This is a genomic window from Pectobacterium versatile, assembly GCF_020166435.1.
In the GTDB taxonomy this organism is placed as follows: Bacteria; Pseudomonadota; Gammaproteobacteria; order Enterobacterales; family Enterobacteriaceae; genus Pectobacterium; species Pectobacterium versatile.
Map to the genome: position 1 here is coordinate 115,344 of NZ_JAINZP010000006.1, position 115,343 is coordinate 230,686.

100 protein-coding genes and 2 pseudogenes (2 of these 102 cut by a window edge) are annotated in these 115,343 nt (G+C 51.5%); 62 read left to right on the plus strand and 40 right to left on the minus strand.

Going from position 1 to position 115,343, the window contains the following annotated elements:
* A protein-coding gene (gene tssI / locus K7X24_RS09610; RefSeq protein WP_224554544.1) for a type VI secretion system tip protein VgrG crosses the window boundary here: on the minus strand, positions 1 to 1,410 show its 5' portion. Its footprint begins 561 nt before the window's first position; the window shows 1,410 of its 1,971 coding nt (coding positions 1-1,410); the start codon lies at positions 1,408 to 1,410; its stop codon lies beyond the left edge, outside the window.
* 577 nt (positions 1,411 to 1,987) lie between these two features.
* Positions 1,988 to 3,487, minus strand: coding sequence for a glycerol-3-phosphate dehydrogenase (gene glpD / locus K7X24_RS09615; RefSeq protein ID WP_224554546.1), 1,500 nt, complete (start codon positions 3,485 to 3,487; stop codon positions 1,988 to 1,990).
* Positions 3,488 to 3,825: 338 nt separating this feature from the next.
* On the opposite strand from glpD, the gene glpE reads away from it, so the two are divergent.
* A complete protein-coding gene (glpE, locus tag K7X24_RS09620) occupies positions 3,826 to 4,149 on the plus strand; it encodes a thiosulfate sulfurtransferase GlpE (protein ID WP_224554548.1) in 324 nt (107 codons plus the stop codon).
* An 84-nt stretch (positions 4,150 to 4,233) separates the two neighbouring features.
* On the opposite strand, the gene agp is transcribed toward glpE, so the two are convergent.
* Complete coding sequence (gene agp / locus K7X24_RS09625) at positions 4,234 to 5,487, minus strand: bifunctional glucose-1-phosphatase/inositol phosphatase (protein ID WP_224554550.1); 1,254 nt, start codon at positions 5,485 to 5,487, stop codon at positions 4,234 to 4,236.
* Positions 5,488 to 5,708: 221 nt separating this feature from the next.
* Here agp and glpG point away from each other — a divergent pair, with 221 nt between their 5' ends.
* The 4 genes from glpG to malQ are packed head-to-tail and all read left to right on the plus strand — an operon-like array spanning position 5,709 to position 12,011.
* Entirely contained in the window at positions 5,709 to 6,542 is an 834-nt protein-coding gene (glpG, locus tag K7X24_RS09630; protein ID WP_039508607.1) for a rhomboid family intramembrane serine protease GlpG, read from the plus strand.
* A 24-nt stretch (positions 6,543 to 6,566) separates the two neighbouring features.
* Positions 6,567 to 7,325: a DeoR/GlpR family transcriptional regulator gene (locus tag K7X24_RS09635; protein ID WP_010299419.1), complete on the plus strand. Its 759-nt coding sequence runs from the start codon at positions 6,567 to 6,569 to the stop codon at positions 7,323 to 7,325.
* A gap of 42 nt (positions 7,326 to 7,367) precedes the next feature.
* Positions 7,368 to 9,914, plus strand: a complete 2,547-nt coding sequence (gene malP / locus K7X24_RS09640; protein ID WP_224554552.1) for a maltodextrin phosphorylase — start codon at positions 7,368 to 7,370, stop codon at positions 9,912 to 9,914.
* 12 nt (positions 9,915 to 9,926) lie between these two features.
* Positions 9,927 to 12,011, plus strand: coding sequence for a 4-alpha-glucanotransferase (malQ, locus tag K7X24_RS09645; protein ID WP_224554554.1), 2,085 nt, complete (start codon positions 9,927 to 9,929; stop codon positions 12,009 to 12,011).
* A 70-nt stretch (positions 12,012 to 12,081) separates the two neighbouring features.
* Here malQ and nfuA read toward each other — a convergent pair whose 3' ends face one another.
* Positions 12,082 to 12,657: a Fe-S biogenesis protein NfuA gene (gene nfuA, locus K7X24_RS09650; RefSeq protein ID WP_039304954.1), complete on the minus strand. Its 576-nt coding sequence runs from the start codon at positions 12,655 to 12,657 to the stop codon at positions 12,082 to 12,084.
* Between the two features lie 60 nt (positions 12,658 to 12,717).
* Positions 12,718 to 13,419 (minus strand): DNA utilization protein GntX, encoded by a 702-nt coding sequence (gene gntX / locus K7X24_RS09655; RefSeq protein WP_039492048.1) that lies wholly within the window; start codon positions 13,417 to 13,419, stop codon positions 12,718 to 12,720.
* Between the two features lie 99 nt (positions 13,420 to 13,518).
* On the opposite strand from gntX, the gene bioH reads away from it, so the two are divergent.
* The 5 genes from bioH (at position 13,519) to K7X24_RS09680 (ending at position 19,513) form a co-directional block, all read left to right on the plus strand.
* Positions 13,519 to 14,286, plus strand: coding sequence for a pimeloyl-ACP methyl ester esterase BioH (gene bioH, locus K7X24_RS09660; RefSeq protein WP_103862672.1), 768 nt, complete (start codon positions 13,519 to 13,521; stop codon positions 14,284 to 14,286).
* 182 nt (positions 14,287 to 14,468) lie between these two features.
* Positions 14,469 to 17,579: a multidrug efflux RND transporter permease AcrD gene (gene acrD, locus K7X24_RS09665; RefSeq protein ID WP_127031431.1), complete on the plus strand. Its 3,111-nt coding sequence runs from the start codon at positions 14,469 to 14,471 to the stop codon at positions 17,577 to 17,579.
* 323 nt (positions 17,580 to 17,902) lie between these two features.
* On the plus strand, positions 17,903 to 18,382 hold the full coding sequence (locus K7X24_RS09670; protein WP_224554557.1) for an Hcp family type VI secretion system effector: 480 nt from the start codon (positions 17,903 to 17,905) through the stop codon (positions 18,380 to 18,382).
* 30 nt (positions 18,383 to 18,412) lie between these two features.
* Positions 18,413 to 19,114 (plus strand): hypothetical protein, encoded by a 702-nt coding sequence (locus K7X24_RS09675; RefSeq protein WP_224554558.1) that lies wholly within the window; start codon positions 18,413 to 18,415, stop codon positions 19,112 to 19,114.
* A gap of 60 nt (positions 19,115 to 19,174) precedes the next feature.
* A complete protein-coding gene (locus K7X24_RS09680) occupies positions 19,175 to 19,513 on the plus strand; it encodes a hypothetical protein (RefSeq protein ID WP_224554560.1) in 339 nt (112 codons plus the stop codon).
* A 253-nt stretch (positions 19,514 to 19,766) separates the two neighbouring features.
* On the opposite strand, the gene K7X24_RS09685 is transcribed toward K7X24_RS09680, so the two are convergent.
* Entirely contained in the window at positions 19,767 to 20,312 is a 546-nt protein-coding gene (locus K7X24_RS09685) for a cysteine hydrolase family protein (RefSeq protein ID WP_010299396.1), read from the minus strand.
* Between the two features lie 175 nt (positions 20,313 to 20,487).
* A complete protein-coding gene (locus K7X24_RS09690) occupies positions 20,488 to 21,378 on the minus strand; it encodes an MBL fold metallo-hydrolase (RefSeq protein WP_318013136.1) in 891 nt (296 codons plus the stop codon).
* 122 nt (positions 21,379 to 21,500) lie between these two features.
* Here K7X24_RS09690 and K7X24_RS09695 point away from each other — a divergent pair, with 122 nt between their 5' ends.
* The 14 genes from K7X24_RS09695 to K7X24_RS09760 all read left to right on the plus strand — a co-directional run bounded on the left by K7X24_RS09695 (position 21,501) and on the right by K7X24_RS09760 (position 35,971).
* Positions 21,501 to 22,502, plus strand: a complete 1,002-nt coding sequence (locus K7X24_RS09695; RefSeq protein ID WP_010299393.1) for a GlxA family transcriptional regulator — start codon at positions 21,501 to 21,503, stop codon at positions 22,500 to 22,502.
* A gap of 96 nt (positions 22,503 to 22,598) precedes the next feature.
* On the plus strand, positions 22,599 to 24,344 hold the full coding sequence (locus tag K7X24_RS09700; protein ID WP_103971774.1) for an alkaline phosphatase: 1,746 nt from the start codon (positions 22,599 to 22,601) through the stop codon (positions 24,342 to 24,344).
* A gap of 12 nt (positions 24,345 to 24,356) precedes the next feature.
* Positions 24,357 to 24,836: a hypothetical protein gene (locus K7X24_RS09705; protein WP_010299388.1), complete on the plus strand. Its 480-nt coding sequence runs from the start codon at positions 24,357 to 24,359 to the stop codon at positions 24,834 to 24,836.
* Between the two features lie 8 nt (positions 24,837 to 24,844).
* Positions 24,845 to 25,537 carry an ABC transporter ATP-binding protein gene (locus K7X24_RS09710; protein WP_224554562.1) on the plus strand — a complete coding sequence of 231 codons (693 nt, stop codon included), beginning with the start codon at positions 24,845 to 24,847 and terminating at the stop codon, positions 25,535 to 25,537.
* Positions 25,534 to 26,925 carry an FtsX-like permease family protein gene (locus K7X24_RS09715; RefSeq protein ID WP_224554564.1) on the plus strand — a complete coding sequence of 464 codons (1,392 nt, stop codon included), beginning with the start codon at positions 25,534 to 25,536 and terminating at the stop codon, positions 26,923 to 26,925. Before K7X24_RS09710 ends, K7X24_RS09715 begins: the two co-directional genes overlap by 4 nt.
* A gap of 1,194 nt (positions 26,926 to 28,119) precedes the next feature.
* Positions 28,120 to 28,812, plus strand: coding sequence for a helix-turn-helix transcriptional regulator (locus tag K7X24_RS09720; protein WP_224554566.1), 693 nt, complete (start codon positions 28,120 to 28,122; stop codon positions 28,810 to 28,812).
* A gap of 660 nt (positions 28,813 to 29,472) precedes the next feature.
* Positions 29,473 to 30,984, plus strand: a complete 1,512-nt coding sequence (locus K7X24_RS09725) for a carbapenam-3-carboxylate synthase domain-containing protein (RefSeq protein ID WP_224554568.1) — start codon at positions 29,473 to 29,475, stop codon at positions 30,982 to 30,984.
* 2 nt (positions 30,985 to 30,986) lie between these two features.
* Entirely contained in the window at positions 30,987 to 31,739 is a 753-nt protein-coding gene (locus K7X24_RS09730; protein ID WP_224554569.1) for an enoyl-CoA hydratase/isomerase family protein, read from the plus strand.
* A gap of 13 nt (positions 31,740 to 31,752) precedes the next feature.
* Entirely contained in the window at positions 31,753 to 32,574 is an 822-nt protein-coding gene (locus K7X24_RS09735) for a TauD/TfdA dioxygenase family protein (protein WP_224554572.1), read from the plus strand.
* A gap of 54 nt (positions 32,575 to 32,628) precedes the next feature.
* Positions 32,629 to 33,759 (plus strand): proline dehydrogenase family protein, encoded by a 1,131-nt coding sequence (locus K7X24_RS09740; protein ID WP_224554573.1) that lies wholly within the window; start codon positions 32,629 to 32,631, stop codon positions 33,757 to 33,759.
* Positions 33,759 to 34,031 (plus strand): 2Fe-2S iron-sulfur cluster-binding protein, encoded by a 273-nt coding sequence (locus K7X24_RS09745; RefSeq protein WP_224554575.1) that lies wholly within the window; start codon positions 33,759 to 33,761, stop codon positions 34,029 to 34,031. The genes K7X24_RS09740 and K7X24_RS09745 overlap by 1 nt, the downstream gene beginning before the upstream one ends.
* Positions 34,028 to 34,897: an SUMF1/EgtB/PvdO family nonheme iron enzyme gene (locus tag K7X24_RS09750; protein ID WP_224554577.1), complete on the plus strand. Its 870-nt coding sequence runs from the start codon at positions 34,028 to 34,030 to the stop codon at positions 34,895 to 34,897. Before K7X24_RS09745 ends, K7X24_RS09750 begins: the two co-directional genes overlap by 4 nt.
* Positions 34,887 to 35,420, plus strand: coding sequence for a carbapenem self-resistance protein CarG family protein (locus K7X24_RS09755; protein WP_224554579.1), 534 nt, complete (start codon positions 34,887 to 34,889; stop codon positions 35,418 to 35,420). The genes K7X24_RS09750 and K7X24_RS09755 overlap by 11 nt, the downstream gene beginning before the upstream one ends.
* Entirely contained in the window at positions 35,417 to 35,971 is a 555-nt protein-coding gene (locus K7X24_RS09760; protein ID WP_224554581.1) for a carbapenem biosynthesis protein CpmH, read from the plus strand. Before K7X24_RS09755 ends, K7X24_RS09760 begins: the two co-directional genes overlap by 4 nt.
* Before the next feature lie 89 nt (positions 35,972 to 36,060).
* Here K7X24_RS09760 and kduI read toward each other — a convergent pair whose 3' ends face one another.
* From kduI to K7X24_RS09780, 4 genes are all read right to left on the minus strand, one after another.
* Positions 36,061 to 36,897, minus strand: a complete 837-nt coding sequence (gene kduI / locus K7X24_RS09765; RefSeq protein WP_039541681.1) for a 5-dehydro-4-deoxy-D-glucuronate isomerase — start codon at positions 36,895 to 36,897, stop codon at positions 36,061 to 36,063.
* Between the two features lie 12 nt (positions 36,898 to 36,909).
* Positions 36,910 to 37,866: a 2-keto-3-deoxygluconate transporter gene (kdgT, locus tag K7X24_RS09770; RefSeq protein ID WP_224554583.1), complete on the minus strand. Its 957-nt coding sequence runs from the start codon at positions 37,864 to 37,866 to the stop codon at positions 36,910 to 36,912.
* A 340-nt stretch (positions 37,867 to 38,206) separates the two neighbouring features.
* Positions 38,207 to 38,995, minus strand: coding sequence for an IclR family transcriptional regulator (locus K7X24_RS09775; RefSeq protein WP_010308986.1), 789 nt, complete (start codon positions 38,993 to 38,995; stop codon positions 38,207 to 38,209).
* A gap of 227 nt (positions 38,996 to 39,222) precedes the next feature.
* Positions 39,223 to 41,556, minus strand: coding sequence for a Tex family protein (locus K7X24_RS09780; RefSeq protein WP_224554586.1), 2,334 nt, complete (start codon positions 41,554 to 41,556; stop codon positions 39,223 to 39,225).
* 314 nt (positions 41,557 to 41,870) lie between these two features.
* Here K7X24_RS09780 and K7X24_RS09785 point away from each other — a divergent pair, with 314 nt between their 5' ends.
* Positions 41,871 to 43,157, plus strand: a complete 1,287-nt coding sequence (locus K7X24_RS09785) for a citrate synthase (RefSeq protein ID WP_224554588.1) — start codon at positions 41,871 to 41,873, stop codon at positions 43,155 to 43,157.
* Between the two features lie 65 nt (positions 43,158 to 43,222).
* Here K7X24_RS09785 and K7X24_RS09790 read toward each other — a convergent pair whose 3' ends face one another.
* Complete coding sequence (locus K7X24_RS09790) at positions 43,223 to 44,890, minus strand: methyl-accepting chemotaxis protein (RefSeq protein WP_224554590.1); 1,668 nt, start codon at positions 44,888 to 44,890, stop codon at positions 43,223 to 43,225.
* Between the two features lie 316 nt (positions 44,891 to 45,206).
* Positions 45,207 to 46,922 (minus strand): lysophospholipid acyltransferase family protein, encoded by a 1,716-nt coding sequence (locus tag K7X24_RS09795; protein ID WP_224554592.1) that lies wholly within the window; start codon positions 46,920 to 46,922, stop codon positions 45,207 to 45,209.
* A 174-nt stretch (positions 46,923 to 47,096) separates the two neighbouring features.
* Between K7X24_RS09795 and greB the strand changes: the two genes are divergently transcribed.
* From greB to envZ, 3 genes are all read left to right on the plus strand, one after another.
* The gene (greB, locus tag K7X24_RS09800; protein WP_224554594.1) at positions 47,097 to 47,579 is read left to right on the plus strand and encodes a transcription elongation factor GreB; all 483 of its coding nucleotides are present in this window, start codon (positions 47,097 to 47,099) and stop codon (positions 47,577 to 47,579) included.
* 199 nt (positions 47,580 to 47,778) lie between these two features.
* A complete protein-coding gene (gene ompR / locus K7X24_RS09805) occupies positions 47,779 to 48,498 on the plus strand; it encodes a two-component system response regulator OmpR (protein WP_005969424.1) in 720 nt (239 codons plus the stop codon).
* Positions 48,495 to 49,856 carry a two-component system sensor histidine kinase EnvZ gene (gene envZ, locus K7X24_RS09810; protein WP_224554597.1) on the plus strand — a complete coding sequence of 454 codons (1,362 nt, stop codon included), beginning with the start codon at positions 48,495 to 48,497 and terminating at the stop codon, positions 49,854 to 49,856. Before ompR ends, envZ begins: the two co-directional genes overlap by 4 nt.
* 95 nt (positions 49,857 to 49,951) lie before the next feature.
* Here the strand turns inward: envZ and pckA are convergent, their stop codons facing one another.
* From pckA to K7X24_RS09835, 5 genes are all read right to left on the minus strand, one after another.
* Positions 49,952 to 51,571 carry a phosphoenolpyruvate carboxykinase (ATP) gene (pckA, locus tag K7X24_RS09815; protein WP_224554599.1) on the minus strand — a complete coding sequence of 540 codons (1,620 nt, stop codon included), beginning with the start codon at positions 51,569 to 51,571 and terminating at the stop codon, positions 49,952 to 49,954.
* Positions 51,572 to 51,769: 198 nt separating this feature from the next.
* A complete protein-coding gene (hslO, locus tag K7X24_RS09820; RefSeq protein ID WP_224554601.1) occupies positions 51,770 to 52,639 on the minus strand; it encodes an Hsp33 family molecular chaperone HslO in 870 nt (289 codons plus the stop codon).
* An 85-nt stretch (positions 52,640 to 52,724) separates the two neighbouring features.
* A complete protein-coding gene (gene hslR / locus K7X24_RS09825; RefSeq protein ID WP_103862653.1) occupies positions 52,725 to 53,135 on the minus strand; it encodes a ribosome-associated heat shock protein Hsp15 in 411 nt (136 codons plus the stop codon).
* Positions 53,136 to 53,147: 12 nt separating this feature from the next.
* Entirely contained in the window at positions 53,148 to 53,834 is a 687-nt protein-coding gene (gene yrfG, locus K7X24_RS09830; protein WP_224554603.1) for a GMP/IMP nucleotidase, read from the minus strand.
* 121 nt (positions 53,835 to 53,955) lie between these two features.
* Positions 53,956 to 56,103 (minus strand): intracellular growth attenuator family protein, encoded by a 2,148-nt coding sequence (locus tag K7X24_RS09835; protein WP_224554605.1) that lies wholly within the window; start codon positions 56,101 to 56,103, stop codon positions 53,956 to 53,958.
* Between the two features lie 437 nt (positions 56,104 to 56,540).
* Here K7X24_RS09835 and nudE point away from each other — a divergent pair, with 437 nt between their 5' ends.
* Positions 56,541 to 57,098, plus strand: coding sequence for an ADP compounds hydrolase NudE (gene nudE, locus K7X24_RS09840; RefSeq protein ID WP_224554607.1), 558 nt, complete (start codon positions 56,541 to 56,543; stop codon positions 57,096 to 57,098).
* A gap of 101 nt (positions 57,099 to 57,199) precedes the next feature.
* On the opposite strand, the gene mrcA is transcribed toward nudE, so the two are convergent.
* The gene (mrcA, locus tag K7X24_RS09845; protein ID WP_224554609.1) at positions 57,200 to 59,755 is read right to left on the minus strand and encodes a peptidoglycan glycosyltransferase/peptidoglycan DD-transpeptidase MrcA; all 2,556 of its coding nucleotides are present in this window, start codon (positions 59,753 to 59,755) and stop codon (positions 57,200 to 57,202) included.
* 100 nt (positions 59,756 to 59,855) lie between these two features.
* On the opposite strand from mrcA, the gene pilM reads away from it, so the two are divergent.
* The 12 genes from pilM to trpS all read left to right on the plus strand — a co-directional run bounded on the left by pilM (position 59,856) and on the right by trpS (position 70,189).
* Positions 59,856 to 60,707, plus strand: a complete 852-nt coding sequence (gene pilM / locus K7X24_RS09850) for a type IV pilus biogenesis protein PilM (protein WP_224554612.1) — start codon at positions 59,856 to 59,858, stop codon at positions 60,705 to 60,707.
* 2 nt (positions 60,708 to 60,709) lie between these two features.
* A complete protein-coding gene (locus K7X24_RS09855) occupies positions 60,710 to 61,279 on the plus strand; it encodes a PilN domain-containing protein (protein ID WP_224554614.1) in 570 nt (189 codons plus the stop codon).
* On the plus strand, positions 61,272 to 61,859 hold the full coding sequence (locus tag K7X24_RS09860) for a hypothetical protein (RefSeq protein WP_224554616.1): 588 nt from the start codon (positions 61,272 to 61,274) through the stop codon (positions 61,857 to 61,859). The genes K7X24_RS09855 and K7X24_RS09860 overlap by 8 nt, the downstream gene beginning before the upstream one ends.
* Entirely contained in the window at positions 61,856 to 62,233 is a 378-nt protein-coding gene (locus K7X24_RS09865; protein WP_224554618.1) for a DUF2531 family protein, read from the plus strand. The genes K7X24_RS09860 and K7X24_RS09865 overlap by 4 nt, the downstream gene beginning before the upstream one ends.
* Positions 62,234 to 62,333: 100 nt before the next feature.
* Positions 62,334 to 63,608 carry a DNA uptake porin HofQ gene (hofQ, locus tag K7X24_RS09870; protein ID WP_224652232.1) on the plus strand — a complete coding sequence of 425 codons (1,275 nt, stop codon included), beginning with the start codon at positions 62,334 to 62,336 and terminating at the stop codon, positions 63,606 to 63,608.
* Between the two features lie 351 nt (positions 63,609 to 63,959).
* Positions 63,960 to 64,481 (plus strand): shikimate kinase AroK, encoded by a 522-nt coding sequence (gene aroK, locus K7X24_RS09875; protein WP_224554620.1) that lies wholly within the window; start codon positions 63,960 to 63,962, stop codon positions 64,479 to 64,481.
* Positions 64,482 to 64,532: 51 nt separating this feature from the next.
* Positions 64,533 to 65,618 carry a 3-dehydroquinate synthase gene (aroB, locus tag K7X24_RS09880; RefSeq protein ID WP_224554622.1) on the plus strand — a complete coding sequence of 362 codons (1,086 nt, stop codon included), beginning with the start codon at positions 64,533 to 64,535 and terminating at the stop codon, positions 65,616 to 65,618.
* A gap of 183 nt (positions 65,619 to 65,801) precedes the next feature.
* Positions 65,802 to 66,809 (plus strand): SPOR domain-containing protein, encoded by a 1,008-nt coding sequence (locus K7X24_RS09885; RefSeq protein ID WP_224554624.1) that lies wholly within the window; start codon positions 65,802 to 65,804, stop codon positions 66,807 to 66,809.
* Between the two features lie 79 nt (positions 66,810 to 66,888).
* Entirely contained in the window at positions 66,889 to 67,701 is an 813-nt protein-coding gene (gene dam, locus K7X24_RS09890) for an adenine-specific DNA-methyltransferase (RefSeq protein WP_224554625.1), read from the plus strand.
* Positions 67,702 to 67,813: 112 nt separating this feature from the next.
* Positions 67,814 to 68,491 (plus strand): ribulose-phosphate 3-epimerase, encoded by a 678-nt coding sequence (gene rpe, locus K7X24_RS09895; protein WP_010297113.1) that lies wholly within the window; start codon positions 67,814 to 67,816, stop codon positions 68,489 to 68,491.
* Positions 68,484 to 69,188 carry a phosphoglycolate phosphatase gene (locus tag K7X24_RS09900; RefSeq protein WP_224554627.1) on the plus strand — a complete coding sequence of 235 codons (705 nt, stop codon included), beginning with the start codon at positions 68,484 to 68,486 and terminating at the stop codon, positions 69,186 to 69,188. Before rpe ends, K7X24_RS09900 begins: the two co-directional genes overlap by 8 nt.
* Positions 69,185 to 70,189 (plus strand): tryptophan--tRNA ligase, encoded by a 1,005-nt coding sequence (gene trpS, locus K7X24_RS09905; protein ID WP_180775783.1) that lies wholly within the window; start codon positions 69,185 to 69,187, stop codon positions 70,187 to 70,189. Before K7X24_RS09900 ends, trpS begins: the two co-directional genes overlap by 4 nt.
* A 75-nt stretch (positions 70,190 to 70,264) precedes the next feature.
* On the opposite strand, the gene K7X24_RS09910 is transcribed toward trpS, so the two are convergent.
* The 8 genes from K7X24_RS09910 to nirB form a co-directional block, all read right to left on the minus strand.
* Positions 70,265 to 71,722 carry a M20 family metallopeptidase gene (locus K7X24_RS09910; protein ID WP_039508553.1) on the minus strand — a complete coding sequence of 486 codons (1,458 nt, stop codon included), beginning with the start codon at positions 71,720 to 71,722 and terminating at the stop codon, positions 70,265 to 70,267.
* Positions 71,723 to 71,816: 94 nt separating this feature from the next.
* Complete coding sequence (locus K7X24_RS09915) at positions 71,817 to 72,686, minus strand: transporter substrate-binding domain-containing protein (RefSeq protein WP_039508552.1); 870 nt, start codon at positions 72,684 to 72,686, stop codon at positions 71,817 to 71,819.
* Positions 72,687 to 72,762: 76 nt separating this feature from the next.
* Entirely contained in the window at positions 72,763 to 73,527 is a 765-nt protein-coding gene (locus K7X24_RS09920; protein WP_010277637.1) for an ABC transporter ATP-binding protein, read from the minus strand.
* Positions 73,524 to 74,258, minus strand: coding sequence for an ABC transporter permease (locus tag K7X24_RS09925; protein ID WP_010277633.1), 735 nt, complete (start codon positions 74,256 to 74,258; stop codon positions 73,524 to 73,526). Before K7X24_RS09925 ends, K7X24_RS09920 begins: the two co-directional genes overlap by 4 nt.
* Positions 74,258 to 74,974 carry an ABC transporter permease gene (locus tag K7X24_RS09930; RefSeq protein ID WP_224554629.1) on the minus strand — a complete coding sequence of 239 codons (717 nt, stop codon included), beginning with the start codon at positions 74,972 to 74,974 and terminating at the stop codon, positions 74,258 to 74,260. The genes K7X24_RS09925 and K7X24_RS09930 overlap by 1 nt, the downstream gene beginning before the upstream one ends.
* Before the next feature lie 488 nt (positions 74,975 to 75,462).
* On the minus strand, positions 75,463 to 76,842 hold the full coding sequence (gene cysG, locus K7X24_RS09935; protein ID WP_125233184.1) for a siroheme synthase CysG: 1,380 nt from the start codon (positions 76,840 to 76,842) through the stop codon (positions 75,463 to 75,465).
* Positions 76,843 to 76,868: 26 nt separating this feature from the next.
* On the minus strand, positions 76,869 to 77,237 hold the full coding sequence (gene nirD / locus K7X24_RS09940; RefSeq protein WP_224554631.1) for a nitrite reductase small subunit NirD: 369 nt from the start codon (positions 77,235 to 77,237) through the stop codon (positions 76,869 to 76,871).
* Positions 77,234 to 79,786: a nitrite reductase large subunit NirB gene (gene nirB / locus K7X24_RS09945; RefSeq protein ID WP_039546638.1), complete on the minus strand. Its 2,553-nt coding sequence runs from the start codon at positions 79,784 to 79,786 to the stop codon at positions 77,234 to 77,236. Before nirB ends, nirD begins: the two co-directional genes overlap by 4 nt.
* A gap of 635 nt (positions 79,787 to 80,421) precedes the next feature.
* On the opposite strand from nirB, the gene K7X24_RS09950 reads away from it, so the two are divergent.
* The 7 genes from K7X24_RS09950 (at position 80,422) to ppiA (ending at position 87,853) form a co-directional block, all read left to right on the plus strand.
* Positions 80,422 to 81,576, plus strand: a complete 1,155-nt coding sequence (locus tag K7X24_RS09950; protein WP_103199182.1) for a mandelate racemase family protein — start codon at positions 80,422 to 80,424, stop codon at positions 81,574 to 81,576.
* Positions 81,577 to 81,675: 99 nt separating this feature from the next.
* The gene (locus tag K7X24_RS09955) at positions 81,676 to 83,286 is read left to right on the plus strand and encodes an ABC transporter substrate-binding protein (RefSeq protein WP_224554690.1); all 1,611 of its coding nucleotides are present in this window, start codon (positions 81,676 to 81,678) and stop codon (positions 83,284 to 83,286) included.
* Between the two features lie 132 nt (positions 83,287 to 83,418).
* Positions 83,419 to 84,459 carry an ABC transporter permease gene (locus tag K7X24_RS09960; RefSeq protein WP_010297086.1) on the plus strand — a complete coding sequence of 347 codons (1,041 nt, stop codon included), beginning with the start codon at positions 83,419 to 83,421 and terminating at the stop codon, positions 84,457 to 84,459.
* A gap of 38 nt (positions 84,460 to 84,497) precedes the next feature.
* A complete protein-coding gene (locus K7X24_RS09965; RefSeq protein ID WP_100018545.1) occupies positions 84,498 to 85,379 on the plus strand; it encodes an ABC transporter permease in 882 nt (293 codons plus the stop codon).
* The gene (locus K7X24_RS09970; RefSeq protein ID WP_080726795.1) at positions 85,351 to 86,238 is read left to right on the plus strand and encodes an ABC transporter ATP-binding protein; all 888 of its coding nucleotides are present in this window, start codon (positions 85,351 to 85,353) and stop codon (positions 86,236 to 86,238) included. The genes K7X24_RS09965 and K7X24_RS09970 overlap by 29 nt, the downstream gene beginning before the upstream one ends.
* A 44-nt stretch (positions 86,239 to 86,282) precedes the next feature.
* Complete coding sequence (locus tag K7X24_RS09975; RefSeq protein WP_170310727.1) at positions 86,283 to 87,059, plus strand: ABC transporter ATP-binding protein; 777 nt, start codon at positions 86,283 to 86,285, stop codon at positions 87,057 to 87,059.
* A 209-nt stretch (positions 87,060 to 87,268) separates the two neighbouring features.
* A complete protein-coding gene (ppiA, locus tag K7X24_RS09980) occupies positions 87,269 to 87,853 on the plus strand; it encodes a peptidylprolyl isomerase A (protein ID WP_103862633.1) in 585 nt (194 codons plus the stop codon).
* Positions 87,854 to 87,934: 81 nt separating this feature from the next.
* Here ppiA and pelZ read toward each other — a convergent pair whose 3' ends face one another.
* From pelZ to pelA, 4 genes are all read right to left on the minus strand, one after another.
* A complete protein-coding gene (pelZ, locus tag K7X24_RS09985) occupies positions 87,935 to 89,212 on the minus strand; it encodes a pectate lyase PelZ (RefSeq protein WP_224554633.1) in 1,278 nt (425 codons plus the stop codon).
* Positions 89,213 to 89,388: 176 nt separating this feature from the next.
* Positions 89,389 to 90,513 (minus strand): pectate lyase PelC, encoded by a 1,125-nt coding sequence (gene pelC, locus K7X24_RS09990; RefSeq protein WP_224554635.1) that lies wholly within the window; start codon positions 90,511 to 90,513, stop codon positions 89,389 to 89,391.
* 704 nt (positions 90,514 to 91,217) lie between these two features.
* A complete protein-coding gene (gene pelB, locus K7X24_RS09995) occupies positions 91,218 to 92,342 on the minus strand; it encodes a pectate lyase PelB (RefSeq protein ID WP_224554637.1) in 1,125 nt (374 codons plus the stop codon).
* A 575-nt stretch (positions 92,343 to 92,917) separates the two neighbouring features.
* Positions 92,918 to 94,042: a pectate lyase PelA gene (gene pelA, locus K7X24_RS10000; protein WP_224554640.1), complete on the minus strand. Its 1,125-nt coding sequence runs from the start codon at positions 94,040 to 94,042 to the stop codon at positions 92,918 to 92,920.
* Between the two features lie 846 nt (positions 94,043 to 94,888).
* Between pelA and K7X24_RS10005 the strand changes: the two genes are divergently transcribed.
* The 5 genes from K7X24_RS10005 (at position 94,889) to K7X24_RS10025 (ending at position 98,906) form a co-directional block, all read left to right on the plus strand.
* Positions 94,889 to 95,140, plus strand: a complete 252-nt coding sequence (locus K7X24_RS10005) for a hypothetical protein (protein ID WP_224554642.1) — start codon at positions 94,889 to 94,891, stop codon at positions 95,138 to 95,140.
* 587 nt (positions 95,141 to 95,727) lie between these two features.
* Positions 95,728 to 96,030 carry a 2Fe-2S iron-sulfur cluster-binding protein gene (locus K7X24_RS10010; RefSeq protein WP_224554644.1) on the plus strand — a complete coding sequence of 101 codons (303 nt, stop codon included), beginning with the start codon at positions 95,728 to 95,730 and terminating at the stop codon, positions 96,028 to 96,030.
* Positions 96,031 to 96,033: 3 nt separating this feature from the next.
* Entirely contained in the window at positions 96,034 to 96,708 is a 675-nt protein-coding gene (locus tag K7X24_RS10015; protein ID WP_224554646.1) for a hypothetical protein, read from the plus strand.
* Between the two features lie 282 nt (positions 96,709 to 96,990).
* On the plus strand, positions 96,991 to 97,566 hold the full coding sequence (locus K7X24_RS10020; protein ID WP_224554648.1) for an aminodeoxychorismate synthase component II: 576 nt from the start codon (positions 96,991 to 96,993) through the stop codon (positions 97,564 to 97,566).
* A gap of 119 nt (positions 97,567 to 97,685) precedes the next feature.
* Entirely contained in the window at positions 97,686 to 98,906 is a 1,221-nt protein-coding gene (locus K7X24_RS10025; protein ID WP_224554650.1) for an aspartate aminotransferase family protein, read from the plus strand.
* 101 nt (positions 98,907 to 99,007) lie between these two features.
* Here the strand turns inward: K7X24_RS10025 and crp are convergent, their stop codons facing one another.
* Positions 99,008 to 99,640 carry a cAMP-activated global transcriptional regulator CRP gene (crp, locus tag K7X24_RS10030; RefSeq protein WP_004090925.1) on the minus strand — a complete coding sequence of 211 codons (633 nt, stop codon included), beginning with the start codon at positions 99,638 to 99,640 and terminating at the stop codon, positions 99,008 to 99,010.
* 371 nt (positions 99,641 to 100,011) lie between these two features.
* Here crp and K7X24_RS10035 point away from each other — a divergent pair, with 371 nt between their 5' ends.
* Entirely contained in the window at positions 100,012 to 100,419 is a 408-nt protein-coding gene (locus tag K7X24_RS10035; protein ID WP_224554651.1) for an OsmC family protein, read from the plus strand.
* A 40-nt stretch (positions 100,420 to 100,459) separates the two neighbouring features.
* Here the strand turns inward: K7X24_RS10035 and K7X24_RS10040 are convergent, their stop codons facing one another.
* From K7X24_RS10040 to K7X24_RS10050, 3 genes are all read right to left on the minus strand, one after another.
* A complete protein-coding gene (locus K7X24_RS10040; RefSeq protein ID WP_224554652.1) occupies positions 100,460 to 101,329 on the minus strand; it encodes a phosphoribulokinase in 870 nt (289 codons plus the stop codon).
* Between the two features lie 124 nt (positions 101,330 to 101,453).
* Positions 101,454 to 101,690, minus strand: a complete 237-nt coding sequence (locus tag K7X24_RS10045; protein ID WP_224554653.1) for a YheU family protein — start codon at positions 101,688 to 101,690, stop codon at positions 101,454 to 101,456.
* On the minus strand, positions 101,687 to 102,709 hold the full coding sequence (locus tag K7X24_RS10050) for a hydrolase (protein ID WP_224554654.1): 1,023 nt from the start codon (positions 102,707 to 102,709) through the stop codon (positions 101,687 to 101,689). Before K7X24_RS10050 ends, K7X24_RS10045 begins: the two co-directional genes overlap by 4 nt.
* A 106-nt stretch (positions 102,710 to 102,815) precedes the next feature.
* Here K7X24_RS10050 and K7X24_RS10055 point away from each other — a divergent pair, with 106 nt between their 5' ends.
* Positions 102,816 to 103,418, plus strand: coding sequence for a LysE family translocator (locus tag K7X24_RS10055; protein ID WP_224554655.1), 603 nt, complete (start codon positions 102,816 to 102,818; stop codon positions 103,416 to 103,418).
* Between the two features lie 79 nt (positions 103,419 to 103,497).
* Here the strand turns inward: K7X24_RS10055 and K7X24_RS10060 are convergent.
* Positions 103,498 to 103,755, minus strand: a pseudogene (locus tag K7X24_RS10060) (5-bromo-4-chloroindolyl phosphate hydrolysis family protein); the annotation flags it as partial.
* A 29-nt stretch (positions 103,756 to 103,784) separates the two neighbouring features.
* Positions 103,785 to 103,929, minus strand: a pseudogene (locus tag K7X24_RS22175) (IS5/IS1182 family transposase); the annotation flags it as partial.
* 386 nt (positions 103,930 to 104,315) lie between these two features.
* Here K7X24_RS22175 and K7X24_RS10065 point away from each other — a divergent pair.
* The gene (locus K7X24_RS10065; protein ID WP_224554657.1) at positions 104,316 to 105,647 is read left to right on the plus strand and encodes a fibronectin type III domain-containing protein; all 1,332 of its coding nucleotides are present in this window, start codon (positions 104,316 to 104,318) and stop codon (positions 105,645 to 105,647) included.
* A 373-nt stretch (positions 105,648 to 106,020) separates the two neighbouring features.
* On the opposite strand, the gene K7X24_RS10070 is transcribed toward K7X24_RS10065, so the two are convergent.
* On the minus strand, positions 106,021 to 107,928 hold the full coding sequence (locus tag K7X24_RS10070; RefSeq protein WP_224554659.1) for an ABC transporter ATP-binding protein: 1,908 nt from the start codon (positions 107,926 to 107,928) through the stop codon (positions 106,021 to 106,023).
* A 125-nt stretch (positions 107,929 to 108,053) separates the two neighbouring features.
* Here K7X24_RS10070 and kefG point away from each other — a divergent pair, with 125 nt between their 5' ends.
* From kefG to slyD, 4 genes are all read left to right on the plus strand, one after another.
* Entirely contained in the window at positions 108,054 to 108,605 is a 552-nt protein-coding gene (gene kefG / locus K7X24_RS10075) for a glutathione-regulated potassium-efflux system ancillary protein KefG (protein ID WP_224554692.1), read from the plus strand.
* Position 108,606: 1 nt separating this feature from the next.
* Positions 108,607 to 110,418, plus strand: coding sequence for a glutathione-regulated potassium-efflux system protein KefB (kefB, locus tag K7X24_RS10080; protein WP_224554662.1), 1,812 nt, complete (start codon positions 108,607 to 108,609; stop codon positions 110,416 to 110,418).
* Between the two features lie 62 nt (positions 110,419 to 110,480).
* Complete coding sequence (locus tag K7X24_RS10085; protein WP_039362780.1) at positions 110,481 to 110,675, plus strand: YheV family putative zinc ribbon protein; 195 nt, start codon at positions 110,481 to 110,483, stop codon at positions 110,673 to 110,675.
* A gap of 120 nt (positions 110,676 to 110,795) precedes the next feature.
* On the plus strand, positions 110,796 to 111,386 hold the full coding sequence (gene slyD, locus K7X24_RS10090; protein WP_224554663.1) for a peptidylprolyl isomerase: 591 nt from the start codon (positions 110,796 to 110,798) through the stop codon (positions 111,384 to 111,386).
* 97 nt (positions 111,387 to 111,483) lie between these two features.
* Here slyD and K7X24_RS10095 read toward each other — a convergent pair whose 3' ends face one another.
* Positions 111,484 to 111,702, minus strand: coding sequence for a protein SlyX (locus K7X24_RS10095; protein WP_010297012.1), 219 nt, complete (start codon positions 111,700 to 111,702; stop codon positions 111,484 to 111,486).
* A gap of 282 nt (positions 111,703 to 111,984) precedes the next feature.
* Between K7X24_RS10095 and fkpA the strand changes: the two genes are divergently transcribed.
* Complete coding sequence (gene fkpA, locus K7X24_RS10100) at positions 111,985 to 112,803, plus strand: FKBP-type peptidyl-prolyl cis-trans isomerase (RefSeq protein ID WP_103862623.1); 819 nt, start codon at positions 111,985 to 111,987, stop codon at positions 112,801 to 112,803.
* 140 nt (positions 112,804 to 112,943) lie between these two features.
* Here fkpA and K7X24_RS10105 read toward each other — a convergent pair whose 3' ends face one another.
* On the minus strand, positions 112,944 to 114,437 hold the full coding sequence (locus tag K7X24_RS10105; protein ID WP_224554665.1) for a PLP-dependent aminotransferase family protein: 1,494 nt from the start codon (positions 114,435 to 114,437) through the stop codon (positions 112,944 to 112,946).
* Between the two features lie 103 nt (positions 114,438 to 114,540).
* Here K7X24_RS10105 and K7X24_RS10110 point away from each other — a divergent pair, with 103 nt between their 5' ends.
* Positions 114,541 to 115,343 carry the 5' portion of a YggS family pyridoxal phosphate-dependent enzyme gene (locus tag K7X24_RS10110; RefSeq protein ID WP_224554668.1) on the plus strand. The gene runs 10 nt beyond the window's last position, so the window shows 803 of its 813 coding nt (coding positions 1-803); the start codon lies at positions 114,541 to 114,543; its stop codon lies beyond the right edge, outside the window.

Below are 115,343 nucleotides of genomic sequence, written 5' to 3' on the forward strand. Positions count from 1 at the left end.
AAGCGTGGTGCGCGTTTTGTTAGCGGGCAGCTGATAGGGGGACGGATTGGTGACGTGGAAAGTACGCCCGGTCACAATCGGCTGATCCGGATCGCCTTCAAGGAAGCTCACAATGACTTCATGGCCGATGCGCGGAATGGCAATCATCCCGTACTGGCCGCCCGCCCAGCCCTGACTGACGCGCACCCAGCAGGAGCTCTGGTCATTGCTCGCACCGTAGCGATCCCACGGGAATTGCAGTTTTACCCGACCGTACTGGTCGCAGTAAATCTCTTCACCTGCTGGGCCAACCACCGTCGCAATTTGCGGGCCGTCCACCATCGGTTTGTAGGGCATGGCTGCGCGCCACGTCGTCGTGCCTTTCACCACCGCAAAACTGTTGCTCATGGTCGTTGGTTCGCCGCCGCTTTCCTCTTCCAGCGCCTGTGGCTGTTGCCCGACATGCGTCACGCTCACCGTCTGCCACACGGCATTCAGCGTCGTATTTGGATGCTCCGTCAGGGTGAAGGTATTGCCCGGCATCAGCCCCGCGCAGTTAGATTCCCCTTCGCTCGTTACCGCCCCTGAGCGCAGCGCATCCAGCCGATAGCCGCTGAACGCCTTGCCGCTCGGGTCTTGCTTATAGCGACCCGGATAGTCGTAGTGCTGATAGCTTTCGCGCTGGTGCTCCAGCTCGCCGCTCATCTTCTTGTGCGACAACCCATAAGCCGGCGTCTTGAAGCTGTAATCCTTCAGCTCCACGTCCGATGTGCTCACCCGCTCCGCGTAGTGGAAACGCCGGACATATTCGCCCTCGCTCAGCCCTTGTGTCGCCAGATTGAAGAACAGCTCGGGGCCTTTGGCCAATGCACCCGCATCGTCGGCAAACACCACGCGGTGTTTTCCCTCTTCGTATTCGTGGAAGAAGTACATTCCCTCCTCAGCGGCCAGCCGGGTGATAAAGGCTAAATCACTTTCCCGATACTGCACGCAGTATTCGCGCACTGCGTGCTCGTTACGCAACGCAAAGGCGTAGTCGGTAATCCCGGCTTCTTCCAGCAGCGCACCGATAATCGCTTCCGGCTTCTGCGCCTGAAAGATACGGGCGTTGGTGCGTAATCCCAGCCGCCACAGCGCCGGACGGACTTCCATCTGATAGCGCGTGCGCCGAAATCCGGTATCGCCCTGCGTGAAGCCACTGACAATCCCGCTGAGCCGACGCTTCAGTTCGCCTTCATACCAAATCATCAGCTCGCACGGCTGGTCCAGCACCGCGCCGAAATCCACATCCTGCAACGCGCTCGCCAGACCCAGAGACAGACTGAAAGGTCGGTTCAGCTCTTCATCCAGCCTGAAATCCACCACCGCGAAAGTGCCTGCTTCCAGGGCACCGACCTTTACGGTGAACTGTAATCCTGTACTGTTTGCCACCCGTCCTCTCCTTCTTCCTTCGCCGTTGCCATGGCTACCGCACGCCTCGGGTTCTCCCGGAGCGGCACGTCGCTATCCTGATTAAAATGAAAACCTGAGCTGTGGTCTGAGTCTGCTCACGCCAACGTTTATGTTGATAAGGCGTTACGTTGATAAGATGCCATGTTGGCTAAAAACGCAGCGTGTATGAAAAGCGCAAAACATTTAGGTTGAGCAGAGAGTCGGTGTGTTCACGTCGTGGGAGACAATAAGGTTGCAGGGTTGAAGCGGTGTGAAGAGTAATGAAAACGTTCCATGTGGCATCTTTGACGCTATTCCTTTTAAGAAAGTACGCGTAAAGGATAACAAGATTTTTTCAGAGTCAATAGCACAAAAAAAGGACTAAAACTAAGCAAGCCAATTGATTAATATTGAAATAATCTCATGGGGAATAAATTAGAGAGCGAATCAAAAAGATTCAATCCTCATCGAGGAACCGGGTGCGATAAGAGTATGTTGCGGATGTTAGACGTCTACTATTTATAGTAGGAAGGCTTCTCGATCAGGAGGCCTGATCGAGAAGTAGAGGCTGGAGCAATTAACCCGCTTTTGCCATCTGCTGGTAATGGTTTGCCAGCCAGTCGCTGATGCGTTGTTTCTGGGCGTCATCGAAGCGCATGCCCAGTTTGGTACGGCGCCAGATGACGTCATCAAGCATAACGGCCCATTCTTTCTCGACCAGATAGCGCAGTTCCGCTTCGTACAGGTCATGGCCGAAATCTTCACCCAGGTCGCTGAGGCCTTTCACGTTTGCCAGAATCAGTTCGCTGTTTGAACCGTAAGTGCGGCTGTAACGGCGCGTCAGTGATTCAGGCAGATTGAAGCGGCGACGCAGCGCGGCGGCGTAGTCATCACGCGTGCCAGCGATATCCCCACCCGGCAATACTGCACCTTTCGTCCAGGCTTTACCCGCTTGCGGGTAGTATTTGTGCAGCTTATCCAGCGCGTGCTCTGCCAGCTTACGGTATGTCGTCAGCTTGCCGCCAAATACGGAAAGCAGTGGAGCCTGACCGTTATCATCATCGACTGACAGCGTGTAGTCACGGGTAATCGCCTGCGGAGAATCGGACTCGTCATCACACAATGGACGCACGCCAGAGTAAGTCCAGACGATATCGTCACGCGTAAGTTGCTGTTTGAAATGGTCGTTATACACGTCCAGCAGATAGGCGACTTCGCTATCATCGATCTTCACATCGTGCGGATTGCCTTTGTACTCCACGTCGGTCGTGCCGATGATTGAGTAGTCATCCTGCCACGGGATCACGAACACAATACGGTGATCTTTGTTTTGCAGAATGTACGCTTGCGGCTGGTTGTGGACTTTTGGCACCACGATGTGGCTGCCTTTGATCAAACGGATGCCGTAAGGCGATTTCAGCTGTAGGCCGTCATCAAAGAATTCTTTCACCCACGGACCCGTGGCGTTCACCAGACCTTTGGCGCGCCAGGTGAAGGTTTCGCCGGTCAGTGAATCAACCGCATCCACAATCCACACGCCTTGCTCACGGCGAGCGCGAGTGACTTTGGTGCGGGTACGGACTTCTCCACCGCGTTTTGTCACTTCCTGCGCGTTTAACATCACCAGACGCGCATCGTCCACCCAGCAGTCAGAGTATTCAAAGCCCTGTTTCAGCTCAGGCTTAAGCACAGAATCTGCGCCGAATTTCAGGCCTTTACTGGCAGGCAGGCTGACGCGTTTGCCAATGTTGTCGTACATGAACAGGCCGATACGAATCATCCAGGCCGGACGCAGGTGCGGCTGATGGGGCAAACGAAAGCGCATGGGGAAAATGATGTGCGGAGCCATTTTCAGCAGCGTTTCGCGCTCGGACAGCGCTTCGCTGACCAAACGAAACTCATAGTGCTCAAGGTAACGCAGGCCGCCGTGAATCAGCTTGGAACTGGCGGAGGACGTGGCACAGGCAAGATCCTGCGCTTCCAACAACAGGACTGATAACCCTCGCCCAGCCGCATCTGCGGCGATGCCTGCACCGTTAATTCCGCCGCCGATAACGATTAGATCTTTGGTTTCCACGTTTCTTCCTCCACCCTCGAATAAATCAAAATGTTCGTTTTCGAGCATTATGATAATCGAAAACAAACAAATCAGCCAATGGTTAACCAAATAAAAACATTTATGCGTGACGAACCTAACAATATGATGATAGTTGTCACATTAAAAGAAGGGATATTGAGCTGGAATGGTACTGTTTTGTCGTCACTATCCACATTAGCGAAGCACCGTTTTTATGAATAACCTTATAATCATATAGGTTTTATGCCGCTGAAGGCGGGTTACAATGACGCCTCGGGTTGCCATGACGTCAGTGGTTACTAACATCCTGTCCATTATTAACAAGGTTGTCACTTTCGATGGAACAATTTGAAGCTATCAGTATTGAGCAAGCCCATTCCCGCTGGCAGGAAGGGGGCGTTGTCGTTGATATTCGCGATCCGCAGAGCTTTGCCACAGCCCATGTCCCTGACGCGATGCACCTGACAAACGAGACGCTGTCTGACTTTGTGCGCGGTGCTGACCTCGAAGCACTGGTCATGGTGATTTGCTACCACGGCATTAGCAGCCGCAATGCCGCACAGTACCTGATTAGCCTTGGGTTTGATTCGGTGTTCAGTATCGATGGCGGCTTTGAAGCCTGGCAAAATCGCTACCCACAGGATGTGCGGTCAGCCGTATGAGAGGTGAGGGCTTCGTAAACACGAAACCCTCACAGCAATAACTCAAGCGCTATCCGAAAGATCGCAAAGATTCTCTGTTTATGGCTATGGCATCAGCGCCTTAGTGATCTTTTCAAAGTCCTCAAATGAGCAGAATCCTTCCTCGTCGGCAGGACAAGCATTGAGCGCTAGCGTGACGCGCTGCGGCGGGGTGGCGCGGTTAAGCGGTGCCAGCGAAGCGAGCTGCTCGGTAGACTGGTACACATACTCGACTTTCAGCAATTCCTTGTTATGAAGGCTGTCGCGCCAGCGCTGGAACACCACTTTGCCGCCTATCGGCGTGGTTTCTAATTGATGTGGCAGGTGATATGGCTTCACGCCCAACGCAGAGAACAGCGATGCGACGTTTGAGTCATGGCCGACCAAAAACGTGAATTTGGGTTGCTGTGTGCCAAACGATCCCGCGAGTGCGCCGACCAGATTGGCAGAGACAGCTTTGGCCACAACCGGTGCGCTAAACACTACGCTGTTGTAGTACTCCTTAATCGACACCAAATCGGCAAGCTGCTTCTCATCTTTAATACGCCCCCATACGATCTTGTTAATCGGTGTCCCCTCGTAGTACTGCAAGATAAAAGCATCGGCAATGGCGGTACCCGTTCTCAGTGGGCCAACCACGCTAGGCTCTTTTCCTGCTTCAATTTGCACGTTTGTTTCCTGTGCCATCAGGTCGCACTGTTTATCCTGTTTGCAGTTAGCAGACTCTGTATAACGAATAATCTCTGCCATCTGCTGATACACAGGTTTCAATCGCTCATTGAGCCCTTTTACCCCGCCAGCGCCTGCTTTTTGGTTGATCGAATCGATGGCCTGCTGCTTAAACGTCGCGCCATTGTCGCGGATGATCGGGTTAAAGGTGGCATCCATTGTGCCCAGTTTTTCTTTGTGTAACACCGGCACCAGACAGCCGGGGAATGCTCCCGCTGAGAAATATTGTGCGGTAGCGATAGTGCGTTGCAGGCTGTTGGCGTAGAACGAGACGTCTTTCTCTGTGGGGCAGGTATCGGCAGCCAGCAGGTGGTTATCCACCAACCATTCGCTAAAATAGTGACCGAAATAGGCCTCCAACACGCCACCGCGAGTGGTCAGATAACTGCTGGGCGTATCCCACTGCGGCCAGGCATCGGGTGTGACCTTGCCGAGTGCACTGCTTGGGCTGGCTAACGGCGCGCGCAACCCGTGGCGGCTAAACACTACAACCTGTTCGAGCGTATAGCCCTCTTTGGCAACGGCCTGGAAAGAGAGGGTGGCTGGCAATAGTAAAGGGAGGCAAAACAGCGCTTTTCGTTGTAAAGACATGGTCATGCTCCTGGTCAGTGAGTGGCACGTATAGTGAATGCGTAGAAGGACACGATTTCACATCATGCTTTTTTTTTGTGAACCGAAAAATATTTTGTGACGGAAATGTGACGATTGACTGACTTCACCGAAATAGCCCTGCCTATTCAATAGTCCTGCCTATTCAGTAGAATCTTTATTATCATGTACCTAACTCAACCTACTCACTGGCGCTTCTCGCTATGATGACTCGCGTTATTGCTCTCTCCAACCCGCGTCTGGCTCAGGCATTTGTTGATTACATGCGTACACAGCAGGTCCATCTGGAAATGCGGCCTCAGGGGCATGAAGCTGAACTGTGGCTGGAGGATGAAACTCAACTGAGCAAGGTTCAGGAAGCGCTGGAGATTTTTCTGCGCGACCCGACAAACCCGCGCTATCTGGCGGCCAGTTGGCAAACGGGATCGATGGATACTGGTATTCAATACCAACGCTACTCCTACCTGCAAACGCTGAAACAGAAGGCAGGTCCACTGACGCTATCCCTGATGGTCGTGACGATTGCAGTGTTCATCCTGATGCAGATTTCGGGCTATGAGAGCGTGATGGTATGGCTAGCGTTCCCGGCTGAAGGGCAACAGGTCGAGGTGTGGCGCTGGTTTAGTCATGTTTTGTTGCACTTTTCCCTGCTGCATATTTTGTTCAATCTGATGTGGTGGTGGTACCTGGGCGGCCCAGTTGAAAAAGTGCTGGGAACCGGAAAATTGCTGGTCATCACGCTGGTTTCCGCGCTGGTTAGCGGCTGGGCGCAGTCCTGGTTTAGCGGCACCCATTTTGGTGGCCTGTCTGGTGTGGTTTATGCCCTGATGGGCTATGTCTGGCTGCGAGGGGAACGAGAGCCTGACGGTTATTTATCCATGCCGCGCAGTCTGATGGCCTTCGCTTTACTGTGGCTGATCGCCGGATATTTCGATATTTTAGGTATGTCGATTGCGAATGCGGCGCATGTAGCTGGGCTGGTTGTCGGGCTATTGATGGCCTTTTGGGACACGTATAATAAAACAAACCCCCGGTAAATCGGGGCGTCTTAGGGGATAAATGTGAAGCAGACACAACGGCATGACGCCATTATTGAGCTGGTGCGCCAGCAGGGCTATGTCAGTACTGAAGAGCTAGTGGAGCATTTTGCGGTGAGCCCGCAGACCATTCGTCGCGATCTGAACGAGTTGGCCGAGCAGAATAAAATCCATCGCCATCACGGCGGCGCGGCACTGCCGTCCAGCTCGGTTAACACGGCCTACCATGACCGTAAAATGATGTGGTCGGATGAAAAAGCGCGCATTGCCCGTCGGGTTGCGAGCCAGATTCCAGACGGCGCCACCTTGTTTATCGATATCGGTACCACGCCCGAAGCCGTGGCCTATGCGCTGATGCAGCATAAGGATCTGCGCGTCGTCACCAATAACCTGAACGTGGCAACGCTGCTGACGGCAAAAGAGGATTTCCGCCTGATTTTGGCCGGTGGCGAAGTGCGTACCCGCGATGGCGGTATCATGGGGGAGGCGACACTGGATTTTATCTCTCAGTTCCGTCTGGATTTCGGCATTTTGGGCATCAGTGGTATTGACATGGATGGGTCATTACTGGAGTTTGATTACCATGAAGTGCGCACAAAACGGGCGATTATTGAAAACTCTCGCTGCGTCATGCTGGTGACGGACCATTCCAAGTTTGGTCGTAATGCGATGGTGAATTTGGGCAACATGGATTTGATCGACTATCTTTTTACCGATCAGTCACCACCACCCAGCGTACTGAAAATCATTGAACAACATAAGGTACAGTTGGAGTTGTGTTGAACCCGATGTGCCTTTTCCATGATGGACAAAGGAGGAGGCACGATGTCAGATTCTTCAAGAAAGCCGGGTTCTGCAACGCGATCAGAATCGTCAAAAGTATCAGGATCGCCAAAACGTTCAGCGGCTGCAAAAAAACCAGATGCGTTAACGCAGCCCATTTCCTCCGCCCATCCCGTCATCGTCTTTGATGCATCAGAGTTTACCGCTGCGCTGCGCCGCCAACAGCGGCTCGGTGGCGTGGCCTCGCTTAACGCGATGACGCCAGTGCAGTGCTGGCGCGCTGTCAGCCTTGCGCTGTCTGAACAGTTGCTGATGCATTCAGACTCTTCAACGTCTCCTACAGCCAATACCCATACGCCTCAGCGCCATGTGAACTACCTGTCGATGGAATTTCTGCCCGGTCGTCTGACGGGCAACAACCTGCTGAATCTGGGCTGGTATGACGCAGTAGCCGCCGTGCTGGCCGAGCAAGGGCTGAACCTGAGTGATATTCTGGAGCAGGAAGCCGATCCGGGGTTAGGCAACGGCGGATTAGGTCGGCTGGCGTCCTGCTTTCTGGATTCGATGGCGACGGTGGGACAGCCCGCAACGGGTTACGGTCTCAACTATCAGTATGGCCTGTTCCGTCAGCATTTTGCGCAGGAAAAACAGCAGGAAACAGCCGATGACTGGCAGCGCGATACCTATCCGTGGTTTTTACCGCGAGCGGAGCTGGCGGTGGATGTCGGGTTTGGCGGGCGTCTGCAACCCCAAACTGACGGAACCCTGCGCTGGTTACCGGATACCGTTTTCAGAGGTGAAGTCTGTGACCTGCCGGTGATTGGCTATCACAACGGCGCTGCGCAGCCGCTGCGTTTGTGGCGTGCGACGCATCGCGATCCGTTTGATTTGACGCTATTCAACGAAGGGCACTATCTGCGTGCGGCACAGGTGGGGATTTCCGCCTCCAGCCTGACCAGCGTGCTGTATCCGAATGACAATCACGCGGCGGGCAAACGCCTGCGCCTGATGCAGCAGTATTTCCACTGCGCCTGTTCGGTGGCTGACATTCTGCGCCGTCATCTTAACGCGGGGCGCGCGTTGTCCACGCTGCCGGATTATGAAGTCATCCAGCTTAATGACACCCACCCGACGCTGGCGATCCCTGAACTGATGCGTCTGCTGCTGGATGAACACCAGATACCGTGGGATGAAGCCTGGTCGATAACCGGACGCACCTTTGCCTATACCAACCATACGCTGATGCCGGAAGCGCTTGAGCGCTGGGACGAACGACTATTTAGCCGCCTGCTTCCTCGCCACCTGTCTATCATCCGGCAAATTGATACGCAGTTTAAGGCGCAGGTTGAGCAGAAATGGCCTGGCGATCGGCAGGTATGGGCGAAGCTCGCGATTCGCCATCAGCGCCAGATTCGCATGGCAAACCTGTGCGTCGTCAGTTGCTTTGCGGTCAACGGCGTGGCGGCGCTGCACTCGGAACTGGTGGTGAAAGATCTGTTCCCGGAATACCACCAGCTGTGGCCGACCAAATTCCATAATGTCACCAACGGCATTACGCCACGCCGCTGGCTAAAACAGTGTAACCCGGCGCTGTCCGCGCTGATCGACGACACGCTGCACACGCCGTGGGTGAATGATCTGCCTGCGCTGCAAGGGCTGGAACCTTACGCTGACGATGCTGGCTTTCGTGAGCGCTATCGACAAATCAAGGCCGATAATAAAACGCAGTTGGCGACCTATCTCCGCCAGCAGTACGACATCGTCATCGATCCGCAGGCGTTGTTTGATGTGCAAATCAAGAGATTACATGAGTACAAACGCCAGCATTTGAATCTGCTGCATATCCTCGCGCTATATCGTCAATTGCGTGACAATCCGCATCTGGATATAGTGCCGCACGTCTTTTTGTTCGGTGCCAAAGCGGCACCGGGCTATGTATTAGCGAAAAACATCATTTATGCCATTAATCGGGTCGCTGCGGTCATTAATCAGGATCGCCGCGTTAACGATCGCCTGAGGGTTGTCTTCCCGTCGGACTATCGCGTCTCGCTGGCTGAACGGATGATTCCTGCTGCGGATGTCTCTGAGCAAATTTCGACGGCAGGTAAAGAAGCGTCTGGCACGGGCAATATGAAGCTGGCGCTGAACGGCGCGCTGACCGTCGGCACGCTGGACGGGGCGAATGTAGAAATGGCGCAGCAGGTCGGTGAAGACAATCTGTTCATTTTCGGTCACACCGTCGAACAGGTCAAAGCGCTACAGACACAGGGCTATGAGCCGTCTGACTACCTCGCCGTGACGCCGCTGCTACGTGAAGTACTGAACGAGCTAGCGAGCGGTGCGTTCAGTCAGGGGGATAAAAACGCGTTTGCCCCGCTGTTGGATAGCCTGCTGAAGCTGGGCGATCCCTATATGTTAATGGCCGATTTTGCACCGTATTGTGAGGTGCAGCAGCGTGTTGATGCGCTTTACCGTGAGCCGGATGAATGGACGCGCCGCTGTGTGCTGAATACCGCCAGAATGGGGATGTTCAGTTCAGACCGGGCGATTCATGATTACCAGACGCGCATTTGGCAGGCGCATCGTTAGGAAAAGGAGAGGGTGTTCAAGGTGGATAAACTGGCAAGCCAGCAGACAGGCATCGCGGAAAGCTATACCGATGCGTATGGCAAAGAGCACATGGTTGCGGCCGCAATCAGAAACCAGATTCAGGCAATGATGGACGTTTCTGATAGCGGTAATGCACCCTTGCCGCCCGTTCGTGTCTTTTTGCAAGGCCGGGATGCGGTCATCGAGCTTGCTGGTCACGGTGAATTCCTCTGGACGCTGATGTATGAAAACGGCGGTCAAATTCAAGGGCAGATCACAGGCGGTTCAACGCTGGCTCTGCCGGGTGTGCTGCCGCTGGGTTATCACTACCTGACGTTGACGCAAGCCGACCAGCGCTGGAGCTGCCGGATTATTGTCGCGCCGCACCGCTGCTATGAACCCGAAGCCTTACTACAGGGTAAACGCTGGTGGGGCGTTACCGTCCAGCTTTACACCTTGCGCTCGCAGAATAACTGGGGCGTAGGGGATTTTGGCGATCTGCGCCAACTGATAGAACAGATAGCCCGGCGCGGCGGTGCCTTTGTGGGGCTGAACCCGCTGCATTCGCTGTATCCCGCGCTGCCAGAGGCCGCGAGCCCTTACAGCCCTTCCTCCCGGCACTGGCTGAACATTATTTATATCGATGTGAATCGGATCGATGATTTCCAGCAGAGCAGTGAGGCGCAGGAATGGTGGCATCGTGAGGATACACAAAGCGCGGTTTCTGCGCTGCGGGCAGGGCGCTGGGTCGATTATGAACCGGTGACGTCGCTTAAGCTGACTGCTTTGCGGCTGGCTTTCCGCTACTTTACGACGCGCAGCGCGCTGGATCCGCGCATTAGTGCCTTTCGCCAGTTTGTCGTTAGCGGCGGGCAGAGCCTGCAACTTCAGGCGACGTTTGATGCGCTGCAGGCTTACCTGAAAAAACAGGGTGAGAATTACGCGGACTGGCACCAATGGCCTGCCAGCTATCATGATGTACACAGTGAAACCGTGAAGTCATTCCGCCGTGAAAACAGCGAGGAAATTACGTTCTACAGCTGGCTGCAATGGGTGGCGCATGAGCAACTTGCGGAGTGCTACGCGCACAGTAAACAGCTTGGTCTGCCGCTTGGTCTGTATCGCGATTTAGCCGTTGGCGTTGCACAGGGTGGCGCGGAAACCTGGGACGAACGTCAGCTCTATTGCCTTGATGCCTCTATCGGCGCACCACCGGATCCGCTTGGGCCGCAGGGACAAGACTGGCAGCTTGCGCCGATGAACCCCACCATGCTTCAACTACGCGGCTATCAGCCTTTTATCGACGTACTGCGCAGCAACATGGCGCATTGTGGTGCCCTGCGTATCGATCATGTGATGGCGCTCTTGCGTCTGTGGTGGATACCCAAGGCGGAATCGGCGGGCAACGGGGCTTACGTGCATTATCCGGTCGACGATCTGCTGGCGGTGCTGGCGCTGGAAAGTCAGCGTCATCGCTGCCTGATTATCGGTGAGGATTTAGGCACAGTGCCGCCGGAAATTATCAGTAAGCTACATGACTTCGGTATTTATTCTTACAAGGTGCTGTTCTTTGAAAAAGACGACGAGAACCACTTCCGTGCACCGGAAGACTATCCGCGTCAGGCGATGACAACCATTACCACGCACGATCTCCCAACGCTGCGCGGCTACTGGCAGACCGTGGATTTATCACTGGGGCGGGAATTGGGGCTGTATCCGACGGAAGCATTACTGCAAGAACAAATGCAGCAGCGTGAGAAAGCGAAACAGGGGCTGCTCAACGCGTTGCACGAATTCGGATTATTGCCGCAGCGGGTTGGCCGCAACTCGGCGCTGACGACAATGGGTGCACCGCTAAGCCGCGGCGTTCACCGCTATGTCGCCGATAGCGCAAGCGCACTGGTGGGATTCCAATTGGAAGACTGGCTGGATATGGCGACACCGGTCAATGTGCCGGGCACCAATCGTGAATACCCTAACTGGCGGCGTAAGCTCACGCGTCCGCTGGAGTCGATCTTCGCTGACCGCTGCCTTGAACGATTGGTTCGGGATATGGATTTGCGTCGTGGCGCGCCGATGAAAGCGCAGAAAGCCTGACAACAGAACGAATACTCTTCCTCCCCTGAGTCGGGGAGGAAAAGCACAGAGAAATCAGCAGGGGAGACGATTAATAGTAGGAGTGCTCGCCGCGCTGGTGTTCGGTGAGGTCTCTCACACCTTTCAGCTCAGGGAAGGTTTGCAGCAGCTCTTTCTCAATCCCTTCTTTCAGCGTGACGTCAACCATAGAACAGCCGTTACAGCCGCCGCCAAATTGCAGAATCGCCAGACCGTCATCGGTAATTTCCATCAGCGTCACACGGCCGCCGTGGCCTGCCAGCTGTGGGTTGATCTGCGATTGCAGCACATACTCCACGCGTTCCATCAGCGGGGCGCTGTCGTCCACTTTACGCATTTTGGCGTTCGGCGCTTTCAGCGTGAGCTGAGAACCTAGCTGGTCGGTCACGAAGTCGATTTCAGCGTCTTCCAAATAAGGTGCGCTGAGTTCGTCCACGTAGGCGGAAATCTTTTCAAACTTCAGTACGGTATCGCTGGCTTCTACGGCATCCGGCGGGCAATACGACACGCCACACTCGGCGTTTGGCGTACCTGGATTGATAACAAATACGCGAATCTGTGTGCCTTCTTCCTGTTTTGCCAACAGTTTCAGGAAATGCTCCTGAGCAGCATCGGTAATACGGATCATAATAGTAAGCTCGATAGTTGACTGCACTTATCGGTTATAATACGCCCATCCTCCCCCCGACTACAAGGTTCGGCACAAACACCAGACCTGAACGCCCGCTGCACCTTGGGCCAGCAGCAGCCTGCTGATTTCGGCTGCGGTACTACCCGTCGTAACCACATCATCCAGTAAAACCACCTGTTGCCCAGACAGCGAGACATCACAGGAAAACGCGCCCCGTAGGTTTCGCCGCCGCGCGCTGGCGCTGAGCGTTTGCTGTAGCGGCGTGCGTCGGGTGCGCTGCAATTCGCGTGGCTCGTAAGTACAGTTCAGCCAGCGGGCGAGAGGCCGAGCGAGCAGCTCGGTCTGGTTGAAGCCACGCCGCCACTGGCGGTTCCGGTGCAGGGGAACGGTAAACAGGCGGTCAGGGCGAAACAGGGGAACGTGTCCGGTGAGCTTTCGTTCGCGGTAGGTCATCTGCCAGCGCAATAACAGCTGTCGGGCGAGTACCGCTGCCAGTTCGGTTTTACCGTGAAATTTGAAATGCTTCAGCAGCGTGTTGAACGGTGGCGCGTAGTCGCTGATAAAGGTCATCGATTGCCAGGGCGGCGGGTTCTGTAGGCAGCGTCCGCACTGATGCGTGGTGTCGGCTGAGGGCAAACCACAGCGCGGGCAGCAGATAGGCAAGCGGGGCAAATGGCGCTGGCAGTACGAGCAAATACCCTGCTGGCTGTGATGAAGCGGCAATAAGCATAGCCAGCAGCGTGCGGAGATGGTTAACATTGTTTTCCTTAAAGATCGTTTTCCCTAAATACGGTTTTCCCTGAAATATATTGACCCCATGCAAGCGTTAAGGGGTTCCCTGAGAAAGGAAGATAACTGATGGCGGCGTTGTATTGGCAGACCGAAGGCGCAGGAAACACGGATCTTGTGTTGCTGCACGGATGGGGATTGAATGCGCAGGTATGGCAAAGCATTATTGCGCGACTCGCTCCGCATTTTCGTCTGCATCTGGTCGATCTGCCGGGCTATGGCAGAAGTCAGGGATTTGGGCCGATGTCGCTGAGCGACATGGCAGACTACGTGCTGGCGCAGGCACCGGAGCGTGCCGTTTGGTTAGGGTGGTCGCTGGGCGGACTGGTTGCCAGCCAGATTGCACTGAGCGCCCCTGCGCGGGTGGAAAAGCTGATTACCGTGGCGTCGTCGCCCTGTTTCGGCGCACAGGATGGCTGGCCGGGAATCAAGCCAGACGTCTTGCAGGGGTTTCAACAGCAGCTCAGTGAAGATTTCCAGCGTACGGTCGAACGGTTTCTGGCGCTGCAAACACTGGGAACGGAAAGCGCACGGCAGGATGCCCGACTGTTAAAAAGTGTGGTGCTGGAACAGCCGATGCCGTCAGTCGAGGTATTAAACGGCGGGCTGGCCATTTTGCGTGAAGCGGATTTACGCCAGCCGTTAGCTGACTTGGCCGTGCCGTTCCTGCGGCTCTATGGTGCCTTAGATGGGCTAGTACCACGCAAGGTGGCTGGGTTGTTGGATGATCAGTGGTCGGACTCAACTTCGGTAGTGATTCCAAAGGCTGCGCATGCACCGTTTATCTCGCATCCTGATGCTTTTATCGAGCAGGTGATCGCGTTCGCTCAGGCGTAGCCGACGATAATTTACATTTTCTCCTCAATTTCTCCACGATTTAGCTGACGTCGGCAGTTAAGGTAACTTGGCACCCTGTGCGCAGGGTTTTTCTCTGGGTTGAGTGAATCTATTCCGGTTGATAATAAGTAGGCTGCTCGTGAAGCAGCCACGTCAAAATAGGGCTGAGGAGTGTAGGAGAGATGGCGAACTTTTTTGTCGACCGTCCCATTTTTGCGTGGGTGCTGGCTATCCTTCTCAGCCTGTGCGGTATGTTGGCCATCAAGTCATTGCCGCTGGAACAGTATCCCGATCTGGCACCGCCCAGCGTGCGGATCACGGCGAGCTACCCCGGTGCATCGGCGCAGACGCTGGAAAATACCGTTACACAGGTTATCGAACAGAGCATGACTGGGCTGGATAACCTGATGTACATGTCCTCGGACAGCAGCAACACCGGCCAGTCCCGAATTATGCTGACCTTCGAGGCTGGCACGGATCCCGATGAAGCCCGCCAGCAGGTGCAAAACCAGCTTCAGTCCGCCATCCGCAAACTGCCGCAGGAAGTCCAGCAGCAGGGCGTCACCGTCAGTAAAACTGGCGATACCAATATCCTGATGGTCGCGTTTGTCTCTACCGATGGCAGTATGGACAAACAGGACATCGCCGATTACGTCGCAACAAATATTCAGGAGCCGATCAGCCGCATCAGCGGGGTGGGCGAGGTTTCTGCCTATGGATCGCAGTATGCGATGCGCATCTGGCTGGATCCGGCCAAACTGATGGATTATGCGCTGACCACCAGCGACGTGGTACGGGCCATCGAATCGCAGAACAGCCAGGTCTCGGTAGGGCAGGTCGGCGGTGTACCGTCGGTGGATAATCAGGCGCTGAACGCTACGATCAACGCACAATCGCTGTTAGAGACGCCACAGCAGTTTCGTGATATCACGCTGCGCGTCAATCAAGACGGCTCTGCCGTGACGCTCGGCAATGTCGCAGAAGTCGAGCTTGGTGCCGAACGCTACGATTTTCTCAGTCGTTTCAACGGTCAGTCCGCCTCCGGTCTGGGGGTGACGCTGGCGTCTGGCGCGAATGAGCTGGAAACGGATAAGCGCGTCAGAGAACGTATCGAGGAGCTGTCGCAATACTTCCCGCACGGGCTAGAAGCCAAAATCGCCTTCGAAACCTCTCCCTTTGTAAAAGCTTCGATTACCGATGTGGTGAAAACCCTGTTTGAAGCGGTGCTGCTGGTCTTTCTGGTGATGTACCTGTTTTTACAGAATTTCCGCGCCACGTTGATTCCCACGATTGCGGTGCCGGTGGTGTTGCTCGGCACATTTGCCGTGCTGTATGCCTTCGGCTTTAGCCTGAACACCCTGACGATGTTCGCGATGGTACTGGCGATTGGCCTGCTGGTCGATGATGCCATTGTGGTGGTGGAAAACGTAGAGCGGGTAATGAGCGAGGAAGGGCTCTCGCCACGCGATGCGACGCGAAAATCGATGGGTCAGGTGCAAGGGGCACTGGTCGGGATTGCGCTGGTGCTGTCCGCCGTGTTTGTGCCAATGGCCTTCTTTGGTGGCACCACGGGAGCGATCTACCGTCAGTTCTCTATCACGATTGTGACCTCAATGATCCTATCGGTGCTGGTGGCGATGACGCTGACGCCTGCGCTGTGTGCGACGCTGCTCAAGCCGCTCGCCAAGGGCCAACACCATGGCCGCAAAGGGTTCTTCGGCTGGTTTAACCAGAGCTTTACCCGCACGTCGCTGAAGTATGAGCGTGGCGTCGGCAAGATATTAATTAGCAGCGGACGCTGGCTGCTGCTTTATATGGGCATCATCGGGATTATGGCCTTTCTGTTTTTCCGGCTGCCGACCTCGTTTTTGCCGCAGGAAGATCGGGGCGTGTTCACGACACAAGTACAGCTCCCGCCGGGCTCGACGCAGCAGCAGACCTTACAGGTGGTCAACAAGGTCGAGCAGTACTATCTCACGCAGGAAAAAGACACCGTGACGTCTGTGTTTTCCACCATCGGCTCGGGGCCGGGTGGAAATGGGCAGAACGTCGCGCGGCTGTTTGTGCGCCTTAAAGACTGGAATGAACGCACGACGCCGGAGAGCAGCTCGTTTGCCGTGATCGAACGCGCGACCAAAGCCTTTCGCAAGATTCAGGAAGCGCGCGTGTTCGCCAGCAGCCCGCCATCGATTAACGGGCTGGGGAGTGCCGCGGGTTTCGGTATGCAGCTACAGGATCGCGGTGGGCTGGGGCACGACGCACTGATGGCAGCGCGGGATCGGTTGTTAAGTATGGCCGACAGTAATCCTGAGCTGACACGTGTGCGTCACAATGGTCTGGACGACAGCTCGCAGCTGCGGATTCATATCGATCAGCGCAAAGCGCAGGCGCTTGGCGTGTCGGTGGATGACATTAACAGCACGCTGAAAACGGGCTGGGGATCGACCTATGTGAATGACTTCCTTGACCGTGGTCGTGTGAAAAAAGTTTACGTTCAGGCGGCGGCGAAGTTCCGCATGCTGCCGGACGACGTCAGTAAATGGTATGTGCGTAACAACAGCGGTGGCATGGTACCGTTCAGCGCGTTTGCGCAAACCGTTTGGGAAACCGGATCGCCACGTCTTGAGCGGTACAACGGTTATTCATCGCTGGAGATTGTTGGTGAGGCGACACCGGGTGTCAGTACCGGTACGGCGATGAATATTATGGAATCGCTGGTGGCGCAACTGCCGGAAGGTTTTGGATTGCAATGGACGGGCATGTCGTTGCAGGAGCGGTTGAGCGGGGCGCAGGCACCAGCGCTGTATGCCATTTCGCTGCTGGTGGTGTTCCTGTGTCTGGCCGCGCTGTATGAAAGCTGGACGGTGCCGTTCTCCGTCATGCTGGTGGTGCCGATGGGCGTGCTGGGGGCGCTGGTGGCAACCTGGGCACGCGGTCTGGAAAACGATGTCTATTTTCAGGTTGGGCTACTGACGGTGGTCGGGCTATCAGCGAAGAACGCTATCCTGATCGTGGAATTTGCCAACGAAATGAACCAGAAAGGGAAGGATTTGGTTGAGGCCACGCTGGAAGCCTCCCGTCAGCGACTGCGGCCGATCTTGATGACATCGCTGGCGTTTATCTTCGGCGTCCTGCCGATGGCGACCAGCAGCGGTGCAGGCTCGGCGAGTCAGCATGCTGTGGGAACTGGCGTGATCGGTGGCATGGTAGCCGCGACCTTCCTCGCCATCTTCTTTGTGCCGCTGTTCTTTGTCGTCGTGCGCCGCCGCTTTCCGTTAAAGGAGAAGGCATGATGGGGTCACAGTGGCTGCCTTCGTCATTAATAAAGACGAGTAATGCACTTGTCTGACTATTCTCTTAACGGTGCGTGGTCAGACAACAATTCCATCGTTTGTGTGTGATGCAATTAACCTGAAACTGGCGAGTACATTCATTACAGCGTGCTACCAAATAAATATGTGTGAAATTATTTATTCAATATTTCATAATTATGATAATTAAATATGCGACTGATAAGTAAAAGCAGTAATGATATTATCTTTGATCTTTAAAATATTTTATGATGGAAATTTATTTAGGATGTATTAACTTTCAATGGAATGAATAGGAGTAGTAAATGGCTAGTATTATCTATTTAAAAATTAACGGTGAGAGACAAGGCCTCATATCGGCAGGCGCATCCTCGGTAGATTCGATTGGTAATAAATATCAATCAGGGCATGAGGATGAAATTTTCATATATGAGTTAATGAATCAATTTACGCGATTGGAAAATGTATCTCTTCATCCTGTTGATATAAGAAAACCAATAGATAAATCCACACCGCTTTTAGCTCAGGCTTTGAATGATAAAGAAAAATTAAATTGCGAATTTTCATTGTATAGAACGTCATCCTTGGGTGGGCATGAAGTTTTTTTTAAAATATCTTTAAAAGATGCGATTGTTAACGATATTCGTTATTTTTATCCCCACTCATTGACGGATAATGATGGTCAACCTCAGGAAAATGTATCATTTAAATTTTCATCAATAACATTGGAGCATGTTATTGCTCGTACGAGTAGTTATATGCTATGGAGTGATTCAATTTATTGATTTTTAGAAATCCAAGGACGGATAAAGTAAATGAGTAAGCGATCAGAAATATTGGATGTCAATCAGGTAATATCAGCGAAGTATGGTATCATTTACACCGAAATATTAGGTTGGGTAGACTTGGGGCATGCATCAGGTGATGATATCAGGAGTGTTTTGTCTCAAATGGAATTAGGTGAAAGTAAGCTCGATAAGTTTTATCATATTCGTTATGAACAAAACATGTTCGTTAAACGAAAGCTGGCAGGTACTGCTAAGTACAGTCTTTGGAAAATACGCCGAGGACGCTTACTATCTGAACGCCATAGTATCGCTCTTGCTATGATGATGAGAACGGGCATAGCATTTGAAGGAATGCAAGATAGTTGGCCTTTTAGCTGGGCTACAGACAGTGGCTTTAGTGGAGAAGACCTTGTGTCCGATTTGCTTGGGTTTTATCGAGCAATCCATGGTAAAAATTATCTTTCTGACTTAAAGCCTGTTAGCAAAAGTGAGTCAATTAAACGATGGGATTATTATGGTGCTATTGGCAACTTTAAGAATAAAGGGTTTAGGCCTTTGTTGTTTCCTGATCCATCAAAATCACCAAACGCAAGGCCTTATCTAGGTGAATTACCCAATTTTATGAAATCAGTGAAGCCATATTCAAATTTCGATTCTGGTGATGTCGTAATTGTAAATGACAGTGATTTTGGAGTATATTTAAACAATGAGAGGGTCTATGGGGATTAATAAGGGGATTGTTTTTTTTTTGCTTTTATGGCGATGGCAATATGTGCATTAATTAAACTAATGACTATTGATAGTCTTTCTTATACAAAGGAAAATTGGTTTTATAACCATTTCTTCTCAATGGAAGTTATAAGGGAGGCTCCCCTTGTCTCTCAGAATTATTACATAACCTATTCAGCCCATGATGGTAACAAACCTGAGACAAATATAATATTTTTTATGGGGGCAGCTGACCAATTAAAATTGGAAAGCTATTTAATAGCTAAAGGATTTATTCCTGAAAATATTGATGCTAATACTATCCGCTGGCGTTCGCTGTCTTATAGTGAATATGACGTTTATCTGAGTGTCTACCCTGATAAAAAAGAAATTATTATGGCGGCAGTCGCTCTTGATTAGGGGAAATATAACGACAGTGCTGGTTTTTGCTTTTATCCCCGTCATACTTGAAGTTGTAGGTTCTCTGAGTTTTCCTGCTTACCCTATATTCTAAATAATTTAAGTTACGCGATGGCGACCAGCAGCGGTGCAGGCTCAGCCAGTCAGCATGCTGTGGGGACGGGCGTGATCGGTGGCATGCTAGCCGCCGCTTTCCTCTGAAGGAGAAGGCATGATGGAGCCATGTTCATGATGAAAATGGCTCCATCGGGCTTTATGCCGAGAGGTAGTCCTCCACAGACTTAACGGTAGCATAGCCGAACTCAAAAGCGGCCATCATCGCCGCATGTGTTTGAGCGGCAGGCACGTTCACGCCATTAAACGTAAGATCCAAGGTGGCGCAGGCGTCATGTAGCACAGTAACCGGATAACCCATGTCCGCCGCCGCACGTACTACAGCGTCGATGCACATGTGGCTCATTGCTCCTACGACGACGATATCTTGAATATTGAAAGCATCCAACTGCTTCTTGAGATCCGTTTCTCGGAAGGCGTTGATGTATTTTTTGACGATTACGGGTTCCTTGCCATCCGGGGCGACGGCTGACTGAATCTGGGCGCCGTCGGATCCCTTGAGAAATATCCCAGCATCGTTGCTATCGGCTTCGTGCCGTATGTGGAAAACGGGAATATCGGTATTTCGTGCATGGGTAATTACCCTGCTAGCATTCGCTACAGCGGCTTCGATACCGGACAACGGCAATTTTCCAGTAGGCAGATACTCGTTTTGTAGATCAACGACTACAAGGCCTCGTTTCATAAACGATCTCCAGTCAAATTATCAACGTGATGTTTTGTGAAGGCAGAGACTCGTGCTGGCCCCTCACATAGTGTGTGCAGGAGTGGGTTGTTTACTAATCCATTCTCCAACTGAGCACCGAAGAGTTTGCAGGTCATCACTCGCGGCTGACTACTACGGTGCAATGTGATTTAAATCAAAACGCCAACGAAGCGCCATCTTCTGGGATATCCACGCGGCTCTCAATACCCTGCTTCTTGACATAAGCCCGTAATTCTTCACGGGTCAAGGACATGTGATTAACTGCATCCATGTGCACCGCGACGATTTTCGCGTTTTTCGCAGCCTGTGACGCGCGCAGCACGTCTTCCTCACCCATGATGATTGCACCTTCGTATCCGGTCATTTTTGCTTTCCCGGCGTTGAGTACGATGACTTCGGGGTGATACGTCTCAATGGCCTGGTCTACCTCTTTACGCCAGATAGTGTCACCGGCCAAGTAAAGGGTCTTATAGCCTTTCGCTTGAAAAACGACGCCCATGGCTTCACCAAGAGGTTTTGCGAGAGCAGGAACGGCATACATTTCGTCTGTGCCATGCTGACCACCCGTTTTGGTGATTTTTACTCCGCCGAATTCAGCTTCATCAGTCAGTACACGCACGTCTTTGAAACCTTGAGAGCGAATCAACTGCGCATCCGTCTCATGCTGAGCAAACAACGGTATGTCTTTAGGTAATGCTTTTTGTGCCGCATCGTCCCAGTGGTCAAGATGGGTATGAGTAACGATGACTGCATCAACACCGGAGATGACTTTATCTGCCGATTCTGGTAAATCCACCAGCGGATTGCGGAGGTTACTGCGATAGGTACCTTCAAACCCAGGGTAAGCACCCTTTTTAGCTAGCATCGGATCGATCAAGAATGTCGTGCCTGCGTAAGTGATTTTCACTGTTGCATTACGAACCTGCTGCATTTCTACTTTATGCGTTGCAGCGGAGGCCAGAGTGTCGCTTTCTCCTGCCAACACCGGTGCGGTGACTGTGCCAAAAGCGATGCATAGTACGAGGGGAAGCGTTTTGAATTTCATTTGATTAGTCCTGTTGATTATTCAAGGAGTCTATTTTTGCTCAATCCCCAAACGTTAAACAGTGACCTAAATGACATGTTTAGATAGAATTGGGCCATCAAGATTCAAACAGGGTCTAACCGATGTCCTCCATACGTGTTGCGGTGCTCGCCTTCAATGGTGTAAGCCTGTTCCATCTCTCCGTGCCTGGGCTGGTATTCGGAACCGTTAAAACCGCGCAGAATGAACCTCAATACGAGGTCAGCTACTGCGCTGAGGTACCTGGCATGATAGAGAGCGACCAGGGCATTGCTATAGCCGTTCTGCACGGGCTTGAGCTCATGCGGGAATCTGATGTCATCGTCATTCCGGCCTGGGGCGATCCTGCGGTTGTGGCATCAACACAACTAGTGGAGGTGCTTCAACTCGCCCATGCCCAAGGCAAGCTGATTGTGGGTTTATGTTTAGGTGCGTTTGTGCTCGGCGATGCCGGTTTACTTGATGAGAGAGAGGCGACTACGCACTGGATCGCGCGCGATATTTTTGCACAACGATTCCCGAAGGCTCGTTTTCGGCCCGAAGTGCTATACGCCAGTACCGACAACATCATGACCTCTGCGGGAACCCTGGCAGCGATTGACTGTTGTTTGCATTTAGTGATGCAGCGGTACGGCGCTGAAACGGCAAATCGCACCGCAAAGCTCTTGGTGACCCCTCCGCATCGGCAGGGGGGGCAAGCACAATATGTTGAACACTCTGTCCCCCGGCTTGCTACCGAGGCCCATCTGTCTGATGTGTTGACATGGGCGAGACAGAATCTGGCCAGCGAGCTTTCACTTGATCTTCTGGCTGAAAGGGCAAAGATGAGCAGGCGAACGTTTACTCGACGGTTCCGCGAATCCACTGGCAGTACGGTAACCAAATGGCTAAATGCTGAGCGAGTTGTCAGAGCGCAAGAGCTATTGGAAACGACTGATTTGCCTATTGAATGTATCGCGGGTGAAGCCGGTTTTGGAACCTCCTTATCTTTAAGGCAACAATTTAGCGCTCAGTTAGGCACGTTGCCCTCTGACTATCGGCGGATGTTCTTTCGTAAAATGAATCCAAATGTGGAGACGAAAGGCCTTGAACGTTCTGCCAAGTAAGTCGTCTGTGCCGTCTATTTATGGTGAAATTCATCAAACTGTAAAAAAAGGTAACTACGTTATGTCCTGCTAAATGACGCAACCAAGGACATAACAATGAAAGCTCGCTGGTTACTGCCTTTACTGATTTCTGCTGCTTTACCGGGGATGGTGCAGGCTCAGGCTATTTATCCCATTGACCGTGCCACCATGCTGGCAGGCGGAAAATTCGATTTTAAAGTCGAGTTTGATGAAGTACTTAAGCCAGAAGATATCCGTATTCTGATCAACGGCAAGGATTACCAGCAGGTGCTGGGCAAAACGGCCTCGTTTGTTGAGCGTGAAGATGGCGGCAACGCGTCCACGATCTGGCTGCGCGACGTGAACTTGCCGGAAGCAGGCAAGTATGTGGTAGAGGCGGAAGCCAAAGGTAAAAAGACGCAGGTGAACTGGGAGGTTTATTCGGCGTCTGGTACGCGTAAAGCCAAAAACGTGATTCTGTTTATCGGCGATGGCCTGTCCGTTGCGCACCGTACTGGCGCGCGCATCCTGTCCAAAGGGGTGACGGAAGGGAAAGCGGACGGTCGTCTGGCGATTGATGACCTGCAATATATGGCGTTTGCCGGTACGTCCAGTACCGACTCTATCGCGGCCGACAGCGCCAACACCATGAGCGCCTACATGACCGGTCACAAATCCGGTGTGAACGCACTGGGTGTGTACGTCAGCCGTAGCAAAAATTCACTGGAACACCCGAAGCAGGAAACGCTGGGTGAGCTGCTGACCCGTTCTACCAAGATGTCTGTCGGCGTAGTCAGCGATGCTGAACTTCAGGACGCCACGCCAGCGGCAGTTGTCTCTCATACCCGCCGTCGCGCGGATAAAGCCGAAATCGTCGAGATGTTCTACAACGTGCAGCCTACCGTCATGCTGGGCGGCGGTTCTGCTTACTTCCTGCCGAAAAGCACGCCGGGCTCGAAGCGTAAAGACGAAACCAACTACGTTGAGAAATTCCAGCAGGCGGGTTATTCACTGGTTACTGACGCAGATTCACTGAAGAAAAACGCGGCACAGGCTACCAAGCTGCTGGGGCTGTTCCACACCGGCAACATGGATGGCGTGATAGATCGTCGTTTCCTGAAAAACGATGTCGCCAAGAAATTCCCGAACCAGCCTGACCTGACGGACATGACGCAGGCGGCGCTGGATGTGCTGTCCAAAAACCAAGACGGCTTCTTCCTGATGGTGGAATCTGCACTGATCGACAAAGCGTCTCACCCGTTGGATTGGGAACGCGCTTTCACTAACACCATCATGCTGGATCAGTCTGTCGCGATCGCCAAGAAATTCGCCGAGAAAAACCCGGATACGATGATTATCGTGACGGGCGACCATACGCATGGTCTGTCTATCATCGGAACCATTGATGACAACAAGCCTGGCACCGAGATGCGTGAGAAGGTCGGCGTGTATGAAGATGCGGGCTACCCGAACTATAAGGATGCCAACAAAGACGGCTATCCGGATGATCTGAACGTTTCTAAACGTCTGGCCGTGTTCTTCAACAACTTCCCTGACTATTACGAGACGTTCCGTCCGAAGCTGGATGGCCAGTTCGTTCCTGCTATCAAGAACGAAAAAGATGAATACGTTGCCAACAAAGCCTACGAGAAAGTGCAGGGTGCGGTATTCCGCGAAGGGATTCTGCCACGTTCTTCCGATACGGGCGTTCATGCCGTTGACGACATGGTGATTCAGGCGAGCGGCCCAGGCGCAGAGCGTATCCGTGGTTACATGGAAAACACCGATCTGTTCCGGGTGATTGTTGATGCACTGGCGGTGAAACCGCAGGACAAAAAGTAATCCTACGACGCTATGAATAATGCGAAATGCAGCAAAGCGGGGGCAACCCCGCTTTTATTCTCTTGGTTGCGTGCGGTGCTGGTGCTCCTCCTCCTTGGTGGCATCACCCCAGTAAACGCCGCGCAGTCTGAACTCTCCTTCGATAAGCTGTACGCCTCTTACGGCGTGCTGGGTCTGGAATTCTCCAATGACGTCAAAGCGCTCTCCGGTAAACGGGTCAAGATGCGCGGCTTTATGGCACCGCCGCTCAAAGCGGAGTCACAATTCTTTGTATTAACCAAAATGCCGATGGCGCTGTGCCCCTTCTGTTCGTCTGATGCGGACTGGCCTGAAGATATCCTCGTCGTTTACCTTGCCAAACGTCAGACCTTCGTACAGAACAACACCATGATTGAGGTGGAAGGTGTGCTGGAACACGGATCGTGGACCGACCCTGAAACGGGTTTTGTCAGCCTGCTGCGACTGCGTGAAGCCACGTTCGATACCCTTTAGGAGCGCTGATGGCTGAGTTATTGATTCAACACCTGAGTGTGACCTTCCCCGATACGTCCGAGGCGGTGCTGGATATTCCCGCGCTGTCTATTCGTTCTGGCGAGCGAGTCGCGGTGATGGGGCCTTCTGGCTCCGGTAAGACCACGCTGGTGAATGCCATCACCGGGATGGATCACAGCGGAACGGGCTGTGTGCAGTGGGAAAAGCAGGATATCTGGCAGATGAACGAAGCGGAACGCGACCGCTGGCGGGCACAACACATCGGGTTGGTGATGCAGGATTTCCATCTTTTCCCCGGCCTGAGTGCGATAGAGAACGTCTTACTGCCCGCGCAGTTTCACCACTGGCGGATCCCCGCGGCGCTCAGGCAACGGGCGGCAGATCTGCTGGCGCAGGTCGGGCTGGATACCGCGAACCGTCCGATTGAAGTGCTATCACGCGGCGAGAAGCAGCGGGTGGCCGTCGCGCGAGCCTTGCTCAGCAAACCAGACATCATCGTCGCCGATGAGCCGACGGCCAGTCTGGACGCGCAGAGCGGTGAGCAGATTGCCGATCTGCTGGTGACGCTGGCGCGTGATAGCCGGGCGACGCTTATCGCCATTACGCACGATGCGCGTCTGGCATCGCAGATGTCGCGCCGTATTCAACTGGAAAAAGGACGCCTTGTGGCGGACACGCCGTATCAGGAGGATCGCGCATGATTCCTTGGCGTCTTATCTGGGTCGACTGGCGTCGGCTCTGGCCGGGAGTGCTGGTCGTGGTGTTGCTGATCGCGACGGCGACAGCGTTAAGTATTTCGGTGAGTTTGCAGGAAAGGGCGCTGCGCATGGGCAGCGCCAAAGCGGCTGACCGTTTCGATCTAGTGATCGGCGCGCCGGGGAGTGAAACCCAACTGGTGCTGTCGTCCGTGTTCCTACAACCGTCGGCGCTGACGCTGATTCCTGCGCAGGTGTTGACCGATCTGGAGAAGAACCCGCTGGTCGCCTGGGCGGCACCGGTCGCGTTTGGTGATTTCTATCAGGGGATGCCGATTGTCGGCACCACGCCGCCGCTGGTCACGGATAACGGTAAGCGACCACTTACCGCCGGACGTGTGTTCAACGACGGTTTTGAAGCCGTGGTGGGGGCGCAAACGGGGCTGACGGTTGGGAGTACATTTAGCCCAATTCATGGTCAGGTGGGTACGGAAGGGGCGCACGCGCACGATGACGTCACCTACACCGTAGTCGGTGTTTTTCCTGCTGACGGCAGCGCGTGGGATAAAGCGATTCTGGTACCGGTGAACGCGGTGTGGCGAGTACACGGCATCCATCCACCGCATGGTGCGGACGATGATCACGACCACAATGAGCATGAGGGAGAACATGATCATGAGGGTGAACATGGCGGCCATACGCATGATGAAACCGCGCATGCCGATGAGCATCACAACGAGTCGCATCCAGCGGAAGGTGCGGAAAGTGATGATCATCATGCTACTGTCGCTCAGCCAGTAACGGTTCCACACGATGACGAGTACGGCGAAGCAGAAGCCCACGGGCACGCGCATCAGGCTGGTTTGCCCGCGATTGTCGTTAAACCGAAAACGATCGCTGGCGCTTATCAACTGCGTTCGTTGTATCGCAGCAACACGACGCTGGCGGTGTTTCCCAGCGAAGTGCTGGTGAAGCTTTACTCGATGCTGGGCGATATTCGTGAACTGCTGACTTATATCTCGCTGGGTACGCAGGGGTTAGTCGGTGTTGCGGTGGCGATGGTGGCGGTTATCCATCTGCGGCAGCGGCAGAAACAGATTGGCGCACTCCGTGCCTTTGGCGCGCCGCGCTACGGCATTTTCACGCTGATTTGGAGCGGGTTGATGTCGCTGGTGAGCGTCGGCGTGCTGCTGGGCGTCGGGCTGGGTTATCTTGCTGCCCGTGCGATTGCGGTGGTCATGAGCGAGAAAAGCGGCTTCGTCCTGCCAGTGACGCTGGAATGGGAGGATATCCACTTCGTCCTGCTCCTGTTGCTGGTTGCCGCCGTGGTTCTCACCATCCCCGCGATGCTGTCTTACCGCCAATCTCCTGCTACGGCGCTGCGTGGCGAGTAACGTACGGCGAAATGCGGCGGGCTAAATCGTTAAGCTAAGCCGTCTGGGTATCGGGCGTGTCGTTTCTGCGTCCGATGCTTTCGTCCTTGCCTTATTACTGAGCGCCCGCTGGTTTCCTTTATGGAGGAATAGAAAGAGTCTGAGACGCGTGGCGTATCTCGAGGTATTTGGTCTAGCCTCTTTGAAAGATAAACGCTAACGTTTGGTAAAAATTCGAATTGCGTAGGGTATAAGTGAAATTTTGGTCTGCAATACTTACTCAGTTATATAAAGTTGGATTTGCTGCTTCGGTATATCAATTGCACTAGCCACATTTTCAAAAAGACGAATCTGTCGCGCCGAACCTTGAACTCATACGCTATTGGTTGTGGAGTACGCCACAATTACATACTGAGTATTCGTGTCAATGGTCATGCGGGCGTCTGCAGTTGCTACGCGATTACCTCCGTTTCCACATAGACTGGTGGCCCAGAAACATAAAATGCCCCTGTCTGCCGATTAAAACGTAATGAAAAATGTGTCTCATAAAGGCCTGAAGACTTAAAATAAGCAACCAGTGATCGAAGGAGGTATAGGCTAAATAACTTCGCACATTGATACTTCACTTCTCTCATCGCGCGAGGCCAGTGCTGACGGGGTGCAACTTCCTGCAAGTATAGCGTTATTATGCAAAATCATTTAGGGGGAACTCGATTTATCACAAAAAATATTGTAAATAAATTTGAATAATTCCAGGGAATTTATTTTTTTAAAATAAATCAAAAATAAATCAAGAAAAATTCAAGGAGTGTAATTGAATTAAAAAAAATCCCAATCTATAGTCCTCCGGTTGTAGCTTAAGATTTAGTGAATGCTGATACAGCACCGATTTTTCATTGATTATCAATGAAGTAGTGGTGATTGAGCTTAAAAATCATAAAGCGGTTCATTATGTAAGTGCCAAAATGAAAGGAAAATGAAGATACACCACGAAAATATAATTAATTTATCGTGTAAATTATTGACTCTTTTAATAAGAAGAGAGTATCACTATGAGTGATAATTTTCGCATTATTTACAATGGCTGTGACGCCTGTTTGAATAATGTTCAATACTACTTGGGTGGAAAATTCGAGGCATTATGTAATGGTTATCTTTTTATTTAAAAGAATAGCCATTATCAGAAATGTTTGATCGATAAGATAAGAGGAGAATATGGATAACGAAATCTATTCATTTATAAGAAAGAGGCTAAAGGAGGTTGGAGATGTATGGTTTTCTTATTCCATGGTGAGAAAATTTTCTGCCGATCAACCTTATATTATATCTAATTATCCGGAGTCGTGGATTAATGAGTATCGAAGAAAAAAAATGTTTCTGGACGACCCCGTGATTGTTGCTTCATTGTCGCGCATTGCACCATTTTCTTGGGATGATAATGATCTTGTTACGTTAAGATCTAAGAATCCGGATGTCTTTATTTCTTCCGTACAGCACGATATAAACTCAGGCTATACTTTTGTCTTGCACGATTGTGATAATAATATGGCGACCCTGAGTATCGCTAATCATTTGGAAGAGGCAAGTTTTGAAAAATGTATGAAGAATCATGAAAATAATTTGCAGATGCTGCTAATGAACGTGCATGAAAAAGTTATGGCCTACCAGCGTGCTATCAAAGATCAATCCAAGTCACCTGATAATCCAAAAAATGCTTTACTCTCCCCGCGAGAAACTGAAGTACTTTTCTTGGTTAGTAGTGGACGAACTTACAAAGAAATCTCCCGTATATTAGGTATTAGTGAAGTCACCGTTAAATTCCATATTAACAATTCAGTCCGAAAGTTGGGCGTTATTAATTCCCGCCATGCTATAGCTAAAGCTCTTGAGTTAAACCTTTTTCGGTAACACCTCCAATTAGTTGAGGCTGATGCATAATGTTCGTTTTTGAGGCTTCTCTCATGGCCAGCATTGATGTTCATTGCCCCGTTTTCAGTCTGCTTTGGTTTACCGCTGTGACCGGCCATGGCAGATTTCGCTGCTGTAGCTGCCACCGAGTGTTTCTGCTTACAAAACCTGTAAGCCAGGTGTCAAAGAGCGGATAACTCAAAGAGTTTTAAACGATGTACGGTACCGCAAGGACGCTGAAAATTGTGCATTAACACCATCATTCGCAATTTAAAAAACTCGTGCCACGATGAATAGCGACCTTATCTGGTCGCTGACGCTTATCTGCCTTTCACATTCGATTGCGTTGCATGAAAAAGTCATTGGAGCCTTCATTAAAAAATATATTCTCTACATATTGGAATAATTACCTATTTTTCATTCTCTCTGTGAATCCATGATGATAAAACACGTAGGTGTCCACTAATGTTAATTTTTTTATCATATCTTCGGTATGTGATAGTTACCTATCTAAAAGGATAGTATCTCCCTATCTAAAGGAAATTGAACAGCCTAATCTTTTATGTGGTTAATATTTTTATTTATCTTGCTTATTGTATGTGATGACTTTTAAAAATAATTTCTTCCCATGTATTTATTAGGCTAAAGAGTATTACTATTATGAGTAATAATTTCTGCATTGTTTATAATGGCTGTGACGCAGATATAAATAATATTCAACACTACTTCGATGGAAAAGGCGAAGCATTATGTAATGGTTATCTTTTTTTTGAACAAAATAGCGATTATCAGAAATGTGAGATAGAAAAAGGATCGGCCTATCTGCTCGGTACGTTGTACAACCGGGCGTTTCTGGCAGGGCTGGCTGGGATGTGGGAAGGTGGGGCTTATCTAGCCAATGATGCCGAGCTGTTGGCGTTACTGTTTACCCGTTTGGGAGAAAACGCACTCGTACTGGCTGAGGGGAACTTCTGCTTTTTTATTGACGAACCGGGAGGTGGGCTTACGGTGATCACCGAGTCTCGCGGTTTCTCACCCATTCATGTCGTGCAGGCGAAGAAAACGTGGATTACTAACAGCCTGAAGCTGGTTACTGCGGCAGAAGGCGAAGATGCATTGTTGTTCGAAAGTGAAGCATTGGTGTGCCAGTCACTGATGCGGGCGGATAATTACACGCCAGTGAAAAATGCACAGCGCCTGAAACCGGGTGCGATGCATGTGTTTACACATGATAGCGAAGGTTATTCTTTCGTCGAGAGTCGCACACTCACCACACCTGCTGGCAATAAACTATTAGCTTTGCCGCGCGAACCGCTGTTGACGTTAATTGAACGTTACCTGACTGCACCACTTGGGGATATGGCGCAGCGCTTTGATACGGTCGGTATTCCACTTTCTGGCGGGCTGGATTCAAGTCTGGTTACAGCACTCGCTAGCCGCCATTTCAAACAGTTGAATACGTATTCGATTGGTACGGAATTCAGTAATGAGTTTGAGTTTTCTCAGCAGGTTGCCGAGGTGCTCGGCACGCATCATCAGGTGCGAATTCTTTCCGAAGCTGATGTCATTAACGGCATTATCGAGTCCATCTATTACAACGAAATATTTGATGGTTTATCTGCTGAAATCCAGTCGGGATTGTTCAATGTGTATCGTCAGGCTGAGGGACAGGTATCTTGCATGCTTACTGGCTACGGTTCCGATTTGCTATTTGGCGGCATACTGAAACCGGGAGCGCATTATGATAATCCTAATCAACTCCTTGCTGAGCAAGTATACCGCACGCGTTGGACGGGGGAATTCTCTACTCAAGGGGCTTCCCACTACGGCATCGATGTTCGTCACCCGTTTTGGACCAGCGCTTTAATTACGCTGTGCCATTCTCTAAACCCCGCATACAAGATTTACGATAACGAGGTCAAAAACATCCTGCGTGAATATGCCGATTCGCTCCAATTGCTGCCTAAAGACATCGTCTGGCGCAAGAAAATCGGTATTCACGAAGGTTCTTCTGTTAATCAGGCATTCGCTAATGTACTCGGCTCAAGGGTTGATAATTACCAGACCAAAAGCTGCTTTACCTACCGTGTCTATCAAGCTTTCCTACGCGGACGACTCTCTATTAATGATGTCACCTCATATCAGCTTAAAAAATTGATCAATAAGGATTAATTATGATTTTGGAAGAAAATTCCGATGGAATTCTAATTATTACGTTGAATCATCCGAACAAACATAATCCTTTTAGTCGCTCGTTGGAGAACAGCGTGAAAGACGCATTGGCTCGTGCCAATGCTGACGACAGCGTATATGCCATCGTGGTGTACGGCGGTGCAGACCGCTCATTTTCCGCTGGTGGGGATTTCAACGAGGTGAAGCAGCTGTCACGTAGCGAAGACATTGAAGAATGGATTGATCGTGTTATCGATTTGTATCAGGCCGTACTGAGTGTAAATAAGCCCACTTTTGCTGCGGTGGATGGCTATGCGATAGGTATGGGGTTTCAGTTTGCCCTGATGTTCGACCAGCGACTGATGGCGTCGAGGGCCAGTTTCGCCATGCCGGAACTCCAGCATGGTATCGGGTGTTCAGTTGGCGCCGCAATTTTGGGATTCACCCACGGATTCAACACGATGCAGGAAATTATTTATCAGTGCCAATCACTTGATTCCACACGCTGTATGGATTACCGGCTGGTTAATCAGGTGGTGGATAGCACGGCGCTGTTGGATGTGGCGATTACACAGGCGCATGTCATTGCTGGTTATCCGGTATCTGCATTTATTAATACCAAACGAGCGGTCAACAAGCCGTTCATTCATCTGCTGGAACACACCCGTTACGTTTCCAAGGCTGTTCATAAGGCTGCGTTCCAGACACGCGACGCCCAGGAACATTTCAAAAACGTTCTTGGCAATAAATATTAAGGATAAGAAGGAAATGAGCGAAATAGTGAGATTCAATCCGATTATGGCGTCCGGTTTTGGTGCGTATATCGATCATCGAGATTTTCTGGAAGCTAAAACAGAAACGATTAAAAATCTGCTCATGCGTCAGGGGTTTGTCGTTGTTAAAAACCTCGACATTGATGGCGACACATTCCGCGATATCTACTCGGCCTACGGTAAGATCGTGGAATATGCGGATGAAAAGATCGGCGTAGGCTTCGGCTATCGCGATACGTTGAAGCTGGAAGGGGAAAAAGGAAAGATCGTAACCGGTCGCGGCCAACTGCCTTTCCATGCTGACGGCGGCCTGCTGCTGTCACAGGTGGATCAGGTTTTCCTCTACGCTGCCGAGATAAAAAACGTCAAATTCCGTGGTGCTACCACCGTATGTGACCATGTCTTGGCCTGTCAGGAAATGCCTGCCCACTTGCTGCGCGTACTGGAAGAAGAGACATTCGAGGTTCGTGTGCTGGAGCGAGGCTATTACGTGGATGTCTCACCGGATGGCTGGTTTAAAGTACCGGTCTTCACCGATCTGGGATGGGTCAGAAAGATGCTGATTTATTTCCCATTTGATGAAGGGCAACCGGCTAGCTGGGAACCACGAATTGTTGGTTTCACCGAACATGAAACCTGTACCTTTTTCCAAGAGCTAGGAATATTTCTAAAACAGCCACGCTACTACTACAAACACTTCTGGGAAGAGGGCGACCTGCTGATTATGGACAACCGCCGTGTTATTCATGAACGCGAAGAGTTTAACGATGACGACATCATACGCCGTTTATATCGTGGACAAACCGCTGAGAGCTAACCTTCATGATTCTGGCACGGAAACGTGCCGGATTGCCACTAATCTGGAACCATCATGCCTAACGATCTTTACGCTACCTACAATCGTTACACGTCAGGGACATTGTTTTTTAAATACTGTGCGACAGCGGTCCTGACCCATAAGCTGACACGCAGACTGTCACTTTTTATACTAAAGAAATGCCTCACACGGCCGCAGGGGTGGCTTTTCTCTCTAATTAACAGCATCTACTTTGGTGGGGAAACATTGGAGGAAGCTCAGAGCACGGCAACTCTTTTGGCACGCGCAGGAATTGCCAGCGTGCTGGACTATGCCGTGGAAGGAGAAAATGATGAGGTACAGTTCGATAATGCGATGGAGAATACGCTACGCCTTATCGAGATGTCTCAACAAACGGATAGCCTGCCTTTTGTCGTGATCAAACCATCCTCATTGGGCAGTGTTGCCGTATATACCCAACAAAGCGAAGGATTAGCGCTGGATAACGCATCGGCTAGTGCTTGGTTGCGTATTGTGGCGCGTTTCTCACACCTATTCGATTATGCCCGTACTCATGGAGTGAGAGTGATGGTGGACGCTGAACAAACGGCGATTCAGCCAGCGGTAGATTGTCTGATCCTGAAAATGATGTGCAAGTTTAACTGTGATAGCGCGGTAATAACGCTGACGCTGCAATTCTATTTGAAAGATCAGCAGCGTTTCCTCGCTGAATACTATCAGCAGGCCTGTCAGGATGACTTTATGCTCGGAGTGAAAGTTGTGCGTGGTGCTTATCTGGAAGAAGAGAAAAAAGTGAACGGCGGTGAACGCTGTTTTGCGACCAAACAGGAAACGGATCGTAGTTATAACGCTGCGGTGGACTATATTGCACAACGTTTGGATCGAATCGTCCCGTTTTTTGCTACGCATAACGAAGAAAGCCTCGCAATAATTATGAAGAGCAAGCCGTTGCGTGCCGGACGTATCTGGGTAGGGCAGCTTTACGGACTGGGCGATCATATTACTTATTCGTTATTGCAAACCGGCCTTCGTGTATGCAAATACCTGCCTTATGGCCCCCTCGACAAATCGTTGCCGTATTTACTTCGACGGATTGAAGAGAACGCGGTTGCTACAGCAACATTCAAAAAAGAAAATAAACTCTTGCGGAAGGAGTTACTGCGCCGTCTGGTGGGCGGAATATAATGTCAAAATTTAACTGTCATATTCGTAATACCACCATCGATTTTACGGTGTTGGCGAATGAAAATGTGCTGAGTGCTGCTCATGAAGCTGATATCAAGCTGCCTTATCGCTGTGCTTCTGGCTATTGTGGCGTGTGCAAAATGCGTCTAACGTCTGGTCAAGTCAACATGAATCATTCTGGCGGGATTTCACGCCAGGAGATTGCCGATGGCTATATTCTGCCATGTTGCTCTGTGCCGCTTTCTCACCTCGAAATTGAGCCTATCTCATGATGTTGAAGACGTACTTTATCGTTGGGCTATGCTGCATTTTCCCCTTTTTATCCGCGCAGGGAGAGATCCTAGCCTCCGATGAGGTTGTTGTCAGAGGCGGCAATTTCTATGTGGGCTCCGTATTTGGTCCAGAAGACTATGTCGCCAATGCCAATACCTCCATCGCGCCTTTTGCCATGACGAAAACGGAAATTACCTATCAGCAGTATCATGCGCTGCAAAAATGGGCGGAAGCACACGGTTATCAGTTAAACGGTGGCTGTAATGGTGCCACCTTTGAGGATTGCTTACCACCAGAACAAGATGATGGGAAGCACCCAGTTACCAATGTTTCATGGTGGGACGCGGTGATTTTTGCCAATGCACTCAGTGAACGGCAGCGGCTGCAACCCTATTACCTCACGATCGACGGTAAGACGCTAAAAGCTGTGCCGGAGGACGATAGCATCAATCTCATACGCGAGAATCAGCAGGCTTCGGGTTATCGTTTGCCGACGCTTGCCGAGTGGCAAATGGCAGCCAGAGGCGGGGAGAAGGGATTGGCAGATGCCACGTATGGTTATCGTTATGCGGGCAGCGAAAAGCCGGGTAGTGTGGCGAACTTTCCCTCTTGCTCATCGTCGTTCGGCACGATGTCCGTGGCGTCGAAGCGCCCTAATTCACTCGGCCTTTACGACATGAGCGGCAATGTATCTGAGTGGTTAAATGAGTCCTACGTAGTGGAAGGCGGAAAAACCATGTACTACTTTTGCGGTGGAAGCTATATGGAACGGACGCATAGCCTGGCAAGCTGCGATCTGCATACGCCTGGTTTTTTTATGTCTGACATCGGCTTTCGATTGGTAAGGGCACTCGATGATAAATAAATTCATTGGATGGTTGGCGCTTTATGCCATTAGCAGCACTGCCTCTGCACTATCTTCAGTCGTGTTGAAAGATGGAATTAACCGGTTGGATCTCAATCAGGGCGGCGGGAAAGACTATGTCGTTGTCGCCCAGTTTGACAATAATACCTCGCATCCCAATCTCGGGATGACCTTCTTTGTACGACGCCCAGACGGCGGATACAGTATTATGCCAGTTGCCAACAACAATACGTTTACCTGGTTTGATTACCGGCTATCCGCGGCGGCGGATTTTCTGGTGCAGGATAATCGACTGTTCCTATCTGGAAAGCGTTACTTCCTAGTGACGGCAAGAAAGCAGGGAGAAAACGTCTTTGAGCCCACAAAAGTCATGTTAACGATTTACGACTTTAAAACATCGCTGGATGATCCAGGAGTGCCGCTGTACGAATGGTCTGAGCGGAAGAGAGTAGTGACGCAGAATACTTACCAGTCGGTTGATTGCGCTTACAAGGAAGTGAATGAGGCGGTGCTGACAAAATGAAAACGTCCTTTTTGATCGTATGCGGGTTGTTATTATCCTTTGGTGTACTGGCACAGCTCAGCGAGCAGGATTACCAGCAACGGATGCAGGATTTTTTTGATGCAGAGCCGCCGCTATGTCTGGGAGAAAAGCAGTGGCCTGCATACAGCCCTAAAGATGATGCCCCTTGGAGTAGTAGCCGCCTACACGCGCTGGTGAAGGCTGGGCTGGCATACGCCACGTCTAAAGGAACCGATACGGTATACCGTCTATCTCCCGTGGGTGAGAAGAGCTGGCGTCAGTATGGCGACCTGTGTTACGGCCGAATGCAGGTTAACAGCATTGAGAAAATCGATCGCGTAAATCAGGAACTGACGGTGGTGTACTTCACTTACCGCCTAACGCCATTGGAAAGTTGGGCGCATAATCGTTCGTTACGCTTTGCCTTTAGCGAACTGGATAATCTTGTTAGAGGAATGGAAACCACGCTCTATTCGGCCACGCTTCGTGAGACGCTGGGCGGAGCGGCCAAATTGCAAGATTACCCCGTGCCGGTAGAGCTGGATTACTGATCAGATATATTACTGATACTACAGAAAGAAACAGGGTGAACATCGTTCACCCTGCTGCATCTTACGTTATCGGTATAACGCCAGAGGGATTAGCGTAAATCCAACATCGCGATATGGTCCATATCGTCAAACGTCAGGTTTTCGCCGATCATGCCCCAAATAAAGGCATAGTTTTTGGTGCCGACGCCGGTGTGAATCGACCAGCTAGGGGAGATCACCGCCTGTTCGTTATGCATCACCAAATGACGCGTTTCATGCGGTTCACCCATCATATGGAAAACAATGGTGTCTTCCGCCATATCAAAATAGAAGTACACTTCCATTCTGCGCTCATGGGTATGCGTCGGCATGGAATTCCAGTTGCTGCCTTCCGCCAGACGCGTTAATCCCATACTCAGTTGGCAGGTTTCCACCACTTCCGGCACCAGATATTTGCAAATCGTCCGTTTGTTGCAGGTCTTGACGTCGCCCAGCGGTGCTTTGATCGCATCGTCTTGCGTAATGATACGTGTCGGGAAAACGGCATGCGCTGGTGCGCTGTTATAATACAGTTTCGCTGGCTTGGCGCTGTCCAGGCTGCTGAACGCTAAGGCTTTGGCTCCCTTTCCGACATAGAGCGCTTCCTCATTGCCAACCTCGTAGCTTGTACCGTCGATGACAATTTTTGCCGGGCCACCGATATTGATAAGCCCCAGCTCGCGACGCTCAAGAAAATAGTTCACGCCAAATTGTTTGCCGATGCCATCATCAAACGTTATCTCGCCATCCACCGGCATGATCCCGCCCACCACAATACGGTCAATGTGGCTGTAGGTCATGGTGTATTGGTTTGGCGTAAATATCTGCTCAATAAGAAATTTCTTTCTCAGCTCTGTGGTATCAAGCGTTTTCGCATGTTCACTGTGAACACTTTGTCGTACGTCCATTTTGCTACCTTCTTATGCGGTTTTAGGTGAAAAGCGTTTTGCCCATACTGCCGTAAGGATGGGTACCAGTACTGATGTCACGATCACACTGGTGGCGACTAACGCTGTTGCCTGTTGAGCGACCGGAGCGAATTCCGGAGCCATATTCGCGATCAACAGGGGAGTGGCGACGGCGGCACCGGCGCTGCTGGATGCGGCCACGCCTGCGGTGCCATTACCACCGCCGATAAATTTATCCGCCAGAATCAACGGGATGCCTGTAACAACAATCACCAACAGGCCGAGGAAGATACCTGCGAAGCCGGTCTGGAGGATCACTGATAAATTAATGGTGTTACCTAACGCAAAGGCAAAGAAAGGAATCAGCGTTTGTACTGAATTACCGAACAGCTTTCTCAAGTCCGGGTCCAGGTTGCCCAATGCAAAACCAATCAGGAAAGGCAGTACGGCACCGACGAATAACTGAGGTTCAAAGGTAGCGATACCGCTGGCACCCAGAATGACCATGGTCATCAACGGGCCGGATTCCAGAGACATCAGTACGAAGGCGCCCGCTTCTTCTTTCGAACCGTATTGGTTCATCAATGCAGCGTACAAACCACCGTTAGTCATGTCCATTGCTGCGACCAGCGCCAGTACGGAGATCCCAGCCAGCATCCCGTTTTGGATGCCGTCTCCCGGCAATAATGTGCCAGCGATCAGCGCCACAATCCAGGCGGTGGCGATTTTGGTGACCACCAGAACGCCTGATTTTCTCAGCATCGTTCCTGTTGCTTTAAATTCAATAGACGCGCCCATGCAGAAAAACCATACTGCCAGAATCGGGATTGTTCCAGTAATCAGGCCGTTACTGAAAGAACCTAAAAATTTCCCGGCTCCTGGCGTAAAGGTATTACAGAGTGCGCCCAAAAAGAGCGGCACTAGCATTAATCCCCCAGGGATTTTATCAATAGCTTGTTTGATTTTCATAAAAGACCTCATTAAAAGATAAAAGCATGTTCAGCCCGCTTTCAGTGAAAGCAGATGGAGTATTGGTATTCAGTAATAAATAGGGGGAATAAAACCCAAGGGGTTATTACCCGATTTCATTAACTAGTGAAGATGGTTGTCCCCATTATAAAATTGATAATTAATATTCTTCGTTGTTTTGATATTTATGGCCATTCCTCTATTTTTAGTTATAGGTGGCCTTCCCGTAACACTTGATTAGCGTTTACAGGTATTTATGTCGTGAAATATCCGTCATGCTGATTTTTTCATGACTGTATTCACAAATTAAAATTTACTCTGGTTATTTTCGATAAATATATTATCTACTATCAATATTCCGACTGTTAATATGAGCGGTAATCGCTTTGCTGGTTTTAATCAGGCTTGCCAGATGCTTTTCTTTTTTTCCATTAGCATATTGCGACTGCATACCGTTAACGCCGATAGCGGCGATGACTTCACCATTTTGGTTAAAGATTGGCGCGGCCATGCAGCAGATCTCTTCTATATCTTCGCCGTCGTCTATTGCCCAGCCCTGTTCCTTGACGATTTTCAGATGTTGTAGGAAATCTTCTTTGTTGGTAATCGTCCGGGGCGTCAAATACTCAAAGGTGCAATCGGCAATCAGTGATTCAATTCTTTCCTGTGGCAGCCAGGCGACGAGCACTTTCCCCAGAGACATACGGTTAAATACAATTTTCTTACCTTCCCAGGATGTTTTTACAATGGCCTTGGGAGATTCCACTTTACTCAGGAAGAAACCGTTATCGCCGTCCATAATACCAAGATGGCAGGTCAACTCCGTCTCTTTGACTAATTCATGCATAAAGTTAATCGTGTCTTTACGCAGATCAATATTCTTTATTACCAAACCGCCAAGCTCAAACAGTCTTAACCCCAAAACATAACGACCGTCAGCGCGCTGACGTAACAATTGCGTCACCACCAGCACTTCCAGTAGATGATGTACGCTGCTTTTAGGTATAGACAAATCAGTGCAAATCTCAGTGAAGCTGGCTTCGTCATGTTTGGCGATGTAGTCAATAATCATCACTAAACGAACGGCTGCCGGCGCTTTACTGTGTTCGAGCTGTTGGAATATATTCATGGTGTTCTATATATAAAACTATGGTTTCCTATATAGAACAATAATAACGCAACGGTAATTTATTTACCTAGATGCAGATCACAAAACACTCGCGAAGTGGTTGAATATTTCAATATAAATGAAACGTGGTTTTATTAGGGAAACAGGATGGCGATATTTTGGCAGGAAAGATGCCTGACCTTATGAAAACGAGGTCAGGCATCTTTTAAATAATAGTGAGGGCTGCGTTAACGCTTTTTAAAGGCGGCGGCCAGGGCGTCGCCCATCGCGCTGTTGCCTGCGACAGGGGCGCTAGCGGGACGAGGACGTGATTTACCGGCTGGCTGACGCGATGACGTATTGCTATCGCCACGCGCATTGCCACCGCCACGACGTGATGCGGTGTCGCCCGGCTGTTCATCAAGGCGCATGGTCAGCGCGATACGCTTACGTTGCAGATCCACTTCCATCACTTTCACTTTGACGATATCGCCTGCTTTCACGACTTTGTGCGGATCGTCGACGAAATGGTCGGCCAGTGACGAAATATGTACTAAGCCATCCTGATGGACGCCGATATCCACAAACGCGCCAAAGTTGGTGACGTTGGTGACCGCGCCTTCCAGAATCATGCCCGGCAGCAGATCGTTTAAGGTTTCCACGCCGTCGGCGAAGCTGGCGGTTTTGAACTCAGGGCGCGGATCGCGACCCGGTTTTTCCAGCTCTTTGATGATGTCGGTCACTGTTGGTACGCCGAAACGCTCGTCGGTGAAATCTGAGGGTTTCAGGTTACGCAGTGCGTTAGGGTTCCCCATTAGCTCCTGCAACGCCTGTTCGGTCGCGGCCAGAATGCGCTCTACGATCGGATAGGCTTCCGGGTGAACGGTAGAGGCATCCAGTGGGTTATTGCCGTGGTTGATGCGCAGGAAGCCTGCACACTGTTCAAAGGCTTTTGGCCCCAGACGGCTGACTTTCAGCAGCTGTTCGCGGTTATGGAAGCGGCCATTCTCATCACGCCAGGTCACAATATTTTGCGCCATCATGCGCGTCAGCCCGGCGACACGCGTTAACAGCGCCACGGAGGCCGTGTTCAGATCAACGCCCACGGCGTTTACGCAGTCTTCGACCACCGCATCTAGCTTCTTCGCCAGCAGGCTTTGGCTTACGTCATGCTGATACTGACCTACGCCGATGGATTTCGGATCGATCTTCACCAGTTCCGCCAGCGGATCCTGCAAACGACGGGCGATAGACACCGCACCACGCAGCGAGACATCCAGATCGGGGAATTCCAGCGCGGCCAGTTCGGACGCGGAGTACACCGACGCGCCCGCTTCGCTGACGATCACTTTCTGTGCTTTGATATCTGGGAACTGCTTCTGCGTGTCGAGGAAGAAACGCTCGGTTTCACGTGAGGCGGTGCCGTTGCCAATTGCCACCAGCTCAACCTGATATTTGAGGCACAGTGCGGCCACAATGGGAGCGGCTTTCGCAGCCTGACCGGTATGCGGATAAATCGTGTCGGTTGCGACCAGCTTGCCGGTAGCATCCACCACCGCCACTTTTACGCCAGTACGCAGGCCGGGATCGAGACCCATCGTGGCGCGCATGCCCGCCGGAGCGGCCATCAGCAGATCGTGCATATTGCGGGCGAAGACGTTGATCGCTTCGTCTTCGGCCTTTTCACGCACGCTGCCCATCAGTTCGGTTTCAAGGTGCAGCAGCACTTTAATGCGCCATGTCCAGCTAATGACGGCGCGTCGCCAGCTGTCTGCTGCGGCATTCCCTAAACGTAGGTTCAGGTGGTCGATAATAATCTGTTCGCAGTAGCTCTCGCGTGGCGCTTCTTCGTGCTGCGGATCGGCGTTCAGCGCCAGTTGCAGCACGCCTTCGTTACGGCCACGGAACATCGCCAGCACGCGGTGTGAAGGCACCTGAGCAATCGGTTCATGGTGATCGAAATAGTCACGGAACTTCGCGCCTTCTTCCTCTTTCCCTTCCACGACGCGGGAAACCAGATGGGCATTTTTCCACAGGTAGTTACGCACTTTTGCCAGCAGCGTGGCGTCTTCGGCAAAGCGTTCCATCAGAATGTAACGTGCGCCGTCCAGTGCGGCTTTCACGTCTGCTACGCCTTTCTCGGCATCGACATAAGCCTGTGCCGTCAGCTCCGGCTCCTGGCTCGGGTCTTGCCATAGGCTATCGGCCAGTGGTTCCAGACCGGCTTCAATCGCGATTTGTCCACGCGTGCGGCGTTTAGGTTTGTACGGCAGGTAGAGGTCTTCCAGCTCGGTTTTGCTCAGCGTACCTTTTATGGCGGTAGCGAGCTGCGCGGTTAACTTTCCCTGATCGTCGATGGATTTCAGAATAGTCTGGCGTCGGTCTTCCAGTTCACGCAGGTAACCGAGGCGTGTTTCGAGCTGGCGCAGTTGGGTGTCATCCAGCCCGCCGGTCACTTCTTTACGGTAACGGGCGATAAAAGGGACGGTGTTTCCTTCGTCCAGCAGGCGGACTGCCGCGTCTACCTGCTCCGTACGCGCCTGCAATTCGCTGGCGATAATGTGGCTTAATGAATCATTCATGGGTCTGATATCAATCGTCATCAAGTGAATTAAATAAGTGGGGACAGTTATACGGATTGAGCGTGCAAAATGCCAGCCGCTGCCGTCTGGAAAACGCGGATGATCTCGCGTTGTTCAGTGCAACAAAATTTACCTACATCAATTTTCCGTCAGATTCTTGCAACCCACTCACGATTTTAGCGTATGACATACGTTGGCTTTATGCCGTTGTAAATCGAGTATTACTCTACATTGAGTGCCGCACGGGATGACCTATCCAGAAGCCCGTGAGAGCGGACGGGAACAACATCACTATTCGGGCAGGAGAACGGTTCATGACAGTCAGAACGTCCACGTTGACGGCAGAAGGGCAGGCGGATATCACGCTGGATATGCGCTCCGGCGTACTGGGGAAAACGGCGGTGGATATTCGTCCACTCGGTGAACATGGGCTGTGCAGTTATGACCCCGGTTTTGCCAATACGGCAGGGTGCGAGTCGGCGATTACCTATATTGATGCGGTGAATAGCGTGCTGCTGCATCGGGGCTTCCCTGTCGAACAGCTCGCTGAGCAGTGTGACTTTACTGAAGTCTGTTACATCCTGCTGCATGGCGAAGCGCCTTCGGCGGAAGCGTATGCGAAATTTGCCGACAACATCACTCGCCATACGCTGGTTCATGAGCAAATTGCCCGGATGTTCAGCGGCTTTCGTCGCGATTCCCACCCGATGGCGCTGATGTGCGCGGTGGTGGGCGCGCTGGCCGCGTTCTATCACGATGTCTTGGACATCCATAATGCGGAACACCGTGAGCTGGCGGCAGTGCGACTGCTGTCGAAAATGCCGACGCTGGCGGCGATGTGCTACAAATATTCCATCGAACAGCCGTCCGTGTACCCCCGTAATTCGCTTTCCTATACGGGCAACTTCCTGCACATGCTGTTTTCGATTCCGGCAGAGAAGTATGAAGTGAATCCGGTGCTGGAACGGGCGATGAATCGCATCCTGATTTTGCATGCCGATCATGGTCAGTGTCCGTCTACGATGGCAGTCAGAGCGTCAGGTTCTTCCGGTGCGAACCCGTTTGCCTGCATTGCGGCTGGGCTGGCATCGATGTGGGGGCCGTTACACGGTGGGGCGAACGAAGCCTGTATGCGCATGCTGGAAGAGATTAAAACGGTCGATCGCGTCCCTGAATTCGTACGACGCGCGAAAGACCGCTGTGATTCATTCCGCCTGATGGGATTCGGTAACTCGGTCTACCAGCATTTCGACCCACGCGCGGCGATTCTGCGTAAAACCTGTTATGAAGTGCTCAATGAACTCGGCACGGAAGACAGCCTGTTGCAGGTGGCGATGGAGCTGGAACATATCGCCATGACCGATGCCTATTTTCTGGAGAATAAACTCTACCCGAGCGTCGATTTTTATACCTCGGTCATTCTCAAAGCGATGGGGCTGCCGTCGTCGATGTTTACAGTTATCTCCACCGTTGGCAGAACGATCGGCTGGGTTGCGCATTGGGATGAGATGCATAAGCAGGAAGACATCAGCATCTACCGTCCGCGCCAGATTTATACCGGGCAGCCGCGTCGTGACTATGTTTCCTCGTTGACAGATTGATGTGATTGTCACCATGCTGCCTATGTCTCGGCATAGGCAGCATGGTGATCGCAGGCCGGATAAGCCTAGAATTTTTCCCAGTTATCCTGTGTGTTGCCGACCGGCGCGAGCGCTAAACGAGTCGGTTGGGTTTTCTTCGCCATCGGCGCTGGGCGGGCTGCTGGTGTGCCGCGCAGGTGGAAATGGTTCATGAGCGTAACCAGATGAGATGACTGTTCGCGCAGGCTGGTTGCCGCATTCGCGGACTCTTCTACCAGCGTGGCGTTCTGCTGGGTGACCTGATCGAGCTGGTTCACGGCATCATGAATTTGCGAAATACCGGATTCCTGCTCCTGCGTGGTCGTCCCGATCTCGCTGATTAAATCTGCCACGCTGCGCGCCTGACGTACCAGCTCATCAATAGTGCTGCCGGTGTCTTCAACCAGACGATTCCCCGCTTCCACTTTTTCGACGCTAGTGTTGATCAATACCGCGATTTCTTTCGCGGCAGAGGCGGAACGCTGTGCCAGCGAACGCACTTCTCCAGCCACCACGGCGAAGCCGCGACCTTGCTCACCCGCGCGTGCCGCTTCGACCGCCGCATTCAGCGCCAGAATGTTAGTCTGGAAAGCGATACCATCAATGACGCTGATGATATCGCGGATTTTGTGTGAGCTGTCGGAGATCTCTTTCATGGTAATCACCATATCGCCGATCGCCTCGCCGCCCTTGGTCGCCGTTTCGCTGGCCTGGCTAGCAAGTTGAGTGACGCTGCGTACGGTATGCGCATTCTGACGAATTGCCTGACTCATCTGTTCCATTGAGGCGGCCGTTTGTTGCAGGCTGGCAGCTTGCTCTTCCGTACGCTGGCTCAGGTTTTCACTGCCCGCGGCGATTTGGCTAGAACCGGAAGCGATAGCTTCGCTGCTTTGCCGCACCTGTTCGACGATATCGCCCAGGTTATTACTCATGTGACGCATGGTCGCTAGCAGGCTGCTATGGTCGTTCGGCTTGATGTTGATATCGACAGCCAGATCGCCATCGGCCACCTGTCGGGCAACGTGGGTGGCGTAGAGCGGTTCTCCCCCCAGCTGGTTTTTCAGCGTGCGGGTAATCAACCAGGCCACGACCGCAGCCATGGCAGCGGCGGCAAGCGCGAGAATCAGCATGATGACGCTGCCGGACTGCGCCCCCTGCTGGGCGTGGCTGACAATCTCGTTGGTATCCTGCTGCTGCGAGGCCATCATCGCATCCAGCACTTTGAACAGCGCGTTTTGCGCGGTCTGCATCTCATTGAGAATAATGGTATTACCCTGTAGGCGCTGCTGTGGATCGGTGGATTGCACCAGCTCCATGGCTTTCAAAAAGGCCGCAAGGTACGGCGGACGGGTGTCCTGAAACTGTTTCAGCAGTGCGCTGGTGCCTTCGGTATCGAGTTGTTGCCCCAGCTTTTTCAGATTGGCGGTATTGCGGGCGATTTGCTCGTCGACGAACTGCTTTTCCTGCCTGATTTGCGCAGGATCGGTGCTGAGTGCCATGTTACGGATCAGACGGGCATTGGCGTCAAAACCGGCTTTAACTTCCTGAATCAATAACATATTCGCTAACGTGGTACCGGAAAGCCGGTTGATGTCGTTACCCAGCCCAACCAGTTGGAGCCGTCCGAAGAATGCCACCATCAGGCTGATGATGATAACCAGAGAAAATCCCATACCCAGCATCTTGCCGAGTTTGATTCTGTTCAGCATATTCATAAACATCCTTAATTTTTTGACATGCTATGAAGGCATAACGGAGGGGGCTTGCCATCGTAATCGATGCAAGTAATGACAAGGGATTATAGCTATGTTTCGCATTTTCGGGATACATCGTTAACTCCCGCGTTCAAAAACATATAGATAAGAATATCTTTAATATCGGCAGGAAAAGCGTTCAGTTGATCACGTAAATTACGGCAAATGGGATTTCGTATGAAATGTGTGATCTGAGAGACAAAATATGCGGGGCTATGGTGTTGATGAATAGAAGTGTGATGCATTAACCCCTTTAGAGGGCTAACGCATCGATCAATCAAGAAACGCTGTCGCTGGTAAAAGGGGCGATATAGCGCTGATAGCGTGATGCTTTCAACTGCTTCAGATCGACGAGCACCAGACCGTCGATGCAGTTATTGAAATCTGGATCGATGCCAAAGTCGATGAACCGCACGCCTCCCGGCTCACACAGCTCCGAATACTGCTTGTAGAGTGTGGGGATCGCACAGCCCATGTTGCTGAGCATGCTTTTCAACCGCGTGAGATCCTGCTGGTAGTCTGTTCCCTCAAACTGTTTCAGCACGTCAGGCAGCGAGGCTGGATAAGGGCGACGCGACGTTGCCAGCGGCTGATCGGGCGTGAAATGCAGGCGATAAAACGCAACCAGCAAATCGCGAGCATGCGGCGGCAAGGTGCCGGAAAGCGACACCGGGCCGAACAGATAGCGGTGTTCCGGATAACGCGCCAGATAGGCACCAATTCCCAGCCAGAGATAATCCAGTCCGCGTTTACCCCAGTATTTGGGCTGAATAAAACTGCGTCCCAGCTCAATGCCTGACGCCAGTATCGGGTCCATTTCGTCGCCGTACTGGAACAGGCTGTGGCTGTAGAGGCCACTTTTCCCTTTCTCTGCGATCAGGCTTGCCGTCGAGACAAAGCGATAGGCACCGACAATCTCCAGTTCACGGTCATCCCACAGGATCAGGTGCAGATAGTCATCGTCATAGCTGTCCAGATCGCGGCGTTGGCCGGACCCTTCGCCCACCGCGCGGAAGGCGATTTCGCGCAGGCGCCCGAGTTCACGCAGCAGCGGCACGTAATCTTCTTCGCCGCGTCGATACAGATAGACAACTTTGCCATCCGGCGTGGTGCCCAGCGTTTCACACTCAGACAGCGCACGCTTCAGCAACACGCGGTCTTCGGCCAGTGCGATGGGCTTTTCACTGGAAAAGCAGCCGGGTTTGCCTTGACCCAGCCGATAAACATGACGCCGGAAACGGGCCGCCAGATCGTTGGCGTTCCACTCGCCCTGACTCCAGGATGTATAGGGAATTCTGGCACCGATGCGTAGTTTGAGGGTTTGATCGCGCTGGCCGAACATTTCTCTCACCAACAGGAGGGTGGACAGCGGGCGATAAACCATGGAGGAGAGATAGAACAGCGCGCTGTTGCGTCCGCCGATATGAATCGGAACCACAGGCGCGCGGGCTTTGCTCGCCATGCGGATAAAACCATTATGCCAGTGACCGTCGCGAATCCCTTGCAGGCTGACGCGTGAAACCTCACCCGCTGGGAAGACGATGATTGCGCCGTCTCCTTCCAAATGCTGCTGGATGGCGTTGACCTGTTGGCGTTTGGTGCGGTTATTGAAGTTATCGACGGAAAAAAACAGATTTTTGAGCGGGGCGACATAAGAGAGTAGTTGGCTGGCGACGATGCGGACATCGGGCCTGACGCTGGCGACGGTGCGGAGTAGCGCCAGACCGTCCAGTGAGCCAATGGGGTGGTTGGCAACCAACACCACCGGCCCCTGACTGGGGATATTTTCTAAATCCCCTTCGACCATTTCACAATTGAAGTTGAAGTAATCAAGAATCTGTTCGACCAGATCCAATCCTTTCAAATGCGGGTAACGCCGCGCAAATTGCTGCATTTCATTTTCAAATAGCAGAGAACGCAAAACCGTTTTCTGCCAGGGTGGCGTATGGCGATGCGGGACAAGATCTTGCAGAATGGCGTCTAAGCTAAACATAAATCGTTCTCCGTAGCTCTCCGTGGCTAAAAGTACGGGATAGAAATGACATATTTATGTCTGTCGATAGATTATTAGCCAAAACTGTAAATCTGTGTAATGAACGCGCGATTTTTTTCGTGCGGGGATAGTGAAGAACATGGTACGCGCTAAGCGCCTAACGGGGTTAACGACTTGAAAACCAATCTGATTACCCGCGAGGGGTATGACACACTGCGGGCAGAGCATGATCATCTCTGGAATGTAAAGCGCCCGGAAATTACCAAGATTGTCTCCTGGGCGGCCAGCCTGGGAGATCGCTCAGAAAATGCGGACTACACCTACAACAAGCGTTTATTGCGCCAGATCGATAGGCGTGTGCGCTACTTGAGAAAATGCCTGACGGAATTGAAAATCGTTGATTATTCGCCGCAGCAGGATGGCAGCGTATTTTTTGGTGCCTGGGTTGAGATCGAGAATGAACAAGGTGATGTGAAGCGCTTGCGGATTGTCGGCCCGGACGAGATCTACGGCGACAATAAAGACTATATTTCGATCGACTCCCCCATGGCGCGTGCGATGCTGAAAAAAGCAGTTGATGAGGAGTTCACTGTAAACACGCCAGACGGTCCACGCGAGTGGTGCGTTAACGCGATTGATTACGTTAAATCGTCGTAAACGACAATCCTCGCTAACCACAACCTGTGTAAATCGCCGATGGTTTTATGACTGACAGCAAAGGAAATGATTGATTACACGAATTTTAATATGCTTTGTAACAATTTTGCCTAGAATGTATACCAGAAACGACTGTCAGTAATTCGTGTGTTTCTGAACAATAGCAGCGTCGGCGCTATTACGCCTTTGGAGAAAGAGAATGCAAGAAAACTATAAAATTCTGGTTGTAGATGACGACATGCGTTTGCGGGCGCTGTTAGAGCGTTATCTGACTGAGCAGGGTTTTCAGGTACGTAGCGTAGCTAATGCTGAACAGATGGACCGTTTACTGACCCGTGAATCCTTTCACCTCATGGTGCTGGATTTGATGCTGCCGGGCGAAGATGGGCTGTCCATCTGCCGTCGCTTGCGTAGCCAGAGCAACCCAATGCCGATCATTATGGTGACGGCGAAAGGGGAAGAAGTGGATCGTATCGTCGGACTGGAAATCGGCGCGGACGACTATATTCCTAAACCTTTCAACCCGCGTGAACTGCTGGCTCGCATCCGTGCGGTGCTGCGTCGTCAGGCGAATGAACTGCCAGGTGCGCCGTCGCAGGAAGAAGCCATTATTGCGTTTGGTAAATTCAAGCTGAACCTAGGCACGCGCGAAATGTTCCGTGATGATGAACCGATGCCGTTAACCAGCGGCGAGTTTGCTGTGCTTAAGGCGCTGGTGAGCCACCCGCGTGAACCGTTGTCGCGCGATAAGCTGATGAATCTGGCCCGTGGTCGTGAATACAGCGCGATGGAGCGTTCCATCGACGTACAAATTTCTCGTCTGCGCCGCATGGTGGAAGAGGATCCGGCGCACCCGCGCTATATCCAGACCGTGTGGGGTCTTGGCTACGTGTTTGTCCCGGACGGCAGTAAGGCATGATGCAATGGCGCTTTTCTCCGCGCAGCTCATTTGCACGGACGTTGCTACTGATTGTCACGTTGTTGTTTGTCAGTTTGGTCACCACCTATCTGGTGGTGCTCAACTTCGCTATTCTGCCGAGTTTGCAGCAGTTTAATAAGGTGCTGGCATACGAAGTAAGAATGCTGATGACGGACAGTCTGCAACTGGAAGATGGCACCACGCTTGAGGTGCCGCCAGCGTTCCGGCGTGAGATTTACCGCGAATTGGGTATATCGCTGTACACCAATGCAGCGGCGGAAGAAAGCGGCCTGCGTTGGGCCCAGCACTACAAGTTTTTGAGTGACCAGATGGCACAACAGCTGGGCGGCCCGACGGATGTGCGGGTTGAGGTCAGCAAGAATACGCCGGTGGTGTGGCTGAAAACTTGGCTGTCACCAGATATCTGGGTGCGCGTTCCCCTCACTGAAATTCATCAGGGCGATTTCTCGCCGCTCTTCCGCTATACGCTGGCGATTATGCTGCTGGTGATTGGCGGCGCGTGGCTATTTATTCGGGTGCAGAACCGACCCTTGGTTGAGCTGGAGCATGCGGCTTTGCAGGTTGGGAAGGGCATTATTCCGCCGCCGCTGCGTGAATATGGTGCCTCCGAAGTGCGTTCCGTGACGCGTGCCTTTAACCAGATGGCCTCCGGCGTGAAGCTGCTGGCCGATGACCGTACGCTGTTAATGGCGGGCGTTAGCCACGACCTGCGTACGCCGCTGACACGAATCCGTCTGGCGACCGAAATGATGGGTAAGGAAGATGACTATCTGGCGGAGTCGATCAATAAGGACATTGAAGAGTGTAATGCGATTATTGAGCAGTTCCTCGACTACCTGCGCACTGGTCAGGAAATGCAGACGGAAGTGGCCGACCTGAACGCCATTATGGGCGAAGTGGTCGCATCGGAAAGCGGCTATGAGCGTCAGATTGACAGCGAGTTTGCTACTGGCGAGCTGCTGGTGCGTATCAGTTCGCTTTCGATCAAACGTGCGGCGTTGAATCTGGTCGTGAATGCGGCGCGTTACGGGAACGGTTGGATCAAAGTCAGTACCGGACGTGAGCTACAGCGCGTCTGGTTTCAGGTAGAAGATGATGGAGAAGGCATCGCGCCCGATCAGTTGAAGCACTTGTTCCAACCGTTCGTTCGCGGCGACAGCGCACGAACCACCAGCGGTACAGGGCTGGGGCTGGCGATTGTGCAGCGTATTATCGATGCGCACAATGGCGTGCTGGATGTTGGCAGCAGCGAACGCGGTGGGCTCTGCGTCCGTGCGTATCTGCCGCTGCTCTCGGAAGTCGCAGTAGCGGATATGGGAGCCGTGAAAGAGTCATAAGTATGTTGGGCAGTACTGGCATTAAAGCTGTTCAGATATGAATAAAAGAAAGGCGCGGAATCCGCGCCTTTTTCGTAATCGATTCTCTTCAACGTTTACCGCTTCGGCCCTGCTTTCACCAGCGCTGCACCTGCCGGAGCATCGGTGTATTTATCGAAGTTAGTGATAAAGCGCTGTGCCAGATCGTCCGCTTTTTCCTGCCACTGTTCGACGCTCGCGTAGGTATCACGTGGGTCGAGAATGTCAGGATTGACGCCGGGCAGCGAGGTTGGGATTGCCAAGTCGAAGACAGGCAGCGTTTGCATTTCAGCCTCATCAATACTGCCGTTCAGAATGGCGTCAATAATCCCGCGCGTATCCTTAATAGAGATACGTTTGCCGCTGCCGTTCCAGCCGGTGTTCACCAGATAGGCCTGTGCGCCAGCCGCCTTCATGCGTTTCACCAGCACTTCAGCGTACTGCGTCGGGTGCAGCATCAAGAATGCCGCGCCAAAGCAGGCGGAGAAGGTCGGTGTTGGTTCCGTCACGCCGCGCTCGGTTCCCGCTAGCTTGGCGGTGAAGCCGGACAGGAAGTGATACTGCGTCTGATCGGACGTCAGGCGAGAAACGGGAGGCAACACACCGAACGCGTCCGCCGTCAGGAAGATCACTTTCGTTGCGTGACCTGCTTTGGATACCGGTTTAACGATATTCTGGATGTGGTAGATCGGGTAAGAGACGCGGGTGTTCTCGGTTTTGGAACCGTCGTTGAAGTCCACGTTGCCGTCTGCCAGCACGGTGACGTTCTCCAGCAGCGCATCGCGTTTGATGGCGCTGTAGATATCCGGTTCTGCTTCCTTAGACAGCTTGATGGTTTTGGCATAGCAGCCGCCTTCAAAGTTGAAGACGCCGTCGTCGTCCCAGCCGTGCTCGTCATCGCCAATCAACTGACGTTTCGGGTCGGTGGACAGCGTAGTTTTACCCGTACCGGACAGACCGAAGAAGACCGCCACATCACCTTTTTCACCGACGTTTGCCGAACAATGCATGGAAGCGATGCCTTTCAGCGGCAGCAGGTAGTTCATGATAGAGAACATCCCTTTCTTCATTTCGCCGCCGTACCAAGTGCCACCAATCAGCTGGATGCGCTCCGTTAGGTTGAACGCGACAAAGTTCTCGGAGTTCAGCCCCTGTTCCTGCCAGTTCGGGTTGGTGCATTTTGCGCCGTTCATCACGATGAAATCCGGCTCAAAGCCTTCCAGTTCTTCATCGCTTGGGCGGATAAACATGTTTTTGACGAAATGCGCCTGCCAGGCCACTTCCGTCACAAAACGCACGCTGAGGCGGCTGTCTGGGTTAGCACCGCAGAAGGCATCGATGATGAACAACCGCTTGCCGGACAGCTGTGTGGTAACGAGCTGCTTCAGGTGTGTCCAGGTTTCCTGGCTCAACGGGTGGTTGTCGTTCTTACCTTTGCCTTGATCGGACCACCACACGGTGTCGCGGGTCACGTCATCGCGCACGATGTATTTGTCTTTCGGGGAACGGCCGGTAAAGATGCCGGTATCGACGGCTACCGCACCCAGTTGGGTTTCGATGCCACGTTCATAGCCTTGTAGGGTAGGAGAGAGTTCTTCTTTAAAAAGCAGTTCATAGCTGGGATTGTAGACAATATCGCGGACATCATGGATTCCATAAGCAGCCAGGGCTTGCGGGGTAATACCGTTGATCTGCATGTTGCTACTCCTCAAGTTATAGTCGTACTACTAAACATTGTAGGGAGTGAGCTTATTTTAACCGCGATAACAATCATAAAATTAAATAAATTCATTAATAACTTTGCTTATTTAGGGTGTTTGAAAAATAATCACGGTGGTTTACTGGTGGGGAAAATAAGCAAAATAAAACGGGTACTTTCGTACCCGTTAGAAAAATTAATGCAACAGATTCCCTGATGAATCCTGCCGGATCGCGCGGATGTCCAGCGAATTAAACAGGTAGTGCGTACCGCAATAATCACAGTGCATATCGATTTCACCGTCCTGCTCGATCATCTCATTCACTTCCTGATCGGACAGCGTCATTAATGCATCTGCGCAACGATCGCGCGAACAGTGACAGCGGAACTCGACATCCTGCGGCTCATACACGGTTACCTCTTCCTGATGGTACAGGCGGTACAGCACCTCGGTGGCAGGCAGGGTAAACAGCTCGTCGGCTTTGACCGTTGTGGTGAGCTGGGCCAGATGATCAAAATCATTACGGTCGGTATCCTGTGCGGGCAATACCTGTAGCAGCATGCCAGCGGCGGCCTGCTTGCCCTCGTGCTGTCCGGTACGGATAAACAACCGTGTCGGCAACTGCTCGGACTGCTGGAAATAGCTCTCCAGACATTCGGCAACGGTTTCACCTTCTAAACCGACGACGCCTTGATAACGTTCACCATCAGTCGGCGTAATGGTAATGACCAGATAGCCATTGCCAACCATCTCTTTCAGCGAACTCCCCGGAGTGATATCCCCTTGCAGACGGGCAACGCCGCGCATCTGCTGCTGGTGATTACCGTTAATCACCGCCAGTTTCAGTGGGCCATCGCCCTGAAGCTGAACGGTAATATCGCCGCTGAATTTCAGCGTGGCCGTCAACAGGCTGGTGGCAACCAGCATTTCGCCTAGCAGCGTTTGTACCGCAGCTGGGTAGTCGTGGTTGGTTAAAATACGTTGATACGTTTCGTTAACTGTCACCAATTCGCCACGAACGGCATAATTTTCAAACAGATAACGATGTAGTTGGTCGTGAGCCATAATGTTTTCTCGTTGTAGTGCGCGATGAGTGGTACGGCGAATGAGTTGTGCGGCGATCGCTGGGTCTTCTCTGAAGAGCGGAGTGCTATTCCTGATCGCTGTATTTAAATTTAATCAGATCGCGTCGCTCTTTTTTATCAGGGCGGCGATCGGGGTGTGGCATCGTCAGCGCATTCATTTTCCGCGCCTGCGCCAGCTTTTCTCGTTTCTCAATGCTTGTGGCCGTTTCCTGATACAGCGCCTGCGCCTCTGTTGCGCTTCTACGCTGGCCGCTGATGGCCAAAATGACCACGGTGCGTTCCTCATTGCCCTGACGCAGTTTGATCTCGGCATTCAGTTCGACCTGTTTGCTCGGCTTACCGCGTTGCCCGTTATAGTGCACTTTGCCGCCGTCGATCATCTCGCGAGCCATCGCTCGGGTTTTATAGAAACGGGCGGCCCAAAGCCATTTGTCCAGACGAACGGCGTCGTCGGCTTGCTCGGTAGCTTTCACCATAAATCCCCCTGATTACCCTGCGTTAACGGAGCGACGCAGGGCTGGTAGCAGCGCAAGATAGTCGTTCATTGACGGATGTTGCAGGAATGCCTTCTCCTGCTGGCCAGAATCCGGATTACGCACGCCCAGACAGTAATGGATGCCGAAGGTTTTCGCGGCATCCAGAATCGGTTCGCTGTCATCCACGAACAGGGTTCTGGCGGGATCGAAGCCGGTTTGCTGCTGTACTGCCTGCCACAAGCGCTGATTCTCTTTCGGATACCCATAGGTATGGGTGGAAAGCAATAAATCAAGGTGCTGATCCAGCCCCGTGTGTTCGATTTTTACCGCCAGACTGTGCGGATGGGCGTTGGTCAGCAACATTGTCTCTTTGCCACATTCGCGCAGTGCGGCTAAAAATGGTGTGGTGTCATCACGCAGACGAGCGCGTGTGCCGATATCCGTCGTCATTTGATAGATATCCAGATCCAAGCGTTTTGTCCAGTAATCGAAACAGTACCAGTTCAGCGTATGTTGAACGGCCTGATACTCCTGTTGGATAAGTTGATGCGCCTGTTCAAGGCTGATATGACGTTTTTTACTGAGCGACTGCGGTACCAGTTGAAGCCAGAAATAGCTGTCAAACGCCAGATCGAGCAGCGTGCCATCCATATCCAGTATCACGGTGTCGATGTCGTGCCAGTTAACGTGGGGATTCATAACGACTCCAGATGTCGCGCTGTGCCATAGGATGATGAAGTAGGCAGCGCGCAATACAATTGTGACGGGAAACCGATTCCGCTACGTTAGCATACATACCCGCAGGAAGGGCACGATGCCATTAGCGGGGGAGCAGGGGATGATTATCCGAGAACGAATTCGTCATCATGTTGAACCGTGAAGTGTAATAACGCTGAATATCAGTAACTCGCTTCTGATTTTTTCGTATTTTAATGCTGGTCAGAACCGCGTTAATGATAAACGTCGCGGAAAAGAGCAGGAGCAGCAGGCAACTACCAAGATAGCGCCAGATGGTAATGACATCAGGTTCGCTGTGCAGGCTGATATGCTGCGTCCCGTTGGCATCAGTATTGAGCTGAGTGATGACGCCCGTGGCATTAAACGGCGTATGCAAGAGCATGGTTGAAAGCCGCTGGAGTTCCTGCCACTGATCCGATGGGCGGTATTCATTGAGCGGCATCGGGGGGAGAGGATGGTTAACAAACTGCCGGCCTTCGTCGCTGCGAATCAAGAATCCACCAGGCGGCGGACTGTTTAGTGAATCTGCTGCGTTATTGATTTCCTGATAGAAGAATTGATCGGTGGAACTGTTGACCAATGACTCCAGTGTGTCTGCACTGACGGTGGGCAACACCACATTCATGCCTTTCAGCTTGCCGGAGTTTGCGTCTTTTACCAATGTATTCCAGTTTTTGACGTCGCTCAGATTCACCAGCGCATTTTTTAGGCGGGAGCAATCGTTTTCCTGCTTACACAAATCTTGTGTTCTCAGGACAATATCAGCGAAGTTCTTCATCAGAATCAGCCCTGACTTCTGAATCGTGGACGCTAATTGAGAGTTGATCTGACCTTCTTTGTCTGTTTGTGGATTGAGTTGGCTATTGACCGATTTAAGCAAAGCAGAGGCTTTTTCAATTGTTTCGGACTCCGGCAACGGCAACGGTGCGGCTTTGTTCCAGTAAATGGCGGAGCAATCGAAAGGGCTGAACGCATAGGATGATGGTGCGGAGACGGGATGGATTCTTGCGGGTACGTAACACATGCCGTTACCGCGAACAACCAGCGTGTCGCCAATGTGGAGAGGCGCTTTTTCCAGATCGCTGACCTGCGTTACTTGAATGCGTTCTGCACCCTGAAGCCAGGCTAAACTGAGCTTTAACGGCAGTTCTAGCTGTACGTTAGTGACCAGCAGAATCAAGCTGAGTAGTGAACCACTGGCCAGCAGCAGATTCCTGCCCCAGCGCTGTAGCGGGAAATTTTTCACTTCATCATGCAGCGAAAGATACTCTCCCTGGCGGAGCACTTGCCGGTTGAGATAGATCTCTACGTCCGTTTTTCGCCCCAGATCCTGTGTGATATAGGGCTGCCAGTGAGGCGGGTAAATCAGATCGATGTTGCCAAGAGAGATATTGCCAAGCGGCCCCTGGTTGGATTCGCCAAACAGTCCCAAACCTTGCGGTGTGCCGTGAAGGCAATGTACGTCCCGCAGTTCCTGAGAGGACGGCGACCGGAAAAGCTGCCACAGGCTCCAACCTGCTAATAATGATGCGGTGCCAATCAGCCAGGGTAGTAGGACGATAGGGCTATTTAGGCTGATGAACAGGAGCAAAAAAGAGAGGCAGAGCACGGCCGTTTCTTTCAACCCTTTGGAATGGTGTATGGCGTGTTCTTCACGCGTTTCTTTGCGGATGGTGACCAGCTCGACATGTTCACTACCTTCCTGACGGATTGAGGCATTTGGCACGGGAACTTCAGCAGGTCGCGGGGCCAGCGGACGATTGTCGAAGCACTCTGTCAGCGAGTGCCCGTTGAGAGAAATAACCAGCGGGATCGAGCGTGTCTTAATCAGTTCGACGGTATTGTTCTCGGTAATGAACTGTTCCCAACTGGGCGGTAGATGGATTTCTTGTGTATCAATATAGTAGCGCCACTTATTCTGAACATTGGTGCTCAGGCCATAGCGTGTAATCGTATGGGTGATGGGGTAAACCCGATTACTTTGCAGGGAACGCGGTAGTTTTGGCTGCGCATTGGGGGTATCAAGTGGCGTAGTTTGCTGGCTGTTTTCCTGAGCCAGATAACGTTCGACGGCGATCCGTTCATCTTCAGTTAACCGTCGGGGCAGAGATTGCAAAACAGGTAACGGCGGAGCGGACAGAAAACGGTGTCGCATACGGTAGCCGACAAGACCTCCGATAACGATCAGACAGGCAAGCAATATCGCCAATAGGATAAATATTGTGCTCATGTCATCTCCATTCCAAAACACGATGCTCCTTGTTCTCGTCGGAGTTTAACAAAATTATACAATTGATGATAATCCGTATGGCATTGTTTTCTTAGATTAATAACGCAATTGTGAATGGAATTAATCGTATAAGGCGACGATAGTAACAAGCAAAAAGAGTCTCTTGAATGAGGATAATCCTATTTTTTTTAAGTTATTGACTTTTACTGGTGGTTTCTCATTTAGGATGTGTCTTGCATGTTGCCCACACGTAAATTCATCGTCACGATAGTTGCAGCGAGGGTGAGTGTTAACGCACAATGTGAACAGAATCAAAAAAGAATATTTACGATCTCTTCTTACTTCAACAGCATGCCATATTCAGATTGCGGTAAACGCCGTCTCTCATGCGCGTTGGGTTAAGGTGCTGTTCTGGTCGTAACTCTCTGGGGGCATCAATGAGCCATAACCTGCAAAAACCTAAAATCCTCAAGGTGGAAACAATAGCGCGTTCGCGCTTGTTCAATGTGGAATCCGTCGATCTTGAATTTAGCAACGGGGTACGTCGGGTTTATGAACGGATGCGTTCAAGCGGTCGGCAGGCGGTGATGGTTGTCCCGATCATTGACGATGGACTGTTGTTGATCCGCGAATACGCCGTCGGTATTGAGGAATACGAACTGGGATTCCCCAAGGGGTTGATCGATCCCGGTGAAACGGTCTTTGAAGCCGCTAACCGCGAACTGATGGAAGAAGTCGGTTTTGGGGCGGAAAAACTGGAGTTGCTGGCGACGTTAACCATGGCACCCTCCTATTTTTCCAGCCAGATGAATATTGTGGTGGCGCGTGGGCTGTATCCGCAAAGTCTGGAAGGCGATGAGCCGGAGCCGATGCCACAAGTCCGCTGGCCGATAGGTAACATGATGTCGCTGCTGCAAGAGCCTGATTTCCGTGAGGCACGTAATGTCAGTGCGCTGTTTCTGGCCCACGATTGGTTGCGTCGTACACCCCGCTAATTTTTAATAAACGGACCTGTTTTTAATGAGCCAACATAGCAAACGAAGAAGGCGCAGTTTCCTACGCCTTCTTTGTCTCGTCTGATGTTATCGAACGCTGACTAGAATAACTCTTCGCTTTGTCCGTTATCCATCAGTGTGGTGCCCACTTCATGCACTTCGTATTCTTTCGGCTGCGTCCCGTCGATGAAGTACTCGGAGCGACTATTCCCGCCACCATTGGACAGCTTACCGCTGCTGCGGTCAATGACCACACTGACGACGCCAGACGGCGGCGTCAGTGGTTGTTCCGGTACGCCATCCAGCGCGGCTTTCATGAAATCATCCCACGCAGGCTGCGCTGATTTCGCCCCGCCTTCATAGCCGGAGATCTGATCTTTGATGGCTCCAGATGCGCTGCTGGCACCCAGATCGCGGCGGTGATCGTCGAAGCCGATCCAGACAGATGTCACTAGATTTGGGCCATAGCCAGAGAACCAAGCGTCTTTAGAACTGTTCGTTGTACCGGTTTTACCGCCGATATCACGACGTTTTAAATCACGGCCTGCGCGCCAGCCTGTTCCCATCCAACCTGGCTCGCCAAAGACGTTGCTGTTCAGAGCGTCTTTAATCAGGAATGACAATGGCGTACTGATAACGTGCGGTGCGTAAGGCTGCGCGGCGTTTTGCTGTGCTGCCTCTGGCGTGACAGGCTCCAGCTCTGGCTGCGGCAGGCCTAGCAGCGGTGCTTCGTTTGACGTGGCAACATCTTCAACGTTAGTGGTTGCTAATACTGGAGAACGCGGCGTTTCACCGTAGACCAGCGGCAGATTACAGGTATCACAGACCACTTTCGGCGTAGCAGTAAAGACTGTACCACTCGCTTCATTCTCTATCCTGCTAATCAGATAAGGGTCGACCAGATAGCCGCCGTTTGCCATGACGGCATAACCACGTACGACCTGTAGTGGCGTAAACGACGCTGCGCCCAGCGCCAGAGATTCGGTATGGACGATATTTTGTGCTGGGAAACCGAAACGTTGTAGGTATTCCGCCGCATAGTCGACGCCCATCGCACGCATGGCACGTACCATGACCACGTTTTTGGATTGACCCAGCCCCTGACGCAAACGGATCGGGCCATCATAGGTTGCCGGTGAGTTTTTCGGCCGCCAGTCAGATCCTGCACCGGCATCCCAGCGGGTGATGGGTACATCGTTCAGAATCGTTGCTAGCGTTAAACCTTTGTCCATTGCCGCGGTGTACAGGAACGGTTTGATGTTGGAACCAATCTGACGCAGTGCCTGCGTCGCGCGGTTGAATTTGCTTTGGTTAAAGTCAAAACCACCAACCAGTGCTTCTATCGCACCGTTTTTCGGGTTGAGCGAGACGATGGCAGAGTTGACGTCCGGCACCTGTGCTAGCCACCAGTCATCGTTCACTTTACGCACCCAGACCTGCTGGCCTGCTTGTACAACGTCCGTTACGCGCTTCGGTGTTGGTCCTTGTTGCGTATCGGAACGGTAAGCGCGTGCCCAGCGCATACCCGCCATCGGCAGGGCAATGTTGCTGCCGTCAGAAAGGAGCACAATCGCGTTGTCCGACGTTGTGCTGGTGACGATGGCCGGATAAAGCGGGCCATAGACTGGCAACGCTTTCAGGGCAGCAAGCATCTTCGCCTGATCCCAGACGCCTTCACCCACTTTCCACAGCACTTTGCTCGGGCCGCGATAACCGTGGCGCATGTCATAGGCGAGAATGTTATTACGCAATGCATCCTGCGCGGCAGTTTGCAATTTCTTAGTGACAGTCGTGTAGACCTTGTAACCATCGTTATAAGCATCTTCGCCGTAGCGTTTGATCATCTCCTGTCGTGCCATTTCTGCCACATACGGAGCGGAGAACGAAATTTCTGGGGCGTGGTAATTCGCGACCAGCTTTTCGTTACGTGCTGCATCATACTGTGACTGCGTGATGTAGTTTTCATCCTTCATACGTGCAAGTACTACGTTGCGGCGGGCAACGGCACGGTCATAGGAATAGAGCGGGTTGAACGTCGATGGCGCCTTCGGCAGACCCGCAACCATCGCCATTTCGCTGAGCGTTAACTGGTCAACAGGGCGGCCAAAGTAAACCTGCGCTGCTGCGCCAACGCCATAGGCGCGATAGCCGAGGTAAATCTTGTTTAGATAGAGCTCAAGGATTTCATCTTTGGTCAGCAATTGCTCAATGCGGATAGCCAGAAACACTTCCTTGATCTTACGAGTCAGGGTGCGCTCTGGGCTCAGGAAAAAGTTCCTGGCGAGCTGTTGCGTAATGGTACTCGCCCCTTGGGAGGCGTGACCAGACGTCAGCGCGATAGACGCAGCGCGGATAATCCCGACGGGATCGACGCCGTGGTGATCATAAAAGCGGCTGTCTTCGGTCGCGATAAAGGCATGCACCAACTCAGGGGGAACCTGGTCCAGTTTGAGTGGGATACGGCGCTTTTCACCAAACTGAGCGATCAGTTCGCCATCGGCACTGTAGACCTGCATAGGCGTTTGCAGCCGGATGTCTTTCAGCGTGGCGACATCGGGCAGTTGGGGTTCGATATAGCGGTACAAACCATATATCGAGGCAGCTCCCAGCAGAATGCAAGAGACTGCAAGGATGAATAAATACTTTACGAACTTCACCTGGGATTTTCCATTCAGTAGCGTTTGGACAGTTTATAAACAATCGGGCGCTAGTATAAAGGTAAGCCAGCACTGTGGATATAAGGACATCGGGTTGAACATGGCTTATCACATCTGGCGGGTTGGATTAGATATACAAAACGGCTTCATGCGTGCGCTGGCGGTTCAGCGCCGTCGCGATGGTTGGCAACTTCGTCACTGGTGGCAATGTCCGCTACCAGACGACACGTTACGCGAGGGTAGTCTACACCATACTGGGATGCTTTGTGAGGCCTTGCGCACATGGCGTCGTTTGCTACCTAGACACATTTCGCTACGGGTGGGGTATCCTGCTCAGCTGATTTTGCAGCAGCATTTACCGCTGCCAGACCGGCGTTTACAGGAACCGGAACGCAGCCTCTATATCGAAACCATGGCGGTGCGTCAACTGCCGATCGGTAGCGAATCGCTGGCGATAGATTATCGGGAAGACCCGCAGAGGCAGGGGACGCTGTTGGTGACGGCCGCGCGTCGACAGGAAGTTGATAATTGGCTGACATGTCTGAATAACGCGGGGCTGCGCCCTGATATTCTTGAGGTCTCAACGTGTGCGCTTCGAGTGATGGCACAGCGGTCAGGGCTTGAATCTAACCGCTTGTTTCTGCATCGCCTGTTGGATAGCTGGCTGTGGATATCCCCGCTGAACCACGCTTTCCACTCGGGCGTGGTACACCTTGATGAGCTGAATGGCGAGGCTGATATCTTATCAATTGTGAGCACTCGCTATCAGCATGACGTCGATGACATAGCCTATTACTCTAGCATCTCGCCTGATTTACCCAGTCAGCAGACCGATGTATTACAGACGTGGTCGCCGTTAACGGTGTTTAATCACATGCAGCCGCCTCTGCCGAGTTTCCCTTCGGCTTTTGCGATCGCGGGTGGGTTGGCATTGCGTCCTGAGGATGTCTGACTATGCTGCTGATTAATCTTTTACCCTGGCGCAAAACCCAGATGCGCCAGCGGGCACGTCGTTGGTTAGGGCTGCTGTGGCTACAGACGGGGTTGATGCTATTCCTTATCGCCGCGAGCTATCTGTTTTGGCAGCACAGACAGCAACGTGCGCAGGATGAGCTCAATGTAGCGCTGGCCCAGCAACAGCAACTGGCGGCGTTGTACCAGCAAACGTATCAGGCGCGTGAAACGCTACGCCGCTATCAGGCGCAAGAACGCGCCGAGGTGATGGTCCGGCATGACAATCGTCGTAGCCTCCACTTGCTCGATCAGCTTGCTGGTATGATGCCTGCGCGTCTGTGGCTGACGGAAATCGCCGACCGTGGCTCGTATCTGCTGCTTTCCGGCGTGAGTGAAAACTATCACGATATCATTACGCTACAGCACGCGTTATTACGCCATGTTTCCATCGAACGCGTACAACTGCTGCAGACGTCCCGAGAGCGCGGAGTGAATACCGGGCTGCGCTTTTCCTTTCAGGCTAACTGGCGCGATACAGGCGCTTCCCTGCGGGAGGAAGGCCATGATTAATCCATCGGTTTTGACTGATGTCGTGCTGAATCAGCCTGGGCTAGTGAATAAACCGCTCTGGCAGCAGTTGGCGCTTCAACTGGCGTTTGTCGCCGCTGCTGGGCTGCTATCTGGTTGGTTCCTCATCGGTGAAGTTCGTAGGGCCGTGATTGGCATAGAAAAGCAAACCGTTCAGGCGCGTCTGGATAGACAGGACGTTCAACAAAAGCTCGATGCGATGCCGTTACTGTCGGTGCTACGCGAGCAATTAGCGGAGAAAACCGCGCAAAACGATCCCTTTCAGCCTGACAGGCTGGCACAGCTTATCGTCGAGCCTCTGTCGCAGGCAGGGGCTTCGCTTCTATCCTGGCAGCCCGCTCCGCCTCATGCGGGAGCATCTCATCAGGAACGTTGGCAATTGGCATTTAGCGCGAATTACACGGGCGTGTTGCAGGTGCTTCGTGCGCTGGCGGGGTTACCTTATGTGCTGCGAATTGCGCAGTTGACCATAAAGCCGGATACCGCGCCAACCGAGCCATTGTCTGAAGCACTGTGGCTACAGGTTGAATTATCGCTAATCGGGCCAGAGGGGGTGCCATGAGTCATCCCCCATTGCGTATCGTATTAATGTTGATCTTCGCGTCACATAACGTTCAGGCAGAAAAACTTGCAGAACGCATCGACCCTTTTCAGCCTCTGACTACTACGCGTTGTCTGCCCTCCGCGACATTGCCACCGTGGCAGCTAAAAGGCGTGATTGGCTCTGGCGATCGCTGGATTGGTTGGCTAGCACAGCCGGAGGTCGGTTGGATCAAGCTGACAAGTGGCGAAACGATTCCCCCAGGGTATTGGCTAGTCAGCCAATTGGATCAATCAGGGGCCAAACTTGTCCCGACAGCACGTGAGGCAGGCTGTGATGGCCTGCCAGATAGCCTGCTGCTGGCTTCTCCGTTTATCAATAAGTCAGTGGAATAGGTGAAGTCTGCCTGACGACACGTATTTTGAACGCAGTCTTTGGACAATCGTTCTTTGAAAACAACGCTGGCAACAGCATATCTCGATAACAAGGAAGGTTATGAATATGAGGATGTTATGTCGGGTAGTGGCGTGGAGCGGGTTGCTTCTTCTCGCCGCGCCGTTTCAGGCCAGTGCGGAAAGTTCGGTATCGATGGCGTTTGAAGATTCACCGATACCTCGGGTGCTACAGGCGTTAGCGGATCACCAGCAGCTCAATGTGGTGATCGCACCGGGTGTGACGGGGAATCTGAGCCTGAGGCTGGCAGATATTCCCTGGCAGCAGGCACTGGATATTGTTTTACGCATGGGGAAGCTCAGCGTCGAGCGTAACGGAAACGTGCTGATGGTTTTCCCTGCCGAACACCTTGAATCCTTGCAGAAGGAACGAGACGATCGTTTAGCTGAGCAGGCGCAGAAATTGCCGCTGCATAACCTTTCTGTGGCGTTGCAATATGCTGATGCAACGGGAGTGGCGGCCAGTGTTCTGGCTCAACGCGGGACGCTGCTGTCTACACGTGGCAGCGTAACCGTGGATAAACGGACGAATACTTTATTGATTCGCGATACGGAAGAGGCTCTGGCGCAGCTCGAACCGTGGGTGAAGGAACTTGATCTACCCTTGGCGCAGGTACAGCTGGCGGCGCATATCGTCACTATCAGCAGCGAGCACCTGCAAGCGTTGGGCGTAAACTGGGGGCTGGGAGAAGGGGATGCGGCGAACAAGGCGCTCAGGTTGAATAATTTTAACGTTGGCCTGCCAGTGGATACGCCAGCGATCAATGCTGGGTTCCATTTGGCGCGACTGAATGGCCGCCTGCTGGATCTGGAGTTAATGGCGCTGGAACAGGAAAGTCAGGTCGAGATTATCGCCAGCCCTCGCTTGTTTACTGCGCACCAGCAGACCGCCAGTATTAAACAAGGCACGGAAATTCCGTATCAGGTATCCAGCGGTGCCAGCGGATCGACGTCTATCGAGTTCAAAGAAGCGGTATTAGGGATGGAAGTTACACCTGACATTCTGCGTGCCGGACGGATTACGCTGAACCTGAAAATCAGTCAAAACATGCCGGGACAAACGATCAAACAGGGCGACAATGGTGAAGCGTTAGCAATCGATAAACAGGAAATCCAAACCCAGGTGACAGTCGCTGATGGAGAAACCATCGTATTAGGTGGTATTTTCCAGCAGCAAAAAAAGAACAGCGACAGACAGGTGCCAATATTGGGTGAGGTTCCCATATTTGGTCATCTGTTCAGAAACCATACTCAGCAGCATACACGACGAGAATTGGTCATTTTTATTACGCCGACGCTGATCCCTGCATCATCGTGAGTAAACTCAGGCTCGCTCTGATGTTATAAAGTGTTTTTTTCTCGGGTTGGGGGCAATATTTTGTCACGTTTGGCGCTTATGAGTTTGACGCTGCGGCGGATTTAGCTTACAAGGGTTAGCGAATTGAGCACTGAAGTGTTGTTCCACCGAAAATGTCTATAAAACATACTGCATTGACCACCTGTGGTCAGTGTGACATTTTATTCGGTTGCCAAACTACCCTGAGTCTTGAGATAATTTTTTGTCTGATTCTCGCACTATCGCTCATGAGGTTTCAGTTTAGGTCCCGCCGCTGGGTTGATTGGCGGGGCGGGTTATCATTAACGAATTGTCTTAGTAATACCAAAAAACATGGCAGAGAAACGCAATATCTTTCTGGTTGGGCCTATGGGTGCCGGCAAAAGCACTATTGGCCGTCAGTTAGCTCAGCAACTCAATATGGAGTTTTTCGACTCCGATCAAGAAATTGAGCGACGCACTGGGGCTGATGTGGGCTGGGTATTCGATGTGGAAGGCGAAGAAGGCTTCCGCGATCGTGAAGAGAAAGTCATTAATGAATTGACGGAAAAGCAAGGCATCGTACTGGCGACAGGCGGTGGCTCAGTCAAATCACGTGAGACGCGTAACCGTCTTTCCGCGCGCGGCGTTGTCGTTTATTTGGAAACGACAATCGAGAAACAACTAGCCCGCACGCAGCGTGACAAAAAGCGTCCGTTACTTCAGGTTGAAACCCCTCCACGTGAAGTATTGGAAGCGTTGGCGAGAGAGCGGAACCCGCTTTATGAAGAAATCGCTGATGTGACCATTCGGACTGACGAGCAAAGTGCCAAGGTCGTTGCTAACCAGATTATCAATATGCTGGAAAGTAACTAAGAGCATACCTTATCCGCATTGAGCGGATCCTGAACGGGTTGTTTAACGAGCATGGAAAGAATTACCGTAACACTAGGGGAACGTAGTTACCCCATTACGATAGCCGCTGGATTATTTGATGATTCGGCTTCTTTTATGCCGTTGAAAGCGGGGGAGCAGGCCATGCTGGTGACGAACCAGACGTTGGCTCCTCTGTACCTTGACCGCGTTCGTGGTGTGTTGGAAAACAATGGCGTGCATGTCGATCAGGTGATTTTACCTGATGGCGAGCAGTACAAATCGCTGGCCGTATTGGATCAGGTTTTTACCGCGCTGCTGGCGAAGCCGCATGGTCGTGATACAACGATTGTTGCTTTGGGTGGCGGTGTCATCGGCGATTTAGCCGGTTTTGCCGCGGCCAGTTATCAGCGTGGTATCCGATTCATTCAGGTGCCGACAACGCTGTTATCGCAGGTAGATTCTTCCGTCGGTGGTAAAACCGCCGTCAATCACCCATTGGGTAAAAACATGATCGGGGCGTTCTACCAGCCCGTATCGGTCGTGATCGATCTGGACTGCCTGAAATCTTTACCGGCACGGGAATTGTCATCCGGGCTGGCGGAAGTCATCAAGTACGGCATTATTCTGGATCGCGATTTCTTTCTTTGGCTCGAAGAAAACATTGAAGCCGTGCGTGCGCTACAGCATGACGCGCTGGCTTACTGCATTCGTCGCTGCTGCGAGATTAAAGCGGCGGTGGTTGCAGCAGATGAACGTGAAAGTGGCATGCGTGCGTTGCTCAATTTGGGCCATACTTACGGGCATGCCATTGAAGCAGAAATGGGCTACGGTAACTGGCTTCACGGCGAAGCGGTTGCGGCTGGCATGGTGATGGCTGCGCATACGGCACGTCGTCTCGGGCAGCTCTCCGCTGAGGATGTCGAGCGAGTCAAGTCTTTGCTGATCCGCGCTGGCCTGCCGGTAAACGGTCCGACGCAAATGACACCTGAATCCTATCTTCCTCATATGATGCGTGACAAGAAAGTACTGGCGGGTGAGTTACGCTTGGTGCTGCCAACGGCGATTGGTCAATCAGAAGTCCGTGGTGGCGTCGCGCATGACATGGTGTTGGCTTCGATAGCTGATTGTCTTGCCTGATGCGTAATGCTATCGGGTGATGAAAGACAATCCGTTATGAAAGACTATCCGTTATGAAAGATAAGTATTAACGACAGACACGCCCTGATGGGTTATGGTTAATAAAATACAATGCGTTACGATTCAATGATTCGCCTTGGCGACCGCGTGGCGAATTCGAGCTTTTTAGTGGGGAGATGTTAAATGGATGAGTTCAAGCCGGAAGATGAGCTGAAGCCTGATACCAGTGACCGTCGACCTACTCGTCAGCAGAAAAGCAGCAACTTCGCGGTACCTAAGATCGCGCTTTCCAGACAGCACCTGATGATTGGTATCGGGATCGTGGTGCTGGTGTTGCTGATCGTAGGTATTGGATCGGCTTTGCAGGCACCTTCTCAGCCACAAACGTCACAGACGCAGAATCAAGCGGGTGGCGAGCGAAATATCGATCTCTCTTCATCGTCTTCCATGACACAAAGCGGACAGCCTTCCTCACTGGGTGAGAGCCCAGTGGCGGTTTCCGACGATGGCCAAACATCAGCACAGGCATCTTCTCAAGCGCCGATGTCGCCCCAAACATTAAGCGCCCCACCGATTTCTGGTACGCCGACGGATGCGCAGGTTCAAGCGCCAGTGGCAGGCCAGCAGCGTATTGAGCTGCCGGGAAATATCACCGATGCGCTGTCGCAACAGCAAGGGCGCGTGAGCGAATTCTCTCAGGGAGCGACAGGAAACTCGACGCTGCCGACAGCGCCTGCGACGGTAGCTCCGATGGGGAAAACGCCGACGACATCACCAGCTAAAAACACGCATAGTACGGCACCGACACACGGTAGCAATGCTAAGCCTGTTGCGAACAATGCGCCAAAAGCGCCAGTAGCAAGCAAGCCCGCAGCTAATGCAAAAACTGCCCCAGTGACCGCCGGACAGAGCGTATCCGTACAGAATGCGCCTGCTAGCCACTTTACTTTGCAACTGAGCAGTGCTTCACGCTCGGACACGCTGAAAGCCTACGCGAAACAGCATAATCTCGCCCATTCGTGGGTGTATGAAACGAAACGAGATGGAAAATCCTGGTATGTGTTAGTGACCGGAGTCTATGCTTCTTCTGCGGACGCGAAACAGGCGATTGCCGCGTTGCCCGCAGAGGTACAAGCGAAAAAACCATGGGTTAAGCCGATCCGCCAGGTGAAGCAGGACTTGAATAAGTAACACCAATTTTAGCCCTGATGTGCTGTCTGACACAGAGTACAATCCGCGGCTCTGAAACGTATGAGTAACTAACGACGGCATGAAGAAGAACCGCGCTTTTTTAAAATGGGCTGGTGGTAAATATCCGCTGGTAGAAGAAATTCGTCGCTATTTACCCGCAGGAGACTGTCTTATTGAGCCCTTTGTTGGTGCGGGTTCCGTATTTCTGAATACGGAATACGAGCGCTACATACTGGCTGATATTAATAGCGACCTGATTAATCTCTACAATATCGTTAAATCGAATGCAGATGAGTTTGTTACCGACGCCCGTAAACTTTTTACGGATGAGGTCAACACGTCTGAGACATTCTATTTACTGCGTGAAGAATTTAACCTTTGCAGCGATGCCTATCGGCGCGCGCTGTTGTTTCTCTATTTGAATCGCCACTGTTATAACGGCCTGTGCCGTTATAACATGCGCGGCGAATTCAATGTTCCTTTCGGGCGCTATAAAAAGCCCTATTTTCCTGAAGAAGAGATTCGCTGGTTCGCCTTCAAGGCGAAAAATGCCACTTTCGTCTGTGAGCATTATCAGGACACGCTGGAAAAAGCAGAGAAAGGGTCGGTCATTTATTGCGATCCGCCTTATGCGCCGCTGTCTGCGACCGCGAATTTTACGGCCTATCACACCAATAATTTCAGTCGTGCCGACCAGCAGAGTTTGGCGCAATTGGCGCGCCGTTTGTCAGCAGAAAGCCAGATTCCGGTACTGATTTCTAATCATGACACGTTACTGACTCGTGAGTGGTATCAGGAAGCTGTGCTGTATGTTGTTAAAGCGCGCAGAACGATTAGCCGTAATATTTTAGGGCGTAGTAAAGTAAACGAGTTATTAGCCCTATATCGGTAATACCGTTTGGGGTAAACAGAGCGCGGTGAATCGGTTAATGCCGTCTGAGAGGCGTCATTAGCCGGGAATAGGTTACCCGCAGGCATTCAGACTTTACCGTTTGGAGAAATGAATGAAACCGTTTTTAATCGCGCCGTCCATTTTGTCGGCTGATTTTGCCCGTCTTGGTGAAGATACCGCTAACGTATTGGCTGCCGGGGCTGATGTGGTCCATTTTGATGTCATGGATAACCACTATGTGCCAAATTTGACGATTGGCCCACTGGTCCTGAAATCCCTGCGCGATTACGGCATTACCGCGCCGATTGACGTTCACCTGATGGTGAAACCGGTCGATCGTATCATCCCGGATTTCGCTAACGCAGGTGCCAGTTTCATTACCTTTCATCCCGAAGCCACGGATCATCTCGATCGTTCACTGCAACTGATCAAAGATCACGGCTGCAAAGCCGGGCTGGTGTTTAACCCGGCTACACCGCTGAGCTATCTCGATTACGTCATGGATAAGCTGGACATCATTCTGCTGATGTCGGTTAACCCTGGATTTGGCGGCCAGTCCTTTATTCCCAGCACGCTGGATAAACTGCGTCAGGTTCGTCGCTTGATCGACGACAGCGGTTACGACATTCGACTGGAAGTCGATGGCGGCGTAAAAGTAGAAAATATCGGCGCGATTGCTGAAGCAGGCGCAGATATGTTTGTGGCGGGATCGGCTATTTTTGGTCATCCAGATTACCGTGCCGTCATTGATCAAATGCGTAGTGAAATTTCAAGGACGACACATGACTGAATTCACCGCGATTCGCGGGTTGGCTTTTGATTTGGACGGGACGCTGGTTCACAGTGCTCCGGGTCTGGCGGCGGCGATCGATCAGGCCTTAGTGGCGCAGTCGTTGCCTGCTGCGGGCGAAGCCCGTGTCGCAACCTGGATTGGTAACGGTGCGGATGTGATGGTTGAACGGGCGCTGCGCTGGGCTGGCGTTGAGCCAACTGCTGCACGCTTGCAGGAAACCCGTGAGCGGTTCGATAGCTATTACGCGCAGACGGTGGATAGCGGCAGCACGCTGTTCCCACAGGTAAAAGAGACGCTGGCGCAGTTGGCGCAGCAGGGCATTCCGATGGCAGTGGTGACCAATAAACCCACGCCGTTCGTTGCGCCGTTGCTGGCAGGATTAGGGATCAGCGACTATTTCTCGCTGATCATCGGTGGTGATGACGTCATTGTGAAAAAGCCGCATCCTGCGCCGCTCTATTTGGTGCTCGGTAAGCTGGGGCTGCGTGCCAGCGAACTCCTGTTCATCGGCGATTCCCGCAATGATATTCAGGCGGCACAGGCGGCGAGCTGCCGCAGTGTCGGCATGACGTATGGTTATAACTATGGTGAAGCGATCGAGCTGAGTCAGCCGGATGTCGTTCTGGATCGTTTTGCCGATATTTTGCCCCTGATCGGGCATTCTTCTTCACACAATCAGGAACCCTTAGTATGAGCAAGCCCATTGTATTTAGCGGTGCGCAGCCGTCTGGTGAATTGACCATTGGTAACTACATGGGGGCGTTACGTCAGTGGGTCAACATGCAGGACGATTATGACTGCATCTATTGCATTGTGGATTTGCATGCCATCACGGTACGTCAGGATCCGCAGGCGCTGAGAAAAGCGACGCTGGATACGCTGGCGTTGTATCTGGCCTGTGGCATCGATCCGAAAAAGAGCACCATTTTTGTTCAGTCGCACGTGCCTGAGCACAGCCAACTGAGCTGGATACTGAACTGCTACGCGTATTTCGGCGAACTGAGCCGCATGACGCAGTTCAAGGATAAATCCGCACGTTATGAAGAGAACATCAACGCCGGTCTGTTTAGTTATCCGGTGCTGATGGCGGCGGATATCCTGCTGTACCAAACGAATCAGGTGCCAGTGGGTGAAGATCAGAAGCAGCATTTGGAACTGAGCCGCGACGTCGGTCAGCGCTTCAACAGCCTGTATGGCGACATTTTCAAAGTACCAGAGCCGTTCATTCCGAAATCGGGTGCCCGCGTGATGTCGCTGCTGGAACCGACCAAGAAGATGTCCAAGTCTGACGATAACCGCAATAACGTTATCGGGCTGCTGGAAGATCCGAAAGCGGTGGTGAAGAAGATCAAACGCGCGATGACGGATTCCGACGAGCCACCCGTCATTCGCTATGACGTGGCGAATAAAGCTGGGGTATCAAACCTGTTGGATATTCTGTCTGGCGTGACGGGAAAACCCATCCCTGAGCTGGAGCAGGAATTTAACGGCCAGATGTATGGTCACCTGAAAGGCGCGGTGGCGGATGCCGTATCCGGTATGCTGTCTGAGCTGCAAGAACGTTATCACCGCTACCGTAACGATGAGGCTTTCCTGCAACAGATCATGCGTGAAGGGGCTGACAAAGCCAGTGCTCGCGCACAGGAAACGTTGAAGAAAGTCTACGACGCTATCGGTTTTGTTGGCCGCCCGTAAGTCTTAATTACCGTCAGGAGACTCTCTCCTGACGGTTTCCTGCTACTGCTTATCTATCCCTTCGAATCCGCTACCTTATCCCTGTGGGATAGGCGGAAACACGTCGTCTGGAATCGGGTTCTCAAACGGTGTCTGCTGCAATCTTTCCTGATGGTCGGCTTTTGCCTGTGCAATCAGTTCGGGCGTGACCAGCAGGTCGATAGCCAGTGAGGCCATCGCTTTCGCCGCGTATTCCGTGCCCTTGTGTGCGGCACCGGTTTTTCCCTGTGCGACCAACTGCCACGAATGCGCTGGTGTGCCGATGGCGTAAGTGGCGCTGCGAATCTGCACGGTCGGCACAACCCAACTGACCGTCCCCACGTCGGTAGAGCCGATGAAGGCGTCATTCGGGCTATACAGCGGATAAATTCCGTCGTGTAGCGTTAAACCCGGCTGCGGTTTAACGCCGAAACGCGCGTAGGATTCGGCAATGTCTTCGGCGCTCAGCGCGGTCTGGAACATCGCTGCCATTTTGCGGTCTTCGTCATCGAACGGTATCGGGCCGAGCGCCAGCAGATGTTCGTGCATACGCGCTTCCAGCGGCGGGTTCGCCAGCAGATTGGCATCACCGCTAATCACTTCGCTGCTGACTTCGGTTTCCGTCATCAGCGCTGCACCTTCGGCAATTTTCTTCACGCGTTTGACCAACTGGTGCAGTTCCGGCAACTGACGTGCCCGTACGAGGTAACGCACGGTGGCGTTGGCCTGAACGACGTTCGGGGCGTGGCCACCGCTGTCGGTAATCGCATAGTGGATGCGGGCAGAGGACGGCATGTGTTCGCGCATGTAATTCACGCCAACGTTCATGAGTTCCACGGCATCCAGCGCGCTGCGTCCCAGATGTGGGCTGCTGGCGGCATGAGCCGCACGACCTTTGAAGTAAAAATTCAGTTCGTTACAGGCCAGCGATACCGGGCTGTTGACGCCGGTGAAGGTCGCCGGGTGCCAGCAGAGGGCGATATCGACATCGTTAAAAACGCCTTCCTTGACCATAAAGCCTTTGGACGATCCGCCTTCTTCCGCAGGGCAGCCGTAAAAGCGTACGGTTCCAGCCAGAGCGTGCTTTTGCAGATAATCTTTCACTGCCGTAGCCGCCTGTAGTGCCGCGGTGCCGAGCAGGTTATGTCCGCAGCCGTGGCCGTTGCCACCGTTTTCCAGCGGTTTTGGTTCAGCGACATTCGCCTGCTGGCTCAGGCCCGGCAGCGCATCGTATTCACCCAGAATGGCGATAATCGGCAGACCTTCGCCGAATTCACCCAGCAGTGCGGTCGGCATGTCGGCGATGCCTTTCGTCAGACGGAAGCCTTCTGCTTTCAGGATGGCTTCGTGCTGTGCCGCCGAACGATGCTCTTCGTAGTTCAGTTCCGGCGTATCCCAGATGCCGTCGCTCAGCGTACAGAACTGCTGTCGCTTGGTGGCAATCAGATCGCAGATCTCTTCCACGTTCTGGCGATTAACGGCCGGCAGCGTTCCTTCAGTGTGTGTTGCATTCATGCGTGGTGTGCTCGTTTGATTTTTCTGATGGCATTGGCGAGGGGCGTGTCACAGCCAGTCAGCCATGACACGCGATTTAGCGATTGGGTAACGCTTAGAGCGGTGTGGTGTCCATGCCGAACCATTTTTCGCTCAGCTTTCTGATGGTACCGTCTTGTTTAGCCTGATCGATTGCCTTGTCGAACATAGCTTTCAGCTCAGGATCGCTTTTACGCAGGCCAACGGAAGAGCCGCTGCCCAGAATGCCGCCGATGAACTGTGGCCCTGGCATCACGATGTTCTCATTGCCCGGTTTGTCCGTTGTGCTTTTCAGGTAAGGCGCGGAAGCGATGACCAGATCCACACGGCCTGCTTTCAGATCCAGATCGTGTTCCTGTGTGGTTTTATATTCGCGTACTTTCATCACGCCTTTCATGTATTTATCCAAAAAGGCGCTGGCGATAGAAGCAGATTGCACGCCAATAGTTTTGCCTTCCAGCAGCGGTTTCAGCTTCTCAACCTCTGCCAGTGCTTTCGCTTCATCGGCGGGCTCAATGGAGAAACGTACACCCGCGTCTGGGAAATCTTTGGCGAGTGAGCTGGATTTCAGCACGGCGAAAGTCTGCCCTGCCTGCGTGTACGGCTGGCTGAAATCGATCACTTCACGACGTTTCGCTGTGGCGGACATGCCTGCAATGATCGCGTCATATTTACCCGCGTTCAGCGCAGGAATAGCACTGGCGAAGGGCTGAACCATGATCTCGCATTTCACCTGCATGTTGTTACACAGCACTTTGTACAGCTCGATCTCCATACCATCCAGCGTACCGTCTGGTTTGGTGAAGTTATACGGGTGGTAAGCGCCTTCGGTCGCGATGCGGACGGTCGTCCATTTTTTCTCTTCCGCTGAGGCGGTGAATGAGGCAGCCAGCGTTCCTGCCATACACAGCGAGCAGGCGAGCAGTGTGAGTTTTGATTTGATCATTGGTGTTCTCCTGGCGTTTTATATCGTTATATTTTGTTTATTTCCCACCACTGTAACGAGAGTGGTGGGGTTGTGTTTACCAACTGGCAATAAATTGCCGGAAGCGAGCCGACTGGCTGGCAGTGAAAACGTGCTCCGGCGTTCCCTGTTCTTCAATTTCCCCCTGATGGAGGAAGACGATGCGGTTGGAGACTTCGCGGGCAAAATCCATTTCGTGAGTCACGACCAGCATGGTCATCCCTTCGTCCGCCAGCGTGCGCATGACGCGCAGCACTTCGCCGACCAGCTCTGGGTCGAGCGCGGAGGTCGGCTCATCAAACAGCATCACTTTCGGTTCCATCGCGAGCGCGCGGGCAATTGCGGCGCGCTGCTGCTGTCCACCAGACAAATGTGCGGGATAGTAGTGACGCTTATCCGCCAGACCGACTTTCTCTAACAGCTGTTCGGCGTGTTCCACGCACTCCGCCTGTGGACGCTTCAAGACGTGCACGGGCGCTTCGATGATGTTTTCCAGCACGGTCTTGTGTGACCAGAGGTTAAAATTCTGGAACACCATGCCCAACTGGGTACGAATTCTGTCGATTTGTTTGAGGTTCGACGGACGGTTCTGTCCTTTGCGGTTCGGCTTCATTTCAATCGCTTCTCCGCCGACGATAATCTCGCCCTGATCGGGAAGCTCAAGCAGGTTGCTACAGCGCAGCAGCGTCGATTTACCTGAACCGGACGATCCCAGAATTGAGATGACTTCCCCCTGATTGGCCTCAATCGAAATCCCTTTCAGGACGTCCAGAGAGCCGAAGCTTTTATGAATGTTGCGCAGGCTAATGGCGGGTGTCGTCATTGCAGATCTCCCAATTTCTTAATTTTTTTCGCTGCCGGTTGCGCACCCGGCGCACGGAGATGAGGGGTAAGTGTAAATTCTGTCCACATCAGTAAACGTGTCAGAATAAGGTTAATAAACAGATAAATAGCACCAGCGACCAGGAACACTTCGAGCGCCCGGTAGGTTTCCGCGATGAGGCGTGCCGCGATCCCAGTGATTTCCATCAGCGTGATGATGGAAGCCAGCGAGGTCGATTTGACCATCGAGATCAGTTCGTTGCCGTAAGCTGGGAGCGCCTGACGAATTGCCAGCGGAAAAACGATACGCTTGAAAATCATGAACGACGGCATGCCGCAGGCGCGTGCCGATTCGATCTGGCCAACTGGAACGGACTGCAACCCGCCACGGATAATTTCACTGGCATAGGCACCGGTACACAGGCTGAGCGACAGCAGGGCGCACCAGTGCGGTTCTCGCAGGAATGGCCAAAGCATACTTTCCCGAACCCAGGTGAATTGTCCCAGCCCGTAGTAAATCAGGAACAGCTGGACCAGCAGCGGCGTACCGCGGAAAAACAGCACGTAGGTCCGGGCAATGGAGCGCAGTACGGCAAAGGATGACAGCTGCATCAACGCCAAGCCTAGCGCCAGAAAGAAGCCCAGAAAGACCGAGCTGACCGCCAGTTGCAGAGTTAACGGGATACCGGGAATAATCTCCAGAAACGTTTCGTACAGAAAAGGAAAATCCATCAGCGTTTCACACCCCGGGAATAATGAGACTCAGCACGGCGCATAATCCAGCCGGAACAGATTGAGATAGCCAGATACAGCAGCGCGGCCGCCATGAAGAAATCAAACGGTTTACCGGTAGAACCCGCCCCCGTTTGCGACTGCGTCATTAGCTCTGCGACACCGGTAACGGAAACCAGCGCAGAGGTTTTCAGCACCAGCTGCCACACGTTGCCGAGTGGGGGGATCGCGTGGCGCAGCAGGAGCGGTATGATGATGCGGCGCAGGCGCAGTAGCGTTGGCATACCGCAGGCTTTGGCGGCTTCAATTTCCCCTTTGGACACTGCGTAGAAGGCACCACGGTAGACTTCCGTCTGCTGTGCGCCGGAGGAAATGCCGACGGCGATTACTCCGGCGAGGAAGCCGGGAAAGCCAAAGAACTCATTGCTGCCAAACAGTTTGGCGAGCAGGGTTAACGCAGAGCTGCCGCCGAAATACAGCAGGTAGATGATGAGTAGGTCGGGGACGCCACGGATAAGCGTTGTGTAGCCATCGGCCAGATAGCGCACAGGGCGATTGCCGCAAATTTTGGACCAGGCACCGATCGTGCCGATCACCGCTCCCAGCAGGAAGCCGCCGATCGCCAGTGCGAGCGTCATTCCTGCCCCAATCAGTAATAATTTCCCCCAGCCATGTTCACCAAAACTGATGAGCTGCCAGAAAGTAACGTCTTCCACAAGTGACTCCAAACTGCTTGCTTATTGTTCTGCTGAACAGAACTGTTTTTGTGATGAGAGGACTACATACTCCGTTCAGGAACGAAAGTAGAAATACGTAATGACGCGATGTATCACCCTTCGATATGGACTCGTTAGATGAGGCACTAATTTCGATAAACCACGATGGCTTGACGATGAAATCGGTTCGATAGGAACGATTCAGAGGTCGTGCCGCGAATCTATTAGAAAGCTAAGCAATAGTCGGGCCACGTTTTACGTAAACGATTATTGATTATTTATTCATATAGTCTGCTTATTAATGGGTTTTGTTTTAGTCAAAATAAGGCAGATGTGGCCTGCGGTAAAGCATTAAAGTGACATTTTGTAAGGGAGCATGTTCAAAATAGTGCATTGTTATGCTATCTGGCGGAGCATTGCATTATGATGGTGCAATAACCGCTATCCGGCAGAGCGGATAGCGGGTGAGTAGGGCGATAGGGAGAGGATTATGCTGTCTGGTCAGAGAACCAGCTCAATTTTTCCCGCAGCCCGACAACGTTGCCGATGATGATCAAACTCGGGCTGCTGGCCTGCTGCGCTAATTCGCTCAGTTGGGAGAGCTGTCCACTCAGAACGCGCTGTTTGGTTGAGGTGCCGTTTTCGATAATCGCGACAGGCACGGTTTCCGGTAACTGCTGTTCGATGAGCTTACTTTGAATGTGCTCAGCCTGCTGAAGGCCCATGTAAAACACCAGCGTCTGTTTTTCCGCTGCGAGGCTGGACCAGTCCAGATCGGTGTCGTGCTTGACGTGTCCGGTGATCAGCCTGACGCCCTGCGAGTGATCGCGATGGGTGAGTGGGATACCGCTGTAGGCTGAACAGCCCGACGCGGCAGTAATACCGGGGACGACGGAGAACGGTATGCCCGCCTGTTGCAGGTATTCCAGCTCTTCGGCACCACGGCCGAAGATAAAGGGGTCGCCGCCTTTCAGCCTGACGACCCGATGACCGGCGCGTGCCTTTTCTTCCAGCAACTGATTGATTTGATCCTGAGGAACGCTGTGATAGCCAGAGGCTTTGCCGACGAAGATTCGCTCGGCGTCACGGCGTGACAGATTGAGAATCTCTTTCGATACCAGTCGATCGTAAACGACGATGTCGGCCTGTTGGAGATGCTGTAGCCCTTTCAGCGTCAGTAATCCTGCGTCGCCCGGCCCGGCGCCGACCAGCGTCACCTCACCCCGGTCATCAAGCGGCGCGGAGAAAAGCAGTTCCGTCAGTTGGTTAACGCTTTGGCTATTGTCGTTTGCCAGAGCCTGCGCCAGCCGATCGTGTACGAAGAGCTTTTCCCAGAAGCGGCGGCGCGCGCTCATATTGCGGAACCGGCTTTTGACCCGACTGCGCAATTCGCCTGCGTATGTCGCCAGCTTACCGAGATTTTGCGGCAGAATACTTTCCAGTTTTTCCCGCAGTAGCCGAGCCAATACTGGTGCGGCACCGCCAGAAGACACCGCGACCATCAGCGGTGAACGATCAATGATCGACGGCATAATGAAGCTGGCGCGTTCTGGTGAATCAACCACGTTACAGAAAATCCGGCGCTCACTGGCGCTGGCATAGACATGGTTATTGACGTCCTGATCGTCGGTGGCGGCAATCACCAGCCACACCTTGTCCAGTAACGTGGGATCGAAGGTGCCGTGTACCAGCGTTAATTGAGCATCCTGCTCCCACGCTCGAAATTGATCGTTAAAATCGAGCGCATTGACGGTAATCACTGCGCCAGCATCCAGCAATAGCCGGGCTTTACGCTCGGCTATTTCACCCCCTCCTACCAATAGACAAGGTTTATCGTGCAACTGACAGAATATTGGTAGGTAATCCATGTAACGCCTCTTGAAAGCTCAGGTTATTAGGGTAATGGTTGGCTATTATCAACCGCGATGTCACGGTCTGCGATAGATATTTGCACATTACCGCTTGTTACCTGAGTATCATAAGCTGCAACAGAATAGGCTCCATCCTCCAGACAGAAGCCATCATAAAGGCGGAAATGCTGTTTTTTCAATGGGCTTGCGACCCAAAGATCGCCTTGATGTTCGCCCACTATCCCACGGCTTAACACGCTCGCCTGCGCGAACGGATCGATATTGCTGATGGCGTAAACCTGCTCATCGTTACGTGGACGGAACACAGCAATCTGTTGCTGCTCGACGAGGGCGCAAACGCCAGTGCCGGGCAGGATGTCGTCTAACTTACATACGGTTGTCCACTGGCTCATGCGCTTTCCCCTTCCAGTTCAATCTGTTTCACCGGAATGCGCTCGGCAGGGCGCGCCGGACGGTGTTGTTGACGTTCACCCACCATTTGCACATTCGGGTCACGTTCTGGGCTGTTAATGAAGTGAGCAAAGCGTTTCTGTGCTTCAGGATCTTCCAGCGTCGCCTGCCATTCGCAGATATAGCCTTCTCGCAGCCGTGCGATATCGGCTTCAAGCTGATCGTTAATACCCAGCTTGTCTTTCACAATCACATTGCGCAGATAGTCGATGCCGCCTTCGAGGTTATCCAGCCAGACGGACGTACGCTGGAGCTTATCGGCTGTACGGATGTAGAACATCATGAAGCGGTCCAGATAGCGGACTACCGTTTCGCGATCTAAGTCGGCTGCCAGCAGGTCGGCGTGGCGTGGTTTCATCCCGCCGTTACCACATACATAGAGGTTCCAGCCTTTTTCGGTGGCGATAATCCCCACGTCTTTGCCCTGTGCTTCTGCACATTCCCGCGTACAGCCGGAGACGCCAAATTTCATTTTGTGCGGCGTGCGGATACCTTTGTAGCGGTTTTCTAATTCTACGCCAAAGCCCACGCTGTCGCCGACGCCAAAGCGGCACCAGGTGCTGCCGACGCAGGTTTTTGCCATACGTAACGCCTTGGCGTAAGCGTGGCCAGTTTCAAATCCGGCTTCGATGAGCTGAGCCCACACGTCAGGCAGATCGTCTTTCTGTACGCCAAATAGCGCCATGCGCTGAGAGCCAGTCATTTTGGTGTACAGGTTGTATTGCTTCGCGATGCGACCAATGGCGATCAGGCCATCCGGTGTGATTTCCCCGCCTGCGGAGCGTGGGATCACGGAGTAAGTGCCGTCTTTCTGGATATTGCCGAGGAAGTTATCGTTGGAATCCTGCAACGGCGTATGCTGCGGTTTGAGCACGTACTCGTTCCAGCAGGAAGCCAGCAGGGACGCAGCGGTCGGTTTGCAGACCTCACAGCCGTAACCTGAACCGTGTTTCTCCAGCAGTTGATCGAACGTTTTGATTTTTTCGATTTGGATCAGGTGGTACAGCTCTTGGCGCGAATAGGCGAAGTGTTCACACAGGTGATTATTGACTTCGATCCCCTGCTTGCTGAGTTCCGCGTTCAACACCTGCGTAAGTAGCGGGATACAGCCGCCGCAGCCCGTACCGGCTTTGGTGGTTTCCTTAAGCGCCGCGACGGTATGACAGCCGCCGTTAATCGCTTTGATGATATCGCCTTTAGACACGTCGAAGCAGGAGCAGATTTGCGCACTTTCCGGCAGAGCATCGACACCCAGCGTCGGTTTCGCACTGCCAGCGGATGCAGGAAGAATCAGTGCTTCAGGAGAATCTGGCAGCGGGATCTTGTTCAGCATGAATTGCAGCAGGTTGCCGTAATCCCGCGTGTCGCCGACCAGTACCGCACCGAGCAGCGTTTTATTGTCGGCGCTGACGATCAGACGTTTGTAGGTTTCTTTATTTTCATCCAGCCACATGTAGCTGCGAGAGCCCGGCGTATGGCCGTGTGCGTCGCCAATCCCGCCGACATCGACGCCCATCAGCTTGAGCTTGGCGCTCATGTCGGCACCCTGGAATCGGTTTTCATGCCCTAACAGGTGGTCGACGGTAACCTGCGCCATCTTGTAACCGGGTGCGACCAGCCCAAATGGACGGCCCTGCCAGGCGGCGCATTCGCCGATAGCGTAGACGTCTGGGTCGGAGGTTTGGCACCAGTCGTTAATCGCGATACCGCCGCGTGGGCCGATTTCCAGCGCACACTGGCGCGCCAGTTTGTCCTGTGCACGGATACCGGTAGAGAACACGATAAAGTCGACTTCCAGCGTGCTGCCGTCGGCAAACACCATCGTCTTGCGGTTTTCCAGACCGGAATGCTGAATGGCCTGCGTATTCTTGCTGGTGTGCACACGCACACCCATGTTTTCAATCTTGCGTTGCAGCAGGGCGCCGCCCTGTGCATCCAGCTGTTCGGCCATGAGCACGGGAGCGAACTCAATGACGTGCGTTTCCACGCCAAGGTGTTTCAGTGCGCCAGCAGCTTCCAGACCTAATAGACCTCCGCCGATCACCGCACCGCGTTTGCTGCGGCGTGCGCAGTTTTCGATGGCGTTCAGGTCTTCAATCGTGCGGTACACGAAACAGTCTTGCCCGTTTGATCCTTTGATTGACGGGATCCACGGATAGGAGCCGGTGGCCATGATTAACTTGTCGTAATACACGGTACGGCCGGAATTGGAGTGAATGGCTTTTTCACTGCGGTTGATGGTGATGGCGCGTTCACCGAGCAGGACTTTAACGCCATTTTTTTCGTAGTAGCCTTCGCGTACTAAAGAGAGCTCTTCTACCGTGTGGTGTGCGAAGTAAGAAGAGAGGTGGACACGATCGTAGGCGACGCGGGGTTCTTCACAAAAAACGGTAATATCGTAGGTGGACGTTGGGGCCTTATCCAGCAACTCTTCGATAAAACGGTGGCCAACCATCCCGTTACCGATAACAGCGAGTCTGACTTTGTTCATTTTTGCCTCAAAATTGCTTCTTCTGAGGCTACCTTATCGCTCCACCGTGGGCGCTTATTGATGTACATCAAATTGTCTTTTATATACTACTTTATGAGTATCTTGCTGATTTTGCTTATTTTTTCTTAAGCCTTGGTTTTTGTTGGGGTTTTAGCGACTGACAAAAATGAGACCTATAGCACGCTTTTGGTCAGAAGCCGACTGGTTAGCGGCCAATCTGCTATCAGAGTAATCGTCCCTCTCGTCAATCATTCACGTTCCTGAGCGTTTAAAAATAAAACTAAGGGATTATCCATTTGTTTAATAAGGATATGAAATTTTCTGGTGATAATGCTCACAGGTTTATGTGCAATTGCACAGTTATCGGCGACATAATTTCGTCATATGGAAGAAATTGCCTAATGACTAACGGCGTCGCAACCTTAATAATTGAAAATAAAACGGCATTTTTTTTTAATTAGCACGCTATTTCTTTTCTGTGATGTTGATCGACTTATGAGGCCGTACCAGAAAGATAGCGATGTTTTTTATCGACAGGACCAACACAGTTAGTGAAGTTATTCTTTAATTATTTATGTGGCTTACATTCGTCATCGTGTACATGAGTTGTGTTAAACATCAAGGCAGGTAACAACGTGAAAATAGAATCAATTGATGTCACCGTCTTCACTTATCCCACACGCCGGGTTTCCGACAGTGCGGGTCATTCACACCCGGGAGCCGAGAATCAGGCCAAGATGGCGCTGTTAACCATCACGGCAGATGACGGTCAAAAAGGTTACGCTTTCGCTCCGCCGGAAGTGATTCGTCCTCATATCGTTAATGCTTTCTTCCGCAAAGTGCTGATCGGGCAGAACCCGTTCGATCGTGAGCGCCTGTGGCAGGATCTGGTGCACTGGCAACGCGGTAGCGCCAACCAACTGACCGACCGTGCGCTGTCGATTGTGGAATCCGCTTTGTGGGATCTGCAAGGTCGCGTGCTGAATATGCCGGTGCATAAACTGCTCGGCGGCTATCGTGAAAAAGTCCCTGCTTACGGCAGCACCATGTGTGGTGATGAGCTGGAAGGTGGCTTATCTACGCCAGAGGAATACGGTCAGTTCGCAGAAAAGCTGGTGCAGCGCGGCTATAAAGCCATCAAGTTGCATACCTGGATGCCGCCGGTGTCATTCGCGCCTAGCCCGAAGATTGACGTACAAGCCTGTGCGGCAGTACGTGAAGCGGTTGGCCCGGATATCTGTCTGATGCTGGATGGTTACCACTGGTACAGCCGTAGCGATGCGTTGTATATCGGCCGTGAACTGCAAAAGCTCGATTTCACCTGGTTTGAAGAGCCGATGGAAGAACAAAGCATGGCGTCTTACAGCTGGCTGACCAAGAGCCTGGATATCGATGTTATCGGGCCGGAAAGTCTGTCAGGCAAATACTTCAGTCGTGCTGACTGGGTTAAAGAAGGCGCATGCGACATTTTACGTGCGGGCGTGCAAGGCGTGGGCGGTCTCTGGCCGTGTATGAAGGTCGCGAGCCTGGCAGAATCCTTCGGTATGGACTGCGAAGTTCACGGTAACGGTGCGCCAAACCTCAACGTCGTTGGGGCGATCAAAAACTGTCGCTGGTATGAGCGCGGGCTGCTGCACCCTTTCCTCGATTATGACGAACCTGCTGCGTATCTGAATTCGATTGTCGATCCAATGGACAACGAGGGCTTTGTGCATCTGCCGCAACGTCCGGGGTTGGGAGAAGATATTAATTTTGACTGGATTGAGGAGCATACCCTAAGTAAAGAATAACGTTTTGTTCTAATGGTTTTTTGTTCGATCTGAAAGATAGCCTTACCTAAAAAATAAAAAGTTGTCGTCTTCCATGCTCCCACACCTTGGAGAATAATGATGAAAGCACGAGCAATACTCCGTACCCTGCTGTTAGGTTCACTCTGCATGGCCGCCACGCCGGCCATTCTATCGGCAAAAACCCCTGACGATCAGCTGATCGTGGGGATGAACATGAACAACATGCTCTCACTCGATCCGGCCGCCATGACCGGTAATGAAGTGGTGGGCATTATCGTCAACCTCTATGACTCGCTGGTGGTGCTGGATCCCGCCAACCTGAGTAGCATCCAGCCTTCTCTGGCGAAAAGCTGGAGCGTCAATGAGGCGGGCAACGTCATTACCTTCAATCTGGTTGATAACGCCAAGTTCCATTCCGGTAACCCCGTGACGGCGCAAGACTTTGCCTGGTCGATGAAGCGTCTGCTTAACCTCAACATGGCACAGGCCACGACGTGGAAATCCTACGGCTTCACTGCGGAAAACGTGGAGAAAATGATCCGCGCCAAAGACGCACACACCGTTGAAATCGAACTGCCAAAACCGAACGATCCAAAACTGGTGCTCTACTCGCTGGCGACGCTGGGTAGCGGCTCGGTGCTGGATAGCAAAACGGTTATGCAGCATGAGAAAAATGGTGACTGGGGTAATGGCTGGCTGACCACGAATGAAGCGGGTTCCGGCCCGTTCAAGCTGGACGTGTGGCAGGCGAAAGACGTGCTGCGCATCAGCAAGGTTGAGAACAACTGGCAGGGCGACGCGAAAATGCGCCGCGTGATTTTCCGTCACATGACCGAGTCACAGGCGCTGCGCCTGATGATTGAAAAAGGCGATATTGATGTTGCCTCTGGGATGTCGGTGCCGGATATCAATGCATTGAAACAAGATAAAGACGTTGTGGTTGATGAGGTGAAAAAAGGCACGCTGTACTATGTTGCAATGAGCCTGAAAAACGAATACTTCGCTAAACCGAAAGTGCGCGAAGCAGTTCGTTACCTGATTGATTACGATGGCGTCAATAAGACGGTAATGCCTGGCTATGGTTTCTATCATCAGCGCCCTATCCAGAAAGGGATGGATGCGACGTTGCCGGATCCTGGCTACAAGCTGGATGTGCCACGCGCCAAGGCGCTACTGGCCGAAGCGGGCTACCCGAATGGATTTGAAACCACGCTGCGTGTCCTGTCCGATCAGCCGTTCCTGAATTTGGCGACGTCGGTACAGTCCACGCTGGCACAGGCGGGCATCAAAGCCAAAATCATCTCCGGCACCGGTAATCAGGTTTACGGCGCGATGCGCGATCGTAACTTCGATATGCTGGTCGGCCGCGGCGGCGGTGGCGTCGATCCGCATCCTCACTCCAGCCTGCGTTCTGTTGTCTATAACCCGGATAACAGCGACGAAGCCAAACTGACCAACTTCCAGGGCTGGCGCACCTCTTTCTACGACAAGCCTCTGAACGACATGATCGATCAGGCGCTGTTGGAGAAAGATCCTCAGAAACAGAAGCAGATGTATATCAACGTGCAGAATCGCTATGAAGAACTGTTCCCGGCCATCATTCCGGTGTCGCAGATGATCGATTCTGTGGTGTTGCGTAAGGACGTGAAAGGCTATGTGCCGCATCCGTCTTCTACGACGCATCTGCGTGAGGTGTATAAGCAGCGCTAGTGTCCACATGTTAAACCGGATGATTAGCCGATACATTCCCGGCTAATCATCCCGATCAGATACGTTAAAAAGAGATAACCGCGTGAGTGGTGGTTTGTTGTCGCCGCTCACCGGGATATCAGGAGAAAGAACATGGTTTTCTCTGATTGGATCAAGCCGGGTGGAGTACTGCGTCGTTTGGCAAAACGTCTGTTTCAGGTCGTTGTCACGCTGTTCGGGTTATTAATCCTGACCTTCGTGATCGGCCGCGTGATGCCAATCGATCCAGTCCTGGCTATTGTCGGACAGGATGCCGACCAAAGTACCTATCAACAGGTTTACCAACAGCTGGGGTTGGATAAGCCGCTGTATGTGCAGTTCTTTATTTACTTCAATTCGCTGATGCATGGAGATCTGGGCAATGCGCTCCTGACTGGACGGCCGGTTATGGATGACATTATCCGCGTTTTCCCAGCGACCGTTGAGTTGGCAACGATGGCGATTATCGTCGGTGCTGGTCTGGGCATACCGCTAGGCGTGTTGGCTGCGGCACGACGCGGCAAGTGGGCAGACTATGTGGTGCGCTTTATCAGTCTGGCCGGTTATTCCACACCGATATTCTGGGTCGGGATGATGGGGCTGCTGGTGTTCTACGCCTGGCTGAACTGGGTTGGCGGTGCCGGACGGGTTGATATGGCCTACGACGGTCTGGTGGAGAACCGTACCGGTCTACTGCTGGTAGATTCGCTACTGGCGGGCGAGTGGGATGTGTTCCGCAGCGCGCTGAACCATCTGGTGTTGCCAGCCACGATTCTCGGTTTCCACTCGCTGGCCTATATCAGCCGTATGACGCGTAGCTTCATGCTGGCGCAGCTTTCGCAGGAATACATCATTACCGCGCGAGTGAAAGGGCTGTCTGAGTTCCGCGTTGTCTGGGCGCACGCGTTTCGCAATATTCTGGTTCAGCTTCTGACGGTAGTGGCACTGGCGTATGGCTCGCTGCTGGAAGGGGCGGTACTGATCGAAACGGTCTTCTCATGGCCAGGCTTTGGTTCCTATCTGACAGGCAGCCTGCTGCTGGGGGATATGAACGCGGTTATGGGATGTGTGCTGCTAGTCGGGTTGATCTTCGTGACGCTTAACCTGCTGTCGGACATGTTGTATCAAATCTTTGATCCGAGGACGAACGCATGAATATTTCCTCTGAGCCGCCGGTCAGCCGTGAATCGGTAATGCGAACACCACCGGAAAAACGTGTGAGCCGCCTGCGGCTACGCGGTGCGCGAATCGGCGGGTTTCTCTTGACGATGATGCGCAATCCGCTGACCGCGATTGGTTCTGCGATTGTGCTGATGTTGATTCTGGTCGCCATTTTTGCCCCGTGGATCGCCACGCACGATCCGCTGGTACAGGACTTGGCTAATGCGTTACAGGCTCCGAGTGCGGCGCATTACTTTGGCACCGATGAGTTTGGGCGCGATGTGTTTAGTCGTCTGGTCTATGGTTCACGCATCACGCTGTATATCGTGGCGCTGGTGTCGGTCACTGTTGGGCCTATCGGGCTGGCGCTGGGTGTCGTTGCAGGGTATTACGGCGGCATCGTCGATACCATCCTGATGCGTATCACCGATATCTTCATTTCGTTCCCTAGCCTAGTGTTGGCGCTGGCGTTCGTTGCGGCGCTTGGCCCGGGTCTGGAGCATGTGGTGATTGCGATTACGCTGACGGCCTGGCCGCCGATTGCCCGTCTGGCAAGGGCGGAGACGCTGTCGCTGCGTCACGCGGACTTTGTTTCTGCCGTGAAGCTGCAAGGTGCATCCTCTATCCGCATCCTGCTGCACCACATTGTGCCGCTGTGTCTGCCGTCGGTAATTATTCGTATCACGATGAATATGGCGGGCATCATTCTGACAGCGGCGGGTCTGGGCTTTCTGGGGTTGGGGGCACAGCCGCCCGATCCTGAATGGGGCGCGATGATCTCTGCGGGTCGTCGTTACATGATGGAGTGCTGGTGGTTAGTAACTATTCCGGGGCTGGCGATTTTAATTAACAGCCTGGCGTTCAACTTCCTTGGAGACGGCCTACGTGACATCCTCGATCCCAGAACTGAATAAGTCTTCTCAACGTGCGCCGGGAAGCTCGCCCCTGATGGAAGTGGAAAATCTGCGGGTAAGCTTCGTGAACCGTGGTGCTGTGACGGATGCCGTGCGCGGCGTCTCCTTTACGCTGGGCTGTGAAAAGCTGGCCATTGTCGGCGAATCGGGCTCCGGTAAATCGACGGTCGGCCGTGCGCTGTTGCAGTTGCATCCGCACAGCGCGCGGATTACGGCGGATAAACTGCGCTTCGGCGATACCGACCTGCTGAAAGCGGATGAGGCGCGGATGCGTCAGATCCGCGGCAAGCGCATCTCCATGATTATGCAGGACCCAAAATATTCGCTGAATCCGGTGGTGTGCGTTGGCGATCAGATTGCCGAAGCCTATCTGGCGCACCATCGGGTGTCGCACCGCGATGCGAAGGAAAAGGTCATGGCGATGCTAGACGTGGTACGTATTCGTCAGCCAGAGCGCGTATACAATCTGTACCCTCATGAGATCTCGGGCGGACAGGGGCAGCGCATCATGATTGCGATGATGCTGATTACTGAACCCGAAATCGTGATTGCCGATGAACCGACCTCCGCACTGGATGTGTCCGTGCGACTGCAAGTGCTAGCGATGCTGGACGATCTGGTCAGCGAGCGCGGTCTGGGGCTGATTTTCATCAGCCACGATATCAATCTGGTACGTAGCTTCTGCGATCGGGTGTTGGTGATGTATGCCGGACGCGTCGTGGAATCCATTGCCGCCGCCGATCTGGACAACGCGCAGCATCCGTACACGCGTGGGCTGCTGAATTCGCTGCCGGATATCGACCATCGACGCCCGCGTTTGCCGGTGATGAATCGCGATCCAGCCTGGATCAATGGATAAAGGGGATAATCATGGCAACTGAAGCAATGAGTCAGCGCAAGCCGATGATCGAAGTGAATAACCTGAATCTCTCTTTTGGGCAGGGCAGCACGGCGAATCAGGTATTGTACGATGTGAATCTTACCGTCAACGACGGCGATATCTTTGGTCTGGTAGGGGAATCGGGTTCCGGTAAAACCACAGTGCTGAAGTGTCTGGCCGGGCTTTTTAATCATTGGGAAGGCACGCTGCATATTGACGGGAAGAAACTGGCACACCGAATCGATCAGGCGCGTTGTCGCCGGGTGCAGATGGTGTTTCAGGATCCGTACGGATCGCTGCATCCTCGTCATACCGTGGAGTCGATTCTGGAAGAGCCGCTGTCGATCCACCGCTTTGACGATCGTGACGATCGTATCGATACCTTGTTGGAGAAGGTGGGGCTGGGAACGCACTTCCGCCGGCGTTATCCGCACCAGCTTTCGGGTGGACAGCGTCAGCGTGTGGCGATTGCCCGAGCGCTGATTCTGGAGCCGAGAGTTCTGCTGCTGGATGAGCCGACGTCGGCGCTGGATGTGTCGGTGCAGGCGGAAATTCTCAATTTGCTAACGGAGTTGCAGCAGCAGGAAAAGCTGACCTACCTGATGGTGACGCATGACTTGGGCGTGATTTCCCACCTGTGCCATAAAGTGGCGGTGATGCAATACGGTAAGATACTGGAAACGCTGGAAACCGACGACCTGACCAGCGATATGCCGAAGGATGCCTATACTTCCATGCTGGTGGACGCCAGCCGTCAGTACAGCCGCGATCTGGCGGTGCGTTCGGAGCGCATGGGCTAGGTACTTATGGACTCGTCGCGCTGCGCGATAATCATCATGATGAGGGCCGAGCAATCGGCCCTTTTTTTATCTTGGGCACAGGTTTTTGCTCACAGTTGGTTACGAACAGACTTTTATACGTAAAAAAAGGTAAATGGGTAGCGTTGAAGAGTGCGGATACTTACAATCATTACGCTTTCTGTAGTCGGCCTCTTCAAAAAGGAATTCTCATGTTCAAACGTACTCTGGTTGCTGCGGCAGCCCTTATTTCACTGACGGCATTTTCTCCCGCCTTTGCGGCTTCCGACGCCACCACACGTGTGCTGTTGACGACGTCTGCGGGCAATATCGAACTGTCTTTAGATAATCAAAAGGCACCGGTTTCGGTAAAAAATTTCGTCGAGTACGTTAACAACGGTTTTTATAACGGGACGACATTTCACCGTGTGATCCCTGGCTTTATGGTACAGGGCGGCGGCTTTTCTGGCGAAATGAGCCAAAAAGCGACGAATGCGCCGATCAAGAATGAAGCCGATAACGGTTTACGTAACCAGCGCGGCACGATTGCGATGGCGCGCACGTCTGATAAAGACAGTGCGACCAGCCAGTTCTTTATCAACATCGCGGACAATGCGTTCCTCGATCACGGCCAGCGTGATTTTGGCTACGCCGTGTTCGGTAAAGTAGTGAAGGGCATGGACGTCGTGGATAAGATCTCTCAGGTGCCAACGAAGAATGTCGGGCCTTACCAGAACGTGCCGACCACGCCAGTCGTGATTCAGTCCGCGAAAGTGCTGCCCGGATTGGCAAAATAGATAAGCAAAGAACCGAGAATACGACAAAGGCCACTGATGTGGCCTTTTAGCATTTTACTCTGCTATTCCATGAGCGCCGTTTTATTCCAGCGCGTTGGCCATCTGCTGTAGCCAGGCATCTACGCCAGTGCTCGGTACGTTCAGCTGACGGTAGGTCGCTGTTGCAACGGGATAGCCGCCGACGTCTTCCTGGCTGTTCACGAAGCCACCTTTCCGCTGTTTGAAATTCTCCACGATACGTTTATCAACGGCATCACGATCTTTAGGGCGTGCGCCTGCGCCTTGCAGTACCTGATTGGTGACGGCGCTAGCCGGTGATGCCGTTAAGCCTGCTGGCCAAATAGGGGACACTTTGAGTAAATTAATCCCGCTGCCTGACGTTTGCGGTGCCGCTTTTCCCTGAGCATCGTACGCGAGGTTATCTGACATCCAGACATCGCCGGAGCTGTTGCTTCCTACCAATCCTAAACCTGCTTTGGTATTTGCGCCGTAGTGCATCACGTTACCCGCAACGGAGACGCGTGGGCTGGCGGGCATGGTTTTCCCTTCCCACTCTCCTTTTACTCCACCGACGCGAACGCCCCAAATGCCGGGGTTGTAGATCAGGTTATTGACCATGACACCCGTAGAACCTGCTTTAAACCAAGCATTGCGCTCGTTGTTGTGCGCATACAGGCTGCCCACGATCGATACGTCGGTCACGTTATCGTGAACCAGCGTCCCCATCGAGTGAATACCTTTGGTGTGAGCCGAATCGTATAGGCCTTCAGCAACGATATTATTCGAAAGTGTGATGCGGTGTGCGGTGCCCTGCGGTCCGTCATAGCGTGGGCCGGAAATTGACAGGTTTTCGTCCGTACCCCAGGCGAAACTAGAGTGGTCGATCACGACGTTGTAGGCATCTTTGCCGTTGATGGAAACATCGCGTTCAAAGCCGCTTTTTTTACCCGTCCCAGCATCGCCGATGCGAAAACGAATATGCTGCATGAGCACATCATGTGTGCTGATCCCCATTCCGCCACGAATGATCGTAATACCGGGAGAGGGGGCGGTTTGGCCAGCGATGGTGACAAATGGCTCGCTTAATCTAAGGTCACTTTTATTCAGGTCGATAATGCCGCCAACCTCAAAAACGATAATGCGCGGACCTTTGGCAGCCAGCGCTTCCCTGAGTGAACCTGCTCCAGAAGATGCCAGCGTGGTGACGCGAATAATGCGTCCACCGCTGCCTGCTACGGTATCCGCTCCGAATCCTTTCAACTCTGGTGCAGCCGGTGTGGCGGCGCTCGCCATCGGTATGCCAACACTAAACACTAAGCCGGTGCTGAACAGTGCGGCGAACAGAAGAGAACGTTTCATTTCATTTCCTTGAATATTAACGATAAAAATGAGCGAGCCCTTAGGGCTCGCTCAGGCGCGGCCCGAACGATAAACCGACGGGCGTTAAGCTCGCTTGCAGGCTCCGGTTAGCACAGAACAATGAGGGTCGGAGCCTGAAGCCCGCTTATTTACCTTTCATGCTTTGCACATCGCAACTAGTTGCAATTTGCTGCCGTCAGCACAGCAAGATTTTTGTTCACGCCAGCATAGTTCGCCAGTTTGTCCTTCACGCACTGTGCCGAAACCGGAGAGTAGCTGTAAGGAACAGAAGCGAATGTGCCAGTGCTTTTCCAGTCTTCCGCATTCACGTAGGGCTTGGCATCTTTATCCCAGGTGATGTTGTATTTAGCGAAGTCGGCTGGGCTCATGACGTTGTTATTACGCAGCTCCCAGGTACCGAAGTTGGAACCGTCGTAACGTGAGGTCACCGGGTTTTTCGCATTCTCGAACCAGTTACGTTCGATCAGCGCAATCCCTTTCTGACGCACGTTCAGGCCAGAACTGGTGATGCCGGTATACAGGTTGTTGTACGCATGAACCTGGCCGCCACGTTGCAGCGGGAGGCGAGCGTTAACGTCGTCGTAAATATTGTGATGGTAAGTCAGGTCACGGCCCGTATCGCTGCTGCTGAAGCCGCTCAGCCCCACTTTTTTGATGCCATGAATGTAGTTGTACGAAATGGTCACGTTGGTCGAGGCTTTCTTAATATCAATCGCGGATTCGAATGTCGTGTCACCGTCTTTTGTACCTGCGCATTCAAAGTTTTTCGCGAAGATTTCGTTGTGGTCAATCCAGACGTTCGGCGTGTTGTCGATACGAATCGCATCGCCGTCTTGCGCGCCGCCCGGCATGTAACCAAAGCGCATATTACGGATGACGATATCGGATGATTTTGTCAGCCAGATCCCGAAGTTGGCGGACGATCCATTGGTTCCGATGATGGTAATCCCTTTGGTGAATTCTTTGATTTCTACACCTCGGGCATCCTTACTCCACTGGCCGCAGATGTTGGCCTCAGCGGCTTTGATCAGCGCGTCTTCATTACCGTTATAGGTGATGACAAGCGGGTAAGCGCCACCTTTCACTTTCTTGCCATTGGAATCCAGCTTCGCGGCTTCGATGATATCAATAATATCTTGCATGGAGCGTGCTGTTTTTTTCACGGCACCGGCAACGTCACCACCGTCAGTGGTGGCATAACCCCCCGTATTTGCCGCCATCGTTGGTTGGGCCGCAAGCAATAACAGCCCAGCGGCTGCAGAAGGCAGTAGATATTTCATTAGGGTACTCTCCTTGGAATAGAATTTTTGTTTGGGCATTTATGATCCACATAACCCAGATTATATTATTTTGGTGTTTCAATAAAAATGGAATCAAGGTTTATTGAAATCCCAATTAATTCTTACCATAAAAGTAAAAGAATTCAATATTTCAATATTAAATATATGGATTGAATAATGACGTAAATCCAAAAGATTAATAAGTGACTATTTTAAATGATAATATTTTTTTCATTTTTTCTAAAATCAAGATGTCGGAAGTTTTATGAAAAATAAAATTATATTTCGTTTTATTACTCGTTGTTGGATGCGATTTGATAGAGGTGATAATTGTGAGCGACATCAATAAATAAGTAAAATTTCCTCGTTGAGATGATGGTGTCAGAAATAGTTGATGCCGATCAAATTATTAATTAATCACGTGTTGATGGACTGTTGTTATTTCTATCGGTTAATCATTAATTAAAGGGGAGGTATTAATAAATCAAGCTATTAATTCATATTATAAATAATTAGCTTGGTATTTAATGTATGCATATTTTTTAGGAATGCATATCCACTCTCATGCGTAGGTTCCATAAAAAACGAGCGAGCTCTTAGAGCTCGCTCGGATAGAACCATGTCTTAGCGCGAAGAGTCATGGCCGCGGAACATTCAGGCTTATTGCTTCCTGTCTTGATTCGACAGAGAAAGCCTGACCACGTTTATTTGCAGTTAGCCGCTGTCAGTACTGCCAGGTTTTTGCCTACGCCAGCATAGTTTGCCAGTTTATCCTTCACACACTGTGCAGAAACTGGGGTGTACTTATAGGAGATGGCAGGGAACTTACCAGTACTCTTCCAGTCATCTGCATTGATGTGAGGAGAGGAAGGTTTGCCCCAGGTGATTTTGTATTTAGCAAAATCAGATGGGCTGGTAATGTTGTTGCTACGGAGTTCCCAAGTACCGAAGTTGGAACTGTCGTTACGTGCTGTCACTGGGTTGAGCGCATTTTCGAACCAGTTGCTTTCAATCAGCGCGATCCCTTTCTGACGCACGTTAAAGCCTGAACCGGTGATGCCGTCATACAGGTTGTTGTACGCGTGAACCAGACCACCACGCTGCAGCGGCAGACGTGAGTTAACATCGCGATAGATATTGTGATGGTAAGTCAGGTTACGACCCGTATCTGTATTGCTTGCGCCGCTCAGGCCAACTTTCTTGATGCCATGAATATAGTTGTAGGATACCGTGACGTTAGTTGACCCTTTCTTGATATCAATCGCTGATTCAAAGGTGGTGTCATTGTCTGGCGTACCTTTACACTCAAAGTTCTTGGCAAAGATCTCGTTGTGGTCGATCCAGACGTTCGGTGAGTTATCGATACGAATGGCATCGCCGTCTTGCGCGCCGCCCGGCATATAGCCAAAGCGCATGTTACGTACCACGACGTTAGAAGAATTCACGATCCAAACACCGAAGTTGGCAGATGAGCCATTGGTGCCCTGAATCGTAATGCCTTTAGTGAACTCTTTGATTTGTACGCCGCGAGCGTCTTTGCTCCACTGGCCGCAGATATTCTTTTCAGCCGCTTTGATTAATGAATCTTCATTACCGTTATAGGTGATGATGAGCGGGTAAGCACCGCCTTTGACTTTCTTGCCTTTTGAATCCACTTGTGCGGCTTCAATAATATCCACAATTTCTTTCATAGAACGTGCCGTTTTTTTCACGGCACCGGACACTTCTCCACCATCCGTAGTGGCATAGCCGCCCGTATTTGCGGCCATTGCGGGTTGAGCCGCGAGTAATAGCAATCCAGCAGCTGCTGTAGGCAATAGGTATTTCATTATCACTGTCTCCTTGGAATAGAATTTTCATGGGCATTTATCGATCCCTATGCCCGATGTAACAGGTACAAATTTTTCAACAAAAATGAATTTCAATTTTGGTGAAAAACCAAGGGGAGTGTGGTCAAAAAATAAGTTCAGTTCAAGGGTGAAATGTTAAATGTATTAATGATGAAACATTCTGTAACACCAATGATTAAAGTAGATGGATTTTATAGGAAATTATTTTCTTTTAAAATTTAGTAAAATCAATAAATTAATTTTTATTTGAGAATAAATAAAAACTGGTTTCTATATTGATTTTACGATTTCAAGGCCATGCTTTTGTAATAAAAATTGCGAATGGTGTGAAAAATACGTCTTAAGTAAAAATATAGTACCACATGGCTATTCAATTTTTCTTATATCGTTAATTGATTTTATTGCTCTGCCCATTTGTTGGTGAAATAAATCATCCGTTAATTAAATGATAATCTCGCTTAGGAAAAGCCCAGCGCATCATAATGAATACGCTGGGCTTAAGCTTTTCTTCAGGCTTACCCGCGATATCACCTGTCGAGGAAGCCTAAACGCGTTTATTTACAGTTAGCTGCTGTCAGTACCGCTAGGTTTTTACCTACGCCGGCATAGCTTGCCAGTTTATCCTTCACGCACTGTGCTGAAACAGGAGAGTAGCTATATGGGACAGCTGGGAACTTGCCAGTACTCTTCCAGTCATCCGCATTGATGTGCGGTGTGGATGGTTTACCCCAGGTGATGTTGTATTTAGCAAAATCAGATGGGCTGGCAATGTTGTTGTTACGCAGCTCCCAGGTACCGAAATTGGAATCGTCGTTACGTGCTGTTACTGGGTTGAGTGCATTTTCGAACCAGTTGCTTTCGATCAGCGCAATCCCTTTCTGACGAACGTTAAAGCCTGAACTTTTGATACCGTCATACAGGTTGTTATAAGCATGCACTTTACCACCACGTTGCAGCGGCAGACGTGAGTTAACATCGCTGTAAATATTGTGGTGGTAAGTCAGGTCGCGACCCGTATCCGTATTGCTTGAACCGCTCAACCCCACTTTTTTCACGCCATGGATATAGTTGTAGGATACCGTGACGTTGGTGGCACCTTTTTTGATATCGACAGCCGATTCAAAAGTGGTGTCGTTGTCTGGCGTCCCAGCACATTCGAAGTTCTTGGCGAAGATCTCGTTGTGATCGATCCAAACGTTCGGCGTGTTATCAATACGGATGGCATCGCCGTCTTTTGCGCCGCCCGGCATATAGCCGAAGCGCATGTTACGTACGATAACGTTGGAAGAGTTAACCATCCAGATACCGAAGTTAGCGGAAGAACCGTTGGTTCCGAGGATAGTGATCCCTTTGGTGAACTCTTTGATTTCCACACCGCGTGGATCTTTGCTCCACTGGCCGCAGATGTTAGCTTCGGCGGCTTTGATTAGCGCATCTTCATTACCGTTATAGGTAATCACGAGTGGGTAGGCCCCACCTTTTACCGCTTTACCGCTTGAGTCCTTTTTCGCAGCCTCAATGATATCGACGATCTCTTGCAGAGAACGCGCAGTTTTTTTCACAGCACCAGAAACGTCGCCGCCGTCAGTGGTGGCATAACCCCCCGTATTTGCTGCCATTGTCGGTTGGGCAGCGAGCAGCAACAGGCCAGCTGCTGCAGAAGGCAGTAGGTATTTCATTATGTACTCTCCTTGACATAGAATTTTTTTGGGTATTTATCACTACACACCCTGTGTAATTTAAAAAGGCCATTTCAACAAAAATGAAATTAAGGTTTGTCTATAAAGCCAAGCTAAGTGTTAACAGAAAAAATAAACAATACAAGATGGGGCGTTAAATATATTAATTAAATAACAGAGGACAGTTGAGAGGATTTGTGTCTATCTATTTTAAATAGAAACCAATTTCTATTTAAATCATTTTAATTCATGGTGTTATGTTTTTTTATCTTTGTTTTTTCAATCTGGATTCTTTATTTTTCATCCATTTGATATGCGTGATTTATTCGCTTGTTGAGAAATTGTGATCGCCATCAAAAATATTACTTTAAAGCTAATTTTCTTAGCTTTCCTGCCTTTTTAAAAAACTGAGTTAATTCATAGACGGTTTTTGTTTATTATTTTTTTTGTTAAAAATAATTTCAAAGTAATCGTTTTCTATATTGAATCTAATAAATAATACCTATTAATAAAGATGGTGGTTGCGGAAATAAATGATTAATTACCTATATAATTATTATCTTGCTAATTTTATGTTCTGACATCGCGTAAACACATAGCCCCGATTTTCCTCTGTCTGCAGAGAAGTTGTACCGCTGAATATTGTCGCTCACTGCTGTGAAGCGCTAAGAAAAAACTAAAAAATAGAGAAGCTATCGATGGGCCGCAGACGTTGAACTGCATAAATATTTTTCGCCACATATTTTTTGTTGACAAGGTATGTTTTTCTTGACTGTTAAATGTGTGAGGGGTAGCGTTATTAGAATGCATGAAAGCCATTTTCAGATACGCCACTAGGATCGTAAGATGTTCATCTCAGATAAAAAGATCGCAGAAAATTTAATTGAAAAATCAATTGTTCTTATCGAGCAAATCAAAGAAGAATTAGTCGTGCTGAAAAGCTCTTTGCCTCAGGAGGAATATGAAAAGTGTCGGCATATTGCTGGGCACTTAATTTATACGTTAACGGGTAAGGTTATAAATGATATTTCAATTGATCATCCAGATTTAAAACCAGATGGCTTCACGGTTTATGTTAATAAGGATGTCAATCTGTAGATTATTTGTCAAGTGGTTGGTTTTTTTGTAAAAATTATGATTTCCCTAAGTTTTATTGGCTATGGAAATATAAATCCAAGAGTTAAAAATATTAATTAACATACCTTTAAAGGATTGAGTTGTGTTGAACGTATCCCCTCCGATGGCATTAATTATATTGTTATTATCATGTTTTTTATTTTCTGGTAACGCAATTAGCTCAGATAGCAAACCACTTTCTATCGATTTTTTAAAAGGAAAGATAAATTTTATAGAAAGAAACAATTCTTGTATTGTTAAAAATAGAAAAATTAATAAAATTTTCATTAACGAGAAATATTCACTATCCGAAACTGATAGATGTATAGCCGAATGTTCATACCTATTAGATATACCTGGTGATTATGGAAGTTCAAACTTTCATAGTTGCCTTTCACAATGTAAAGGACAGATTCCGTTGTGTGACTTCTGATTTTTATTTTTATGTAAATAAAATATAAATCTGGTGATTTAATATTATTTTTTATTGATTTTTTATTTTGTTAATTATTAATTATTAATTAATGTTGCTAATTTTTATTAATGATTTTAAAAGGATGATATAAGTCATGGCTTCATACGAGATAAAGATTTCAGGGTCTGGTGGCATGCATACAATAACATGCAGTGATGATACCTATATACTTGATGCTGCTGAGGAGGCTGGAATAGATCTTCCCTATAGCTGTCGGGCTGGGGCCTGTTCATCATGCGCGTGTAAGGTGATATCTGGGGAATATGATGATAGTGACCAGTCTTTCCTCAATGATTCCCAAAGGGGAACGTATATATTGTCTTGTGTTACGTACCCTTCATCAGATATGACAATAACTTCCCATGTTGAGGATGAGCTGGTTGACTCGGAGTGCTGAATAATGATTAGCAGAAGAAATTTTATTTTATCTAGTGTAGCACTTAGTCTGTGCGGTCTGACATATCGTGCCAATAGTGAACCCAATGGAAAATCTATAATAATAAATGCAGCATTAATTAATAACAGGGATGACATTAATGAACGTCTGGATAAATTTATATTTAAAAAAGGTCAATGCAATTCCGTTAAATCAACGCAGCAGGATGCTGTAAAAGTTATTATTAATGTTATCAGTAAGTCTACAATGGAACCTTTAACCGGAAGCAGAGTTGGCTTATGCCTTTCAGATGCTTTCAAAGCGAAAGGGAAAGTTGCTTCTGCGAATCAGAGTTGTAATGTCACGTGGGCCGAAATTAGAGATGAAGCGCCTGTCGAGTTCACAACCTACATTCCTAAGTTGTCGTTAAAAGGCAAGAAAGTTATGAATCCTATGGATATTATTATTCGAAGTGAAAATAAATTTGGCGTCTATCGGTTTAATTTCCCTCTGGATTATCTATCATCAATCGGTGTATTCCAGTCTAGCGCGAAAGAAGCGGTAACGACTAAGACTCTGACAGATGTAGCTATCGAGCTATATGGGAAAAAGCCAGAGAACTCAGTTGCTGAGCTAAGGCCTGAATATGTTGATGGTTTTTATCATGTACCAGTAACCTTTATCCTGGATGATGCTTAACGATCGTTCATGATTGTGCTCGTTACTTGAATCAATATCGAACCACACCAGAGATTCCGCGATGTTTTCAAATTTCCTTCGGAATCTCTGCCTCCTATCATCTGCCCCCTAGATTTAGACAGCATTAATCTCTTGTCATCATGCTAATCACGTATACAGGTACAATAGCCTGTGTTACACCCGCTTATGAAAAACGCATCGACATAATTTTCAGGTATTATTGCGGGTATCAAAAGTAGGATGAATTAAAATAACCAATGTCTATCAATATATTAAGTCAATATGCTGCTAATTATCGATAACTACGACTCCTTTACCTACAACCTTTACCAATACTTTTGTGAGCTTGGCGCACAGGTCGTGGTGAAGCGTAATGATGAACTGACGCTGCGCGAGATTGAACGGCTTGCGCCTGAGCGATTGGTCATTTCACCTGGCCCTTGTACGCCGGATGAGGCGGGCATTTCACTGGCTGCTATCCGTCACTTTGCCGATAAACTGCCTATTCTGGGTGTGTGTCTTGGCCATCAGGCGATGGGGCAGGCATTCGGCGCGCGTGTGGTGCGAGCACGGCAGGTCATGCACGGGAAAACCTCAGCGATTGCGCATAGCGATACGGGGGTGTTCGCAGGGCTAGCCCTGCCTTTGACGGTCACCCGCTATCATTCGCTCATTATTGATTCAGCATCGCTACCCGATTGCTTTGAGATCACAGCCTGGAGCGAACATGAAGGAAAGCGTGATGAGATTATGGGGATTCGCCATCGCGCATTGCCGCTGGAAGGGGTGCAATTTCACCCAGAGAGCATTCTTAGCCAGCAAGGGCATCAGATTTTGGATAATTTCCTTAAAATTTAGCCATATAGAAAGTTATTCTCTTCAGTAGCTGATTTAATATTGCCTGAAATTGATTTTTTATGCATATTTATTGACTATATTTTCATTTCGATATGATGGACAGCAGAGTGAGGCAGCAAATGGCAGCAGAGCAGAAAGCAGTGACGCGGGACACTCACGATAAAGTGATTTTGCCGGTTTATGCACCCGCGAAGTTTGTACCTGTGAAAGGTAAAGGGAGCCGTGTCTGGGATCAGGAGGGCCGAGAGTATATCGATTTCTCCGGTGGCATCGCGGTTACGGCGCTCGGTCACTGCCATCCCGCATTGGTCAACGCGTTGCAGCAGCAGGGCGAAAAGCTGTGGCATACCAGCAATATTTTTACCAATGAACCTGCGCTACGTCTCGCCAGCAAACTGATCGATGCCACTTTTGCCGATCGCGTGTTCTTTGTTAACTCTGGCGCAGAGGCTAATGAAGCGGCGTTTAAGCTGGCGCGCCACTATGCGGTTAAACGCCATAGCCCGTATAAAACCAAGATTATTGCTTTCTACAATGCGTTTCATGGCCGTACGCTGTTCACCGTTTCAGTTGGCGGACAGCCTAAATATGCCGATGGTTTCGGGCCTAAGCCTGCTGACATTGTTCATGTTCCCTTCAACGATCTGGCGGCGGTTAAAGCGGTAATGGACGATCACACCTGTGCGGTCGTGCTGGAGCCCATTCAAGGTGAGGGCGGTATTACGCCTGCAACGCCTGAGTTTTTACAGGGCGTTCGCGATCTGTGCGATCAGCACAAGGCGCTGCTAGTGTTTGATGAAGTGCAGAGCGGGATGGGGCGTACCGGTAAATTATTCAGCTACATGCACTACGGTATTACGCCGGATATTCTCACAACGGCTAAAGCATTGGGCGGTGGGTTCCCGATTAGCGCGATGCTGACGACGGAAGAGATCGCATCGGCTATGACGGTTGGGGTACATGGCACGACCTATGGCGGCAACCCGTTGGCCTGCGCGGTGGCGGAAGCCGCGCTGGATATCATCAACACGCCGGAAGTGCTGTCAGGCGTAGCGGATCGTCACGATCGCTTTGTCAGTGAACTTGAGAAAATCAACCGACAGTATGGTGTATTTGAGCAGGTCCGCGGTATGGGACTGTTACTGGGGGCTGAGCTGAGATCGCAATGGCATGGTCGCGCCGGCGAGTTCCTGGCTGCCGCAACGGCTCAGGGGCTGATGGTGTTGATGGCAGGGCCAAACGTTATCCGCTTTGTACCGTCGTTGATCATTGATGAAAACGATATCGCACAGGGGATGGATAAATTCGCCAACGCTGTTGTGCAGGTCGTTAATGGCTAGCTAACGCAACGAACTGAGTGCGCATTGACAAGATCAATGTAATAAAAAAGCGTGAGGCAGAGGCTTCACGCTTTTTTGTTGGTAGGGTACAGCGGCAGGGGTCAGCGAGTGCCGTAAACGACAATCGTTTTACCGTGCGCAGAGATCAGGTTCTGGTCTTCTAACATTTTCAGAATGCGACCCACGGTTTCACGCGAGCAGCCAACGATTTGCCCAATTTCCTGACGGGTAATTTTAATTTGCATGCCATCTGGATGCGTCATGGCATCAGGTTGTTTGGCCAGGTTGAGTAGGGTTTGGGCAATACGGCCGGTCACATCAAGGAAGGCGAGGTTGCCGACTTTCTCAGAGGTAACCTGAAGTCTGCTTGCCATTTGTGCAGACAGACGCATGAGAATATCCGGGTTAACCTGGATGAGCTGGCGGAATTTTTTATAGGAAATTTCAGCCACTTCACAGGCGGTTTTTGCCCGAACCCAGGCACTGCGTTCCTGACCTTCTTCAAACAGGCCGAGCTCGCCGATAAAATCGCCCTGATTGAGGTAGGAGAGGATCATTTCCTTGCCTTCTTCATCTTTGATTAGCACTGCGACAGAGCCTTTCACGATGTAGTAAAGCGTTTCTGCTTTTTCACCTTGGTGAATCAGCGTGCTCTTCGATGGATACTTGTGGATATGACAATGGGAAAGGAACCATTCGAGAGTTGGGTCTGTTTGCGGTTTGCCGAGAACCATTCGCTATCATCCTCTGTTGTAATTCACTGCGCAAATTACAGGGGTCAGAGTTCCCTGTACGGCGTGTTTAACTGCTAAAAAAATAAAATTCAGTCTAGGCAGAATGACGTCAGGGAATATACTGGAACCACTATACCCTTGATTTTTCGGTTGCTGCCTTGCCGCACCGTAAACGTGGCCGAGTATGTCTGGCTACGTCATCTTCTTCGTTTCTGGGGTTGTCCAGAAAAGGTCTATTCTATTTTCGTTTTAACACAGCTTGAAGGATGTGTCTTGTGTTGTCTCGCTTCAGCATGACAAAGTGCTGATTAACGCTGGTTTTTGTATAGTAACGATATAAGTTTTCAAAAAATTTTTAGTGGAGAGACATCATGCAGGCTCGGGTAAAATGGGTTGAAGGCTTAACGTTTTTGGGCGAATCCGCATCAGGGCATCAGATATTGATGGACGGCAATTCTGGCGATAAAGCGCCCAGTCCGATGGAAATGGTATTGATGTCCGTGGGAGGATGCAGCGCGATTGACGTGGTGTCGATTCTGCAAAAAGGTCGCAACGATGTGGCTGATTGTGAGGTGAAATTAACGTCAGAGCGCCGGTCTGACGCGCCGCGTTTATTTACCCACATCAATCTGCATTTTATCGTGACGGGAAAAGGACTGACTGACAAAGCTGTCGAACGAGCTGTCGCCCTGTCGGCGGAAAAGTACTGTTCTGTGGCACTGATGCTGGGCAAAGCCGTTGAGGTGACGCACAGCCACGAAATCAGAGTGCTGCAATAACCTATTTTTCAGGGCACGATGCTGCCGTGCCCAGTTTGGATTATTCGATCGTTTTCCCTTCTATCAGCCGCTGCACCAGCGGTGCCATGATTAACTCCATTGCCAGCCCCATTTTCCCGCCAGGAACGACCAACGTGTTGATATGGGAAATAAACGATCCCTGCAACATGGCGAGCAGATAGGGGTAATCAATATTGTCCAACCCCTGAAAATGAATGACGACGAAGCTTTCATCCAGTGACGGAATCGACTTGGCAGCGAATGGATTGGAGGTGTCTACGGTTGGCACGCGCTGGAAGTTGATGTGTGTGCGAGAAAACTGTGGCGTGATATAGGTGATGTAGTCTTCCATCGAGCGAACGACGGAATCCATCACCGCTTCACGCGAGTGGCCACGTTCATTGACATCACGAATCAGTTTTTGAATCCACTCCAGGTTGACGATCGGCACCACGCCGACGAGCAAATCGACATGCTGTGCCACATCGTTTTGCTCGGTGACGACGCCGCCGTGCAGCCCTTCATAGAACAAGATATCGGTGGGTTCCGGCATGGGGTCCCACGGCGTGAATGTTCCCGGAACTTGATTATAGGGAATCGCTTCATCATAGGTATGAAGGTATTTACGCGTCTGACCGCGTCCGTGCAGGCCATATTCGGTAAACGATTGTTCCAGCAGATTGAAGTCATTTGCTTCTGGGCCGAAATAGCTGATGTGGCGACCTAAATCACGCGCTTTGCGAATCGCCATGTCCATTTCAGGGCGCGTATAGCGGTGGAAACTGTCTCCTTCCAACTGGGCGGCACGCAGGTCGAACTGCTGGAAAATCTTACGGAAGGCCAGACTGGTTGTCGTGGTTCCCGCTCCGCTGGAACCAGTAACCGCAATAATCGGATGCTGATGTGACATAAGGTGCATGACTCCGTGATCGCGAGGCTCGCACAGATCGAAGGCCTGTGCGTATCCTCAGAAAAGACGTAATTGTCATCATTGTTAGCATGTTTGGCGCGTTCTTTCACGATTTTCGCCATGCTCAATAAGGGGCATGCCCTCCTGTATTGAGCTGGTTGCGTGACATAATATTGAGGGTTTCATGTAACTCAGACCACACCAACACCACTTCGCCAAATTGGAGCTGGCTGCGGATATCTTCTACTTTCTGCGCCAGCGAACGTTCCTGTTCGCCGTAATCGGTGCCTTCCCGCAGGACGAAAGATTCGATGATGCTATCCAGTGTTTCTGGATCGAGCTGTTGCCAGGGAATAATCACGCTATTCCTCCTGAATGAAAAGATCCCGAAGAAAAAGAATCGGTGGCATGGTCCAAAAATGGGCTAAGCCAATTGGGAATGCGCTGTTCCAGCCACATTTCCGGTTTCAGCAACGTTCCTCCGACGAAGCCGACATGCCCACCATGTTCCGTCAGCTGATACTCAATATTAGACGGTAACTGCGACAGATCGGGAATCACCTCAGACGTCATGAAGGGATCGTCCTTCGCGTGGATGATCAGCAGCGGTTTGCGTATTTGAGGCAACAGCGGTAGGGCACTACAGCGTCGATAGTAGTCATCTGCATCGCGAAAGCCGTGGATACGTGAAGTGATGACATCATCAAATTCTCGCAGTTGGCGTATTCGCTTCAACTGCGGCAACTGAATTGGCAATGTGTCTGGGTACGCTGCCAGTTTACGGCCAGCGTTTTGTTTCAACAGGCGTAGCAGGTAGTGCTGATAGACACAGGAAAAGCCTTGCTCCATCCGGCGGCTACAGGGTTCGAGCATCAGTGGTGCGGAAACAATGACGGCGGCGGACAGGGAACAGGCTTCGCCCTGCTGGCCAAGCAAGTAGGCCAGCATGTTGCCGCCGAGAGACACGCCGATGGCGGCGGTAGGCGCATCGCCCAGCGTCTCTTGCATCCAGTACAGGAAATAGCTGGCATCGCTGGTTTCGCCGGAATGATAAATACGCTTCATGCGGTTAGGTTTGCCGCTGCACCCGCGAAAATGCATGATGACGGCCAGCCAGCCGCGCTGTTTGCAGGCGTGCAGCAGGCCGTGGGCGTAGGGGCTATGAAAACTGCCTTCCAGCCCGTGAAACAGCACCACGCGTGGTTTGTGCCGCGCCTGTTCAGGTGCTTCGCTCCACGCCAGATCGACGAAATCGCCGTCTGGTAATTCCAGTGACTGCCAGACTGGTGAGAATTGCGCATGACGGCGGATCAGTCGCGGTAATAGCGTTTGCAGATGTGGGTTATGGGCGCCGCTCAGCGGACGAAAGTGATTATGCATAAAGGATATGGAAATCTTGTTGTCGACTCTTGTACGATCAATATCACACTGTTAGCTTCAATGCTGCCAGTTGGTACGATATTTGGGTCAGGAGTGCCTACAAATAATGGAACTGAGTTTATTTCTCTCGATGTTGGGTTTTTTGTGGGTGGCTGCCATTACACCGGGGCCGAACAATATGCTGTTAACCACCTCGGGCGCCAATTTCGGCTTTATGCGTTCGCTGTGGCTGATGGTCGGCATCATGCTGGGCATGCAGAGTATTTTGCTGCTGGTGGCATTCGGTGTCGGTGGGGTGATTCTGATTTATCCTTCGCTGCACTTTATCCTGAAAGTCCTCGGTAGCGCCTATCTGCTCTGGCTGGCGTGGAAAATTGCTACAGCGGCTTACGAACGGCTGGAAACCTCCGTTGCTCCGCCTAAGCCGATCCGGCTTTATCAGGGATGGTTGCTGCAATTCCTGAACCCGAAAGCATGGCTCATGGCGCTGGGCGCGGTTGCCAGTTTTAGTCTGGCGGGGGAAAGTTATAACCAGTCTGTAATCGCCATAAGCATCGGGATTGTGCTGGTTAATCTGGTGTCCGGCGTCATCTGGCTCGGATTCGGCACGATGATTGGACGACTGCTGCGTAGTAAAAAAGCGTGGATTATCTTTAATGTGTCAATGGGGCTGCTGACCGCCGCCTGCGTGTTGTTGATTTGGCATTAAGGCTTCGTTGCTAAGTCGCGAGCGGTTTTTCGCTCGCGACTTAGCAACCACACTGTCAGCAGAATACTATCGGTGGAAATTACTTGTAACCATTTGTTTTTAAAGGGTTGTTAACCACATTAAGTTCAGCATCAAAATCCAGCGTATCGTTCTCTAGCAACCGTGCATGCTGCTGCTGAAAGGCGGAACCGAGTGCTTTCAGGGCAGTAACATTCTTCAGCAGAAAATCGTCTGATTTACCGTGTTTCTCCAATTGGGTGGAGAGCCTGACAAACTCACCTGCCATTTTTTCTACGGCAGGAAGATAACGATTAAGGAACGCCGTGCCCAACTCAACATCCTTGGGATCTTACTGGGATACTTACACTTACACATAGGCATCAAGGGAAAAGGTCTGCGCTCCGTCGGGAGGAGGGGGAGCACGGAAGCAGAACTTCAGTAATGTCGTTAGCGCATTCATACGGTCAAGAAAACGGAATTTACGGGAAGAATATCTGGAAATGGCTGGCATTATGAAAAGGTCATTGCAAATAAAGTGTTATATTCTCACAAGTGAGGATTAAATTTTATCTTCCCTAAAATAAGTGTGCTTACAGTTTTATTGCACATAGATATAAAATATTAATTTTTCTATATACTCAATCTAATAGGGATGCGCATTCGATTAATTAGCACCTTATCTAGTAGTGTGAGCTATTTGTTAGTAGCGACTCTGTCAAAAAACGTATTTGTGATTTTTTATATTAATTATATACTTTTATTGAGCATGTTTACTAGTTAGATGCTTTCATTCAAGTATTTGATTCTGCCTAATAAATATCGATAATTTATATTTAAACTAATAATTGGTTGGGTTAAATATATACAAATACTAAATTAGCAATAGAGGGTTTTTAAATGACAACGATTTATACGCCTTATGTTGATGTTACTGTTAATGCGAACTGGTCTAGCTCACAAGATTACCCTAATGGATTACCTAATCTCCTTTATTTCCAACAAGCCAAAAAGTGGGGGGCGAATGGTTTAATATTTGCATTTATTACATTATCTCCATCAAAAAATGCTTGTTGGGCAGGGAATGATGCTATGCCATTAAACTGGGCATTACCTTTAGCAAATCAGTTAAATGACGCTAATATGGATGTAGTTGTTTCGTTTGGAGGGGCAGTTAACGCAGATATATCAACTCATTTTAGTGGGCAGGAACTCATTAATATCTATCAGAAAGTCATCGATGATTATAGTGTCGCTGGGTTGGATTTTGATCTTGAGAATGGCCTCTATAATGTTAGTCATATTTGTACTGCACTCAAAACAATTCAACGCAACAATCCACAGGTCAGAATTTCTTTTACTCTACCTACCATGCCGACAGGAATGACGGCGACTGGGTTGGGTATCGTTCAGAGTGCAACAGAAGCGGGCTTGGATTTTATCGTGAATGGCATGGCTATGGATTATTACAACCCAGCGTACAAAGATGCGATGGGACAAGCAGCCATCGATGCTGCTACTAGTATCAAAGGCCAGATCAACAAGGGTTATAACCATGTTGCTATTACCCCCATGATTGGACTGAACGATGACCGAACCATGTTTACCCTGGAGGATGCAACTGAGCTTGCAACATTTGCTGAAGAACGATCTTTTAGCTTTTTAGCAAGCTGGAGTTTTAATCGTGATAATCCTTCATCATATAGCTATGTGGATTTAGTAAGTTCCAGTAATCCTGCACAAAAGATCGCCGGTGAATATTGTCAACGGTTTGTGGATGCGTTCGAAAAAACGATCTCATCCACAACGCTACGAGTTGCGGATGTAACTGAAAATAGTATAACACTAGGCTGGGATCCTGTATTGGATCAGGGTACCGTTAGTGAATATATTATTTATGAAAATGGTAAAAAAGTTGAAAGCGTTCCATCAACAACACTCATCTATACAGCGGAACAGCTAAAGCCGGATACGAAATATAGCTATTTTGTGACATTCAAACTTAGCGGAAATTCTGAGGAGTCAAACCCGAGTAATAGCGTCCAGGCCACCACCCTTCCAGCCAACCCGGGTGAATACCCTCAGTGGAAGTTAAATACCTACTATTCGGTAGGTGCTAAAGTGACGAATCTGGGGAGAAACTGGATATGTATCCAAGCACACACCTCTTACTCTAGCAGTTGGCAACCTGGTGGGGACGACTATAAGACGCTCTGGCAGCTAATTGGATAGTGCTTATGTACTAAATAATTCGAACAGCACTTGCGCTGCCCCGAAGAGTGAATTTCAGAGGGGATATTTATTAATCCCGATGAGCTTACTCAGGTAAGTGATTCGGGTGACAAATCTGCTGGGAGAAGATTTGAACGCTATTTGTGGCGGCCTCGTTATACGGCCCATCCTTGGGCTGTATAACGAGGCCGCCAATGCATCTGCGATGGGTATAGCTTAATTAGCTCAACTGCAAGCACTGCAATTTAGGAAAACGAATGTAGCATTGTGATGGACTCTTCCCCTAAGCTGCCAGTGTCATACTTTCACTGGCCGTTTCAATCAGGGAGAAACATTACATGAACAAGATCAACGCTGTTAGGGAAGGTGTGGTTTACTCGTTTTGCATCATCTGTTCTAGCTGTTCCTGCGCGTCCAGCCAGGACATTTCCGTTTCTTCCAGCTCGATTTTGACTTTGGTTTGTTGTTGCAGGCAGTCTGTGAGTTCGGCTTTGTGGCTGATGTCATAGATGGCGCTGTCCGCCAGTCGGTTTTCCAGCGCCGCCAGCGTTTCCCCCAACTTTTCCATCTGCTGCTCAAGTTTGGTTATCTGTTTGCGCAGCGGCTGCGTTTGCGTTCTCAACTCAGCTTCGCGGCGTTTCTGATCTTTTCTGCCCTGCGCACTGTTGGCAGTATTCTCTTTTGGCGTCTCATCGGCCATATTTTCCTGACGTTGCAGGCCGACCAGCCACTGCTGGTAGTCTTCCAAATCGCCGTCAAATGGTTCCACTTTCTGGTCGTGTACCAGATAGAGATCGTCCGTAGTAGAACGGATCAGGTGTCGATCGTGCGAGACGACAACCAGCGCGCCTTCAAAATCGATTAACGCTTCGGTCAGTGCCTGACGCATATCCAGATCGAGGTGGTTGGTGGGTTCGTCGAGCAGCAGGAGATTCGGACGCTGCCAGACGATCAGCGCCAGCACCAGACGGGCCTTTTCGCCGCCGGAGAAGCGTTCGGTGATTTCCGTGACTTTGTCGCCCTGAAAACCGAAGCCGCCAAGGTAGTCGCGCAGTTGCTGTTCCGTTTCCCGCTCTGCCAGACGTACCAGATGCTGCAAGGGCGATTCGTCCGCACGCAGAAACTCTAACTGATGCTGAGCGAAATAACCGAGCTTCACGCCTTTCGCCAGCCCAATTTCCCCTTTCAGTGGGGCAAGTGTGCCAGCAAGCAGCTTGATCAGCGTGGACTTACCCGCGCCGTTATGGCCGAGGAGCCCAATGCGGGAACCCGGCACTAAATTAAGTTTGATCGATTCCAGAATCAGCTTGTCGTTATAGCCTGCGCTGACCTTTTCCATCTTCATAAGTGGATTGGGCAACGATTCTGGGGCGCGAAAACTGAAGCGGAAAGGGTTATCAACATGTGCTGGCGCAATCATCTCCATGCGTTCCAGCATTTTTATCCGGCTTTGCGCCTGCTTGGCTTTGGTCGCCTGCGCGCGGAAGCGGTCAATGTAGTGTTGTAGGTGCGCGACACGTTCCTGCTGGTGCTCATAGAGCGATTGCTGCTGTGCGAGACGAGTGGCGCGCTGGCGTTCAAACGAGGAGTAGTTACCAGTGTACTCGTTGAGCGACTGCTGTTCGATGTGCAGAATTTTGGTCACGACTGGGTCTAGGAAATCGCGGTCGTGCGAGATCAGTACCAAGGTACCAGCGTAGTTTTTCAACCACTTTTCCAGCCAGATAACGGCATCCAGATCGAGGTGGTTGGTCGGTTCATCCAGCAACAGCAGATCTGAACGACAGATCAGCGCCTGTGCCAGATTCAGACGCATCCGCCAGCCGCCGGAAAAGGCGCTGACGGGCTGTTGTAGCTGTGACTGAGAAAATCCTAACCCATTGAGCAGGCTTGATGCTCTGGCCTGAATCGTCCAAGCTTGGATGGCATCCAGCTTGCCGTGCAGCGTGGCAATCGCGTTACCGTCGTTCTCTTCGTTGGCGGTCTGCAACGCGGCTTCCAGTTGTCGAAACTCGCGGTCGCCGTCAATCACGTAGTCCAGCGCAGGTTTATCCAACGCGGGGGTTTCCTGATTAACCCACGCCAGTGACCAATTTTGCGGGAATGTCGCGCTACCACCATCGGCGCTGATTTCACCTTTCAGTAATGAGAGCAGCGTAGATTTACCACAGCCGTTTTTGCCAACCAGACCGACTTTCTGGCCGGGATTAACCGTTGCTGTCGCGTTGTCGATCAGAACGCGTACACCACGTCGAATTTGCAGCGAAGAGAAAACAATCATAAAGCGCCGTATGTTCAGAGTATGTTAAATTGTGGACATATCAGGACACGCAGTGCCCTGTTTTTAGTCGTTGCGCTGCATGGTAACGGAAAACGATTATCATGACGACGCTTTGGAGGGGAATGATGTCGCAGCCACCGAAGATTTTGCTGCTGTATGCCCATCCGGAACCACAGGACTCGGTAGCAAACCGGGTCTTATTGCAACCGGCGCAGCAGTTGGCAAATGTAACTGTGCACGATCTTTACGCACACTATCCTGATTTTTTTATCGATATTCATCATGAACAACAACTGCTGCGTGAGCATCAGGTCATTGTTTTCCAACATCCGTTTTATACCTACAGCTGTCCGGCTTTGTTGAAAGAGTGGCTCGACAGGGTGTTATCCCGCGGTTTTGCCAATGGGATTGGCGGGAATGCGCTGGCGGGGAAATACTGGCGCTCGGTGATTACGACCGGTGAGCCGGAAGATGCCTACCACGCTGATGGGAGCAATCGCTACCCGATGGACGATTTGCTACGCCCGTTTGAGCTGACGGCAGCAATGTGCCGTATGCATTGGATGCATCCCATGATTATTTACTGGGCGCGTCGGTTACAGCCCGATGTGTTGTTGAGTCAAGCCAAAGCTTACGGTGAATGGCTATCCTCCCCTTTACCTGAAGAGGAACGCTAGTATGGAGAGTTCTTCGCTCCTGACCGCCGGAGTCTTGTTTTTGTTTGTGGCGGTAGTAGCCGTACCGATCGCTGCCCGATTAGGGATTGGTGCCGTACTGGGCTATTTGATCGCCGGGATCGCCATTGGCCCTTGGGGGCTTGGCTTTATCCGTGATGTGGAAGCCATCCTGCATTTCTCGGAGCTGGGTGTCGTTTTCCTGATGTTCATCATCGGTCTGGAGTTGAATCCCTCCAAGCTCTGGACGCTACGCCGTTCAATCTTCGGCGTTGGGGCGGCTCAGGTTGGTCTGAGTGCGCTGATTTTAGGCGGAGCTTTGTATCTGACGGACTTCTCGTGGCAGTCCGCGCTGATTGGTGGCGTGGGGCTGGCGATGTCGTCAACGGCCATGGCGCTGCAACTGATGCGCGAAAAGGGCATGAATCGCAATGAATCGGGGCAATTGGGCTTCTCTGTCCTGCTGTTTCAGGATTTGGCGGTTATCCCTGCGCTGGCGTTGATTCCCATTCTGGCTGGGGTACAGGGGGATTTCGGCGATTGGGAACGGATTGGACTGAAGGTTGCTGCGTTTCTCGGCATGCTCATCGGTGGCCGCTATCTGGTGCGCCCGCTGTTCCGTTTTATTGCGGCATCCGGCGTGCGCGAGGTGTTTACTGCCGCCGCGCTATTGCTGGTGCTCGGCTCTGCGCTATTTATGGAAGCATTAGGGCTTTCCATGGCGTTAGGCACCTTTATCGCTGGTATTCTGCTGGCGGAAAGTGAGTATCGGCATGAACTGGAAATTGCGATTGAGCCGTTCAAAGGCTTGCTGCTTGGCCTGTTCTTTATCTCTGTAGGAATGGCGCTGAATCTCGGGATCCTCTACACCCACATCGTGAAGATTATGGTTGCGGTATTGGTGCTGGTGGCGGTGAAAGCGGCTGTACTGTATTTCCTTGCGCGGATTAATCGTATGCGCCGCTCCGAGCGCTTGCAGTTTGCTGGGGTGCTGAGTCAGGGCGGCGAGTTTGCTTTCGTCCTGTTTTCCGCTGCGGCTTCATTCAACGTATTGAAAGGTGAGCAACTGCCGCTGTTGCTGGTGACGGTGACGCTATCAATGATGACGACGCCGCTGCTGATGCAGTTAATCGACCGCATTCTGGTACGTCGTTACAACGTGCAGGATGTACCGGATGAGAAACCGTATGTCGAGGATGACGAACCGCAAGTGATCGTGGTGGGCTTCGGGCGTTTCGGGCAGGTGATTGGCCGCTTATTAATGGCGAACAAAATGCGGATTACCGTTCTGGAGCGTGATATCAGTGCTGTGAGCCTGATGCGCAGCTATGGTTATAAGGTTTATTATGGTGATGCCACGGAGCTTGAACTGCTGCGCTCGGCGGGGGCGGATAAAGCGCGCTCCATTGTGATCACCTGTAATGCGCCAGAAGATACGATGGAGATTGTGCATCTCTGTCAGCAACATTTTCCAAATCTGGAGATTCTGGCGCGGGCACGCGGGCGTGTTGAAGCCCATGAGTTGTTACAGACAGGTGTAAAACATTTCTCGCGCGAAACCTTTTCCAGCGCGCTGGAGCTAGGGCGGAAAACGCTGATGACGGTGGGCATGCACCCCCATCAGGCGATGCGTGCACAACAGCATTTCCGCCGTTTGGATATGCGCATGCTGCGTGAATTGATGCCGCAACTGACGGGGGATGTCGCACAAATCTCCCGTGTGAAAGAGGCACGCCGTGAGCTAGAGGATATTTTCCAGCGGGAAATGCTGCGCGAGCGCCGTCGGCCTAGTGTGTGGGATGAAGACGACGTGTAAGAACCAATAATGTCTACTGGAATAGGTTCTGGGTTCTGGAACGGAGAAGGATTGGATCTATCATGCGTAAACGCTTTATTGCAGGGGCCGTGTGCCCGACGTGTCAGGCTCAGGATACGCTGGCGGTTGGACGAGAGGATGATGTCGAGGTTGTGGTGTGTGTGAAGTGCGGATATCGCCAGAGCCAGGCAGATGAGCCCACGACGGCACCCGCCCCACAGGCTAACGAGATTATCGGGATCTTCCGGCCAGAATGAGGGATGAGTGTCGTGGTGGCATTGTCGCCAACCGTTGACGTTTTTTGATTCCAGACGGTACATAGGGATATTTTTCAGCTACAATTTGCGCCAGTTTGATTTCCAACGGTAGGAGATATCATGAAAGTAGCAAAAGATCTGGTGGTCAGCCTGGCCTATCAGGTACGTACAGAAGACGGTGTGTTGGTTGATGAGTCTCCGGTGAGCGCGCCGTTGGACTATCTGCATGGTCACGGTTCCCTGATTTCTGGTTTGGAAAAAGCCTTAGAAGGCCGTGAAGCTGGCGCGAAGTTTGATGTGAACATTGGTTCCAGCGACGCTTACGGCAACTACGATGAAAATCTGGTTCAGCGTGTACCGAAAGATGTCTTTATGGGCGTTGACGAGCTGCAGGTTGGCATGCGTTTCCTGGCTGAGACCGATCAGGGTCCAGTACCAGTGGAAATCACCGAAGTTGAAGACGACCACGTTGTTGTCGACGGCAACCACATGCTGGCAGGCCAAAACCTGAGCTTCAACGTTGAAGTTGTTGCTATCCGCGAAGCGACGGAAGAAGAGCTGGCGCACGGTCACGTTCACGGCGAACACGATCACGATCATGAACACGGCGACGGCTGCTGTGGCGGTCATGGCCATGATCATGACCACGATCACGGTCACCAGCACGGTAAAGGCGGCTGCGGCGGCAACGGTGGATGCGGCTGCCACTAATGAGTCGTAGCGCATAAAAAAACCTCAGGTTGATGAAGATCACCTGAGGTTTTTTTATATCTGGGCTTGGTGAGCGCCAGTATAGCGGGGGCCGATCTCAGTAATGCGGCGGCGGCGTTTCTTCTGCCTGTGATGCGACGAGCGAGGTTTGCTGGCTGCGCAGTCGGTCGGTGAGTAGACGGACATGTTCACGCAGGCGGCTAATTTCCCGCTCGTGTTGAATAACCGTTTGGTTAAGTTCTTCTATGGTTAATTCCTGAAAGGCCTGTCGGCTTTCCAACTGTTCGAGCCGTTCTTCAAGTGCTGATGGTGACATCGGTATTCCCCTTACTTCTTGTTACCCGCGAGTTTGTCAGAAAGCGGAAACTTCTGGTAGTAAAAACGGTCGCAGTAGGGCGCAATACACTATCCTGAATGGGGCATATCGTTGCCAGAAGGCCTTAGGACGACACAAATGATGTCGGAAAAGCTTCCTGACGTTTTTTATCAAAGGATTGTCGAGTGCGTCGTTGTGTTGTCTTCGTCCGCACAGTTATAGTAGGCGCGAATTTATTTTAATGATGGCTGGAGCGCGTCGCTCCAGATGCTGGAGAAATGGATGAAATCACTGTTTAAAGTAACGCTGTTAGCAACAACGATGGCTCTGGCTCTGAACGCAGGCCAGGCTCTGGCGGCAGACAAGGCGCAGGCATCTGATACCACTGCGGCAGCCAAATTCAAGAATGATGAGCAGGCAGCGGCTTATGCGTTAGGTGCATCTTTAGGGCGTTACATGGATAACTCTCTGAAAGAGCAAGAAAAATTAGGTATCAAACTGGATAAGGATCAGCTGATTGCTGGCGTTCAGGATGCCTTTGCTGATAAGAGCAAGCTGACTGACGAAGAAATCGAAAAAACGCTGCAAGGCTTTGAAGGTAAAGTGAAAGCTGCGGCTGAAGCCAAGATGAAGCAAGATGCGAAAGATAACGCGGATAAAGGCACTAAGTATCTTGAGTCCTTCGCCAAAGAAAAAGGCGTGAAGAAAACTGAATCTGGCCTTCTGTATCAGGTTGAGAAAGAAGGTAGCGGCAACGCGCCGAAAGACAGCGATACTGTAGTCGTTAACTACAAAGGTACGCTGGTTGACGGTAGCGAGTTCGACAACTCCTACAAACGTGGTGAGCCACTTTCTTTCCGTCTGGACGGCGTAATCCCAGGTTGGACTGAAGGTCTGAAACACGTTAAGAAAGGCGGTAAAATCAAGCTGGCTATCCCACCGGCACTGGCCTATGGCGAAAACGGCGTGCCTGGCATTCCGGCTAACTCCACGCTGGTGTTTGACGTTGAACTGCTGGACATTAAATCTGAAGCTGACCTGAAAGCAGCGGATGATGCGAAAGCTGAAAAACCAGCAGCCGAAGAGAAAGCGGCTAAATAAGCATCGCGATAATGGCGATATAACCGCAGGTTTCGACCTGCGGTTTTTTTTGTTTTTCACTATCACTTCCCTGCGATTGAATCCTTTCTCCTGTTAACCGTGACGGCACCTATCTGTCATCCACCGCCTGCTACCCATCATCAGCACAGCGCGCGTAGTACCTTCGCCAACGTCTTGACCGCCGCTTCCAGTTCATGCGGTGCGTGGGCGGCAAATCCCATGAGGAAACCAGCTTTATGCTGGCCCGATGCATACAGCGCTGTCAGCCCGAGCAGATCGATACCGGCCCGACGCGCGGATTCCACCGCGTCGTGTTCAGATATGTCACGGATGAATATACAGGGCATCTGCATGCCTCCGGCCGGCACCCGTGGCTCCACGAAGTCAGCCAGATGTTGACGCACCAGCCGTGCCAGCGCATCGCGGCGTTCGGCATAAACGGTACGCATCGTGCGTACGTGGGCACCGAAGTGGCCTCCTTCGATAAAACGTGCCAACGTGAGCTGTGGAATGGGGGCGCTGTGTCCATCCATCAGCGTACGGGCCACGGTCATTGGGGCAACCAGCTGTGGCGGCAGTACCATGTAGCCGATGCGCAGGCCGGGAAACAGCGATTTGGTGAAGGTGCCGATATAGATCGTTCGATCGTGCGGGTCGAGCCCCTGCACGCAGGCAGTAGGTTTGCCTGCATAGTGGAACTCGCTGTCGTAGTCGTCTTCAATAATCCAGCTCTGTTGCTGCCAGGCCCATTCAATCACGGCCAGCCGTCGATCCAACGTCAGCGTCGCGCCGGTTGGGAACTGGTGTGAGGGTGTCAGGAATACAGCTTTAGCGGGCACACTGTGTGCGTTGCTTGCCTCAAGCAGGTGATCAATCTGCAAACCATCGGCATCTAATGGAATCGGTACACAGGCAAGTCCGGCGGCTTCGAATGCCTTGCGGGCACCGTGGTATACGGGATCTTCAAGGAAGATCGGGTCGCCAGCATCCAACAATACAGTCGCACACAGGGTGAGCGCTTGCTGGGAACTGGTCAGCACCAGTACGCGATCGGGCGTAGCACGGGCTCCCCGTTCGAGATTGACATAATCTGCGATGGCACGTCTCAGCGCTTCCATGCCCTGTGGCGGGCTATGTAGCAGCGCCCGCGTGCCATATTCTTTTAGCACCTGTCGTTCTAGCCGTTCCCATGTCTGGAGGGGAAAGCTGCGGGTTTCCGGCACGCCGGGCGCGAATGCACGCGGTATGATGAAATCGCGAACTCCACCATTCTGGAACATAGCGCTGCCGCGTTGACTGAGGTGCAGTTCTGCTTTGCTATCTCCCGTTTTTCGGGCTTTGCCACGTCCCGGCAGACGCTTTGCCCGCTCCGACACGAAACTGCCGCTGCCGACGCGACGTTCGATAAATCCTTCTGCATGAAGCTGGCTGTAAGCCGATTCGACCGTATCACGTGAAACCCCGAGTGATGTCGCCAGCGCGCGCGATGCGGGTAGGGGCTTGCCCACGTCAAGAACGCCATCGAGGATTAACTGGCGAATCGCTCGCTGGATACGAGCGTGTAAGGGTAAAGCACCGTGCGCGGGGTCGCCAATCCAGGCTTTGACCGATTCAAGCTGGGCGTGTTTGAACAATTGGTCTGCCTCTTATCAAGAAAATGGTGGGGAACATCCGGCTATTTTAAATCTATAAATACGTTTCACAATCCACTCATCCTCTTCATCAGGAGTTAAGCTGATGCCGATACCTTCCGATACACCCACTCGCCACGACAGTCACGGTCGCTATCCCGAAGCCGCCACGGTTGAGGATTTCCAACTTAATCTGGCGGCGGTACAGATGCGCATCGCGGCGGCCTGTCACCGCGTCGGCCGCGATCCTGCCACCGTACGACTGCTGCCTGTCAGCAAGACCAAGCCCGAAAGTCGCCTACGCATGGCCCATGCGGCAGGTTGTCGGATATTGGGCGAAAACAAGGTGCAGGAGGCGTTTCGTAAATGGGAAGCCATGCAGGATTTAACCGATTTACAGTGGTCGGTCATTGGTCATCTGCAAACCAACAAGGCTAAGCTGGTGGCGCGCTTCGCTACTGAATTTCAGGCATTGGATAGCCTGCGACTGGCTGAAGCACTGGATCGCCGCTTACATGTTGAAGGACGTTCGCTGGATGTATTCGTGCAGGTTAATACCTCTGGTGAGGCCAGTAAGTACGGCCTGTCTCCTGAAGACGTACCCGCTTTTATTCAGGCTCTTCCCGCATTCCCTACGCTACGTGTGCGTGGGCTAATGACGCTGGCGCTGTTTTCCAGTGACGCTGAACGCGTGCGCCAGTGTTTCATCCGACTACGTAACCTACGCGATAAATTGCAGCAAAACGCCCCTATTGGTATTGGGCTGGATGAATTATCCATGGGGATGTCCGGCGATTTTGAAATAGCCATTGAGGAAGGTGCCACCGTTGTACGCGTCGGTCAGGCGATCTTCGGGGCGCGTCCTCTGCCGGATAGCTACTACTGGCCTGATGAAACCAGCACAGAAGC

Coding starts and splice junctions, on each gene's coding strand:
- nfuA (WP_039304954.1), bottom strand. CDS start 12,657: ATGATCCGTATTACCGATGCTGCTCAGGAGCATTTCCTGAAACTGTTG.
- pelC (WP_224554635.1), bottom strand. CDS start 90,513: ATGAAATATCTACTGCCTTCTGCAGCCGCTGGGCTGTTATTGCTTGCG.
- K7X24_RS10050 (WP_224554654.1), bottom strand. CDS start 102,709: ATGCATAATCACTTTCGTCCGCTGAGCGGCGCCCATAACCCACATCTG.
- nirD (WP_224554631.1), bottom strand. CDS start 77,237: ATGAGCCAGTGGACAACCGTATGTAAGTTAGACGACATCCTGCCCGGC.
- nirB (WP_039546638.1), bottom strand. CDS start 79,786: ATGAACAAAGTCAGACTCGCTGTTATCGGTAACGGGATGGTTGGCCAC.
- K7X24_RS09780 (WP_224554586.1), bottom strand. CDS start 41,556: ATGAATGATTCATTAAGCCACATTATCGCCAGCGAATTGCAGGCGCGT.
- trpS (WP_180775783.1), top strand. CDS start 69,185: ATGAGCAAGCCCATTGTATTTAGCGGTGCGCAGCCGTCTGGTGAATTG.
- dam (WP_224554625.1), top strand. CDS start 66,889: ATGAAGAAGAACCGCGCTTTTTTAAAATGGGCTGGTGGTAAATATCCG.
- K7X24_RS09910 (WP_039508553.1), bottom strand. CDS start 71,722: ATGAATGCAACACACACTGAAGGAACGCTGCCGGCCGTTAATCGCCAG.
- slyD (WP_224554663.1), top strand. CDS start 110,796: ATGAAAGTAGCAAAAGATCTGGTGGTCAGCCTGGCCTATCAGGTACGT.
- kefG (WP_224554692.1), top strand. CDS start 108,054: ATGTCGCAGCCACCGAAGATTTTGCTGCTGTATGCCCATCCGGAACCA.
- gntX (WP_039492048.1), bottom strand. CDS start 13,419: ATGTTAACCATCTCCGCACGCTGCTGGCTATGCTTATTGCCGCTTCAT.
- K7X24_RS09700 (WP_103971774.1), top strand. CDS start 22,599: ATGAAAGCTCGCTGGTTACTGCCTTTACTGATTTCTGCTGCTTTACCG.
- K7X24_RS09785 (WP_224554588.1), top strand. CDS start 41,871: ATGACAGTCAGAACGTCCACGTTGACGGCAGAAGGGCAGGCGGATATC.
- K7X24_RS09690 (WP_318013136.1), bottom strand. CDS start 21,378: ATGAAATTCAAAACGCTTCCCCTCGTACTATGCATCGCTTTTGGCACA.
- pckA (WP_224554599.1), bottom strand. CDS start 51,571: ATGCAGATCAACGGTATTACCCCGCAAGCCCTGGCTGCTTATGGAATC.
- K7X24_RS09885 (WP_224554624.1), top strand. CDS start 65,802: ATGGATGAGTTCAAGCCGGAAGATGAGCTGAAGCCTGATACCAGTGAC.
- K7X24_RS10085 (WP_039362780.1), top strand. CDS start 110,481: ATGCGTAAACGCTTTATTGCAGGGGCCGTGTGCCCGACGTGTCAGGCT.
- K7X24_RS09915 (WP_039508552.1), bottom strand. CDS start 72,686: ATGATCAAATCAAAACTCACACTGCTCGCCTGCTCGCTGTGTATGGCA.
- K7X24_RS09975 (WP_170310727.1), top strand. CDS start 86,283: ATGATCGAAGTGAATAACCTGAATCTCTCTTTTGGGCAGGGCAGCACG.
- K7X24_RS09675 (WP_224554558.1), top strand. CDS start 18,413: ATGAGTAAGCGATCAGAAATATTGGATGTCAATCAGGTAATATCAGCG.
- K7X24_RS09790 (WP_224554590.1), bottom strand. CDS start 44,890: ATGAATATGCTGAACAGAATCAAACTCGGCAAGATGCTGGGTATGGGA.
- K7X24_RS10070 (WP_224554659.1), bottom strand. CDS start 107,928: ATGATTGTTTTCTCTTCGCTGCAAATTCGACGTGGTGTACGCGTTCTG.
- fkpA (WP_103862623.1), top strand. CDS start 111,985: ATGAAATCACTGTTTAAAGTAACGCTGTTAGCAACAACGATGGCTCTG.
- K7X24_RS09750 (WP_224554577.1), top strand. CDS start 34,028: ATGATGTTGAAGACGTACTTTATCGTTGGGCTATGCTGCATTTTCCCC.
- K7X24_RS09775 (WP_010308986.1), bottom strand. CDS start 38,995: ATGAATATATTCCAACAGCTCGAACACAGTAAAGCGCCGGCAGCCGTT.
- acrD (WP_127031431.1), top strand. CDS start 14,469: ATGGCGAACTTTTTTGTCGACCGTCCCATTTTTGCGTGGGTGCTGGCT.
- K7X24_RS09960 (WP_010297086.1), top strand. CDS start 83,419: ATGGTTTTCTCTGATTGGATCAAGCCGGGTGGAGTACTGCGTCGTTTG.
- malP (WP_224554552.1), top strand. CDS start 7,368: ATGTCAGATTCTTCAAGAAAGCCGGGTTCTGCAACGCGATCAGAATCG.
- K7X24_RS10095 (WP_010297012.1), bottom strand. CDS start 111,702: ATGTCACCATCAGCACTTGAAGAACGGCTCGAACAGTTGGAAAGCCGA.
- K7X24_RS09710 (WP_224554562.1), top strand. CDS start 24,845: ATGGCTGAGTTATTGATTCAACACCTGAGTGTGACCTTCCCCGATACG.
- K7X24_RS09725 (WP_224554568.1), top strand. CDS start 29,473: ATGAGTAATAATTTCTGCATTGTTTATAATGGCTGTGACGCAGATATA.
- K7X24_RS09705 (WP_010299388.1), top strand. CDS start 24,357: ATGAATAATGCGAAATGCAGCAAAGCGGGGGCAACCCCGCTTTTATTC.
- aroB (WP_224554622.1), top strand. CDS start 64,533: ATGGAAAGAATTACCGTAACACTAGGGGAACGTAGTTACCCCATTACG.
- K7X24_RS09755 (WP_224554579.1), top strand. CDS start 34,887: ATGATAAATAAATTCATTGGATGGTTGGCGCTTTATGCCATTAGCAGC.
- K7X24_RS10020 (WP_224554648.1), top strand. CDS start 96,991: ATGCTGCTAATTATCGATAACTACGACTCCTTTACCTACAACCTTTAC.
- hofQ (WP_224652232.1), top strand. CDS start 62,334: ATGAATATGAGGATGTTATGTCGGGTAGTGGCGTGGAGCGGGTTGCTT.
- kefB (WP_224554662.1), top strand. CDS start 108,607: ATGGAGAGTTCTTCGCTCCTGACCGCCGGAGTCTTGTTTTTGTTTGTG.
- glpE (WP_224554548.1), top strand. CDS start 3,826: ATGGAACAATTTGAAGCTATCAGTATTGAGCAAGCCCATTCCCGCTGG.
- rpe (WP_010297113.1), top strand. CDS start 67,814: ATGAAACCGTTTTTAATCGCGCCGTCCATTTTGTCGGCTGATTTTGCC.
- kdgT (WP_224554583.1), bottom strand. CDS start 37,866: ATGAAAATCAAACAAGCTATTGATAAAATCCCTGGGGGATTAATGCTA.
- K7X24_RS09735 (WP_224554572.1), top strand. CDS start 31,753: ATGAGCGAAATAGTGAGATTCAATCCGATTATGGCGTCCGGTTTTGGT.
- aroK (WP_224554620.1), top strand. CDS start 63,960: ATGGCAGAGAAACGCAATATCTTTCTGGTTGGGCCTATGGGTGCCGGC.
- K7X24_RS09865 (WP_224554618.1), top strand. CDS start 61,856: ATGAGTCATCCCCCATTGCGTATCGTATTAATGTTGATCTTCGCGTCA.
- K7X24_RS09925 (WP_010277633.1), bottom strand. CDS start 74,258: ATGGATTTTCCTTTTCTGTACGAAACGTTTCTGGAGATTATTCCCGGT.
- crp (WP_004090925.1), bottom strand. CDS start 99,640: ATGGTTCTCGGCAAACCGCAAACAGACCCAACTCTCGAATGGTTCCTT.
- cysG (WP_125233184.1), bottom strand. CDS start 76,842: ATGGATTACCTACCAATATTCTGTCAGTTGCACGATAAACCTTGTCTA.
- K7X24_RS10005 (WP_224554642.1), top strand. CDS start 94,889: ATGTTCATCTCAGATAAAAAGATCGCAGAAAATTTAATTGAAAAATCA.
- K7X24_RS09835 (WP_224554605.1), bottom strand. CDS start 56,103: ATGAGCACAATATTTATCCTATTGGCGATATTGCTTGCCTGTCTGATC.
- kduI (WP_039541681.1), bottom strand. CDS start 36,897: ATGGACGTACGACAAAGTGTTCACAGTGAACATGCGAAAACGCTTGAT.
- K7X24_RS09920 (WP_010277637.1), bottom strand. CDS start 73,527: ATGACGACACCCGCCATTAGCCTGCGCAACATTCATAAAAGCTTCGGC.
- K7X24_RS10055 (WP_224554655.1), top strand. CDS start 102,816: ATGGAACTGAGTTTATTTCTCTCGATGTTGGGTTTTTTGTGGGTGGCT.
- nudE (WP_224554607.1), top strand. CDS start 56,541: ATGAGCCATAACCTGCAAAAACCTAAAATCCTCAAGGTGGAAACAATA.
- agp (WP_224554550.1), bottom strand. CDS start 5,487: ATGTCTTTACAACGAAAAGCGCTGTTTTGCCTCCCTTTACTATTGCCA.
- bioH (WP_103862672.1), top strand. CDS start 13,519: ATGGCGGCGTTGTATTGGCAGACCGAAGGCGCAGGAAACACGGATCTT.
- K7X24_RS09795 (WP_224554592.1), bottom strand. CDS start 46,922: ATGTTTAGCTTAGACGCCATTCTGCAAGATCTTGTCCCGCATCGCCAT.
- K7X24_RS09680 (WP_224554560.1), top strand. CDS start 19,175: ATGACTATTGATAGTCTTTCTTATACAAAGGAAAATTGGTTTTATAAC.
- K7X24_RS09730 (WP_224554569.1), top strand. CDS start 30,987: ATGATTTTGGAAGAAAATTCCGATGGAATTCTAATTATTACGTTGAAT.
- ompR (WP_005969424.1), top strand. CDS start 47,779: ATGCAAGAAAACTATAAAATTCTGGTTGTAGATGACGACATGCGTTTG.
- yrfG (WP_224554603.1), bottom strand. CDS start 53,834: ATGAATCCCCACGTTAACTGGCACGACATCGACACCGTGATACTGGAT.
- hslR (WP_103862653.1), bottom strand. CDS start 53,135: ATGGTGAAAGCTACCGAGCAAGCCGACGACGCCGTTCGTCTGGACAAA.
- K7X24_RS09760 (WP_224554581.1), top strand. CDS start 35,417: ATGAAAACGTCCTTTTTGATCGTATGCGGGTTGTTATTATCCTTTGGT.
- K7X24_RS10035 (WP_224554651.1), top strand. CDS start 100,012: ATGCAGGCTCGGGTAAAATGGGTTGAAGGCTTAACGTTTTTGGGCGAA.
- K7X24_RS09860 (WP_224554616.1), top strand. CDS start 61,272: ATGATTAATCCATCGGTTTTGACTGATGTCGTGCTGAATCAGCCTGGG.
- K7X24_RS09720 (WP_224554566.1), top strand. CDS start 28,120: ATGGATAACGAAATCTATTCATTTATAAGAAAGAGGCTAAAGGAGGTT.
- envZ (WP_224554597.1), top strand. CDS start 48,495: ATGATGCAATGGCGCTTTTCTCCGCGCAGCTCATTTGCACGGACGTTG.
- K7X24_RS10065 (WP_224554657.1), top strand. CDS start 104,316: ATGACAACGATTTATACGCCTTATGTTGATGTTACTGTTAATGCGAAC.
- K7X24_RS09855 (WP_224554614.1), top strand. CDS start 60,710: ATGCTGCTGATTAATCTTTTACCCTGGCGCAAAACCCAGATGCGCCAG.
- K7X24_RS09695 (WP_010299393.1), top strand. CDS start 21,501: ATGTCCTCCATACGTGTTGCGGTGCTCGCCTTCAATGGTGTAAGCCTG.
- K7X24_RS09685 (WP_010299396.1), bottom strand. CDS start 20,312: ATGAAACGAGGCCTTGTAGTCGTTGATCTACAAAACGAGTATCTGCCT.
- K7X24_RS09740 (WP_224554573.1), top strand. CDS start 32,629: ATGCCTAACGATCTTTACGCTACCTACAATCGTTACACGTCAGGGACA.
- K7X24_RS09670 (WP_224554557.1), top strand. CDS start 17,903: ATGGCTAGTATTATCTATTTAAAAATTAACGGTGAGAGACAAGGCCTC.
- pilM (WP_224554612.1), top strand. CDS start 59,856: ATGGCTTATCACATCTGGCGGGTTGGATTAGATATACAAAACGGCTTC.
- hslO (WP_224554601.1), bottom strand. CDS start 52,639: ATGGCTCACGACCAACTACATCGTTATCTGTTTGAAAATTATGCCGTT.
- K7X24_RS10010 (WP_224554644.1), top strand. CDS start 95,728: ATGGCTTCATACGAGATAAAGATTTCAGGGTCTGGTGGCATGCATACA.
- K7X24_RS09965 (WP_100018545.1), top strand. CDS start 84,498: ATGCGAACACCACCGGAAAAACGTGTGAGCCGCCTGCGGCTACGCGGT.
- pelZ (WP_224554633.1), bottom strand. CDS start 89,212: ATGAAACGTTCTCTTCTGTTCGCCGCACTGTTCAGCACCGGCTTAGTG.
- K7X24_RS10025 (WP_224554650.1), top strand. CDS start 97,686: ATGGCAGCAGAGCAGAAAGCAGTGACGCGGGACACTCACGATAAAGTG.
- K7X24_RS09715 (WP_224554564.1), top strand. CDS start 25,534: ATGATTCCTTGGCGTCTTATCTGGGTCGACTGGCGTCGGCTCTGGCCG.
- K7X24_RS09955 (WP_224554690.1), top strand. CDS start 81,676: ATGAAAGCACGAGCAATACTCCGTACCCTGCTGTTAGGTTCACTCTGC.
- glpG (WP_039508607.1), top strand. CDS start 5,709: ATGATGACTCGCGTTATTGCTCTCTCCAACCCGCGTCTGGCTCAGGCA.
- K7X24_RS09900 (WP_224554627.1), top strand. CDS start 68,484: ATGACTGAATTCACCGCGATTCGCGGGTTGGCTTTTGATTTGGACGGG.
- K7X24_RS10015 (WP_224554646.1), top strand. CDS start 96,034: ATGATTAGCAGAAGAAATTTTATTTTATCTAGTGTAGCACTTAGTCTG.
- ppiA (WP_103862633.1), top strand. CDS start 87,269: ATGTTCAAACGTACTCTGGTTGCTGCGGCAGCCCTTATTTCACTGACG.
- K7X24_RS09745 (WP_224554575.1), top strand. CDS start 33,759: ATGTCAAAATTTAACTGTCATATTCGTAATACCACCATCGATTTTACG.
- pelA (WP_224554640.1), bottom strand. CDS start 94,042: ATGAAATACCTACTGCCTTCTGCAGCAGCTGGCCTGTTGCTGCTCGCT.
- pelB (WP_224554637.1), bottom strand. CDS start 92,342: ATGAAATACCTATTGCCTACAGCAGCTGCTGGATTGCTATTACTCGCG.
- K7X24_RS10040 (WP_224554652.1), bottom strand. CDS start 101,329: ATGTCACATCAGCATCCGATTATTGCGGTTACTGGTTCCAGCGGAGCG.